The organism is Bradyrhizobium sp. RDM12, assembly GCF_051917485.1.
Taxonomy (GTDB): domain Bacteria; phylum Pseudomonadota; class Alphaproteobacteria; order Rhizobiales; family Xanthobacteraceae; genus Bradyrhizobium.
Genome location: NZ_CM133064.1, coordinates 6,530,991 through 6,646,333 on the forward strand (window position 1 = coordinate 6,530,991; position 115,343 = coordinate 6,646,333).

Below are 115,343 nucleotides of genomic sequence, written 5' to 3' on the forward strand. Positions count from 1 at the left end.
CGAGCCCGGCCGGCGCCATCACGGTCGCCTTGTTGGCGCAGCCGCTGGCGAGGAAGCGCGTCGGCTGCCAGCCGACCTCGTAGGCTTTGCGGATCGCTTGCGCGCAGGCGCGTGGCGTGACCGAATAGATCATGAAGACGTCGGCCTTGGTGTTGGCCAGCGTCAGTACCTGCGAATCGACGGTGGGGTCGGCGACCTCGAAGCTCGAGGCCATCGCGATCGCCTTGTCGGCGTCGGCGCCAAGCGCTTCCTTGACACCGCGGAAATATTCCTTGCCGGCGTCGTCGTTCTGGTAGAGCACGGCGAAGCGCGCATTCGGGTTTTTGGCGCGGGCATAGGCGACGTCGATCGCGGCTTCGCTGGTGTAGTTCGGCGCCCAGGGCAGCGCCATCGACCACGGCATGTTGGCGGGATCGTTCCACTTCGAGGCCGAGCTGATCAGGAACAGCTGCGGCACCTTGTTGCTGTTGAGATATTTTGCGATCGCCGAGTTCGGCGCCGTGCCCATGGTCGCGAAGATGAAGGCGACGTCGTCGCCCTCGACCAGCCGCCGCGCCGCTTCCATGATCTTGGGCGGCGAGAACGCGTCATCGAGCGAGAGGAGATTGAGCTTGCGGCCGTTGACGCCGCCCTTCTCGTTGATCTCGTCGAAATAGGCGGCGAGCACCCGGCCGGTGAAGCCGAGCGGCGACGCCGGCCCGCTATAGGGCATGGTGTTGCCGACCTTGATCTCGGTGTCGGTGCCCCCCGGACCGTAGGATTTTGCGCAAAGGCAGGCGCGGACAGACAGGCGACAGCCAGCGCTGCAGCCAGGGCCCAAGCGGCTTTCATGGTTTCTCCCCGGTGATCACCGTCCGCGCGATTGAACGCGCAGCGTGCTGCTTTTTGTCAGCGTGTCAGATCAGCGGAGTTCCGCAACATGGTCTTGCGTAGAGTTGCTGGTGAGCTCGAGTTGCTGGTGAGCTAATGGCGCCGCCGCATGCTGAGGCCCAGGCTGATCCAGCCGGCGCCGGCCATGATCAGGTCGATGCCGAGAAACAGGCCGAGGATGTAGACGCTGTTCACTGGCCAGCGTGCGAGGATCAAAAGCCCGAGCAGCAGCGTGATGACGGCCGACAGCGCCACCCAGACCCACGGGCTTTCCCGCTTCATGCTGAAGGCGAGGAACAGCCGCACCGCGCCGGAGGCCAATAGCGAGGCGCCGAGGAACAGCGTCAGCAGCGCTGCTGCAAACAACGGATTCTCGAAGGTCAGGAAGCCCGCGATGATGTAGAGCACGCCGAGCAAGGCCCAGAGCACGAACTTGCCCCAGCTCTTCATCTGGAAGGCGCCGATCACCTCGGTGAATCCTGCGACGATCATCATGGCGCCGACCACGATCACGCTTGCGACCGTCGCCATCACCATGCTGCCGAGCGCGACGAAACCTGTGACGAGATAGACGACGCCGAGGGCGACGATCCAGCCCCATTTGGCGTGCAGTGCCGCAATGCCTGAGCCCAGGCCGAGATTTGGAGACGTATCCGAAGCGCTTGTCATAACGGCTACTCCTGCATGCGAAGCCCCAGAGCACAGCTCAGGATAGCACTATTTGCGCCGGAATGACAGCCGGCAGACCAGCCCCTGCGGAGCCAACATTGAGATAAATCAACGCCAAATGCGGCGCCTCACCCGCGCGCCCGCTCCATCTCGAGCTCGGCCTTGAGGTTGTCGAGATCGCGATAGATTGAGGCGACCGCCAGCACACGGCCATTCCTACGATATTTCAGCAGGCAATCCTTGTCCCCGATGCTGCCGTCGATGGCTATGTCGTCGAAGCTCTCGGCGTGGCCGACATAGTTGATCGGTACGTCAAAATGCTGGCTCCAGAAGAACGGGACGGCGTCGAAGCGCTCGCGCCTGCCCATCATGTTGCGCGCCGCGGTCTGGCCCTGGCGCTCCGCCACCACCCAGTGCTCGACGCGGATGGTTTGCCGCGAATGCGGGTCGGGCCAGCGCGCGATATCGCCGGCGGCGAAGATTCCGGCGACGCTGGTCTCCAGATATTCACTCACGCTGACGCCGCGATCGGCTGCAAGTCCTGCGTGCTCTGCCAGCGCAAGGCGCGGCCTGACGCCGATGCCGACCACGACGAGGTCGGCATCGATCACGGCGCCGCTCTTCAGCGTCGCGCGCTGGCCGTCGAGCTTCTCCACGGTGTCCTTCAAGTGGAAGCTGACGCCGTTCTCCTCGTGAAGCTGGCGGATGAAATCGCCCATCTCGGGACCGAGCACCTTCTGCATCGGCCGCTCCTCCGGCGCCACCACATCGACCTCGAGCTTGCGCGCACGAAGCGACGCCGCGACCTCGAGGCCGATGAAGCTCGCACCGATCACCAGCACCCGCTTGGCGCTGGCGGCGGCCTTGATGATGGCACGGCTGTCGGCCACCGAGCGCAAGGTGTGGACATGCGGCTGGTCGGCACCGGGGATCTGGAGCTTGACCGGCTCCGCGCCGGTCGCGAGCAGCAGCCGGTCGAACGGCAGCTTGTCGCCATTGCCGAGCGTCACGCTGCGCGTCTTCGGATCGATCGCCGAGACGCTGGTGTTGAGCCGAAGATCGATGCCGGCATCGGGATAGTAATCCTCGGGGCGCAACGGCAGATATTCCTCCGGCGCATTGCCCGCGAGATAGTCCTTGGACAGGTTCGGCCGGTCGACCGGCATCGCGCCGTCGTTGCTGAGCATCGTGATGCCGCCGGCAAAGCCCTCGCGCCGGAGCATCTCGGCTGCGGCAAAACCGGCGGCGCCGCCGCCGACGATGACGAACTTTTCCGGAGTTGGCGCGGTACGGTGCGACGCCGGAGGCTTCGGCAGTTCGCGCCTGCGCCGGACCATGATCCTGTCCTGGTCCCGCGTCACCTCCCACACTGCCAGCGCAGTGAGTGCCGGCGCACGCGTCGCCTCGCCGGTGCGAAGTGAGAAGCAGGCGTGATGCCAGGGACAGCGGATGGTGTCGTCGACCACCAGCCCTTCGGCCAGCGGACCGTGCCAATGGCTGCACGCGGGCTCGATTGCAAACACATCGCCGCCTGCGTGCACCAGCAGGACGTCTTCCTCGCCGACATGTCCGAGCAGCTTGCCGTCCTTGAACTCGCTCAGCGACACGCCCCTGGTGAGGTCGGGTCCGCTTGGCGTCTTGTCCTCGGTCATGGTCATCTCCCTGACAGCTCAACGCGCAGCACAGGACTGGACGACGGCGACAGCGAAAAGTTCCCGCGATCGTGAAAATCAGGCTTTTGCAGCCTCCCTGTGCACGTCAATCACGGCCTGCGCCCATTCCCCGGGACGCTCCTGCGGCAGATTATGTCCGGCGCCGGCGAACACGCGCCGCTCGAAAAAGCCTTCGAACTTGCGCGCGTGATGCGCGGTGCCGGAATTGACGCCATCGCTATCGCCGTCGATCGCAATCGTGGGAACGCGGACCGGCGGCTGGGCCGCAAGCTTCGCCTCGATCGCGGCGTAGGCGGGATCGCCTTCGACCAGCGCGTAGCGATGCCGATAGGAATGGATCACGACATCGACGAAATCAGGATTGTCGAACGACACAGCGCTCTTCTCGAAGGTCGCATCGTCGAATTGCCATGTCGGCGACCACATCGCCCAGAGCTGACGGGCGAAGCCGCGGCGATTGCCCTCCAGCGCGCGGCGGCCGCGCTCGTTGTGGAAAAGATATTGATACCACAGGGCCGCTTCATGCGCCGGCGAGGCCGGCTCCATGGCGCGAGCGATGTTCTGGATGTTGTAGGAATTGCCGGAGATCAGCCCGACCACGCGTTCGGGATGCAGCACCGAGACGACGCAGGCCGCGCGGCCGCCCCAGTCATAGCCGCCGAGGACGGCGCGCTGTATCTCGAGCGCATCCATGAAAGCGAGCAGATCGGCGCCGAGCGCCGCCTGCTCGCCCGAGCGCAATGTCGAAGCCGACCGGAACCGCGTCGGCCCGTAGCCGCGCAGCCACGGCACCAGCACCCGCGCGCCCGCTTGCGCGATCAGCGGCGCGGCCGCGGCATAGGCGTTCACGTCATAGGGAAAGCCGTGGCCCATGATGCAGGGCCAGCCATCCGGCGCGCCGTAGTCGAGATAGGCGATGTCGAGGACGTCGGTCGTGACGGATTTGTGCTGCATGGCTTGCTCAGGGAGCTGCGCGAGGTAGCCCTATCTCTGCGGCCCGGATAGCGAGATCTCGCGTTCGGCGCGGAACACGTTGCTGTAGAGATTGGCGATCCACTGCCGGCCGATCTCGGTCTTGTTCAGATAGCCGATCTCGGTCTGGATATGCGGGGCGACGCTGTTCCAATAGAATTGCGGATAGCGGTTCACGATGTCGGCGGGCGAGTCGTAGCCGAGTTGGCGGTTCATGCCGACCTCCTCGAACTCGTAATAGAGTGCATTGGCCTTGCGCAGATAGTTGGGATCGCCGAGCTGCCCGATGAAGTCGGCGGCGCGCAGGATCGACGCCTCGTCGTCGTATTCCTGGCCCTCGCGCGCCGGAAAGCGCGTTCCCTCGATGGCGCGGGCGATGCGTTCAGGATCGAGCCCCGGAATGTGCCGCAACCGCCGCGTCACATAGAGCTTCGAGCGGTCGACGTGATACGTCATCAAGCTGGCGTCCGACGCACCGCGTTGCAACGAGATCTTGGTGTCGGCGGCGTCGATCACGAAACCGTCGATGTCATCCTCCTCGAACAGGCCGCGCACATAGCCCATATCGTGGGCGAGGCAGGCGATCAGGACGTGGACGTAGTCCTCGGCTTTCAGGTGGGTGTGAAGACTTCGGCCACTGAGGATGGAATGACCGGCCAGCGTCACCAGCATCGTGTGCTCGATGTTGTGATAAAGTGCATCGCTGTTGCCGATGCATTCCATCGCAGTGCGGGTCGCGCTCTCGACGATGCTTGCAGACGTCTCGTCATACCGGCGACGCATGAACGTGCCCAGGAGCTTCTCCAGGGATTCAGCCGCCAGTCGCGGTAACGTCATCATGGATGCAGCCCCGTCTGTCGGTGATGTCCCACGCCAACTCCCGACGTCTCATTGTTGTCCTCGACACAGGCTCAGCATAGCCCAATCCGGTGCAACTGGCCAAATCCGGCAACAAAAATACGTAAATATGATATTGTGCCGCCGCGCAGCATCACGGTTGCGGTCACAGTTCGGTGCACTCGGGGCGGGCGATACGGGCGCTCGCCAGCCCGGCCAGTGGCCGACCGTCGCTTTGCGGACGGTGGCGTCAATTCCCTCGCGCGAAGCGCGCGAGCATCCGGTCGAACGCGACCTTGATCCTTCGGACGTACAGGTCCTTGTAAGGAAATTCCGGATTCTGGTCGTGCACCAGCATGGAGGCGTTGACCTCGAACACGACGAGATCGCCGTTCCGGTCGAGACCGCAATCGATGCCGAAAAAGTCGAGGCCGATGCGATCGCGAATGACTCGCAACGCCTGATAATGGGCCGCGCCGAATACCTGCTCGGGCGCGTGCAGGAAGCGCTCCTCCTCGTCCTGCATCCAGGTGTGGCTCGCCATTTCCGTGGCATCGCGATGGAGCTTCCAGTCGTCTCCGATCGCCAGATGATAAGGGAGGATCTCCTCGCCGATGAACAGGAACCGGTATTTGCGAAAGAAGCCGTCGGCGGAGCGATAGTCGATATAATCAATCAAATAGCAGTCGTGGTCCGCATGCGCCGCAAGGAACGCGGTCAGCGCCGCGGCGTCCTCGAGCTTCTCGAAGACGTCGCCACCATGCATCCCGGCCTGGCGCGCGAGCAGCGGAAAAGCGAGGTTGAGACCGTCCGGAAGTCCTCGCCGGTCGCGATGCGGATCGTGCGCGGCACGCGGCAGCCCTCGACGTCGGCGAGTTCCAAAGCCGTGGCGTCGCGCGTGGTGTTCTCGATCTTTGCGGGATCGTTGACGATCGGCTTGCCAAGGCTGCGTGCGATCGCGGTGGCGAGCGGAAGCACGGCCGCGCCCTGATCTGCGTCGGAGACGAGATTGACGACGACATCCGCTTCTCGCGCGAGCAGCCGGACATCCGGCTGGTTGCCGGGCAGCAGCGACAAGATGCTGGTCTGGTAGGCGCAATCCCTAAAGAGGAACTCGACCGGGGTGTTGCCGACGAAGGGTGCAAACAGCGCCAGCGCCCGAAACGCCGGCGGCGATTTTGCGGCGGGCCTGCGCAGGATCGGATGTGCTTGCGCGGCACGGGCATAGGCGGCCTGCGCCGCTTCCTGCTCGCCGCGCGCCTGACGGATCGCCCCGACCCAGTAGAAATTCTCGGCCTGTCCGGGCGCGAGCACCACGGCTCGCTCGAACTGCGCCACGGCCTCCTCCGTCTCGCCAAGCTCGAAACAGACCTTGCCGAGCTGGCTCCGGAGTTCGGCATCATCCGGCGTCTCCTCGAGCAATTCGAGCAGCAGCGTCCTCGCGATCGCGAACTGCCGGGTTGCGACCAGCGCCTGAACCAGATTCGTGCGCGACGGCCGGTGGCCCGGATTGCGCCGCAGCGCCTCGAGGTATAGCGAAATCGCATCCTGCGTCTGGCCGCTGCGCTGATGAACGATGCCGAGATTGCACCAGCAGGCGACGAGATGCGGCGCGATACGCAAGGCCGCCTTGTAGTTCTCGGCTGCGGAGCCGAAGTCGTCGCAAAGCATGAAGGCGTTGGCCAGCGCTGCATGCAGATCGGCGACACAATCGACCGCCACGCCGATCGACGCCGTGGCCGCGCGCGCGAGCCCGGCCTGAAACACCGCAATCGCGGACCTGATCTCGCCACACCGGTAGTGTTCGCGACCCGCGCGCAGCATGTCGGATATATCAGGCGTCCGGGAGGCAGGCAGCGCGAGGGCCATCGAGGGTGACGTCATATGTTCTCTGCACGCGTGCGCGGCTCGGCTTCAGTAGCGTTGAAAGTGGGCCAATATGTCGCGGGGTAGCGTTAACAGCGCATTAATGCACCGCCCTTCGCCACATCAAGGAAACACAGCGAAACAAATTTCCCGCACATGGACGCATTGGTTCACATTGGCGGAAACGGTGAAACTACGGTCACTCCACCAGCTGCACGTCCACGGCGACGCCGAGCTTCTGCTTCGGCGAGCCGACGATGATGCCGTCCACGGGGGACACATCGGAGAAGTCGCGGCCGACCGCCAGCACGATGTGGTCATCGGCGACCAGGAGATCGTTGGTCGGATCGAAATCGACCCAGCCGAGCTCCGCGCCGCACCAGAGCGACACCCAGGCGTGCGTGGCATCCGCGCCCTGCAAGCGCGGCTGTCCGGCCGGCGGAATGGTGCGCAGGTAGCCGCTGACATAGGCTGCAGGCAGGCCGAGCCCGCGCAACCCTGCGATCATCACATGGGCAAAATCCTGGCAGACGCCGTGGCGCTTGTCGAAGACCTCGTCGAGCGGCGTCGAGATCGCCGTCGCCTTCGGGTCGTAGCGAAACTCGGTGCGGATGCGATGCATGAGATCGACCGCCCCTGCGAGGATGCCTTTTTCAGGCGCGAAGCTCCCGGCAGCATAGGCACTGACCGGACGCAGCACCGGCACCAGCGGGCTCGCAAAGACATAGCCGATCGGCGAGGACGGCCCGAGGCTGGTCGCTTCAAACGCGAGATCGCGGATGCTCTCCCAGGACGGGCTCGCGGCATCGCGCGCCGGCGGCTTCCGCTCGACGGAGACGCGCGAGCGCGAGTCGATACGTAAATTGCGATGCGCGGCCTCGATCACAATGCTCTCGGTCAGCGTGCCGAAGAAATCGCGGCGGACGTTGCGCTCGGACGGACGCGGGCGGATCTCGATCTTGTGCGAGATCAGCTCCTGGCCGTTGCCGTCCCTCGGCTCGAGCCGCAGCGTGCAGCGGGCGAAGCTGACCGGGGTCTGGTACTCGTAGGTGGTGACGTGCCGGATGTCGTAGATCACGCCAGCCCCGTCAGCTTTTCCGGCCGGCTCGCGTTGCTGCCGTGCGGGAAATAATGCAGGCCGATCGCTTCGGCGAGGCTGAGCAGATCCTGCTCCAGCGCGAACAGGGTCTTGACCTCGAGCTTCTCGGCTTCGGCGGTCGCCAGCATGGACTGCACCGCCACCGCAAGCCGCTGCGGCTGCTCGATGAGGCCGTGCTCCTTCAGGGTCGGCAGGGCCGCGATGTGCTCGTTCAGCGTCGTCAACTGGAACGCCACCGAACGCGGATTGTAGGGATCGAGCACGGCGAGGTCGCGCACCGGCGCCAGGATCGGCGCCAGCAGATAGCGTGAGCGGTAGGTGATCTGGGAATCCACCAGCGTCAGCAGGAGGTCGAGGTCCTCGTCGCCGGCCTCGTCGTAGGCAAACTGTCGGGCAAAACGCGCGGTGTTGATGGCGCGCTCGGTGCGGCGGCCTATATCGAGGAAGCGCCAGCCGGCGGCGCGGTTCATGTTCTCTTGTGCAAGGCCTGCAAAGCTCGCAAGCTCCTGCAAGGTCAGCTCAGCCGCGCTCAGCACGCTGTCCTCGTCTTCGACCTCGTAGGAGAGCCGATCGGCCATCTCGGTGATGACCTGCCAGGCATCGGGCGACAGCCGCTCGCGCAAGGAGGTCGCGGTGCGCTGCGCCGAGCGCACCAGCGATAGCGCCGAGCCGAAACGCTCCGGGCTTTGCAGGGCTTCGGCGACGATGCGTCCCGGTGCCGTGCGCGAGGTCTGCGAGATCGCACCCCAGGTCACCAGCAGGCGCTGGATCCGTTCGGCCGATTGCAACGAGGCCGCGGTGCCCTTGTTGGGCCCGCTCGGCGAGCCCAGCGCGCGCACCAGTCGCAGCGTCGCTTCGGCGCGTTCGAGGTAGCGGTCGAGCCAGAACAGATTATCGGCGGCGCGGCTCGGCAGCACGCCCGCGATGCGACGAATGCGGACCTTGTCGGTTGCCGGCAGCAGCGATGCGGTCGAGACCTTCTTGTCCGAGACCACCCAGACGTCGGCGGCACGCGCACCGTCGCCCATTGATACCGCGCGCGCATCGGCCTGCTCGGCGATCCGGCAGAAGCCGCCGGGCATGATAGCCCAGCCATCCGGCGTTGCGGCAGCAAACACGCGCAGCACGAAGGGACGCGGCATGATCTGCCCCTGCTCCCACACCGGCATGGTGGAGAGACGCACCACCTCCTGGCCGACATAGTCCATGCCGCGCGCGCCGATAGCATCCGTCAGGCGCTGGCGTCCGGCAGCGTCGAGCTCGCTTGCGAGCACCGGACCGTTGCTGTCGAAGCCGGGCACGCCGCGCCGGTAGGCGCCTTCGATCGCGACCTCATCGAGCCGCGACAGCACCTCGTCGCGCGCCGAGCGCTGGCCGCACCACCAGGTCGCGATATGCGGAATCTTCAGCTCTTCGCCGAGCAGACGGCGGCTGAGCGCCGGCAGGAAGCCGAGCAGCGCCCGCGCTTCCAGCACGCCCGACCCCGGCATGTTGGCGACGACGACGCCGTCCTTGCGCAGCACGTCGATCAGGCCGGGTACGCCGAGATGCGAGGAGGCGTCGAGCTCGAGCGGATCGAGCGAGTTGGAATCGACACGGCGCAGCAGCACGTCGAGCCGCTTCAGCCCTGCGACCGTGCGGATGTGGATGCGATTGTCGCTGACGGCGAGATCGTCGCCCTCGACCAAGAGGAACCCGAGATAGCGCGCCAGCGTCGCGTGCTCGAAATAAGTCTCGCTGAAACTGCCGGGCGTGAGCACGCCAATCCGCGGCTCGTCGCGATCGGCGCGGGCACGAAGCGAGTCGCGGAATGCCTCGAAGAACGGCGCGACGCGCGGCACGTTCATCGACTTGTAGAGATCGGAGAAGGCGCGCGACAGCACCAGGCGGTTCTCCAGCGCATAGCCCGCGCCTGACGGCGCCTGCGTGCGGTCGCCGAGCACCCACCAGCGGCCGTCGGGCCCGCGGCCGACATCGGTGGCATAAAGCGAGAGGTAGCGCCCGCCCGGCGGCGGCACGCCGCAGACGGGGCGGAGATATTCGGGACTGCCGGCAATCGCGCCAGCCGGCAGCGCGCCTTCCGCGACCAGCCGGCCTTCGCCATAGATGTCGCGCAGCACGAGTTCGAGCAGCTCAGCGCGCTGGGTGATGCCGGCCGAGAGCTGCTTCCAGTCGGCCTCGTCGATCAGCAGCGGCAGATGGCTGAGCGACCACGGCCGGTCGGCGCTGTCGCCGGGCGCCCGGTAGGTGACGCCGGCCTCGCGGAGATGGCGGTCGGCCATGCCAAAGCGCCGCTCGACCTCGTCGGGCGCGAGCGCGCCGAAGGCATCGAAGAAGCGGCTCCAGACCGCGCGCGGGGCGCCGTCGGATCCCAGGAACTCGTCGGGAATGCCGGGCAGGCGGCGATAGTCGCGGACCCATTGCGCGAGGCGGCGCTGGCCTTCGCGCTGACCTTGCGCCTTACCCGCCTTGTCCTGCTCGGCTGCGCCCTCGCCCATGCGCCTCTCCCTGCCCCACCATCATACTCATTGCAGGAGCGGTGTCCGCAAGTCGAGGGTCAGCGGGAATTCATTTGTGCGTTCCTCGGGCGGCGGCTGCATGGGGCCTGGCGTATGCCCGTGGTCCTGGAAGCGCGCCAGCCGCCGCGCCTCAGCCTCATAGGTGTTGACCGGCTTGGTGTCGTAGCTGCGGCCGCCGGGATGGGCGACGTGATAGACGCAGCCGCCGAGCGAGCGGCCGTTCCAGCTATCGATCAGGTCAAACGTCAGCGGCGCGTGGACCGGAATGGTCGGGTGCAGGCCGGAGGCCGGCCGCCAGGCCTTGAAGCGGACGCCGGCCACGGCTTCTCCCGAGCGGCCGGTCGAGGTCATCGGCAGGCGCCGGCTGTTGCAGGTCACGACGTGGCGGCCCTCGATGAAGCCCTCGGCCTTGACCTGGAGCCGTTCGACGGACGAATCGACATAGCGCACCGTGCCGCCGGCAGATCCCTCCTCGCCCAGCACGTGCCAGGGCTCCAATGCCTGGCGCAGCTCCAGCGTCACGCCGCCATGATGGATGCGGCCGAAGGCGGGGAAGCGGAATTCGAGCTGGGCCAGATACCATTCCGGCTCGAACGGATAACCGGAGCCCTTGAGCTCGGAGAGCACGTCCTGAAAATCTTCCCAGATGAAATGCGGCAGCATGAAGCGGTCATGCAGCGCGGTGCCCCAGCGCACGAACTTGCCCTGTTGCGGCTCGCGCCAGAATTTCGCGATCAGCGCGCGTATCAGGAGCTGCTGTGCCAGCGACATGCGCGGATCCGGCGGCATTTCGAGCGCGCGGAATTCGACGAGCCCGAGGCGGCCGGTGGGGCCATCCGGCGAATAGAGCTTGTCGATACAGATTTCGGCGCGGTGGGTGTTGCCGGTGATGTCGACGAGCAGATGCCGGAACAGCCGGTCGACCAGCCACAGCGGCGTCTGATAGCCCGGCGGCGGCACGTGCGAGAGCGCGATCTCGAGCTCGTAGATGCTGTCATGACGGGCTTCGTCGATGCGCGGCGCCTGGCTGGTCGGGCCGATGAAGAGGCCCGAGAAGAAATAGGACAGCGACGGATGCCGCTGCCAGTACAGCACCAGGCTCTTCAACAGATCGGGCCTACGCAGGAACGGCGAATCCTGCGGGCTGGAACCGCCGACCACGACGTGATTGCCCCCGCCGGTGCCGGTGTGGCGGCCGTCGACCAGGAACCGATTGGCGCCGAGGCGTATCTTGCCGGCATCCTCATAGAGCCCGACGGTGATGTCGACTGCCTCGCGCCAGTTCTTGGCCGGCTGAACGTTGACCTCGATGACGCCGGGGTCGGGCGTCACCTTGATGACCTCGATGCGCGGATCGAACGGCGGCGCATAGCCCTCGACATGGACCTGGAGCTGCATCTCCTCGGCGGTGGCCTCGACCGCCGCGATCATCTCGAGATAATCCTCGATACGCTCCACCGGCGGCATGAAGGCGCAGATCACGCCGTCGCGGACTTCGATCGACAGTGCCGTTCGGACGGGCACGGACGTATTGAGCTTCTCGGGCGCGACCCGCGGCGGCGATTTCGGACGCTCAGGGAGCGTGAACACCGGCAGCTTGCCGCGCGCCTCGATCGGATCCTGCTCGACGATGTAGGGATATTCACTGGGCGGGACGTAGCCGAGCGAACCAATCGGCAAGCGCAGTCCGAGGGGTGAATCGCCGGGCATCAGGAACAAATGATTGCGCCGGAGTTGCCAGCGTTCGCTGCGCCAGCGCGGCGGCGCGTTCCAGCGCTGCACCGGCAGCACGAAACCGCGTGGCTTGCGGAGGCCCTCATCGAACACCCGCGCCATGCGCGCGCGCTCCTCCGGATTGGACAATTTGGAATCGGAGGGATCGACGTTGACCGGAAGCTCGGCCTCCTTCTGAAGCCAGTAGACGGTGTCCTCATAGGCCGGAATGACGTAGCCGGGATCGAGCCCGAGCCGCGCCGCCGTGCCTTCCATGAAGTCCTCGGCGTCCTCGGTCACCGCGCGCCTGGGATTCTCGATCTTGGCGACGAGGTCGCCATTCTTCCAGATCGGCACGCCGTCCTTGCGCCAGTACAGGCCAAAGGCCCAGCGCGGCAGGCTCTCGCCCGGATACCATTTGCCCTGGCCGTAATGCAGCAGGCCGCCCGGCGCGAAGCGATTGCGCAGCCGGCGGATCAGATCGTCGCCAAGCGCACGCTTGGTCGGGCCCACCGCTTCCGTGTTCCACTCCGCGGCTTCGAGATCGTCGACCGACACGAAGGTCGGCTCGCCGCCCATGGTGAGCCGCACGTCCTGGGCTGCGAGATCGCGGTCGACCTGCTCGCCGAGATCGTTGAGCCGCGTCCAGGAGTCGTCGGAGAACGGCTTCGTGATGCGCGGCGCCTCGCGGATGCGGCGGACGCTCATGTCGAAGGCGAATTCGACCTCGGCAAAACCCGCGCCGCCGGAGATCGGCGCTGCCGAGCGATAATGCGGCGTGGCGGCAACGGGGATGTGCCCCTCGCCCGCGAGCATGCCCGAGGTCGCATCAAAACCGATCCAGCCCGCGCCCGGCAGATAGACCTCGGCCCAGGCGTGCAGATCGGTGAAGTCGTTCTCCACCTCCGGCGGGCCCTCGATCGGATCGATGTCGGGGCGGATCTGGATCAGGTAGCCGGAGACGAAGCGCGCGGCGAGGCCGAGATGGCGGAAGGTCTGGATCAACAGCCAGGCGGAATCACGGCATGAGCCGGCGCAGGAGGTGAGCGTCTCCTCCGGCGTCTGCACGCCGGGCTCCATGCGGATCACGTAGCTGATCTTCTGCTGCAGGTCCCTGTTTAGGTCGACCAGGAAGTTGACCGTGTTCGGCGCCTCGCGCGGGACCGAGGCGAGATATTTTGCGAACGCGGGATCGGGCTTGATGGTCTCGAGATACGGCGCCAGCTCGGCCTTGAGGTCTTTCGGGTATTCGAACGGAAAGCTGTCGGCATAGGGCTCGACGAAGAAGTCGAACGGATTGACCGTCGTCATCTGTGCCGTGAAATCGACTTCGATCTTCAGCTCGGTCGTTTTCTCCGGGAAGACGTAGCGCGCGATCCAGTTGCCTAACGGGTCCTGCTGCCAGTTCACGAAGTGATTGGCCGGGGTGACCCTGAGCGAATAGCTCAGGATCGGCGTGCGCGTGTGCGGCGCCGGCCGCAGCCGGATGGTCTGCGGTCCGAGATCGATCGGGCGGTCGTATTTGTAGTGCGTGACGTGGTGTAATGCGACGTAGATCGACACGGGGTGCGGTGCTCCAGCAGCTTTTTTGAGCAGAACACCGCTGGTGACCTCGATCAAGCATTAACAACGGGCAGACCGTGCCTAGCAAATATCCGCCGTGGCCCTCCCGTAGCCCGGATGGAGTGGAGCGCAATCCGGGGTTCTTCGCCCGCGGATTGAGTTGTCCCGGATTGCGCTGCGATCCATCCGGGCTACTTGCTCACGTCACATCGTCGCGCCGAGCACCCAGGGCGCGAACTCGGCGCCGCCGAAATCGAAGCTTTCGCTCTTGGTCGGCTGGCCGGACGCGGTCTTGAGGATGAGATCGAAAATGCGCTGACCGCACTCCTGCACGCTCTCCTCGCCTTCGAGGATGGTGCCGCAATTGACGTCCATGTCCTCTTCCATGCGCTTGTACATGGGCGTGTTGGTGGCGAGCTTGATCGAGGGCGCGGGCTTGCAGCCGAACACGCTGCCGCGGCCGGTGGTGAAGCAGACGAGATTGGCGCCGCCGGCGACCTGGCCGGTGGCGGCGACCGGATCGTAGCCGGGCGTGTCCATGAACACGAAGCCGCGCTTGGTCACCGGCTCGGCGTAGCGCAGCACGTCGACCAGGTTGGTGGTGCCGGCCTTGGCCATCGCGCCGAGCGACTTTTCCAAAATGGTGGTGAGGCCGCCGGCCTTGTTGCCGGGGCTCGGATTGGCGTTCATCTCGGCGCCCTCGCGCTCGGTGTACTCGTCCCACCAGCGCATCAGATCGACCAGCTTCTCGCCGACCTCGCGGCTGACCGCGCGGCGCGTCAGCAGATGCTCGGCGCCGTAGGTCTCGGGCGTCTCCGACAGGATCACGGTGCCGCCGTGGCGGACGATGAGGTCGCTCGCAGCACCGAGCGCCGGATTGGCCGACACGCCGGAATAGCCGTCCGATCCGCCGCATTGCAGCGCCACGGTCAATTCACTCACCGGCACGGACTCGCGCTTGACCTTGTTCGAGTCAGCGAGCGCCTCGCGCACAAACGCAATGCCGGCCTCCACCGTCTTGCGGGTGCCTCCGACGTCCTGGATGTCCATCGCGCGGAGACGGCCGGCGAGCTTCTGCTCTTCCATCAGCCCGCCGATCTGGTTCACCTCGCAACCCAGCCCAAGCACGATGACGTGGGAGAAATTGACGTGCCGCGCATAACCGCCGAGGGTGCGGCGAAGCAGCGCCAGCGGCTCGTTCTGCGTCATGCCGCAGCCGGTCTTGTGGGTCAGCGCGACGACGCCGTCGACATTGGGGAAATCGGCCAGCGGATTATCGCCGGTGAAGGGATTCTTCTTGAAGACGTCGGCGACGAGGCCCGCGACATGCGCGCTGCAATTCACCGAGGTGAGGATGCCGATATAGTTGCGCGTGGCGACGCGGCCGTCGGGGCGGCGGATGCCTTCGAAGGTCGCCGGCAGGTCGAAATTCGGCGTCGGCTTGACGTCGGCGCAATAGGCATAATCCTTGGCGAAATCGCCCATGCCGATGTTCTGCACGTGCACGTGCTGTCCCGGCGCGATCGGTGCGGTCGCAAAGCCGATGATCTGGCCATAGCGGATCACAGGCTCGCCCACCGCGATCGGCTTGATCGCGACCTTGTGGCCGGAGGGAATGCGCTCGACCGTGGTCACGCCGTCAGCCACCAGTGTCCCCGGCGGCAGGCTCGCGCGCGCGATCAGCACGCCATCATCGGGATGCAGTCGGATGACGGGGCTGATGGTCATAGGAGTCTCCTGTATCGAAACTATCGTGCCCCGGATGCTGCGCAGCGCGAAAGCGGTGCGCTGCTAAGCCGGGGCCCATGCGTGAGGTTGGCTTCTGGGTCCCGGCTCTACGGAGCGGCACTGCGTGCCGCACCGCGTCCGGGACACAGAGAGAGCTCAGGCCTTGCCGGCGGAATCCTTGCGGGTCGCGTTGACCTGCATCTTGGCGTAGGTCGTCATCATGCCGACCTCGTTCGAGAGCGTCACCAGCTTGAAGCCCATGTTGATGGCGCGCGCGGCACCTTCGGCGCCGCTGCAATGGATGCCGGGGTTGAGGCCGCGCTTGGCGCACTCCTTGATGATCTTGTCGTAGATCGCGAGGATCTCGGGCTCGGTGCGGTCGAGCTTCGGCTCGAGGCCGTAGGAGAAGCCGAGATCGGACGGGCCGATATAGACGCCGTCGATGCCCTCGACGTCGAAGATCGCCTCCATGTTCTCGACCGCGGTCTTGGTTTCCATCATCGGCAGCAGCACGATGTCGTCGTTGGCCGTCTTCTGGTAGGAGCCCGCGGTGCCGTACATGCCGGCGCGGATCGGGCCGTTGGAGCGCACGCCCTTGGGCGGATACTTCGCATACGAGACCAGGTTCCTGGCCTCCTGCGCCGTGTTGACCATCGGGCAGATCACGCCATAGGCGCCGCCGTCGAGCACCTTGCCGATGATGCCGGGCTCGTTCCAGGGCACGCGGACCATCGGAGTGACCGGATGCTTGTCCATGGCCTGGAAGCACTGCACCATCGACAGATAATCCTGCACGCCATGCTGCATGTCGACGGTAACGCTGTCGAAGCCGCATTGCGCGATCATCTCGGCCGAGAAGCCGGAGGGAATAGCGAGCCACGCGTTGACCACGGCCTTGCCCGACTTCCAGATTTCCTTGACCTTGTTCGCCACGTTGCCTTCCTTCTCAGTTGTATGGACGCGTGTTTTATGGACCGCGTTGTTTGGGCCGTCGTCACCGGCCGAGCGCCGCGACAGCACACCCTCGCTGTTACCGCGAACCGGGTCGCCGCGCCACGCTCGCAATGACGCAAGACCTATGCGCTCGGCCATGGGATGCCGGCCCCGGGGGCGGCCTTCACTATCGCCGTCCGGATGCCGTCCGGCAAGGGGATGCCCTTCAAGGCGTTCGGCTTTCCGCCCGAATTCCGCATCCCCTCTGACGGAACCCTGCCCGCTACGCACTCACCTTGGCATGGCCGCCGAGATACGCGGCGCGGATCGCTTCGTTGCCCCAGAGCTCGTCGGGCTTGCCGCCGAGCACGATACGGCCAGTCTCCAGCACATATCCGTAATCGGCGACCGACAGGCCCATGCGCGCATTCTGCTCGACCAGCAGCACGGTGGTGTTGCGCCGGATCTCGGAGATGATCTTGAACACGGCCTGCACGATGACGGGTGCAAGGCCGAGCGACGGCTCGTCCAGCAGCAGCAGGCGTGGTTTTGCCATCAGCCCGCGGGCGACCGCCACCATCTGGAGCTGGCCGCCGGACAGCGTCCAGCCGAGCGCGTTGCTGAACTTGCGGATATCAGGGAACAGGTCGAACATCGCATCCGCCTCGCGCGAGATCTCCGAGGTCGAGGCCCGGCGGTTGGACGCGCCGAGCATGATGTTCTCTTTCACCGTGAGACCCGGGAAAACGCGGCGGCCTTCCGGCACGTGGCTGATGCCCATGCGGACGATCGCCTCGGGGCCAAGGCCTGCGATCGACTTGCCGTCGAACAGGATGTCGCCGGAGGTCGGCTTGGCGAGCCCGGAGATGGCGCGCAGGGTCGTCGACTTGCCGGCGCCGTTGGCGCCGAGCAACGTTACGACCTGTCCCTCTTCGACGGCGCAGGTGACGCCGCGCAGCGCTTCGATCTCGCCGTAGCGCACCACGAGATTGCGGATTTCGAGCAACGGCATCATTCGCTCCCGAGATAGGCGGAGACGACGTCGGGATGACGCAGCACGGCCATGGATTCGCCGTCGGCGATGCGGCGTCCGAAGTTGAGCACGGTGATGTGCTGGGCCGCTTCCGAGACCAGCGTCATGTCATGATCGATGATCAGGATGGTCAGCCCCTGTGCGGCGATGCGCTTGAGCAGCTCATGCAGCTCGAGTTTCTCGGTCGAGTTCAGGCCGGCCGCGGGCTCGTCGAGCAGCAGCAGCGTCGGGTTCGAGGCCAGCGCACGCGCGATCTCGATCAGGCGCTGATGGCCGTAGGAGAAGCTCGAGATCAGCTCGTTGGCGCGGCTGCCAAGGCCGACGAAGGTCAGCGCCTCCATCGCACGCTCGGTGAGCGCGTCGTCGCCCTTCCCGACCATGGTGTTGCCGGGCCGCTCCGCGCCGATCTCGACATTCTCCAGCGCCGTCATCGAACGGAACAGGCGGATGTTCTGGAAGGTGCGTCCTAGACCCGACGCAGTGCGCTGATGCGGCGGCATGTGGGTGATGTCGGTGCCGTCGAGCACGATCTTGCCCGCGGTGGCCACATAGAGGCCGGAGAGCACGTTGAGCGTCGTGGTCTTGCCGGAGCCGTTCGGCCCGATCAGCGCATGCACGCCGCCGCGCTTCACCGCGATGTCGACGCCATCGACGGCCTTGAGGCCTCCGAAGTGCTTCGACAGGCCCGTGACTTCGAGCACGGTGCCGCCGCCGACCGTCGCCGGTTTCAATTGCAGCGCGGCAGCCGCCGGCGGTGCCTTGATCTTGGCGCGCCAGCGCGTGAAGGCATCCGCGACAAAGCCCCAGATGCCGTCGGGCATGAAGCGGATGATCAGGATCACGAACAGGCCGTAGATGGCGAGGTAAAGGCCGGGCACGCTCTTGAGGAAGCGCAGCCATTCCGGGATCAGGATCAGCAACCCCGTGCCGATCGCCGAGCCGATCGGCGAGGCCACGCCGCCGAGCAGCGACATGGTCAGGAACACGATCGATTCGGCGAAGGAGAACTGATCGGGGCTGACATAAGCGAAGCCGCCCGCGAACAATCCGCCCGCGAGCCCGCCGAGCAGCGCACAGAGCGCGAAGGCGTAGATCTTGGTGCGGAAGACGTCGATGCCGTTGACGCCGGCTGCGAGCTCATTGTCCCGCACCGCACGCATGGCGCGGCCGAGCTTGGTGTCGGAGAGATGCCAGACCAGGTAGCCGACGATTGCCAGCATCGCAACGCAGAAGGCGAGATAGCTCTGCGAGGTCTGGAAAAGATCCGGACGCTTGATGTTGGGAACGCCGTCGGGGCCGCGCGTCAGCCAGATCGCGTTGATCATGACCAGCGTGACGATCTGCTGGAACGAGATCGTCACCATCGCGAGGTAATGACCGCCGAGCCGCAGGGTCGACATACCGAGGAAGGCGCCCGCGAGCAGCGAGATTACGCAGCCGCCGACGAGGCACAGCCAGAAGCTGACATGCAGGTCCGTCGTGCCGATGCCGACCGCATAGGCGCCGAGCCCGAAGAACGCGGCCTGCGCCAGGTTGATCTGGCCGCACAGGCCGAGCACGACCGAGAGGCCGAACACCGCGATCGCGAATGTCGTCGCCTGCAGCAGGATGTTATGAACATATCCGTCGAAGCGCAGGGTCGCGGCGAGCACGACCAGGATCGCCGCGCCGATGAAGTACGGCAGATGCCGGATCAGCAGCGGCTTCGAGTGGATGGCGGGCGCCGGAATCGGCATGTTGTCGCTGGGGCGCTCATGCCTTCTCCGCCACGCGTTCGCCGAAGATACCCTGCGGCCGGAAGATCAGGAAGGCGATCAGCACCAGGAAGGCAAAACCGTCCTTGTAGGGCACCGAGATGTAGGCGGCGCCAAGGTTTCGATCACGCCGAGCGCGAGACCGCCGATGATGGCGCCGGCGACGTCGCCAAAGCCGCCGATGATGGTCGCCGCGAACGCCTTCAGCGCGATCGTCGAGCCCATCTGGATCGAGACGAACAGCACGGGGGCGACGAGAATGCCGGCAAGGCCGCCGAGCACCGCCGAATAGATGAAGGTGATCATGATCATGGTCGAAACGGAAATGCCGAGCAGCGAGGCCATTTCCTTGTCCTGCGAGGTCGCCTGCAGCTTCTTGCCGAGCAGCGTCTTCTCGAAGAACCAGAAATTGAAGATCACGAGACAGATGGTGACGCCGATGATCAGGAGATACTGGCTGTCGAGATAGACCGGTCCGAGCTGGATGCCGGGCGTGTCAAACCAGCCCGGCAGCACCTGCGGCTGCGGGCCGTAAATCGCGAGCACCGAGTTCGCCAGCAGGATCGAGGCGCCGATGGTGGCGATGATCACGGGCAGATAGGTGCGGTGGCGCAACGGATAGTAAACACCCAGATTGAAGACGACGCCGAGCAGCGCCATGCCGAGCAGCGCCACGATGAAGGCCGCCCAATAGGGCAGACCGGCTTCGACCGCGACGACCATCAGATAGGCCGCGACCATGGAGAATTCGCCCTGGGCAAAGTTCACCACATTGGTGGCACGGAAAATCAGCACGAAGCCGAGCGCGACCAGCGCGTAGACGGCGCCGATACCGATGCCGGTAAACAGGAGTTGGAGGGCGAGATCCATGACAAGCATTCTGTTGGAGGTCAGAGTAGTCCGCTGAACGGCGTTCGACCTCCTCGATCGGAATCGAGGAGGTCGATTCAACCTCAGTCGTTGGACTCGATATGCTTGTCGAAGACGATATTTCCCTTGTCGTTCTTCACGATGTTGTAGCCGTGGAGACCGTCGCCGTTCTGGTCGAAATTGTATTCGCCCTCGGCGCCGGCGAACTTCTTGGTCGCCAGGATGGCTTCGCGGATCTTGCCGGGATCGGTCGAGCCCGCCTTGTTGATCGCCGCCGACAGGACGTTGACCGCATCGAAGGTCCAGGAGCTCTGGTTGTCAGGCGCGACCTTGACCACCTCGCGATACATCTTGCCGAACGCCTTCGAGCCCTCGCTGGAATCCTCGGCATAGTCGGCGACGCCATAGGTGTTGTAGAGCGCGGGACCGGCGAGCTTCAACGCGGTGATGTTGACGATCGAGGGCGAGCCGACCCAGGGGATGTTGACGCCGAGCTGGCGCAGCTGGCGGGCGAAGATGCCGAGATCGTTCTCGAAGGTGAAGTAGGACCCGAGAATGTCGGCGCCCGACTGCTTGATCGCGAGCACGACGGGGGTGAAGTCCTGGCTCTGGTTGGCGTAGCCCTGATCCAGCACCGGCGGCGCGCCGGCCTTGGTCAGCGCTTCCGTCAGCGCCTTGCCGCCGGCGGTGCCGAAGGCGTCGGTCGAGTGCAGCACGGCCCACTTTTTCTTGCCGAGCGTGTTGACGCCGTATTCGGCGATGACGCGCCCGGAATAGCTGTCATTGGGTCGGCAGCGGAACAGCCACTGATTGCCCATATGGGTGAGGTTCGGATCGGTGCCGCCGATCATCACGGGTTTGCCGAGCTTGATGACGTCGGGCGCCATCGCATGCACCTGGGTCGAACGGATCGAGCCGAGGAAGCCGACGATGTCGGACTGCGCGGCGAGTTTCGAGAACGCAAGCACGATCCCGGGATTGGTGGTCTGGTCGTCCTCGACGATCAGCTCGCCCTGCTTTCCCAGGATACCGCCGGCCTTATTGACGGCGTCGAGCGCGAGCTTGGCGCCCTTGATGGCGTAGCCGCCGGATTCAGCGGCGGGACCGGTGACGGGCGCGCACATGCCGATCTTGATGGTGGCGCCCTGCGCATTTGCGCTCTTGATGAGGTATGGCGCGGCAATACCGGCAGCAATTCCGGCAGCGAAGTCGCGTCTCGTCAGTCTCATACATTTCTCCCTGAGGCCGGGCGTCCTTGTCGGCCCTTCTCGTTTGGCTGTGTTACTGAATACAGAGCCGGATGCTACTTACGGATTCTCACGCCGTGAGTAAATTGATATTGAGATATCATCGACTATGTGCGGAGAGCTTGCGCCCGGAGATGATGAACACCTGCGGCGTCAATCTATTCTCGGCTGCTTTTCTAGGGGATTTCGCGCATTTCGCGTCGCGCGCGCTACCCACGCGCGATGCAACGACGACAGTCATGCGTGACGGGAACGTCATCATGCAAATTTGCCGCTACGCATCGTCCGTGATCTCATCTCGCGCGTCCGCGGAAGCGAGGCACACCTCCAACTCTCCGAGCATCTCCTGCAACTCGGCGAGCTTGCCCGCGCCGAAGCGCTGCGTGATCTCGGCATAGATCGCTTCCGAGGACGGCGCGACGGACGCCATCAGCTTCACGCCCTCCCTGGAGATCGAGACCATGCTGCGGCGCTGGTCGGCTTTCGCGGTCTTGCGTTCGATCAGGTTGCGCGCCTCGAGGTCGCGCAGGATGCGCGACAGGCTCGGCCCCAGCAGAAACGCGGTGCGAGCGAGTTCCGTGACCTCGGCGGCCTCGATGGACGCCAGCGCGCGCAGGATGCGCCATTGCTGCTCGGTCAGGCCGTGCTCGCGCAGCGATGGGCGAAATTGCCGCATCACCGCCTCGCGCGCCCGCAGCAGCGACATCGGCAGCGAACGCGAGAAGTCGCGCATCGGCACCTGCCGCGCGGCAGGCGGGCTCGCGTTCGCGGGATCAGCCGGTCTCTTCGTCATAACGCCCTTTCAGACTGCAATGTTTGCAGTGCAGCAAGCCCGAATTATGATTGACGCATTCACTTAACATGTTAAGTATTTTCGGGCACCACGATTTTGGTCGTTCACCGATGGCGCTTTCCAAAGACGATATCCAGGCTTGCGCGAACCGTCTGCACCAGGCGGAGAAGACCCGCGTACAGATCCGGCAGCTCTCGCAGGATTTTCCCGACATCACCATCGCCCATGCCTACGCGATTCAGAAGGCCTGGGTCGACATCAAGATCGCCGAGGGGCGCCGCGTCAAAGGCCACAAGATCGGCCTGACCTCGAAGGCGATGCAGAGCGCGCTTGATATCGACGAGCCGGATTCCGGCGTGCTGCTCGACGACATGTTCTTCGCCGATGGCGGCATGGTACCGACCGAGCGCTTCATCGCGACCCGCGTCGAGGCCGAACTCGCCTTCGTCATGAGCAAGCGGCTCGAGGGCCCCGACTGCACGATGTTCGACGTGCTCAATGCCACCGACTTCGTGGTTCCGGCCCTGGAGATTCTGGACACGCGCATCGAGCGCGTCGATCCCAACACGAAAGCCACGCGCAAGATCTACGACACCGTCGCCGATAACGCGGCGAATGCCGGCATCGTGCTCGGCGGCCGGCCGATCCGCCCGCTCGATGCGGATCTGCGCTGGATCGGCGCGCTTTGCTTCAAGAACGGCCAGCTCGAAGAGACCGGCCTCGCCGCCGGTGTGCTCAATCATCCCGCGACGGCGGTTGCGTGGCTCGCCAACAAGATCGCGCCGCTTGGTCTTGCGCTCGAGCCCGGCCAAATCGTGCTCGCCGGCTCCTTCATCCGTCCGATCGAGACCCGCAAGGGCGACACAATTCAAGCCGATTATGGCGCCTACGGCTCGGTCAGCTGCTACTTCGCTTGACGAACAAAATACAGGAGTGAAACCGCCATGCCGCACTTCACGATCGAATATTCGGCCAATCTCGATAGCCGTCTCGACATCGGCGCCGTCTGCGAGATCGTGCGCAAGGCGGCCGTCGAGACCGGCATCTTCCCGCTCGGCGGCATCCGGGTCCGTGCTGTCAGGTGCGAGCACTATGCGATCGCCGATAACAGGCACGATTACGGCTTCCTCGACATGGTGCTGCGCATCGGCGAGGGCCGCGACCTCGCCACGCGGCAGAAGGCCGGCGAGCATGTCTTCCAGGCGCTCTCAAAGCATCTCGATCCGGTCTTCGCCGCCAGCAAGTTCGCCTTGTCGTTCGACATGCAGATCAACGACAAGGACACCAGCTGGAAGCGCAACAACATCCACGATGCATTGAAATTGGTGGCCGCCCATGGATAAGCCCGTACCCAAAGCCGATGTATTCCAGGCCAACCGCGACCGCGCAGCGCCGCTGCTGAAGAAGCTGCAGGCGGACGGCATCGGCCATATGATCGACGGCAAGATCGTGCCGTCGATCTCGGGCGAGAGGTTTGAGACGAAGTCGCCGGTCGATGGCGCAACGCTCGCAAGCGTTGCCCGCGGCAATGCCGAGGACATCGACGCCGCGGCCACTGCTGCCGCGCTGGCTTTCAAGTCATGGCGCGACATGGGCCCCGCAATGCGGAAGAAGCTGCTGCATCGCGTCGCCGACGCCATCGAAGATAATGCCGAAGACATCGCCGTGCTCGAATGCATCGACACCGGCCAGGCATATCGCTTCATGGCCAAGGCCGCGATCCGCGCCGCGGAAAACTTCCGGTTCTTCGCCGACAAATGCGGAGAGGCGCGCGATGGCCTCAACACGCCCAGCGACGAGCACTGGAATATCTCCACCCGCGTGCCAATTGGCCCGGTCGGCGTGATTACGCCCTGGAACACGCCGTTCATGCTGTCGACCTGGAAGATCGCCCCTGCCCTCGCTGCGGGCTGCACCGTCGTGCACAAGCCGGCTGAGTGGTCGCCGGTGACGGCATCGATTCTGGCCAAGCTCGTCAAGGAAGCCGGCGTGCCCGATGGCGTGCTCAACACGGTGCACGGTTTTGGCGAAGAGGCCGGCAAGGCGCTGACCGAACATCCCGCCATCAAGGCGATCGGCTTCGTCGGCGAGAGCGCGACGGGATCGGCGATCATGGTGCAGGGCGCGCCGACCCTGAAGCGCGTGCATTTCGAGCTCGGTGGCAAGAACCCGGTGATCGTGTTCGAAGATGCCGATCTCGACCGCGCGCTCGATGCGGTCGTGTTCATGATCTACTCGCTCAATGGCGAGCGCTGCACGTCGTCGAGCCGCCTGCTGATCCAGCAGAGCATCGCGGACACGTTCGTCGAAAAGCTGACCGCGCGCGTGAAGGCGCTGAAAGTCGGCCATCCCCTCGATCCCTCAACCGAGATCGGGCCCCTGATCCATGAGCGGCACCTCGCAAAAGTCTGCTCCTATTTCGACGTGGCGCGCCAGGACGGCGCCACGATCGCCGTCGGCGGCAAGGCCTATGACGGCCCGGGCGGCGGACATTATGTCGAGCCGACGCTGGTCACCGGGGCGAGCCGAAAGATGCGGGTGGCGCAGGAAGAGGTGTTCGGCCCCTTCCTGACCGTGCTGCCCTTCGAGGACGAAGCGGAGGCAATCGAGATCGCCAACGACATCCGCTATGGCCTCACCGGCTATGTCTGGACCAACGATGTCGGCCGGAGCTTGCGCGTCGCCGACGCGCTAGAGGCCGGTATGATCTGGCTGAACTCGGAGAACGTCCGCCATCTGCCGACCCCGTTCGGCGGCATGAAGGCCTCGGGCATCGGCCGCGACGGCGGCGACTACTCGTTCGACTTCTACATGGAAACCAAGCACGTCTCGCTGGCACGAGGCACGCACAAGATTCAGAAGCTGGGAATTTGATTGTCATTCCGGGGCGGCTCGAAGAGCCGAACCGGAATCCATCGCGCAGCAGAGATAGTGGAAGAATGGATTCCGGGCTCGCGCTCCGCGCGCCCCGGAATGACAAATCCGAGGGGAAACGCAATGCCCGTACCGCAACACATCTTCGACCCGCCGTTCAACATCATCCGCTCCAGCCATGTCGTGCTCGACGTGACCGATCTGAAGCTGAGTCGCGCGTTCTACGAGACCACTATCGGCCTGCATGTCGAGGAGGCCGACGACAAATTCGTTTACCTGCGGGCCGCCGAGGAGCATCAGCATCACTCGCTGGTGCTGCGCAAGGCGGCAGCGCCCGCCTGTAACAGGCTCGGCTTCAAGGTCGGCAATGACGGCGATCTCGACAAGGCCGCAAGGTTTCTTTCCGAGAACGGTCTTGGCTACGCTTTCGCCGACCAGCCGTTCCAGGGCCGCACGCTGCAGTTCACCGATCCCTTCGGTTTCCAGATCGAGCTCTATGCGTCGATGGACCGCAGGCCGCATCTGCTCCGCCGCTACGACCTCTACAGGGGATGCCATCCGCAGCGGCTCGATCATTTCAACGTCTTCGCCGCCGAGGTGCAGGACACGGTCGAGTTCTATGCGCGGCTGGGCTTTCGCCTCACCGAATATGCCGAAGAGGACGGGCCGAACGGGCGCATCGCGGCTGCCTGGATGCACCGCAAGGGCAATGTCCACGATTTCGCCATCACCAACGGCAAGGGCCCCCGCCTGCACCACTTTGCCTATTGGACGCCGACGGCGATGAACATCATCCATCTCTGCGACGTCATGGCCTCCCAGGGTTTTGTGAAGAATATCGAGCGCGGACCGGGACGCCATGGCATCTCGAACGCGTTCTTCCTCTATGTCAGGGATCCCGACGGCCATCGTCTCGAGCTCTACACCAGCGACTACTTTACGGGCGATCACGACCACGAGCCGCTGCGCTGGTCGTTGCGCGATCCGCGCCGCCAGACCCTGTGGGGCGCGCCGGCACCGCGCTCATGGTTCGAGCAAGGCTCGCTGTTCTCAGGCCAAGCCGTGCGCGAGCCGAAGTTCGTGGCCGACGTGCTGGTGGCGGATTAAGTGATGAAGCTCCCTCGCCTCGCCACCTACTCCGTCAAGGGTGCAACCCGCTATGGCGCCGTCCTGGAGGGCGGCATCGTCGATCTTTCCCCGCGCCACGCCAAGGATTATCCGACGCTGCGCGAGGCGATCGCGGCAGGAAAGCTCGCGAGTCTCGCCGAAGCGGCCGCCAGCCTTACGCCGGATCATACGCCTGGTGACGTCACCTGGTTGCCGCCGGTGCCTGCGCCGGAGAAGATCATCTGCATCGGCGTCAACTATCCCGACCGCAATGCCGAGTACAAGGACGGCCAGGACGCGCCGAAATATCCGAGCATGTTCATGCGCTCGCCCCGTTCCTTCGTCGGCCATGACACGCCGCTGGTGCGCCCGCGCGCATCCGCGCAGCTCGATTACGAGGGCGAGATCGTTCTGGTGATCGGCAAGCCCGGGCGGCACATCAAGGAGAGCGCCGCGCTCGATCACATCGCCGCGCTCACGCTCTGCAACGAAGGCTCGGTGCGCGACTGGCTGCGCCACGCCAAATTCAACGTCACGCAAGGCAAGAATTTTGACTCCAGCGGCAGCCTCGGCCCGTGGCTCGTGCCCTACACGCGGGAATCCCAGATCGCCGACATCAGGCTCACCACGCATGTCAATGGCGAGTTGCGGCAGGACGACCGTACCAGCCGGCTGATGTTTCCGTTCCGCTATCTGATCAGCTATATCTCGACTTTCGCGACTCTGGTCCCCGGCGACATCATCGTCACGGGCACGCCGACCGGCGCCGGTGCGCGGTTCGATCCGCCGCGCTATTTGAAGCCTGGTGATGTCATTGAGGTCGCAGCCGAGGGCATCGGATCTTTACGCAACGGCGTCGTCGACGAAGCCTGAACAACACCACGAATGGAATGATGCAATGACCACCCTCACCGGCGGCGAAGCGATCGTAAGCGGGCTCGTCGCCCATGGCGTCGACACCGTGTTCGGCCTGCCCGGCGCGCAGGTCTATGGCTTGTTCGACGCCTTCCACCAGGCTCAGCTCAAGGTGATCGGCGCGCGGCACGAGCAGGCCTGCGGCTACATGGCATTCGGCTATGCCCGGTGCAGCGGCAGGCCTGGCGTGTTCAGCGTGGTGCCCGGCCCCGGCGTGCTCAATGCCAGCGCGGCGCTGCTCACCGCTTACGGCTGCAACGAGCCGGTGCTGTGCGTGACGGGCCAGGTGCCGACGCAGTTTCTCGGCAAGGGCCGCGGCCATCTGCACGAGATGCCGGACCAGCTCGCGACCTTGCGCACTTATGTGAAATGGGCCGACCGCATTGAACATCCCGGCAACGCACCGACCACCGTGGCGCGTGCATTCCAGGAGATGACGTCCGGCCGGCGCGGCCCCGCGTCGGTCGAGATGCCCTGGGACGTCTTTACCCAGCGCGCCGACACCGCTGCCGCACAGGTGCTGGAACCCTGCCCGCGCCGCGGCCCGATCCTGTTCTGATCAAGCAAGCGGCTGCGCTGATCAGGAGCAGCAAGGCGCCGATGATCTTCGTCGGCAGCGGCGCGATCGAGGCGCGCGAGGAAATCCTCGAGCTTGCGGAGATGATCGATGCGCCCGTCGTCGCCTTCCGCAGCGGCCGTGGCATCGTCTCCAATGCGCACGAGCTCGGCCTCACCATGGCCGCTGCCTACAAGCTGTGGCCGAAGACGGATCTGATGATCGGCATCGGCACGCGGCTGGAGCTGCCGACCATGTCACGCTGGCCGTATCGGCCGGACGGGTTGAAGAGCATCCGCATCGACATCGATCCCGTCGAGATGCGGCGCTTCATCTCCGACACGGCGATCGTCGCCGACGCCAGGACCGCGACCGCCGATCTCACTGCTGCCGTCAGCAAGGCGGGCTACAGCAAGACCGCCGGCCGCCGCGCCGCGATCCGCGAGGCGAGTGCGACCGCGCTGGCAGAGATCCAGCGCATCCAGCCGCAGATGGCCTACCTGAACATTTTGCGCGAGGTGCTGCCGGCGAACGCGATCGTGACTGATGAATTGTCGCAGTTCGGTTTCGCTTCCTGGTACGGCTTCCCGATCTACCAGCCGCGCACCTTCATCACGTCGGGCTATCAGGGAACGCTGGGCTCGGGTTTCCCGACCGCGCTCGGCGCCAAGGTGGCGAACCCGGACAAGCCGGTGGTCGCGATCACCGGCGATGGCGGCTTCATGTTCGGCGTGCAGGAGCTTGCCACGGCCGTGCAGTTCAACATTGGCGTGGTGACGCTGGTGTTCAACAACAACGCCTACGGCAATGTCCGCCGCGACCAGCGCGAACGTTTCGACGGCCGCGTGGTGGCATCCGATCTCGTCAATCCGGACTTCGTCAAGCTAGCGGAGTCCTTTGGCGTCGCGTCTGCACGCGTCACCGCACCGGATCAGTTCAAGGCGGCGATGGAGAAGGCTCTGGCTCATGGCGGGCCGTATCTGATCTCGATCGAGGTAACGCGCGACTCCGAAACAAGTCCGTGGGCGTTCATTCACCCGCCGAAGCCTTGACGACCCTCATGGTGAGGAGGCGCGAAGCGCCGTCTCGAACCATGAAAGGCCCGGCTGCTACAGCTCGGCCTCTATCCTTCGAGACGCGCGCGAAGAGCGCGCTCCTCAGGATGAGGGGATAAGGTCAGCGCGTCCTGCGGAAGGTCAGATTGATCCGCTTTCGGCCGAGCAGCGCGTGCTCGCCGTCGGCGAGCGGCGCGACGCCGTGATAGGCGAGCCTGGACGGGCCGCCCCAGACCACGACATCGCCATGGACGAGCCGGAAACGGCGCGGCTTGTCGGCGCGCGCCATGCCGCCGAACAGAAAGGTCGCGGGCAGGCCGAGCGAGACCGAGACGATCGGCGCCGAATAATCCAGCTCGTCCTTGTCCTGATGCAGCGACAGCCGCGTACCGGGCTCGTAGCGGTTGACGAGGCAGGCATCTGGCGCAAAGTTTTGGAAGCCGCCCTGCGCCGCCGCGCGGCGGGCGAGATCGCGAAGCACCGGCGGCATCGCCGGCCATGGCGCGCCGGTTCGCGGATCGACGGGATCATAGCGATAGCCGGTGTGATCGGTGATCCAGCCGCGTTCGCCGCAATTGGTCATGGCGACCGACATCAGATGACCGCCAGGTGTAGTCATGCGGCGGAACGGCGACTGCGCCACAATGGCGCGCACCGCGTCAATCAGCTCGCTTTCGATCGCCTTGACGAAGCCGCGCAACAGCACGGCACCGTCCGCGATCTCCTCGCGTGACGGTTGGGCTTCTGCGACGTCGTCGAACAAATCAGCCGTCAATCATCCCACTCATTTGGCATCATGAAAGATCACACCCAGGGTGTGGCGCTGGCCGGACCTGACACGGCTGACGCCGTGGCGCAGATTAACGCGGTACGTGCCGCGTGTCCCCTGCACCGGGCGATGATGCACAGCGAAGGCGACCGCATCGCCCTGCGCCAGCGGCACGACCTCGGCGCGCGACTGCATGCGCGGGCGCTGCTCGGTCAGCACGAACTCGCCGCCGCTGAAGTCGCGTCCCGGCTCGGACAGCAGGATCGCGACCTGCAGCGGGAACACGTGCTCGCCATAGAGATCCTGATGCAGGCAATTGTAGTCGCCGGCCTCATATTGCAGCAGCAATGGCGTCGGCCGGCTCTGGCCAGCCTCATGGCAGCGCTTGAGGAAGGCCGCATGCGCTGTGGGATAGCGGATGTCGATTCCCATCGCCTCGTTCCAGCGATTGGCGACGCCCTGGAGATGCGCATAAAGCAACGGCCGCAGCTGCGTGATGAGATCGGGCAGCGGATAGGAGAAATATTTGTACTCGCCGCGGCCAAAGCCGTGGCGACCCATGACGATGCGGCTGCGGAAGTTTGAGTCGTCGGGATAGAGAGCGGCGATGGTGCCACACTGGTCGGGCGTAAGCAGGCCCTTCAGAACGGCACAGCCGTGGGTGTCGAGTTCGGCGGTGATCTGGGGCCAGTCGAGGGCGTCGATGTGGGCAGTTAGGTCGGCGGGTGGCCGATGGGGTGGTTTGCGTGCTGTTGCCGTCATGCCGCCACCTTCGCAACACGGCGTCCACGCCGCCACCCGATTTCCGACTATCTCCCCGTCATTGCGAGCGTAGCGAAGCAATCCAGGGTCGTTCCGCGGAACCAGTCTGGATTGCTTCGTCGCAAGAGCTCCTCGCAATGACGGCGGAAAGAGATTCGCTCGCACCGACGGCGAGGATGGACCTCAGCCCCGCACCGGCAGCGTCAGCACGTCGTAGCCGTGCTTGATCGTGCGCTTCAGCACGGGATCTTCCAGCTCGAAATCGAAGCGATCCGCGGGGCGGATGCCGCCCTTGGCGGCAAAGGTGCCGCCGAACATGGCGCAGCCGTCAGGGAACTTGCCGCCTTCAAAACCGCGCGCGATCAGGTCGGCGACCGGCAGCATCGCGTCCAGCGTGCCCTCCTGGTAGAGCACGCGCTCGCCCTCGATCGTGGCGTAGGAGCGCAAAATCATCCTGTCCCAATGGCCGATGACGTCCTCGAGCTCCCACAGCGTCGAGGCGATCGGCTTGTCGCACATCTGCTTGGAGACCGTGACATTGTAGGCCTCGACCTTGCGGTCGGTATGATCGGAGCCGCAGCCGACGAAGATGCGGCCCTGCCAGCCGATCAGCACGAACTCGACCTCGCCTGAGGAATCGCCACCGCAGCATTCGATGCTCTCTTCCTGGGTCAGCCGCCGCGCCGAGGCGCGGTAGTAGATCGGCGTCGAGGCCGGCCGGGCAATGCCCATAGCCTCCAGCTCGGCGATGTGCTTGTCGCGCGCGATCGCGTCGCGGCCGGTCCAGCCGGCGATGACCATTTGGTCGATCGCCAGCGTCAGCGGCGTGGTGGTGTCCTGGGCGTCGACGGTGAAAGTCAGGTCAAACACGAATGACGGCCTCCATGCCGGCAGCAAGCTCAAAGATACGACGGTCCGACCCACCCGCGCCTGCAAGCATCAGGCCGACGGGGACCTCGCCCGCGCGATGTGCCGGCAGCGAGATGGCGCAGCCGTCGATCATGTTGATCAGGCTGCAATTGCGCAGCGCGCGCAGGTTCTGGATGGTGAATACCTTGTCATCGGCGAGATCCGAAATCTTCGGCGGCGTGTTGGCGGTGGTCGGGAGCACCAGCGCGTCATAGGGCGCAATGCGCGCGTTGACGCGGGCGATCAGCGAGCGGCGCTCGTTGAGGAGATCGATGTAGTCGGCCGCGCTCTGCGCCTCACCGCGCAGGATGCGGACGGAGACACGGGGGTCGTAGACGTCGCCCTTGGACGTGATGAGATAGCGATGCCAGGCATAGCTTTCGGCCGCGGCAAAGCCGCCCTTGGCGTTCATCGGGCCGATGTCGTGGAATTCGGCCGTCTCGATACGCTCGATGATGGCGCCATGATCGGCAAGGCTCTTGAGCACACGCTCGAACGTCTCGGCCACCGCTGGGTCAAGGTCGTCGAGCGCGATCGTGGTCGGCACCGCGAGCCGCATGCCCTTCACCGGGCGCGGCTTCAGCGGAACGATCGGCTCGTTCGCGAGCACGGCGTCGAGAATGGCACAGCAGCTGACCGATCGCGCCAAAGGCCCGATGCTGTCGAGCGAGAACGACAGCGGCACGGAGCCGTCGAGCGGCACGCGGCGCTGCGTCGGCTTGTAGCCGACGATGCCGTTATAGGCCGCCGGAATCCGGCAGGAGCCGCCGGTATCGGTGCCGAGCGCGCCGTGCGCCATGCCGTCGAGCACGGACACCGCCGCGCCAGAGGACGAGCCGCCGGGCACATGGCCCTCGGCCCGGTTCCAGGCGCCCTTCGGCGTCCCATAATGCGGATTGATGCCGATGCCGGAATAGGCGAACTCGGTCATGTTGGTGCGGCCGATCACGACAAAGCCGGCCTTGCGCAGCCGCGCCACGGTGGCGGCATCCTGCTCGGCCGGCGGGGAATCGTCGAGCGCGCGGGAGCCGGCACGCGTCACCTGGCCCTTGATGTCGAAGAGATCCTTGATCGAGACCGGGATACCGGCATAGCGCGACGGCGCAGCCTTGGCCTTGCGCAAGCCGTCCATCGCATCCGCCGTCGCAAGCGCGGCGTCCTTGTCGACATGGACGAAGGTGCGCTGCCCCTCGCCGGCGGGATCGGCAATCTTGGCGATGCACGCCTCGACCAGTTTTCGGGAGGTGGTGCGGCCGCTCTCGAGGTCGTCGGCGAGCTTCGCCAGTGTCGGAAAATCGGGCATGTCTGTCTCACGGAATATTGTGCGCGCAATCTATAGCGCCGGCTCAGTTCGACACAAGCATTGTGCGCATGATGGCATGCATGCTGCCTGCTGGACCGTTGACGCACTATAGCCGATTGTCGCATCAAGATTGAAACAGGCGGGCGTGAAGCCTGTCCCTGAGGAGGGCGTTCCGAGATGGCCGAACCGCAGCGCGCGCGACCGAAACCGACGCCGGAAACCCAGCATTTCTGGGACGGCGCCAAAGCAGGGGAGCTGCGCCTGCAGCGTTGCGACGCCTGCGCGCATGTCTACTTCCCGCCGCGCCCGTTCTGCCCATCCTGCGCCTCGCGCAAGGTTTCGGTGTTCAAGGCGAGCGGCAAGGGTTTTCTCTACAGCTACGTGATCAACCACCGCCCCGCCGCGCCCGGCTTCACGCCACCTTATGCGATCGCGGTGGTCGAGTTGGCCGAGGGACCGCGAATGATGAGCAACATCATCTATTGCCCGCAGACACCGGAGGCGCTCGAACTCGACATGAAGCTCGAGGTCGCCTTCGAGGCACTCGACGACAAGATCACCCTCCCCGTGTTTCGTCCGGCGAAGGGATAGACCATGCGCAGCAACCAGGTTGCCGTCGTCGGCGCGGCCGAGACCACCGAGCTCGGCGTCATCCCCAACATGTCGCAGCTCCAGCTTCACGCGGATGCGGCGCTCAACGCCATCGCCGATGCCGGGCTCAAGCTCTCCGACATCGACGGCTTTGCCACCGCGGTCGAGACGCCGCAGCAGGTCTGCCATTATCTCGGCATCAAGCCCAGCTGGGTGGACGGCACCTCTGTCGGCGGCTGCTCGTTCATGCTGCACGTTCGCCACGCCGCCGCGGCGATCGAGGCCGGTCTCTGCAAGACCGTGCTGATCACGCATGCCGAGAGCGGCAAGTCGATGATCGGCAAGGCGCCGCGCTCGACGCCGGCGGACAGCCTCAACGGCCAGTTCGAGGCGCCCTATGGCGTCTACGGCCCGCCCAGCATGTTCCCGATCCCCGTGCTGCGCTTCATGAAGACCTACGGCATCACCCACGAGCAGCTCGCTTCGGTCGCGGTGGTGCAGCGGGAATGGGCGGCGAAGAATCCGCGGGCGATGATGAAGGACCCGATCACGGTTGCCGATGTCCTCAACTCGCGCATGATCGCCTATCCGTTCCGCCTCCTGCAGTGCTGCCTCGTCACCGACGGCGGCGGCGCGCTGATCCTGACCTCGGCCGACCGCGCCAGGGATTTTCCGCGCAAGCCCGTCTACATCATGGGCACCGGCGAGAGCGTCGAGACGCCGATGGTGAGCCAGATGGAGACGTTCAACTCCTCGCGCGCATTCAAGACCGCGGGACCGCTGGCGTTCAAGGAGGCCGGCATCGCCCACAAGGACGTCGATCATCTCATGATCTATGATGCCTTCGCGCATCTGCCGCTGTTCGGCCTCGGTGATCTCGGCTTCATGCCGCACGAGGAGACCGGCCAATTCATCGCGGACGGCAACACGCGGCCCGGGGCCAAGCTGCCGCTCAACACCAATGGCGGCGGCCTGAGCTACATGCATTCGGGCATGTACGGCATGTACGCGCTCCAGGAGAGCGTGCGCCAGATGCGCGGCATCGCGCCGGCACAGGTGCCGAACGCGAAGATTTCAGTGTGCCACGGCGTCGGCGGCATGTTCGCCGCCAGTGGCACGATCGTGTTTACGAACGAGAGATGAGGCCTGTCGTTCCGGGGCGGCGCACAAGCGACGAGCCCGGAATCCATCGTGCAGCAGGCAAGGCGGAGAAATGGATTTCCGGCTGGCGCCAAGAGGCGCGCCGCGGAATGACGGCTGAATTTGGAACACATAGCGGAGAACCCACATGAGCAAATCACTGCAGGACAAGGTCGTCATCGTCACCGGCGCAGGCCGCGGCATCGGGCGCGAGATCGCGCTGCTTTGCGCGGCGGAAGGCGCCAAGGTCGTCGTCAACGATCCCGGCGTTGCCGCCGACGGTGCCGGCTCGAGCGCATCCCCGCCGAAGAAGTGGTGGACGAGATCAAGAAGCGCGGCGGCATCGCCGTCCCCAACTTCGAGTCGGTGGCGGAAGCCGTTCCCGCCAGCAAGATCGTGAAGACCGCGACCGATCATTTCGGCCGGCTCGACGGCGTCGTCAACAATGCCGGCATCTTGCGCGACATGATCTTCCACAAGATGAGCGTGGAGGCGTTCGAGGCCGTCATCAAGGTCCATCTGATGGGCTCGTTCTACGTAAGCCACGCCGCCGCGCGCATCTTCCGCGAGCAGGAGTCGGGCTCCTTCGTGCACTTCACCTCGACCTCTGGCCTGATCGGAAACTTTGGCCAAGCCAACTATGCCGCCGCCAAGCTCGGCATCATCGGACTCTCCAAGTCCATTGCGCTCGACATGGGCCGCTTCAACGTTCGCTCGAACTGCGTCTCGCCGTTTGCATGGACCCGCATGATCGGCACCATCCCGACCGAGACCGAGGCCGAAAAGGCGCGCGTCGAGAAGATCAAGCAGATGGGCCCCGAGAAGATCGCGCCGATCTGCGCCTATCTGCTCTCCGATGCCGCCAAGGACGTCTCCGGCCAGATCTTCGGCGCGCGCATGAACGAGCTGTTCCTGTTCAGCCAGAACCGCCCGCTGCGCTCGGTACATCGCAGCGAAGGCTGGACCCCGCAGACGATCGCGGAGCACGGCATGCCGGCGCTGAAGGGCTCGTTCTACAAGCTCGACCGCTCCGCCGACATCTTCCCGTGGGATCCTGTGTGACTCCAGGCGAATAGTGAGTGGCGAATAGAGTTCCATCCGCCATTCGCAACGCGCCGATTACCCCGTATTCCTCAACCCCGCCGAGATGCCATTGATCGTCAGCTGGATTCCGCGCAGCACCTGCTCATCCGGGTTCTGCGCGCGGTGCTCCCTCAAGAGCTCGACCTGGACGTGGTTGAGCGGATCGAGATAGGGGAAGCGGTGACGCACGGAGCGCTCCAGCAGCGGGTTGCTCTGCAGCAGCCGGTCCTGATCCATGATATCGAGCAACGTCTCGATGCAGGAATGCCATTCGCGGCGGATGCGGCCGAAGATTTTTTCGCGCAACGCCTCGTCTGGTACGAGTTCGGCGTAGCGCGAGGCGATCGCAATCGAGCTTTTCGCCAGCACCATGTCCATGTTCGACAACAGCATGCGGAAGAACGGCCATTCCCTGTAGAGCTCTTTCAGGAACGGCATGCCCTTGTCCGGATGTTCCGAGATCCATTGCTCCACTGCGCTGCCAAAGCCGTACCAGCCCGGCAGCATCAGGCGGCATTGTGCCCAGGAGAATACCCAGGGGATGGCACGCAAATCCTCGATTGCGCGGGTTTTCTTGCGCGAGGCCGGACGGCTGCCGATGTTGAGCGTCGCGATCTCGTTGATCACGGTCGAAGCCCAGAAATAATCGACGAAGCCGTCGGTCTCGTAGACGAGGCCGCGATAGGCCTTGAAGGCCAGGTTTGAGAGCTCGTCCATCGCAATGAGATATTCGCGGCGCGGCGCGCTCTGGCTTGGCTGCAACAGGCTCGCATCCAGCGTCGCCGCCGCCAGGATTTCGAGATTGTTGCGGCCGACTTCCGCGTTGGAATATTTCGACGAGATGATCTCGCCCTGCTCGGTGATGCGGATCTGGCCGTTCACCGCCCCGCCTGGCTGCGCAACGATGGCGTCATAGCTCGGCCCGCCACCGCGACCGACCGAGCCGCCGCGGCCGTGGAACAGGCGCAGGCGCACGTGGTGACGCTCGAACACGTCGACGAGGCCGATCTCGGCCTTGTAGAGCTCCCAGCCCGAGGTGACGAAGCCGCCATCCTTGTTCGAGTCGGAATAGCCGAGCATGACCTCCTGCACGCTGCCGCGGCTGTCGACGAGGCGGCGGTAATCGTGCAGCGACAGCATGCGATCCATGATGCCGCTTGAGGCCTGCAGATCCTCGATGGTCTCGAACAGCGGCACGATGTTGATGGCGCTGCGGCCGGAGGGATGGACCAGGCCCACCTCCTTCAACAGCACCGCGACCTCGAGCATATCGGACATGCCCTTGCACATCGAGATGATGCATTGGGGAATCGCGTCCGAGCCGAACTTCGCATGCGCCTCCGCAGCCGCATGGAAGACGTTGAGCTCGCCCATGGTCTCGTCGCTGTACTTGACGAACGGCGACACCAGCGCGCGCGTGCTGCGCAATTCGTTGGTGAGCAGCGAGATGCGTGCGTCCTCGCCGAGCGCGAGATAGGACATGCCGGGGTTTGCCGCGTCCATCAGCTCGGCGATGGTGCGTTCGTGCACCGCCGAGTTCTGGCGAATGTCGAGCCGCGCCAGATGGAAGCCGAAGCAATCCACCGCACGACGCAACAGCCGCAGCCGGCCGCGGGCGATAACGCGGGCGTTGTTGAAGATCAGCGAGCGGTGCAGCACGTCGAGATCGGCTTGTAATTCCTTGACGCTCTCATAGGGCGCGCCCTTGCCGACGGGACGGCGGGTAATCTCGACCTCGAGCTTTTCGGCCGTCGCCGTCAGGCGCGCATAGATGCCGGAAACCGCGAGCCGATAAGGCTCGCCGCTTCGGTGCGGCGAGGTATCGGGCGAACGCTCCGCCAGCGTGCGCAGCTCTTCCGAGACGTCGGCGAGATGGGCTGCGATCGACAGCTCCGAGCCGAGCACGTGCAGCTCATTCAGATAGAATTGCATGACCCGGCTCGATTGCAGCCGCAGCGTGCCGCGCATGACGTCGGCGGTGACGAAGGGATTGCCGTCGCGGTCGCCGCCGATCCAGCTGCCCATGCGCAGGAACGAGGCGAGCTCGCTGGCGGCCTGCTCGCCGCCCTCCTCCAGCCGGTCTTCCAGCGCGTTGACCAGCCGCGGCACCTCGCGCAGGAAAGTGTAATCGTAGAACGACAGGCCGTTGGCGACCTCGTCGAGCACGGTGAGCTTGGTCCGGCGCAACAGATTGGTCTGCCACAGCGTCAGCACCTCGCGGCGCAGCTGCTCGTCGCTGGCGGCGGTTTCGTCCTCGGTCAGCGCGACCCGCTCGCGGCGGTCGAGCAGGCTGGCGACCTCCATCTCGCGGTCCATGGTGCTCTTGCGGCGGACTTCTGTGGGGTGCGCGGTCAGCACCGGGCTGACGAGCGCGCTCTTGAAGAAATTGCGCAGCGTATCCGCGCCAATGCCCGCGGCCTTGGCTTTGGCGAGCGTCTCCGCCAGCACGCCGGAGCCGCTGGCCCTGCGGGCGCGCATCTGGCGGATGTTGTTCTGGTCTTCGGCGATGTTGGCGAGGTGGGAGAAATAGCTGAAGGCGCGGACGATCCGCACCGTCTCCGAGGTCGACATGCCGTCCAGGATCTGCTCGAGCTCGCGGCGGGCAGGCCGGTCCTCGTCGCGGTGGAATCGAATTGAGGTCTGCCGGATGCGCTCGACCAGGTCGAACACGTCTGCGCCCTCCTGATCGCGCACCGTGTCGCCCAGGATGCGCCCGAGCAGGCGGATATCGTCGCGCAGCCGCGCATCGGCTTCCAGCGCCTGGGCGTCCTCGGGCCTGTTCGGGCGAAGATCGGCGGCGTCTGACGGTATGGTCTGGAGGGACATGGCGGCTAGCTCCCAGGTTCGAGCTCGCTTGGATGCCCGGCCTGCCAAGTGTGCAAGTTTTTTGCCGCAGCGCAAGGTGAAGTTGGGGGCGGCGCACACAGGCCGTGCGCCGGGGCTCGAAACCTGCCGGCAACGCTAGGCCGGCACGATCACCTTGCCGATCGGCCAGAGCGCGATGCCCGCGAGCTTCAGGTGAGCCCAGGCGAAGGGGATGCCGATGATGGTGACGGCAAGCACGAAGGCCGTCACCAGGTGGCCGAGCGCCAGCCACCAGCCCGCCAGCACGAACCAGATGATGTTGCCGATCCTCCGAGCGGGCCGGTGCCGATATCGCTCATGCCGGTGACTTCATAGCGGCTGACCGCCTTCGAGCCGAATGGCAGCAGCGTGTAGATCGCAATGTTGAACGCCGCCCGCGCCCAGGGCAGGCCGATGATGGTGACGGCCATGATGACCGCGGCGACCAGCCAGCCGAGCGCCATCCAGGCACCGCCGATGAGAATCCAGAGCAGGTTGAGCAGGATGGAGACGGGAGCCATGGGATGATCCGGAGGTCAATGATGGCGCTTGTATAGCACGATCTTCGAGGCCGGACTTCCCCGGATTAAGGCTGCGAACCATCCGGGCCAGAAATCCGGGCTAGATCTTCCGTCCCGCCTGCTCCCAATAGGGATCGCGCAGGCGGCGCTTGAAGATTTTCCCGGAGTCTTCGCGCGGCAGTCCCGTGCGGATCTCGATATGCTTCGGCACCTTGTAGTCGGCGAGTGAGCTCTTCAGCCGCGCGCGGATATCGGCTGCACCGAGCGTGATGCCCGGCTGCGGCTCGACCACGGCCATCAGCGCCTCGCCGAACTCGGCGTCCGGAATGCCGAACACCGCGCAATCATGCACGCCCGGTAGGGCGTGCAGCACGGATTCGATCTCGGCCGGATAGATATTGACGCCACCCGAGATCACCATGTCGCGCTTGCGGTCGCAGATGAAGACATAGCCGTCCTCGTCGATATAGCCGACGTCGCCCGAGGTGATGAAACCGTCGCGGTCGATCTCGCCGCGCTTCTCCGGCTTGTTGTGGTAGGTGAAATCGGCCATCGCGGCCATGCGCGAATAGATCTCGCCGATCTCGCCGACGCCCAGCACGCGACCGTCATCGCCGATGAACCGCAACTCGGCGCCGGGCGAGATCTTCCCGACCGTGCCGGGCTTCTTCAACGCGTCCTCGGAGGTCGCGAAGGTGACGGCGCTGGATTCGGTGGAGCCGTAGAATTCATAGATCACCGGACCCCACCATTCGATCATGGCACGTTTGACGTCGGCCGGACATGGCGCGGCGGCGTGGATGATGTGGCGGAGCGAGGAGACGTCGTATTTCCTGCGGACCGCCTCCGGCAGCTTCATCAGACGGATGAACATGGTCGGCACCATGAAGATGGTGTCGATTTCGTACCGCTCGATCAGCTCCAGAAACTCTTCCGGCTCGAAGCGGGGCATCAGCACCAGCACGCCGCCGAGCTTGCCGGCACGAATGCCGAACGAGTTCGGCGCTGAATGATAGAGCGGGCCCGGCAGAATCGCGCGGGCGCCGGCCTTCAGCCCGTAGATCATCGCGCGCATGCGCTCGCCAGCGGCCTGCTGTTCGGGCGTCGGCGCGTTGCGACGCACGCCCTTGGGGTGGCCGGTTGTGCCTGATGTGTAGATCATGTTCATCGGCTGCGGCACGACCGGGCCGTCATAGGGCTCAAATTGCGCGAGCCAGGACTCGAAATCGATCGCGAAGTCAGGCGCCGCCAGGTGATCGGGGTCCATCTTGTAGTTCTTCAGGATCTCCGGCGGTGTCGGCACGCTGAGCACCGTGACGCCTTTCGGGATCGCATCGCGCAAGGCGTGCAGCATGTCCGCATGCCCGATCAGCACGGACGTGCCGGTATCATCAAGGATGTAGTTGATCTCCTCCGGCTTGAAATGCCAATTGATCGGCACGCCGTAGGCGCCGAGCCGCATCGCGGCGTAAGCGGCCTCCAGAAAGGCGATGTCGTTGCGCATCAGGATGCAGACGCAATCGCCCTGCTTGACGCCGATCCTGGCGAGGCCGGACGCGATGCGGTCGGCACGATTGGCAACCTCGGCATGGCCGCGACGGCGCTCGCCGGAGACGATGCCGAGGAATTGGGACGCTTCGCTCATTTTTGTTTTCCGATCTTTCGTCGGGTTAAGAGACGTGGATAACCACTCAGGCCGTCATTCCAGGGCGATGCGCAGCATCGAGCCCGGAATCCATTTCACCGCAGGCAATGCGGCTCGATGAATTCCGGGCCTGCGCCTACGGCGCATCCCGGAATGACGGCGCCACTAGTCTGCAAACCTCGCCGCGCGCTTCTCCAGATTCGACCGCACCGCTTCGGTCTGGTTCGCGCTGCCGATCAGCTTTTGCTGCTCGACGGACTCCGCGAGCAGCGCGGGGCCGGGATCGACCGAGAGGTTGTTGAGCAGGCGCTTGGCGGCGCGGATCGCATCGGGGCTCTTGCCCGCGATCTCGCGCGCGACTTCGAGCGCCGCAGCGCGTGGATCATCGCAGATGCGGGTGGCGAGGCCATACGTCATCGCCTCCTGGGCGGAGAAAATGCGGCCGGTGTAAGTAAGATCGCGCAAGATGTCGTCACGCACGAGTGAAGCGAGGATCGGCGTGCCCGCCATGTCAGGCACGAGACCCCACTTGATCTCCATCACCGACATCCGCGCATCGGGCGAGAGGAAACGCATGTCGGCGCCGAGCGAGAGCTGGAAGCCACCGCCGAAGGCAACGCCATGCACGGCCGCGATCACGGGAACCGGCAGCTGGCGCCATCCCCATACCGCCTGTTGCGGAAAGTTCGCCTGGCCGTGCGTCCGCTTGTTGAGGTCGCGATTTTCGCCACCCGGAATTCCGTTGCCGCCCTTCTCCTTCATGGCGGCAAAACGCCCCATATCGAGACCGGCGCAGAAGGCGCGGCCTTCACCGGAGAGCACGACGACACGCACGCCTTTTTCCTTCGAAAGCCGCTCGGTTGCCGCAACAAGGGCCTCGAACATGGCCTGATCGAGCGCATTCATCTTGTCCGCGCGCACCAGGCGCACGTCGGCGACGCCTTCCGAGATCGAGATCGAGACGCGCTCTTCCATGGATGAATTCTCCCCTGTTCTTGTTCGGTGCCGCTTTACAGAAAGCCGGCGGCCGGATTTAGTCAATCGACCAATTAACTGACAATCCGTACGGGAGAAACAGCCATGTTCAAGGAAAATCTTCTGGCCGGACGGCGCATTCTCGTGACCGGCGGCGGCACGGGCCTCGGCAAATCGATGGCGGCGCGCTTTCTTCAGCTCGGCGCCGAGGTGCACATCTGCGGCCGGCGCAAGATCGTCTGCGACGAGACCGCGACCGAGCTGATGGCTGAGTATGGCGGCCGCGTCACCAGCCACGGCGTCGACATCCGCAATGCGCTCGCGGTCGAGGAGATGATCGATTCCATCTTTCGCGACGGCCCCCTCACGGATCTCATCAACAATGCCGCCGGCAACTTCATCTCGCGCACCGAGGAGCTGTCGCCGCGCGGCTTCGATGCGGTCGCCAATATCGTCATGCACGGCACGTTCTATGTGACCCATGCGGTCGGCAAGCGCTGGATCGCCCTGAAGCAGCCCGGCAACGTCGTATCGATCACCACGACCTGGGTGCGGAACGGCTCGCCTACGTGGTGCCGTCGGCGATGAGCAAATCGGCGATCCATGCGATGACCATGTCGCTCGCCGCCGAGTGGGGCCGCTACGGCATCCGCCTCAACACCATCGCGCCCGGCGAGATCCCGACCGAGGGCATGAGCAAGCGCATCAAACCGGGCGACGAAGCCGGCGCGCGCACCAAGGCGGTGAACCCGATGGGCCGCGTCGGCACCATGGAGGAATTGCAGAACGTCGCAGTGTTCCTGATCTCCGGCGGCTGCGACTGGATTACCGGCGAGACCATCGCCATGGACGGCGCGCAGGCGCTCGCCATGGGCGGCAATTTCTATCAGCTCCGCGACTGGAGCGACGACGACTGGAAGACCGCGCGCGAAAGCATCATGGCGCAGAACGAGAAGGACCGGGCGAAGCGGGGATAGCTCGCCCCCTCCCGTATTGTCTTTGCTCGCGGATGACGCCACACTCCGCACCATAAAAACAGACACTACGGGAGAAACATGTCCACACAGCCATTGGCGAATCTCGCCGACATGGTGCGTGAGCGCGCCAAGAGCCGCGGCGACGCCATCGCCTATGAGTTCGAGGGCCGCGTCACCAGCTTTGCCGAGTTCAACGTGAAGACCAACAAGGTCGCCAACGCGTTGATCGCGATGGGCGTGAAGAAGGGCGACCGTATCGCCTATCTCGGCAAGAACAGCGACCTCTATTTCGAGCTGCTGATGGGCGCGATGAAGGCCGGCGTCGTGATGGCGCCGGTGAACTGGCGGCTCGCCGGGCCCGAGGTTGCCTTCATCGTCAGCGATTGCAAAGCGCCGGTGCTATTCGTGGGGCCGGAGTTCATCACGCAGGTTCGCCAGATCAGGGATCAGATCCCGGGCGTGCGTACCATCACCACCACCGAAGGCGGCGCGCCGGAATGGCAGGATTTTACCGCGTGGCGTGATGCGCAGAGCGGCGATGATCCCAGAGTGCCGATCGACACCAGAGACATCGCGATCCAGCTCTACACCTCAGGCACCACGGGAAAGCCGAAGGGCGCGATGCTGTCGCATGCGAACTTCCTCAATCTCGTGCAGACCGGCAATGCCGAGGACAAGCCCGAGTGGAACCGGTGGTCGACAAATGACGTGTCGCTGGTCGCGATGCCGATCTTCCATATCGGCGGCTCCGGCTGGGGCGTGATGGGGCTTTATCACGGCGCCCGCGGCGTGATCGCGCGGGAGTTCGATCCGACCAAAGTCTTGGATTTCTTCGAGCAGTCGGGCATCACGAAGCTCTTCATGGTGCCGGCGGCGATGCAGTTCGTGGTGCGGCAGCCGCGCGCGAAGACGGTCGATTTCTCGCGGCTGAAATACATGCTGTACGGCGCCTCGCCGATCCCTGCGGCACTGCTGAAGGAATGCATCGAAATCTTCAAATGCGGCTTCGTGCAGATGTACGGCATGACGGAGACGACGGGCACCATCGTCGCACTGCCGCCGGAGGACCACGTCGAGGGCCTGGAGCGGATGCGCTCCGCCGGCAAGGCGCTACCAGGCGTTGAGATCGCGATCCTGGACGCCGACGGCAAGCCGCTGCCGCCGCGCGAGGTCGGCGAAATCGCGACGCGCTCGGGTTCCAACATGGCCGGCTACTGGAATCTGCCGGAAGCGACCGCGTCGACGTTGCGCGGCGACGGGTGGCTGCGCACTGGTGATGCCGGCTACATGGACGAGGGCGGCTACCTCTACATCCACGACCGCATCAAGGACATGATCATCTCCGGCGGCGAGAACATCTACCCGGCCGAAGTGGAGAGCGCGCTGTGCGATCATCCTGACGTGGCGGAGGCCGCCGTGATCGGCGTGCCCGACGACAAATGGGGCGAGGCCGTGAAGGCCGTCGTGGTGATGAAGCCGGGCAAGCAGGCAACCGCCACCGACATCATCAACTTCACCCGCGCGCGCATCGCAGGATTCAAGACGCCGAAGAGCGTGGAGTTCCTGCCGGCGCTGCCGAGGAATCCGTCAGGCAAGATTCTGCGGCGGCAATTGCGCGAGCCGCATTGGGCGGGGAAGGATCGACGGGTGAATTGATCGCGAAGACACAATGTAATCCAGACCATCTCAGTGGAACGACTCTGGATTGCTTCGCTGCGCTCGCAATGACGGTGTAGAGGCAGATGCGCGCCTCTCTCCTCCGTCATTGCGCGGAGCCCTTGCGACGAAGCAATCCAGACTTTCTTTCCGAAACAAGACCGACTTTCTAAAACAAGACCGACTGCTTCGCAGCGCCGCAATGACGCTCAATGCTTCCCCGGCCCCATGTACCCGAACAGGAATCCTGCCACCTTGCGCATCTGAATCTCCTCGCTCCCCTCGGTGATGCGGTAGCGGCGATGGTGCCGATAAATGTGCTCGAACGGCTTGTGGCGTGAGTAGCCCATGCCGCCATGGACCTGCATGGCGCGGTCGGCGGATTCGCAGCAGAGGCGGTTTGCCCAGTAGTTGCACATGGAGACACGATCGGAGAGCGTGCGCTCGATCTGCTCCTCATCGAGCTGGTCCATCTCCCAGGCAGTCTTGCGGATCAACAGGCGCAGCATCTCGGCCTGGGTCGCAAGCTCGACCAGCGGGAATTGGATCGCCTGGTTCTCGGCCAGCGCCTTGCCGAACGGCTTTCGCTCGCGTGCATATTTCACGCTTTCGTTGATGCAATAGACGGCGGCGCCGAGCGAGCTCGCGGCCTGGCGGATTCGGTTCTGGTGCACGAAACATTGCGCCAGCGACAGGCCGCGGCCGACCTCGCCGAACTGCGCATCCTCAGGCACGAACACATCGGTAAAACTGACGCGGGGATGGTCGGTTGGCATGTTGAAGGTCCACATGTACTCCTCGATCTTCACGCCGTGGCTCTTGGCGGGCACCAGGAAGCAGGTGATGCCGCGGGCATCGCCGTCATTGCCCGAGGTGCGCGCGAACAGCGCGCAATGCGTGGCGACGTGCATGCCGGTGGTCCACATCTTCTCGCCGTTGATGATCCAGCCCTTGACGTTGTAGCGGGTCGCCGGCACCGCGCGCGTTTCCATGTGGGTGGCGTCCGAGCCGTGATTGGGTTCGGTCAGGCCGAAGGTGATGCGGTATTTGCCCTTGATCGAGCCGTCGATCATCGCCTTCTGGTCGTCACGGCCGTAGCGGTCGAGCATGGTGACGACGGGAAAGTTGCCGACGATGGAGTGCTCGTTCTGGAGGTCATTGTGCAGGCCGAGACCCTTCGCCGCAAAATGCTCGCGGATCACCGCCATCCAGAGATTGGACCCATCCTTGCCGCCATACTGCTTCGGCACCGCAAAGCGCAGATGGCCGGCGGCGTCAGCGATATCCTTCGCCTTGCGCAGCAGCGCTTCCCATTCATGACGCGGCAAGCCGCCATTCTCGAAATCGGTGCGCGCCCATTCGCGGCGATGATCGAAGAAGCGGATGTTGTCGTCGGCCTGTTCCAGCGGCTTGATCTCGCGTTCGATGAAGCGATCGAGCTCTCCGAGATAGGCGACGAGATCGGCAGGCAATGAGAAATCCACGGTTCTCTCCCGGATTGATTTTATCGGTTTGCGTTAAGGCGCTAGGCGCGTTTTGCTTCGCACGATTAAGGTGAGAAGAGCGCGCTCAAGTCAAGCAAAGCGAGGCGTGCCGGATGCGCAAGGCGCATTGCGCAATTCGATGGTGTTGAACCACGCCTCCGCGGTAGTATGACGCAAATATTCCTTCACGAGAAACTGCGGGAGCGCGCGATGGAGCTGAAATTCTCAAAGGTCGAACGCAAGGGGCCGATCACGGTCGTCACGTTGTCGCGGCCAGAGGTCTACAACGCGCTGCACACGGATGCGCATTTCGAACTGCAAAAAGTCTTTGACGATTTCTCCACCGATCCCGAACAGTGGGTCGCGATCGTCACCGGCGCCGGCGACAAGGCGTTCTGCGCCGGCAACGACCTGAAGTGGCAGGCGGCGGGCGGCAAGCGCGGCTGGGACAAGGGCGGCTTCGCCGGCCTCACTGCGCGATTCGACTGCGACAAGCCGATCATCGCCGCGGTCAACGGCGTCGCCATGGGCGGCGGCTTCGAGATCGCGCTCGCCTGCGACCTCATCATCGCGGCGGAGAACGCGACCTTCGCGCTGCCCGAGCCGCGCGTCGGCCTCGCTGCACTCGCCGGCGGCCTGCACCGCCTGCCGCGGCAGATCGGATTGAAGCGCGCCATGGGCATGATCCTCACCGCGCGTCATGTCAGCGCCAAGGAAGGCCACGAGCTCGGCTTCGTCAACGAAGTCGTGCCGCAGGGCGAGGCGCTTGCGGGTGCACTGCGCTGGGCCGACATGATCACCAAGAACTCGCCGATGTCGATCCGGGCCTCCAAGCAGACCATCCGGAAGGGCCTTGCCGTGTCGCTGGAGCAGGCGATCGAGGAGCAGCGCGAGTATCCGGCGGTGAAGGCGATGGTGGCCTCGCAGGATTACATCGAGGGCCCGAAAGCGTTCTCGGAGAAGCGGCCGCCGAAATGGACGGGGAAGTAGAAGTCTTTCCGTCGTCATTGCGAGCGCAGCGAAGCAATCCAGAATCTTTCCGCGGAGGCAGTCTGGATTGCTTCGTCGCAAGGGCTCCTCGCAATGACGAGGAGAGAGCTACCCGCCTCGCCCCAGCTCGCGCCTGTACGATGCGTAGTTCGGCTGATCCACGGCGAGCTTGTCCATCGTCGTCGCCCACAGATGCTCGGCAAGACCCGGCGTTGCGAGATCCATATCGCCCCTGGCGATGCGTTCCGCGAGCGCGCGGTTGAGGTCCGTCACCGAGCCGTCCATGCCCAGCAGCGCGCGCAGGCGCTCCACCTCCGCAGCATCGCTCTCCTCCTCCTGCGTCAGCTGCCGCGTGACGAGGTCGAGGATGTTGACGGCCACGCGCAGCTTGAAGGCCTGATGGCCCGAGACCAGCGGCGTGATGTCGTTGCGGAGGAAATCGGCGACCGCCCTGGTCAGCTCGATCGGTGTCGGTTCGTCCTGCATGCCTAACCTCCCCGCGGCGCGAGCAGCCGCAGCAGATCGATCTCGGTCTCCGAGGCGCGGCGGCCGATCATGGCGCGCTCCATCGAATGATCCGGCCCCTCGCGGAACCGCTGCATCATGCCGCCGCACATGATGCCCCAGCGCAGCGTGCCCATGACTTCCCAGAATTTGACGCGCGACGGGTCAACCTTTCGTCCCGCAGACTCATAGCCGGCGAACAATTCCTCGCGCGAACCAAAACCGCCGACGGGCTTATCGATCTCGCCAAAGCGCCAGGAGTTGACGCAGACCCAGCCGAGATCCTCCATGGGATCGCCGAGATGGGCGAGCTCCCAGTCCAGCACCGCGCGGACGCCATCAGAGCCGATGATGAGATTGCCGTTGCGGAAGTCGCCGTGCACCAGCGTGGTCTCGGCCGGCGGACCGGGATCGTGGTCGCGCAGCCAGCGCAGCGCCAGCTCGAACACCGGCTTTGGCCAGTTCAGGCTGCGATAGTCCCGTTCGAACTCGGAGATCTCCTGGATCGCGGAGCGGCTGCGCAACTCCGGCAGCTTGTCCTGCGGCAGCCTGTGCAGGCCCGCCAGCACGCCGCCGATCTGCCGCGCGAGCTGCGGCCGCGCCGCCGCGAACTCGTCGTCGCGCAGGATCTTGCGCGCGATCGTCTCGCCCTCGACCCGCTGCATGATGAAGCCGGTGCCGAGATCCTCGTCCGGCGTCAACACATGCATCACACACGGCGACGGCACGCCCGCCTCATAGGCGAGCTGCATCAGCTGCGCTTCCGCCGCGAGACCCGCCGCGCGCGTTGGCGCCGCGCCATAGCCTTTCGGCGAGCGGCGCAGGATCGCACCGATCGGCCCATCGGGATGGGTAATGTCGAACCGCCAGGTCTCCTGACTGGCGCCGCCGGACAGCTTTGCAGCGCCGGCAACGCCGGTCGCGCCCTTGCACCAGCGCGCGACGCTGCGGAAAGCTCCGCCTCGATCATTTGCCTTTGAACTGCGCCGGACGCTTCTCCAGGAAAGCGCCGACACCCTCGCGAAAATCCTGCGTATCGCCGGCGCGGAGCTGGCACTGGAATTCGAGATTGAGCTGGTCCTCGAAGGAGTTTTCCGGGCTATCCCAATACAGCTTGCGGATCAGCGACAACGCGATCGTCGGGCCGCTGGCGAGGTCGCGAGCAAGCTTCATCGCCTCTTCCATCAGCACGCCGTCGTCATACACGCGATTGACGAGCCCCCATTCGAGCGCCTTCTCGGCCGGCAGCCGCTCGCCCATCAGCGACAATTCGACCGAACGCGCCTTGCCGATCAGGCGCGGCAGCAGCCAGGTCGAGCCGCAATCCGGCACGAGGCCGATGCGCCGGAAAGCTTGCAGGAAATAGGACGAGCGTGCGCATAAAATCATGTCGCCGAGCAGCGCGAAGCTCATGCCGGCGCCGGCCGCCGGGCCGTTGACCGCCGTGACGATCGGACAATGCAGATTGCGGATGCGGCGCAGGAACGGATGAAAGCCGGTCTCTAGCGTCAGGCCAGCCTTGGTCTTCTTCGACTGGTTGTTGCGGCCCTGGAGATTCGCACCGGTGCAGAACGCCCGCCCGGCACCGGTCAGGACGACGCAGCGCACCTCATCCTTCTTCTCCTCGATGGCGTCGAGCGCGTCGGAGAGCCCGCCCAGCATGTCGACGGAGACTGCGTTCATCACCTCCTGATGGTCGAGCTTGAGGATCGCCACCGAGCCATCGAGATCGAGCGTGACGTGTTTGAACTGCATGGTTTCCTCGTCGTTGCGGCTCGCGATGTTTCGCAGACCGGAATTTGTTTGCCGGGGAGCATATTTGATTTTTGGCGCGGTCTTGTCCATGGTGATCAGAGCATAGCAAGCAATCTTGCGCGCAGCGGCTGATGCGCCTTAAGCAAAAAACAGGAAACGCGCCCATGAACCTCTTCGACCTCACCGGCCGCGTCGCAGTGATCACCGGCGGCAATGGCGGTATCGGGCTCGGCATCGCGCAGGCGCTCGCCGGCCAGGGCTGCAACGTCTCGATCTGGGGCCGCAATGCTGACAAGAACAAGGCTGCTGCCGCGAGCATGGCGGGCCTGTCCGGCAAGGTCGATGCCCGCATTTGCGACGTCACCGATCCGGCTTCGGTCAATGCCGCAATGAAGGCGACGCTCGACAGCTTCGGCCGGGTCGACGGTTGCTTCGCCAATGCCGGCATCGGCGGCGGCGGCCGCAGGTCCTTCATCGAACGCACCGAGGAGGAATGGCGCACGATGTTTGCGACCAACCTCGACGGCGTGTTCCACGCCTTCCAGGCCGCCGCAAAGCACATGACCGACCGCGCCAATGCCGGCGATCCCTTCGGCCGCCTGGTTGCGACCTCGAGCCTCGCCTCGATCTTCGGCACTGCGCGCAACGAACATTATGCGGCGACCAAGGCCGCCATCAACGCGCTGGTGCGCGCGCTCGGCGTCGAGCTGGCGCGCCACGGCGTCACCGCGAACGCGATCCTGCCCGGCTGGATCAAGAGCGACATGACGTCAGGCATCATGGCCAACGAAAAGTTCGTCGCCAATGTGATGCCGCGCATTCCGGTGCGGCGCTTCGGCGAGGCATCCGATTTCGGCGGCATCGCCGTGTATCTGATGAGCAAGGCGTCGTCCTACCACACGGCTGACACGTTCGTGATCGACGGCGGCTATACGGCGTTTTGATTTTTTTGATTTCGTAGCCCGGATGGAGCGCAGCGCAATCCGGGACCGCCAAAAGTAAGCAAGACCCGGATTTCGCTGCGAGACTGGGCAAGAATCTAGCCGTTTGTGCAGAGGAGTGTACGATTCGGTATGACGAATCGTATGTTCAAGACCGGGGTAAGCCGGGATCAGGCGAGCTTTCTTCCGCCGAGAGTGGAAGATTACGTGGCTGGCGACAACCCTGTTCGCGCCATCGATGCTTTTGTCGCAGCGCTGGACCTTAAACGGCTTGGCTTCGGCCATGCTGGGTCAGGCGGCGGGGCAGGACAACCTGCTTACGATCCCGCCGACCTGCTGAAGCTCTATCTTTATGGCTACATCAACAGAATCCGCTCCTCGCGCGCTCTTGAACGCGAGGCCGGGCGCAACCTCGAACTGATCTGGCTGATGAAGCACCTGGCGCCCGGCTATCGTACCATTGCCAATTTCCGCCGGGACAACTGGAAGGCGCTCAAGGCGGCGAACCGGGAGTTCGTGCTGCTGATGCGTGAACTCGACCTTCTGGGTGGTGAGGTGGTGGCGATCGACGGGGCGTTTTTTGATGGCAACGCCAGCAAGGCGAGCATCAAGACGCAACGCCGACTTGCCAAGCGGCTGGCGGAGATCGAACAGGAGATTGAAGCCTATGGTGCCGCGCTGGAGGCCAACGACAGCGTGGAGGCGGAACGTCCGCCGGCGGGGCCAGATGGTGGCGGGGGCGAAGGCGGCGGGGACGTCGCGCAGAAGGTGGCGACCTTGATGGCCAAGCGCACAGCCCTGAAGGCGGATTTGGCGCGGCTGGAAGAGAGTGGTCAGACGCAGTTGTCGCGAACCGATGCGGATGCCCGCTTGCTGGCAAAGAACGGCCAGGTGGTGGCGGGCTACAACGTTCAGATCGCCGTCGACGACAAGCACAAGCTGATCGTGGCGAGCGAGGTCGTCAACGACGGCAACGACACCGGCCAGCTTTACGATATAGCCAAAGCCGCGAAGGAGGAGCTTGGCGTCGAGACGCTCACGGCGCTGGCCGATACCGGTTATTACAACGGCCACACGCTGAAGGACTGCGAGGAGAACGGGATCGTGGCCTACGTTCCGCAAGCCAGGCGGACCGCGCGGCTCGAAGCGCAAGATCGCATCAGCCATGAAGAGTTCGCCTATGACACCGAAGCCAATGTCTATCGCTGTCCCGCCGGCAGGCTCCTGAGCCCGACGGACGGCCGCAAGACCAACGGCAAACGGATCGAGATCCGGTATGTCAGCCGCAAATCCGACTGCGACGCCTGCGCGCTACGCTCACGCTGCCTCTCTGCCAAGACGCCGACGCGCACCGTTTACCGCTGGGAGCATGAGGCGGTGCTCGAGCGGCATCGTGCGCGGATGCAGGACGCCGACGCCCAGATGCGACGCCGGGCAGAACTCGCCGAACATCCCTTCGGTACCCTGAAATGCCGGGCGGGCTATCGCCACTTCCTCGTTCGCGGCTTCGACAAGGTGCGCGGCGAATGGAGCCTGATGGCACTCTGCTACAACTTCTCCCGCGTGCTGAACATCCTCGGCAGCGACAGTTTCATGGCTTATCTGGCCAACCGCCATCCATATTGGGCGTTCTTGCTGCTCAAAGCCGTCTCGGCCATCGTCAACCGCCTACAAGCCAGCATGCCGCTCTCCCAAGGCAAAGTGCGCCTGACCTTCGCCATAGCCACATAATCAGCGCGCAATACAATTCTTGCCCAGTCTCTGCGCTCTGACCGGCGCATCCAGTATGCCGCGGCTCCTCCTGAATCACCGACGTCACGGATCGCCCGATTGAATTGGGCGATGACAGCGGAGCTCCATTCAAACAACATTTCAAACGCGCTTGCGAAATTCCATCGCATGGCATGGCTTGCGTGAGAAAATACGTGCTCGCCCTTTGGCCGTGCTGCGACTATTCTCCGGCCGAACGCGATCTCAGTGACCCCGGGAGGAACAATGACAAAGCACGCCTACATACCCCGCACCACCAACTACACGCTCAATCCCGGCGACGAGCTCAACGACCTCCGGATGTCGGACCAGGTCCGGCCGCTCTACGATCACGTCAGGAAATTCATTCGCGAGACCGTCGAGCCGATGTCGATCGAATTCGCCAAGGCTGGCGAAGGCAAACAGGATCGCTGGAGTTTTACACCGAAGCAGCTCGAGGTGCTCGAGGTCGCCAAGAACAAGGCCAAGAAAGAAGGCCTCTGGAACTTCTTCCTGCCCGATGACGAGACCGGCCAGGGCCTCAAGAATCTCGACTACGCCTATATCGCGTCCGAGCTCGGCAAGAGCCCGCTCGCGTCGGAGACCATGAACTGCTCGGCGCCCGATACCGGCAATATGGAGGTGCTGGAGCGCGTCGGCACCAAGGAGCAGAAGGAGAAGTGGCTGAAGCCGCTGATGAACGGCGAGATCCGTTCGGCCTATGTCATGACCGAGCCGAACGTCGCTTCCTCCGACGCCAAGAACATCTCCACCACCGCAAAGCTCGTCGGCGACGAATGGGTCATCAACGGCGAGAAGTATTACATCTCCGGCGTCGGCGATCCCCGCTGCAAGATCCTCATCGTGATGGTGAAGACCAATCCGGACGCGGCGCCGAGCAAGCAACAGTCGCAGATCCTGGTGCCGCGCGACACGCCCGGCGTCGAGGTGCTCGGGCCCATGTATGTGTTCGGGCAGGACCACGCGCCGCGCGGCCACATGCATATGCGCTTCAACAATGTGCGCGTGCCCAAGGAGAACATGCTGCTCGGCGAAGGCCGCGGCTTCGAGATCTCGCAGCTCCGGCTCGGGCCGGGCCGCATCCATCACTGCATGCGCACCATCGGCAAGGCCGAGAAGGCGCTCGACCTGATGGTGCAGCGTGGCCTCACCCGCGAAGCCTTCGGCAAGAAGATCGCACATCTCGGCGGCAACATGCAGATCATCGCACAGGCGCGCTGCGAGATCGAAGCGATGCGGCTGATGGTGCTGAAGGCAGCGAAGGCCATGGACGTGCTCGGCAACAAGGAGGCCCGCGTCTGGGTCTCCATGGTCAAGGCCATGGTGCCGGAGCGCGCCTGCAAGATCATCGACCAGTCGATCCAGATGCACGGCGCCACCGGCATCTCGCACTGGACGCCGCTGGCCGAGATGTACCAAGACGTGCGCCACCTGCGCTTCGCGGATGGTCCGGACGAGGTGCACTGGATGGTGGTGGGTCGCCACGAACTGAGCATGGCATGAGCCTTCGCCTGGCGCTGCAATCGTAGGGTGGGCAAAGGCGCGCTCTTCGCGCGCCGTGCCCATCATCGCGGCTTCGCAAGAAGATGGTGGGCACGCTTCGCTTGCCACCCTACGAGATCACAGATGCGGCTACGACGCAGCAGCCACTTCGCCGATCTTGTCCTGGGTCTTGGTCTCGAAATCAGACGCGTCGTGGCGTTCGTGCAGCTGGCTGGCGGGATCGCCGGAGACGCGGTTGACCATGCGGCCGCGCTTCACGGCCGGGCGCTTTGCGATCTGGTCGGTCCAGCGCTGCACGTTCTTGTAGTCCTGCACCGACAGGAACTCGCCGGCGCCGTAGACCAGCCCCTTGGCCAGCGCGCCGTACCAGGGCCACACCGCCATATCGGCGATGGTGTAGTCCTTGCCCGCGAGATATTCGTTATCGGCAAGGCGCCGGTCGAGCACGTCGAGCTGCCGCTTGACCTCCATCGCGAAACGATCAATCGCGTATTCGATCTTGAACGGTGCGTAGGCGTAGAAGTGGCCGAAGCCGCCGCCAAGATAGGGCGCGCTGCCCATCTGCCAGAACAGCCAGGACATGGCTTCGGTGCGGGCCTTGATGTCCTTCGGCAGGAAGGCGCCGAACTTCTCGGCGAGATAGAACAGGATCGAGCCGGATTCGAATATCCTGATCGGCTCAGGGCCGGAGCGGTCCATCAGCGCCGGGATCTTCGAGTTCGGATTGATATCGACGAAGCCGCTGCCGAACTGGTCGCCACTGCCTATTTTGATCAGCCATGCATCGTATTCGGCACCCTTGTGGCCGAGCGCCAGAAGCTCCTCCAGCATCACCGTCACCTTGACCCCGTTCGGCGTCGCCAGCGAATAGAGCTGGAAGGGATGCTTGCCGACCGGCAGCTCCTTGTCGTGGGTGGGCCCGGCAATCGGCCGATTGATGCTGGCGAACTGACCGCCGTTCTCCTTGTTCCAGGTCCAGACTTTTGGCGGCACGTAGGCGATATCGGTCATGCGGGGGCTCCGGCGAAAAGATGCGCCTGCATTAATTAGCCCGCTGACGGCCAATGGCAAGGCCTGCCCGGTCTGCACGAGACGCGGAGCTCACGTCCGGGTCATGCAGCATGACCTTGCCGAAGTAGGCCTGGAATAGAAGCCGCCCCGCCGAGCTGAGCCCCCGCGTGCGGCCTGGCACGCAACACGGCGTGTGCACGCAAGATGCGTTGCCAAATCCGGATTGGCATTGCGCAACACGATGGACTAGCAACGTGAACGCCGCCGGGAGAGGACCATGAAATCACCGATTTGCGACATGCTGGGCATCGAGTTTCCGCTGCTCGCCTTCAGCCATTGCCGCGATGTCGTTGCTGCCGTCAGCCGCGCCGGCGGCTTTGGCGTATTAGGTGCCACCGTGCACACGCCGGATACGCTCGAACGCGAGCTGAAATGGATCGACGACCACGTCGACGGCAAGCCCTACGGCATCGACGTGCTGATCCCCGAAAACATCTCGACCGCGGGCGAGAAGGACGTCACCTGGAAGAGCCTGGAAGCGCGCGTGCCGCGGGAGCACCGCAAATACACGCGCGATCTCCTGAAGAAACACGACATCGAGCTGACGACGACTGATGTGGCCGACGACCAGCCGCAGCCGTTCGATGCCGAGACCGCGCTGGAGCTGCTGAAAGTCTCCTTCAATCATCCGATCCGGCTGATCGCGAACGCGCTGGGCGTGCCGCCGAAAGCGATGATGGAGATGGGCAAGAAGCACAACGTGCCGGTTGCGGCCCTCGTCGGCGCCAAGGAGCACGCGTTGCGCCAGGTCGCGGCCGGCGTCGACATCCTCGTGGTGCAGGGTACCGAAGCCGGCGGCCATTGCGGTGAGGTTTCCACCATGGTGCTGGTGCCGGAGGTGATCAAGGCGATCAAGCCGATCCGCGACGTGCCGGTGCTGGCAGCCGGCGGCATCATGACGGGCGGGCAGATGGCGGCCTGCATGGCGATGGGCGCCGCCGGCGCATGGACTGGTTCGGTGTGGCTTGCCACCGTCGAATCCGAGACCTCCGAGATCTTTCGCGAGAAAATGATCGCGGCATCGTCCCGTGATGCAATCCGCTCGAAGGGCCGCACCGGAAAACCGGCGCGACAGCTCCGTTCGGTGTGGACCGATGCCTGGGACCGCGCGCCCGAAAGTCCCGGCGCGCTGCCGATGCCGCTGCAAAGCATCATCAGCCGTGACGCCTTCGACTCCATTGATCGCGCCGCGGCCGCCGGCAACGCCAGGGCGCGCGATTTGGTCAGCTATTTTGTCGGCCAGGGCGTCGGCCTGATCGATAGCGTGAAATCGGCCGGCGCCGTGGTGCAGGAGTTCAAGGAAGATTTTGCCGAAGCCGTCGAGCACATGAATGCGCTGGTGGCGGAGTGATGGTGTGCCGACCCTCATGGTGAGGAGGCGCGCAAGCGCCGTCTCGAACCATGAGAGCCGCGGCCCATCCTTCGAGACGCCTGCTTCGCAGGCTCCTCAGGATGAGGTCGGAGATATCTGAGAGAGTGAAGAAGCAAGAACAATGACGAGTTTTTCCCCTGACCGCATCCCCGTCATCGTCGGCATCGGCGAGATCGTCGACCGCCCCAAGGAGATCGCCGAGGGCCTCGAGCCGCTCGATCTGCTCGAACAGGCGCTCCGACGCGCGGAAGCTGACGCCGGCGCGAAGCTGCTCGGTGAGATGCAATCGCTCGACGTCGTCAACTTCCTGAGCTGGCGCTATCGCGATCCGGAGAAGCTGCTTGCGCAACGGCTCGGCGTCTCCCCGGCGCATTGCTATTACGGGCCGGTCGGCGGCGAGAGCCCGATCCGCTTCATTCATGAGACAGCCAAACGCATCGCGCGCGGCGAATGTACCGTCGCCGCGGTCTGCGGCGCGGAAGCGCAATCGACGGCAACCAAGGCAGAGCGCGCGGACGTCAAGCTGCCATGGACGCCGTTCGCGCACGATGTCGCAGAGCCGAAGCGCGGCGCTGCGTTCCAGAAGCCGCTGGCCGTCAAGCTCGGCGTGTTCCGCCCCGTCACTGTCTATCCGTTCTATGAAGCGGCATCGTCCGCGCATTGGGGCCAGACACCGCGCGAGGCGATGGCGGAATCGGGCACGCTGTGGTCGCGCTACTCGGCGGTCGCCGCGCAAAATCCCAACTCCTGGCTGAAGCGGCGCTATGCGCCGGAGGAGATCACGACGCCGGCCACGGACAACCGGCTCATCGCATGGCCCTACAACAAGCTCATGGTCGCCAACCCAAGCGTCAACATGGGCGCCGCACTCCTGCTCACCAACCTTGCCAAGGCGCGCGCGGCTGGCATTGCTGAGGATAAGCTGGTCTACCCGCTCGGCGGCGCCTCGGCAGAGGAGCCGCGCGACTATCTCGTGCGCGACCAGTTTTACGAGAGCCATCCGCAGAACGCGGTGCTGAAGGCCGTGATGGACATCGCCGGCGGCGACGCCAAAAAGTTCGATGCGATCGAGCTCTACAGCTGCTTCCCTTGTGTGCCGAAAATGGCGCGGCGGACGTTGGGCCTGGGCGCGGACGTGCAGCCCACGGTGAACGGCGGGCTCACCTTCTTCGGCGCGCCGCTCAACACCTACATGACGCATGCAGCGTGCGCGATGGTGCGGCGCCTGCGCGGCGGCCACAAGCTCGGCCTGCTCTATGGCCAGGGCGGCTTCGTTACCAAGCATCACGCTCTGGTGGTGTCGAAGACGCCGCCACACGAAGCGCTGGCGCAGGAAACCAGCGTGCAAAGCGAGGCCGACCGCAACAAGCGCGCGGTGCCGGAGTTCGTCACGGAGGCTTCAGGCAAGGGGAAGGTCGAGAGCTTTACGGTGCTCTACGGCCGTGGCGGCGATGCCGAGCACGGCGTGGTGATGCTGCGCACGGCGGATGATCGGCGCACTCTGGCGCGAGTTACAGCGAGCGATAGTGCGACGCTGGGGCATCTGTTGAACGTGGACAAGACGCCCGTCGGCTCAATTGGCGAGATCACCATGGCTGCCGATGACGTGCCGGAGTGGTGCGTGGCGTAGCTAGCCCGCATTTCTCACAGTGTTGAGGCGCATCGGGGCGCGAATCAGCGAAAGTTCTTTTGCGAGAAGGACTTCGCGGTGATTCAAGGAATGCCCCGATGCCGGCACAGTGTAGCGCAGAACGGTTTGATTTTGAGAGGTGGAAGGCCGCATCGTGGAAGCGGCTTTTGATGGTGGCCTGGTGACGTCGGATGCGGGCGCGCTGCTGCTGGGCGCGTCTGATCGGGCGATTGATCTGGTGGGGCGCTTTGCCGATTGCTTTCGCGATCATCGCCGGGTGGACTTGATCGAGCACGCAGTCGGAACGTTGGTCGGACAGCGGGTCTTTGGCATCGCACTTGGCTACGAAGACATCAACGATCACGACGAGTTGCGGCACGACCCGCTGATGGCGGTGCTGGCGGGCAAGCTTGTTGCCAGGCGCGAGGACTGCGCACCGGTGGCCGGCAAGTCGACGCTGAACCGGCTGGAACTGGGCCGGGAGGAACCTTCGCGCTATCACAAGATCGCCTACGACGCGGCGGCGATCGAGGCGTTGCCGGTGACGCTGTTCCTGGAGGCGCACAAGCGACCGCCGCCGCAGATCATCCTCGATCTCGACGCCACCGACGATCCTCTGCACGGGCATCAGGAGGGGCGCTTCTTCCACGGCTATTACGACTGCTACTGCTATCTGCCGCTGTACGTGTTCTGCGGCCGGCATCTGCTGGCGGCCAAGCTGCGGCGCGCCGACATCGATGCCAGCGCAGGCAGTGTCGCGGAGATCGCGCGGATTGTCCGGCAAATCCGCGCCCGCTGGCCGTTCGTGCGCATCGTGCTGCGCGCCGACAGTGGCTTTGCGCGCGAGGCGCTGATGGCGTGGTGTGAGCAAAACCGCGTGGATTATCTGTTCGGGCTCGCCCGCAACACGCGCCTGGTCGCCATGATCGAGGAGGAGCTCGCCGCGGCGAGAGCCACAGCCGAGACGACCGGCCAACCGGCACGCCGCTTCAAGGACTTCCAATGGCGTACGCGCGACACCTGGAGCCAGGAGCGCCGCGTCGTCGCCAAGGCGGAGTGGACGCAAGGCGAGGCCAATCCGCGCTTCGTCGTCACCTCGCTCAAGCGCAGCGCGGCGGGCGTGCGGCAGCTCTATGAGGACATCTACTGCGCCCGCGGCGACATGGAGAACCGCATCAAGGAGTGCCAGCTCGATCTCTACGCCGACCGCACCTCGGCCGCCACCATGCGCGCCAACCAGCTGCGGCTGTGGTTCGCCTCGATGGCCTATGTGCTGATCTGTGCCCTGCGGCGCATCGGCCTTGCCGAAACCACCTTTGCGGACGCCACCTGCGGCACCATCCGCCTCAAGCTCCTCAAGATCGGCGCACTGGTGCGCATCAGCGTCCGCCGCATCAGGATCGCCATGGCCTCGGCCTGCCCAGCCGCTCAGCCGTGGGGACACGCGGCTCGTCGCCTGGCCGAAGCCGCCAAGGCTCGCGCCTCGCCGGCCTGACACGCGACGCTGCGACGCGCTCAATCGGCGGCATCACCAACAGGCCCAACGGAGACATTCAAAACCAAATCGCCGGCTGCGCCTTCAGCGCCACGGCTCCCCGTTGCCTTGCCAAATCCTCCTATCCTCCGTCGCTGAGCAATCGGTCGTGTGAGAAATGCGGGCTAGCTCTCGTGTCCCGGACGCGGTGCGGCATGCAATGCCGCTCCGCTGCGCCGGGACCCAGCAAGCAACACGGTACTTTGAGGAGAGATGGGCCCCGGCTCAGCAGCGCACCACTTCGTGCTGCGCTGCGTCCGGGGCACGAGACCGCCTTAGCTAGCCCTTCGGCGCCTGCTTCTCCGAGGCAGTTGCCGGCTTGCCACCGGCGCCGACGACACGCACCTGGTCGCCGTCGGAAAGTCCGTCCGGCGGGGCAGTAATGACGCGGTCGTCCGGCGCGATGCCTGAGGCGAGTTCGATTTCCTTGCCGAGGTCGCGGGCGATGGTCACCGTCTTGAACTGCACCTTCTCGTCCGCACCGACGGTCGCAACACGCAGTCCACTGCCGTTGAAGATCAGAGCGCTGGCGGGAATGCTGAGCGGTGCGGTGTCGCGCTGCAGATTGAGCTTCACGCTGGCGTAGCCGCCGGGCATCAGCTCGCCGTTGGAATTGTCGAGCCCAAGCTGCATCCGGGTGGTGCCCGAGGCAACGTCGACGGCCTGGGAAGAGGCTTCCACGGTCGCCTGGAAGGTCCGGTTCGGATATTCCGGCATCACGATGGAGGCCTTGGCGCCGATCTTGATCGCCGGCACGTAGTTCTGGGGAACGTTGACATAGACGCGCAGCTTGGTGATATCGGAGACCACGAACATCGCCGGGCCCGAGCCGCCGCCGGCATTGATCAGCGCGCCGACGTCGGTGTCGCGCGCCGTGACCACGCCGTCGAACGGCACGGTGATCTTCTTGTAGCCGGCGAGCGCCTCGAGCCGCTCGACATTGGCCTGGGCGGAATGGACCGCGGCGTTCTTGTTGGAGAGATCGGCGGTGCGCTCGTCGATCTCCTGCGCCGAGACGAAGTTGGAGGCGACCAGCGTCTTGCGCCGGTTCAGGGTTGCTTCCGAGAGCTTGGCGCTGGCCTGCTGGCTGGCGAGGTCGGCGCGGGCCTGCAGGAGCTGCTGGTCGAGGTCGGGCGCCTCGATCTCGGCGATCACCTGGCCGGCCTTGACGCGGGCGCCGATGTCAGCGCTCCAGCTTTTGAGATAGCCGGAGACGCGCGCGAAAATCGGAGCGCGATAATAGGCCTCGAGGCGGCCCGGCAGGTCGATGGTGGAAGTGAGCGATTTGGCGTTGGGCAGGGTCACCGCAACGCTGGGAACGGCCTGGTCGTCGGTCCATTCCTTCAGCTTGGAGCCCTGCTCCTCGCGGGCGCGGATGCCGGTGCCGACCACGAGGCCAGCCGCAATCAGCGCCACCACGCTGAAAATGCCCAGTTTCCGGCGCGACACCGGCGAGCGGGGTTCAGTGGGCGACATGCGGAGTCTCCAATGGGGCGGCGGCCTTGGCGCCTTGTTTCTTGTGTACCATACTGAACACCACGGGAACAAATATCAGCGTGGCGAAAGTTGCAAAGATCAGGCCGCCGATCACGGCGCGGCCGAGCGGCGCGTTCTGCTCGCCGCCCTCGCCCAGCCCCAGCGCCATCGGCGCCATGCCGATGATCATGGCGAGCGCGGTCATCAGCACCGGCCGGAATCGGACGAAGCCGGCTTCCAGCGCGGCCGCGATTGGGTCGCCGAGTTCCTCATAGCGCTCGCGGGCAAAGGAGATCACGAGCACGCTGTTGGCGGTGGCCACGCCCATGCACATGATCGCGCCTGTCAGCGCCGGCACTGACAGCGTGGTCTGGGTCGTGAACAGCATCCAGACGATGCCGGCAAGGGCTGCCGGCAACGCCGTGATGATCACGAACGGATCGGACCAGGACTGGAAGTTCACGACGATCAGGAAGTAGATCAGCACGATGGCACCGAGCAGGCCGAACAGAAGGCCGGTGAACGCGCTGTTCATGGTCTGCACCTGGCCAAGCAACGCCACGGACGAGCCCTTCGGCACGTCCTTGGCTGTATCGGCGACGGCCTGGCGGATGTCGGTTGCGACCGCGCCGAGATCTCGGCCCGAGGTCGTGGCGAAGATCTGCACGAGGTTTTGAATGTCGTACTGCGACACCACCGCGCTCGAGGTTGCACGCTTGATGTCGGCGATGCCGCCGAGGATCGGCGACTGCGAGGCGCCGGCCGCGGTGATCGGGAGCGTCTGCAACGCACTGAGCGAATCGATCTGATATTGCGGCGTCTGCGTCACGATCGAATAGGATACGCCGTTGTCCGGGTTGAGATAGTAGGTCGGCGCGACCTGTGAGGAGCCTGCGAGATTGACCACGAGACTGTTGGTGACGTCGCGCTCGGTCAGGCCGACATATTGCGCGCGGGTACGATCGACATCGATGTTGAAGGTCGGCAGGTTCGGCGACTGCTGGATGCGTGCATCAGCAATGCCTGGAATCCGGCGGACCCTGGCGAGCAACTTGTTGGCATAGGCGAAGTTGCCGTCGAGATTGGCGCCGCGGATCTGCAGGTCGATCGGCGCCGGCGCGCCGAAATTCAGGATCTGACTGACGATGTCGGCCGGCAGGAAGGCGAAGCTGACGCCCGGGAACAGCCGTGGCAGCTGCTCGCGCAGCACCTTCACATGCTCTTCGGTCGGCTTGTGACCTTCCTTCAGCTTGATCTGGATGTCGCCGTCCTGCGGACCGATCACGCCGGTGTTGTTGTAGGTCATGTTGATACCGGAGATCGGCATGCCGATGTTGTCGGTCATGGTCTCGATCTCGCCGGGAATCAGCTTGCGCACCGCCTTCTGCACATCCGCGAGCTGGTTGGCGGCCTCCTCGACGCGGGTGCCGACCTGGGTGCGCACATGCATCAGGATGTTGCCGGCATCGACGGCGGGGAAGAAATTGCGCCCCAGGAACGGCACCAGCGCGAAGGACGCACCGACCACGCAAAGGAATCCGATCACAAACACTGCGCGATGCGCCAGCGCCATGCCGAGCAGGCCGCGATAGCCGCCGCGAATACGCTCGAACCGCGCCTCGAATCCGCGCTGGACCCAGACCAAGGGATTGCGCGACTTCGGTGGCTCGCCCTCATGATGGACGTGCGCATGCAGCAGATAGTTCGCCATGGTCGGCACCAGGGTGCGCGACAGGATGAACGACCAGATCATCGCGAACATCACCGCTTCGGCCATCGGCACGAACAGGAACCGCGCGACACCGGTGAGGAAGAACATCGGCACGAACACGATGCAGATGCAGAGCAGCGAGACGAAGGCTGGCGTCACGATCTGGTTGGCGCCGTCGAGGATCGACTGCTCGACCGGCTTGCCCTGCTCGAGATGGTAGTTGATGTTTTCGATGGTCACCGTGGCGTCGTCGACGAGGATGCCGACTGCCAGCGCAAGGCCGCCGAGCGTCATGATGTTGAGCGTCTCGCCGATCGCCGAGAGCATGACGATCGCGCCGAGCACGGACAGCGGGATCGAGACCGCGATGATGACCGTCGAGCGCCAGCTGCCGAGGAACAGCAGGATCATCACGCTGGTGAGCAGCGCCGCAATCACGCCTTCGAAGGCGACGCCCTGAATCGCGCCGCGAACGAACACCGACTGGTCGCCGATGAAGCCGATCTTCAGCGCATCCGGCAACTGATCCTTGACGTCGATGACCTTCTGCTTGATGCCGGCGATGATATCGAGCGTCGAGGTCGCGCCCGCCTTGAGCACCATCATCAGCACCGAACGGTTGCCGTCGACGTGGACGATATTGGTCTGCGGCGGATTGCCGTCGCGCACGGTAGCGACGTCGCGCACATAGACCATCGCGCCGTTGACGGTCTTGATCGGCAGATTGCCGAGCTCGTCGATCTTGAGCGGCGAATTGTTGAGCTGGATGCTGTACTCGAAGGTGCCGATCTTCTGGGTGCCCACCGGCGTGATCAGGTTTTGGGCCGCGAGCGCATTGGCGACGTCCTGGCCGGACAGACCACGGGCCTGCAGCGCGGTCGGATCGAGGTCGATCTGGACCTGGCGCTGCTTGCCGCCGAACGGATACGGGATTGCCGCACCGGGCACGGTGACAAGCGGCGTGCGGAGCTGGTTGATGCCGATGTCGGCGAGGTTCTGCTCGGTCAGGCCATCGCCCGACAGCGCGACCTGGATGATCGGCACGGTCGAGGCGGAGTAGTTCAGGATCAAGGGTGGCGTCGCGCCCGGCGGCATCTGCTTCAGCAGCGTCTGCGAGATCGCCGTGACCTGCGCATTGGCGGTGCGGATGTCGACATTCGGCTGGAAGAAGATCTTGATGATGCCAAAGCCGTTATAGGAATTGGCGGTGATGTGCTCGATGTCGTTGACGGTCGTCGTCAGCGCCCGCTGGAACGGCGTGGTGATGCGGCCGGACATCTGGTCGGGCGGCAGGCCGGTGTACTGCCAGACCACGCCGATCACGGGGATGCGGATGTCCGGGAAGATGTCGGTCGGCGTCCGCAGCGCCGCCAGCGGCCCGATGATCAGGAGCAGAAGGGCCAGCACGACAAACGTGTAGGGCCGGCTCAGGGCAATACGGACCAGAGCAATCATTCGTCAGGCAATTCCAAATCGGGGGACAAGGAACACGCCCCCGCGGGTTCCTCGGCTGATTTACCCGAACATCACCGAAATGGCCAATGGCAGCGCCTCACGCGCGGTCAATTCCTTGCTAGTGCACCGCGAAATCGCATTTCAGATATGCAGCCTCTGTCCGCAAGACGGGAGGAGCCTTCAATACCGCAGAAAGCGGCGCCCGAGGCGCCGCTTTCAGAGCTGGTATCGTTTTCAGGTTTACGCCGCGCGGACGTTGGTCAGGAATTTGCTGACCTCGGTTTTTAGTCGAGTGCTATCGTTGGACAGCATCTGCGCGGCCGATAGCACCTGCGAGGAGGCGGTGCCGGTCTCGGTGGCGCCGCGCTGCACGTCGGTGATGTTGGACGAGACCTGCTGGGTGCCTTGGGCCGCCTGCTGGACGTTGCGGGCGATTTCCTGGGTCGCAGCACCCTGCTCTTCCACAGCGGCCGCAATCGCCGAGGAGATTTCCGCGAGGCGCTCGATGGTCGAGGAGATCTCCTTGATCGCACCGACCGAGTCGTTGGTCGCCGCCTGGATGCCGGAAATCTGCTGGCCGATTTCACCGGTCGCCTTGGCGGTCTGCTCGGCAAGCGCCTTCACCTCGGAGGCGACCACCGCGAAGCCGCGGCCGGCCTCACCGGCGCGTGCCGCCTCGATGGTCGCGTTCAGTGCCAGCAGGTTGGTCTGGCCGGCGATGGTATTGATCAGTTCGACGACGTCGCCGATGCGCGAAGCGGCTTTCGACAGCTCGCTGACGCGCTCGGTGGTGGCACGGGCCTGGCCGACGGCGTCGCCCGCCATCCGCGCCGATTCCTGCACCTGGCGGCTGATCTCGCCGACCGAGGAGGCCATCTCTTCCGTCGCCGAAGCCACCGACTGGACGTTGGTGGAAGCCTCTTCCGAAGCAGCGGCGACAGTGGTCGCCAGCCGCTGCGAGCGATCGGCGGTTGAAGTCAGGGTCGAGGCCGAGGATTCGAGCTGGGTCGAGGCCGACGACACGGTCTGGACGATCTCGCCGATCAGGCTTTCGAAGTCGCGGGTAATGCCGTCGACGCGGCGGCCGCGCTCGATCTTGGCTTCGGCATCGGCCGCGGCGGCCTGGTCCGCTGCCTTTTTTGCGATCAGCGCTTCCTTGAATACCTGGAGCACGTCAGCCATGGCGCCGATCTCGGTCTTCTCGCCGCGATGCGGGACTTCCGCGCTCAGATCGCCGCGGCCCAGCGCCTGCATCGGCTGGATGATCGAGTTGATGCCGCTGGAGACGTCCTGGACGAGATAGAAGCTCACGCCAATACCGATGATGACGGCAGCGCCGAGGATGATCGCGACGAGCACGAAGGCGTAGTAATAGGTGTCGGAGGCGTCGACGGACGCCTGATCGCCACCCTTGGTGTTCAACTCGATGTCCTTGGCCAGAATGGCGTCGGCCTCAAGCCCGATCTTGTTGACCGTCTTGGTGTTCAACTCGTGCGCCTCGTGCGGAACCTTGCCTGCCTCCTTGCGCGACAACGCCATGACTTCCTGGGTGCCCTTCCTGTAGTCATCCCAGGTCTTGGACCACTGGCTGTAAAGCGCGCGCTCCTCGGGCGAGGTGATCATCGTCTCGTAGCTTTTGCGGAATCCCGTGTTGGCCTCGACCACGGTCGCGAGCGTCTTCTCCGCCGCGAGCTTCTCCTCCAGCGTTTCCGCCAGCATGTGCTCACGGATGACGTTGCGGTAGGTGATGACGCCGGCGCGCAGATCGCCGATCACACGCACGCTGGGCATCCAGTTCGTGGTGATATCGACCGTGTTGGCGTTGATCGTCCGCATCTTCATGACGGCGAGCAGGCCCATGCCGGTCATCGCGACCAGCAGGAACGCCACGACACTGATGATCTTGGCGCGGATGGAGAGAGAGGCGAACATAATGGGTCTCTTTAGCTGGGCGCGATCTCGCGTCCGGGAATTTACGAATCAACCAAAGGGAGCAGTGCCGACATCACCCAACAAAGCATCTGAGCAGATGTGAACGCTGACTCCTCACGGGGTAAGGAACCCGAAAGAGATGAACAGGGGGATAAGAATGCCCCGCGCTCAGCGCATGAGCCCAATCGCGTCCGAAAAAAACTGCGCTCCACCGAAATTTCCGGATTTCAGAGCAAGCAACATGCCGCCTTTTTCAGCACCGACGGCGTGCAGCACCGGGACCCCGCAGCGATCTCCACTCCGACGAGAAATCCGGGAATCCTCAACCGGTCGACCACAGCACCCGACGTCTCGCCGCCGGCGACGATCAACCGCCGAACGCCTGATTTCACTAGGCTTTCGGCGATGTCGGCCATCGTCTGCTCGATGGCGTGTCCTGCGGCGTCGCGGCCGTGACGCGCCTGGAGCGCAGCAACCTCAGCCGGCGTCGCGCTCGATGCAATCAGCACTGGCCCCTGGGCCAATCGCTCTTTCGCCCAGTCCAGCGCACGCTGCGTTTCGTTCGCGCCCGTAAGAATACGGTCAGGGTCGAGACGGAGCACCGGCATGACCCGTTCGGCACTGGCAATCTGCTGCAAGGTGGCTTGCGAGCAGCTTCCGACCAGGCACGCCACGTGTCCGCCGACGGCGGCGCCTTGGTCGCTGCCTGTGGTGGCCGACTTGACCTTGCCGGTCGACACCAGCGCGCGCGCGAGCCCAAGGCCGATACCGGAGGCGCCGACCGACAGCCGGTGCTCTGCGGCGACAAGGCCGATGGTTTCGAGATCGCGGTCGAACACGGCGTCGATGATGGCGGCGCCGATAGCCTTGCCTGATAGTTCGGCAAGCCGGGCGTGCACGGCCTCCGCCCCGCACGAGAGGGTCGCGAGATCGACGAGACCGATCTGCGTCTTGCTCTGGCGCGCCAGCACGCGCACCAGATTGGAATCATGCATCGGGTTGAGCGGATGATCCTTCAAGGGGCTCTCGTTCAGCGGCACGGCGCCGACGAACAGATTGCCCTGATAGACGGTGCGGCCGGTCTCGGGGAAAGCCGGCGTCACCAGCACGACCGGCTCGCCGCAATCGGCGCGCAGCGCGTCCATCACAGGGCCGATGTTGCCGGCGTCGGTGGAATCGAAGGTCGAGCAAATCTTGAACAGCACGTGGCTCGCGCCGCGACCACGCAGCCATTTCTCGGCCGCGCGCGAGCGCGAGACCGCAAGCCCCGCCTCGATCGAGCGGCTCTTCAGCGACACCACGATGGCGTTGACTTCCGGCAGCTTCAAATCGTCAGCGGGGACGCCGATGGTCTGCACCGTGCGCAGGCCCGCGCGCGTGAGCGTGTTGGCGAGATCCGAGGCGCCGGTATAGTCGTCGGCGATGCAACCTAACGCAAGTGTCACGGTTTCACTCCCGCATAGGGCTTGAACCAGGCGAGCCCATCGATGGTCTTGCCGCGCGGATTGTATTCGCAGCCGACGAATCCGGCATAGCCGAGCCGGTCGAGCTCATCGAGCAGGAACGGATAATTGAGCTCCTCGCCGTCGGGCTCGTTGCGCGAGGGAATGCTGGCGATCTGGATGTGCCCGATGATCGGCATCATCTCGCGCAGTCGCATGGTGACGTCGCCATGGATGATCCCGCAATGATAGATGTCGAACTGAAGTTTCAAATTGGGAAGCCTCAGCTCCTGGATCAAATCGCGTGCGAAGCCGAAATCGTTGAGGAAATAACCTGGGACGTTGCGAGCGTTGATCGGCTCGAGCACGATGTCGATGCCATGCGGCGCGAAGAATTCCGCGGCCCACGTCACCGACTTGTAGAAAGCCTCGATTGCGACCCGTTCGCCTCGGTTGGCGATGCCCGCCATCAAATGCAGTCGCTTGACGCCGGTCGCCTTGGCGTAAGGCAGCGCCGTCTCCAGGCTCGCCTTGAGGTCGGCAAAGCGCGCCGGCAGTGCGGCAAAACCTTTCTCGCCGGCATTCCAGTCGCCCGGCGGCAGGTTGAACAGCGCCTGTGTCAGGCCGCTGCGCTTGAGCCGCTCGCCGATCGCTTCGACCGGATGCTCATAGGGAAAGAGAAACTCGACGGCGGTAAAGCCGGCTTGCGCGGCGGCGTCGAACCGGTCGAGGAACGGCACCTCGGTGAACATCATCGAGAGGTTGGCGGCGAAACGGGGCATTGGAATCCTCTTCTACTTGTCGCCGGGAAGTTTTACGCCGGTGACCTGCGCATACATTCGCGCCACCGACGCATCGTCGTCACGTCCCATGCCGGCGGCTGAGGTCATCAGGAACATCTGGAGGGCTGCGGCGGAAACCGGCACCGGGAATCTGGCGGTGCGCGCCATGTCCTGGATGATGCCGAGATCCTTGACGAAGATCTCCACCGCGCTACGCGGCGTGTAATCGCCGTCGAGCACGTGCGGCATGCGGTTCTCGAACATCCACGAATTGCCGGCAGACGCCGTGATCACCTCGTAGACCTTTCGGATGTCGAGGCCCTGTTTGGCGGCGAACGCGATCGCTTCGCTTGCGGCAGCGATATGCACGCCGGCCAGCAGCTGGTTGATCATCTTGAAGGCCGCGCCCTGGCCAGCGGCATCGCCAAGCTCGTAGAGCTTTGCGGCCATGGCATCGAGCGCCGGACGCGCTCTTGCGAACGCGGCGGCGCTGCCGGAGGCGAGGATCGTCAATTCGCCTTGCGCGGCACGCTGCGCGCCGCCGGAGATCGGCGCATCCAGGTAATTTCGGCCGGTCGCTTCCAGCTGTTTTGCCAGGCGCCGCGCCACGTCGGGATCCATCGTCGCAGAGGAGATGAAAACACTGTTGTTCGGCAGGGTCTCGGCGACGCCGTCGTTGCCGAACAGAATCGCTTCGGTCTGCGCGGCGTTGACGACGACGCTGACGACGATGTCCGCGCCCTTGGCCGCCTCGGCCGGCGTTGTGGCGCCGGCACCACCCCTCTTCACAAAACGCGCCACCGCGTCAGCCGAAACGTCGCAGCCCGTGACCGTATGGCCGGCGCGCTTCAGTGATGTCGCCATGCCGTACCCCATCGAGCCGAGCCCGATGACGGCGATGCGCTGATTTTGTGATGTGGAGGCTGCCATGCAACTCACCCTTGCGAACGTTTCCCGGACGGCCGCCTTTGCGGCGGCTCGTGATCTCGAATAACACGGCTTGGCCGCGCTGCCAAAGCGTGAGACAAGCGAGCATGACGGCCATGAGCAACGAGACAAGGCTGCGCGAGGATATCTGCCGCTTCGGACGGTCCCTGTTCGAGCGCGGGCTGACGCCGGGCTCCTCCGGCAATATCAGTGTCAGGCTGGATGGCGGCGGCTGGCTGGTGACGCCGACCAACGCCTCGCTCGGCTTCCTCGATCCCGCAAAACTGTCGCGGCTGGACGATCACGGCCGGCTCACGTCCGGCGATGCGCCGACCAAGGAAGTTCCGCTGCACACCGCGCTCTACGATACGCGCGGAAGCGCGCGGGCGATCGTGCATCTGCACTCCACCCATTCGGTCGCGCTCTCGATGCTGCCCGAGGTCGACCCGCGCGCCGCGCTGCCGCCGATGACGGCCTATTATCTGATGAAATGCGGCGCCACCGCGCTCGTGCCCTATTACCGCCCCGGCGATCCCGCGGTTGCGGATGCGATCAAGGGACTGGCCGGAAAATATTCATCCGTGCTGCTCGCCAATCACGGTCCGGTGGTCGCCGGCGACACGCTGGAAGCGGCGGTGTTCGCGACCGAGGAGCTGGAGGAAACGGCGAAACTCTACCTGCTGCTGCGCGGAATGAACCCGCGGTATCTGTCGCCGGAGCAGGTGGCGGATCTGGTGAAGGTGTTCGGGGTGACGCTGCCGGAGCATCGGCACGAGCATTAGAACTCGCCCACCGCTGTCATTCCCCGCGAAGGCGGGGAATCCAGTACGCCGTGGCTTCTCCGGATATCATTGACGTCTCGGAGTACTGGATCGCCCGATCAAGTCGGACGATGACACCGAATGTGTTGCGCGAACACGGCCAACACTCTGCGCCTAAAGCCCCAGATACGCCTTGCGCACGTCGGGATTGCCCTGATCTCCGCCGCCGGGCCTTGCATCAGCACGCGGCCGGTTTGCAGGATGTAGGCGCGGTCGGCGATCTCCAGGCACTCGGCCATGCGCTGCTCGACGATCAGCACGGTCATGCCGGCCTCACGGATGGTTTTCACCGCCTGGAAGATTTCATCGACCAGCTTTGGCATGATTCCTTGCGAGGGTTCGTCGAGCATCAGAAGCCGCGGACGCGTCATCAGGGCGCGGCCGATCGCGAGCATCTGCTGCTCGCCGCCGGAGAGCGTTTCGGCGCGCTGCTCGAGGCGCTCGGACAGGCGCGGAAACAGCTTGAAGACGAGATCGAGCGGCTCCTCGCGATCCGCCTCGCCGCGATAGAGATAGCTGCCGAGGCGGAGATTGTCGCGCACCGACAAGCGCGGGAACAGGCGGCGGTTCTCCGGCACATAGGCGATGCCGGTGGCGGTGATATGATGCTGCGCCATGCCGTCGAGGCGTTTGCCGTCGAACGTCACCGTGCCCGAGCGCGGACGCTCGGCACCGGCGATGGACTTGAGCAGCGTCGACTTGCCCGCACCGTTGGCGCCGGCAACGCAGACGATCTCACCCTTGGTGACTTCGATACTGACCGCGGAGATCGCGACCAGGCCCTGATAGGCGGTCGTGACTTCATGCACCGACAGCATGACGATCTCCCAGATATGCGCTGATCACCTTGGGATCGCGGACGACGTCGTTGGGCTTGCCCTCGACCAGAACCTTGCCGAGATCGAGCACGATGGCGCGGTCGACCAGGGGCATCACGATCTCCATGACGTGCTCGACCATCAGCACCGTGATGCCGGTATCACGTACTTTTCGCACCAGCGCCACGCCGGTCTGTGCCTCGGTCGGCGTAAGGCCGGTGAGGACTTCGTCGAGCAGCAGCAGTTTCGGTTCGGTTGCGAGCGCACGCGCGACTTCGAGGCGGCGCTTCTCCGCCGGCACGAGGTCGCTCGCGAGCACGTCGGCACGTGGCGCAAGGCCAGTGAACTCCAGCACCTCGTGCGCTTTGCGGCGCGCCTCGCGCATCACGGTGTTGCGCACCAGGGCGCCGACGATGACATTGTCGATGACCGTCATAGTCTCAAAGCTTTTGACCACCTGGAAGGTGCGACCGACGCCGCGCTGGCACCGCTCGGCCGCCGGCAGCTTTGTCACGTCCTCGCCATCGAACCAGATCGAGCCTTGCGTCGGCGGCAGAACGCCGGCGATGAGATTGAACAGCGTCGACTTGCCGGCGCCGTTGGGACCGATCAGACCGACGATCTCGCCGCGGCCGACCGAAATCGAGACATCGCTGTTGGCGACGAGGCCGCCAAACCGCTGCCAGACGCCGCGGGTTTCAAGGAGCGCGGTCATCGCGTGGCTCCTTTTGCCTTGGAACGGGAGAACAGGCTCACCAGGCCTTGCGGCAAAGCCAGCGAGATCGCCACGATCAACGCGCCATAGACGATCAGGTCGACGCCGCGACCGGAGCCGCCGATATAGGAGCGCGTCAGCTCCGTCATCGGGATCAGGATGGCCGCTCTAGCACGGGCCCCCAGAGGGTGCCGATGCCACCGAGCACGGCCGGGAGTGCCATCAGAAGCGAGAACTGGAAGCCCATGACGCTTTCAGGGTCGATGTAAGCAAGGAACTGCGCATAGAACGCACCGCCGACCGCGACGAGGAAAGCGGACACGGCAGCCGCGCCCATCTTGGAGTTGAACACGACGACGCCGAGGCTTTCAGCGGCTTCCGGATTGTCCTTCACCGCACGCCACCAAAAACCCCATTTGGAATCTTCAAGCCACCAGGTGACGAACCAGGCGACGCAGCAAAGCGCCAACGCGAAATAGAAGTACGGCAGCTTGCTGCGCATGAACTGGAATTTCAGCCAGCTGTCGCCGCGCACGGGAATCGTGATTCCCATCGCAGCCCCCGCCCAATCCCAATTCTGGAACAGCAGCAGGCCGATCTCGGCGATGACGATGGTCGCGATCACGAAGTAATGGCCGCGCAGTCGGAAGAAAGGATAGCCGAGCCCCATCGCAATGATGGCGGCGACAAATCCGCCGGCCAGCATGCCGAACCAGGGCAGCACACCGAATTTGGTGAACAGCAGTTCGGTGGTGTAGGCACCGATGCCGAAATAAAGCGCGTGTCCGAGCGAGATCTGTCCGCAATAGCCGGAGAGGATGTTCCAGCTTTGCGACAGCGCCGCGTACAACAGGGTCAGAATCAGGATGTTTTGGACGTAGACATCCTTCACGACCAGAGGCGCGAGTGCGGCGAGCGCCGCGAGCGCCGCGGCGATGATGAGGTCGCGGCGACGCCGCGCGGCAAAATGCTGGTCCATCACATCTGCCCGAACAGGCCGCGCGGCCGAATGAAGACGACGAGGAGATAAACGGCGTAGATGCCGACTGATTTGAGCGAGGGCGGCAGCACCAGCGCGGTGCCGGCTTCGACCAGGCCGACGATGATGCCGCCGGCGAACGCGCCGAACACGCTGCCGAAACCGCCGAGCGCCACCGTCACATAGGCGATCAGCGCGAACGACGCGCCGACGTCGGGATAGATGTAGAAGAAGCTCGCCATGATCGCGCCGGCAAGGCCGACCAGCGCGGCGCCGAGGCCCCAGCCGAGCGCGAACACCCGGTTTTTGTCGATGCCGACCAGCGCCACCGCACCGGGGTCTTCACGGGTGGCCTCCAGCGCGCGACCGAAATCGGTGCGGTGGATGAACAAATAGAGCCCCGCGAAGGCCAGGATCGAGACCAGCGCGCCGACAAGCTGCGGCTCCGGCAGGAAGATCCCTGCCACCGACACTGTCTTGCCGCCGAGCCAGGAATGCGGAACGCTGCGGTAGTCCGGCGTGAAGAAGAACTGCGCGAGACCACGCATCACGATGGCGAGGCCGAAGGTCGAGAAGATCTGCACCATGCCGGCATTGGCCTTGGCGCGCATCGCGAAGCGCACGATCAATAGATAGACCACCGCTCCGAAGACGAAGAGTGCCGCGGCAACCAACGGCGCCGACAGCAAGGGGTCGATCGCGAAAAACGTGAACAGGAAGAAGGACACGTACATCGCGATCATCAGGAACTCGCCGTGGGCGAAGTTCACGACGTCCATCAGGCCGAAGATCAGTGCGAGGCCGACGGCGATCAGTCCGTAGAGCAGACCCATCAGGAGGCCGCTCGCGAGACTTTGGATAATGGCTTGGGCTGTCAACTCTAGTCCCCCGTTCGAAACGTCACGACAGGCTTCGTCATTGCGAGCGAAGCGAAGCAATCCAGAAATATCGCCAAGCAAGCGGTCTGGATTGCTTCGTCGCTGCGCTCCTCGCAATGACGGTGTGGGAGCAGCTCAATGGTCCTGCTTCCACGGCGCCCGGTTCCCAAGCCGAAACACTTACTTCATCGGCCAGATCGCTTCGGCGATCGCGGCCTGCGGCGGGAAGATGGTGACGAACTTGCCGCCGACATATTGCAGCAACACCGGGTCGGCGTCGTTGTTCTGACCCATCTCGTCGAACTTGACGCGCTTCCAGGGCATGATGGTCTGCTCGCCCGGGATGTCGGTCGCGGCCAACGCATCGCGGATCTTCTCGCCATCGGCCGACTTGGCGCGGCTGATCGCGTCGGCGAGGATGATCAGGCCCATGAACTGGCGCGAGGTGAGGTCGTTGAAGTCCTTGCCCGACCGCGCCTTGAACATCTCGTTGATCTTGCCGACCATCGGGCGCTTCTGCGCGAGGTCGAGCGAGAAGGTGCCGCGCGAAATCACGCCTTCGAGCTTGTCGCCGACGGCGTCATAGAGCGCCTTCTCGGAGAAGCCGGCGTCCTGCGCCACGATCGCGCTCGGCTTGTAGCCGAGCTCGCCCATGGTCTTGACCAGCAAAATGCCGTCGGTGGTGTAGCTCGAGGGCATCAGCACGTCGGCGTTCGCGGTCTTGAGCTGCTGCACTTCGGCGGAGAGTGAGGGCGAATTGGCGCGGTACTTGATGTCGGAGACGATCTTGTAGCCGCGCTCGCCTGCGATCTTGGCCTGGGCATTGCCCGAATCGGTGCCGAAGATGGTGTCCTCGTGGAACAGCGACAGCGTCTCGATCTTGGTGCCCTTCTTCTTCAAGGCATCGAAGAAGTCGAACATCGCGGCCGAATACATCTCGTCATGCGGCGCGGCGCGGAAGTAATATTTCAGGCCGCGGCGATGCAGGCTCGGCGAGGAGTTGTCGGCGGAGACGAACGGGATCTGATAACGCTCGCAGATCTGGCTGACGGTGACGGCCACAGCGCTCTGGTAGGTGCCGATGATGGCGGAGACCTTCTCCTGCGTGATCAGGCGCTCGGCCTCGGCGCGGCCCTTCTGCGGATCGGCCTGATGATCGGCGAACACGAGGCGCACCTTTGCGCCGCCGAGGCCCGGGAGGCCCTCACCCTTTGCCAGCGGCAGGTCGAAATCGGTGTCCTTGTTGATGACTTCGAGCGCGGTCTCATAGGCCTTCTGCGCGTCGACGCCCTGCTGGGCGCTGCCGCCGGAGAACGGATAGATAACACCGATCACGACTTCCGAGGTCTGCGCGCGCGCCGCTAGCGGCATCAGCGCAGCAGTGGCGGTGGCACCGAGCAACACGTCGCGGCGAGAGATCGTCATGGCAAAGTCCTCTGTTACTGAATTTCGGCTGATCGAATGAAGCGATTGATGGATGCGGTAAAGCCCGAAGAAGCAGCAAACGCTGCCTACTAAATCACGGCCATGTTCCTGTTCTTCAGATCCGTCACCAGCATCAGGCCGGGCGAATGCGTGATCGCGAACGGGACCCTGGCTGCATTGATGACTGATTGCGGCGTCACGCCGCAGGCCCAGAACACCGGGATCTCGTCATCTGCCATAGGTACGGGATCACCATAGTCGGGCTTGGCGATGTCCTTGATGCCGATCAGATGCGGATGGCCGAGATGCACGGGCGCGCCGTGCACGGCGGATAGCGCGAGGTGATCTGGACCGCGCGGATCGCATCGGCCGGCTTGAACGGGCGCATCGACACCACCATCGGACCCGCGAACGGGCCGGCCTCGCCGCAGGCGATGTTGGTACGGTACATCGGCACCCGCACGTTCTGCTCGATGTGGCGGATCGGCATGCCCTCGTCGAGCAGCGCCTCCTCGAACGAGAACGAGCAGCCCAGCACGAAGGTGACGAGATCGTCACGCCAGTGCTTCGTGATGTCGGTCGGCTCGTCCACGACCTCGCCGTCGCGCCAAACGCGGTAGCGCGGCACATCGGTCCGTATGTCGAGATCGGCGCCAAGCGCAGGGATGTGCGGGCTGCCGATGTCGGACATGCCGATGATCGGGCACGGCTTGGGATTGAGCTGGCAGAAGCGGTGGAAAGCGCCGGCATATTCCGCCGGCAGGATTGCCAGATTGCCCTGGACGAAGCCGGGCGCGACTCCCGCAGTGGAACCGACCTCGCCGCCACGATAGGCGAGCCGCGCCCGACGGCTCGGGAGGGTGTCGGATGTTTCAGTTTGCTGCGCTGCCACCAAAACAGTCATGCGATTGACCTGCCTATAAACTCGACAAAGAGAGCCAACACCACGCGTGCTATAAAGTCTAATCTTCCTTTCTAATCGATATCGATAAATCAATTTTATCGGTCGGGAAAATCCTTCCATGCTGGACTTCAGGTCGATCGAAACCTTCCTCTGGGTTGTGAAGCTCGGCAGCTTCCGCGGCGCCGCAGCACGGCTCAATACGACCCAGCCGGCGATCTCCCAGCGCATCGCCCAGCTCGAGCGCGAGATGGGCGTAAAACTCCTGAACCGCGACCATCGCGTGGCGTCGCCCACTCCGAGCGGCCGGCAGATGATGGTCTACGCGGAAAAGCTGATTGGCCTGCGCGCCCAGATGATGGCCGAGATCGGCGACCGCTCGGCGATGCGCGGCGTAATGCGGCTCGGTGTTGCCGAGACCATCGTACACACCTGGCTGCCGCGGCTGGTGAAGAGCATGAGCGAGATCTATCCGAACCTGTCGCTAGAGATCGAGGTCGACATTACGCCGAACCTCACCGCGCGCCTGCTCGCGCAGGAGATCGAGCTTGCCTTCGTGGTCGGGCCGCTGTCGGCCTCAGGCGTGCACAATCGCGTGCTCGCCGACTATCCGATCGGGTTTCTCGCAAGCCCGTCGCTCGGGCTCGGCCATGGTCCGGTGACGCGGGCGGAGCTGGCGCGGTTTCCGATCATCACCTTCCCGCGCAAGACCAGGCCCTACGAGGTCGTGCGCGAGGTGTTCGACCAGCCGGAGCTGCCGCCGATCCGTCTGCACGCCTCTGCTTCGCTCGCCACCGTCATCCACATGGCGGTCGAAGGCCTCGGCATCGCCGTCATTCCCGATGCCATCGTCGAGAACGAGCTCGCCGACGGGCGACTGCAACTGCTCGATACAGATCTCGAAATCGCGCCGCTCACATTCACCGCGAGCTGGCTCGCCTCGCCCGACGTCGTGGCAGTGCAGCGCGTCGCCGAGCTTGCATATCAGATTGCGCAGGGCAGCCTCGCGGTTGACGCGCCCGCGCTGGCGCGTCATTGAAAAAGGCGCCGGACAAATGAGAGACTGACGCATGAGCCGAGCCGCCACCAATTTGCAAATCGATTCCGCCCGCCTCTGGGGCTCCATCCGCGAGACCGCGCAATTCGGCGCGACGGCCAAGGGCGGCGTGCGGCGGCTGACGCTGAGCGCGGAAGACAAGCGGGTGCGCGACTGGTTCCGAAAGGCCTGTGAGGAAGCTGGCCTCGAAGTGCACACCGACGCGCTCGGATCTCAATTCGGCCTGCGCAAGGGCCGCGACATGTCGAAGCTGCCCGTCGGCATCGGCTCGCATCTCGACACCCAGCCGACCGGCGGCAAGTATGACGGCATTCTCGGCACGCTCGGCGCGCTCGAAGTGATCCGTACGCTGAACGACGCCGGCATCGAGACCGAGGCGCCGATCTGCATTGTCAACTGGACCAACGAGGAAGGCTCGCGCTTTGCGCCGGCGATGATGGCGTCCGCGGCGTACGTCGGCGATTTCACGACCGACGACATCCTGTCACGCAAGGATATCGAGGGCACGACTGTCGGCCAGGCGCTCGACAGCATCGGCTATCGCGGCGACAAGCCGGTCGGTTTCCAGAAGCTCGGCTGCTTTGTCGAGCTGCACATCGAGCAAGGCCCGATCCTGGAGGCCGAGGGCAAGACCATTGGCGTGGTCGATTCCGGCCAGGGCGTGCTGTGGTATGACGGCAAGATCTCCGGCTTCGAAAGCCATGCGGGATCGACGCCGATGCCGTTGCGGCGCGATGCGCTGGCGACACTGTCCGAGATCGTGCTGGCGATGGAGACCATTGCCAGGAAGCACGGACCGAATGCGGTCGGCACCATCGGCGAGGCCGTGATCGCAAATCCGTCGCGCAACGTCATTCCCGGCGAGATCGCCTTTACGATGGATTGCCGCAGCGCAGATCGCGCGATCATGGATGCCCTCGATCGTGACCTGCGCTCCGCCATCGCGGAGATTGCCACGCGCCGCAAGGTCGAGGTCAAGATCGATCTCGTCTGGCGCAAGCCGCCAACGCATTTCGATCCCAAGCTGATCGCCGCAGTCGAGAATGCAGCCAAGACGCTCGGCTATTCCTCCCGCCGCATCACCTCCGGCGCCGGCCACGATGCCTGCAACCTCAATACGGTCATGCCGGCGGCGATGGTGTTCGTGCCGTGCAAGGACGGCGTCAGCCACAACGAGCTGGAGGATGCCACTCAGCCCAATTGCGCCGCGGGCACCAACGTGCTGATGCACACCGTGCTGGCGATCGCCGGCGTCGCATCCTGATCGGAGACAGACATGCGCGGAGTTTTCGTCGACGCCAATGAAGCGCTCGCCGTGATCATGGAGCGGCTTGAGAAGCCTGGCGATCCCGAGGTGCGGATCCACAGGGACCCTGACATCAAGCCCGAGCAATATCCTGAAATCCTCGACGGCGCCGAGATCGCCATCGTCGACCACACCGCGTTGCCGACCGAGGTCGCGAAGAAGTGCGTGGGCCTCAGGCACGTCGTGTTCCTCGGCACCGGCGCGCGCAGCTACATGAATCCGGAGGAGCTCGCCGAGCTCGGCATCTCCGTGCATCTGATCAAGGGCTATGGCGACACGGCGGTAGCGGAGTCCGCGATCGCGCTGATGTGGTCCTCCGCCCGCGTCATCGCGATGATGGACCGCGAGATGCGCGCCGGCAACTGGCTGCGCGAGGACGGCATGCAGCTCACCGGCAAGACGCTCGGCCTGATCGGCTTCGGAGGTATCGCCGCCGAAGTCGCCCGCATTGCGTCGGGCGGCGGCATGAAGGTGGTTGCCTGGAACCGCTCGCCAAAGACCCATCCCGGCGTCGAGTTTACCGACCTCGACACGCTGCTGGCGAGAAGCGACGTGGTGTCGCTGCATTTGCTGCTGAACGACGAGACGCGCGGCATGATCACGCGCGAGACAATCGCGAAGATGAAGCCAGGGGTCGTCTTCATCAACACCGCGCGCGGCGCGATCGTCGACGAGCAGGCAATGATCGACGCGTTGAAGTCGGGCCACATCCGCCACGCCGGCCTCGACGTCTTCAGTATCGAGCCGCTGCCCGCGGATCATCCGCTGACCAAGATTCCGAACGTGACGCTGTCGGCGCATTCGGCGTTCCGAACGCCGGAAGCGAGTGAGAACCTGATTGAAGCGGCATGGATCCATTGCCGCCGGATCGTGAAATCGTAAGGTGGGTTAGCGAAGCGTAACCCACCTCTTCTTGTGACCGACAACGGGCGGGTTACGCCTTCGGCTAATCCACCCTACGCAATCGCCCCGGATCGTGAAAGGACAAGAGCAACAACAATGGCCGACACTCGCACCATCAAGGCAGAGCCCCTCACCAATGTCGTCCGCGCCATCGTCAAGGCCGGTGGCTCCACGGACCGCGAGGCCGAGCTCGTATCCACCAACCTCGTCGAGGCAAATCTCAAAGGACACGACTCGCACGGCGTCGGCATGATCCCGCGCTATGTCCAGAGCGTCACCACGGGCGGCCTCGCCGTGAACCAGCACGTCAAGATCGTGCTCGACACCGGTCCACTTCTCACCCTCGACGGCCTTACCGGCTACGGCCAGGTGATCGGCCATGAAGCGATGGAGCTGGCCGCCGAGCGCGCCAAGCGCAACGGCGTCTGCCTCGTCGGCCTTTCCAACGCGCATCACATCGGCCGCATCGGCCACTGGGCCGAGCAGTGCATTGACCACGGGCTGGTCTCGATCCACTTCGTCAACGTGATTTCGCGCCCGATCGTGGCGCCTTGGGGCGGCAGCGATGCGCGCCACGGCACCAACCCGTTCTGCGTCGGCGTCCCGCGCAGGGGCAAAGCGCCGATCGTGCTCGACTTCGCCACCAGCAGGATTGCGCAGGGCAAGACCCGCGTCGCCCACAACAAGGGCGTCGAACTCGAGCCCGGCACCATCATCGACAATGAAGGCAAGCCCACCGTCAACCCGCGCTACACCGTGATCCCGCCGCACGGCGCCATTCTGCCGTTCGGCGAGCACAAGGGTTCGGGACTCGCGCTTGTGTGCGAAATCCTCGGTGGCGCGCTCTCCGGCGGGCAGGTGGTCAAGGGCCCGTCCGACGGCAAGCACAACGTCCTCAACGGCATGCTCTCGATCATCATCGATCCGGGCAAGCTCGGCACCGGCGAAAACCTCGCACGCGAAGTCGAAAGCTTCGTCGCCTGGCACACCGGCTCGCCGCCCGCCCCCGGCGTCGACAAGGTCAAGATCGCCGGCGAGCCCGAGCGTGAGATCAAGACGAAGCGGCTCGCGGAAGGCATCCCGGTCGATCCGACCACCTGGCGAGATATTTTGCTGGCTGGGAAAACGTTCGGGCTGGATGAGGCGGCGATCGAGAAGATCGCGGGCTGATCGAAGCGAGGCACATTCGCTTTCCTTCTCCCCTTGTGGGCCCACAAGGGGAGAGGGTCAAGCAGCGAATTAGTCCACCATATCCGCGACCGCCTTGCCGCAGGCTGTGGTGTCGGCATTGCCGCCGAGATCGTTGGTGCGGAGGGTGCGCTCGGCCAACGTGCGCTCGATCGCATCGACGATCGACTTGCCGGCAACCTTCTCGCCGAGATGCTCGAGCATCATCGCGCCCGACCAGATCGCGCCGATCGGGTTCGCAATCCCCTGCCCTGCGATATCAGGTGCCGAGCCGTGCACCGGCTCGAAGACCGAGGGGAAATCACCCTCGGGATTGATGTTGCCCGACGGTGCGATGCCGATGGTGCCGGTGCAGGCCGGACCGAGATCGGACAGGATGTCGCCGAACAGGTTGGAGCCGACGACAACGTCGAACCAGTCCGGGTGCAGCACGAAGTTCGCAGTGAGAATGTCGATGTGGTACTTGTCCCACTTCACGCCAGGAAACTTCTTGGCCATCGCCTCCACGCGCTCGTCCCAATAGGGCATGGTGATGGAGATGCCGTTCGACTTGGTCGCCGATGTCAGGTGCTTCTTCGGCCGCGACTGCGCGAGCTCGAAGGCGAACTTCAGGATACGGTCGACGCCGGTGCGGGTCATCACCGTCTGCTGCGTCACGAACTCGCGGTCGGTGTCGGGGAACATGCGGCCGCCGACGGAGGAATATTCGCCTTCCGTATTCTCGCGCACCACCCAGAAATCAATGTCACCGGGCTTGCGGCCCGCCAGCGGCGACGGCACGCCGGGCATCAGCCGCACCGGGCGCAGATTGACATACTGGTCGAACTCGCGGCGGAATTTAATCAGCGAGCCCCACAGCGAAACGTGATCCGGAATCTTGGCGGGCCAACCGACTGCGCCGAAATAGATCGCATCGTGCTTGCCGATCCTCTCTTTCCAGTCATCCGGCATCATCTGCCCGTGCTTCTCGTAATAGTCCCAGGACGAGAAGTCGAAATGATCAAAATGCAGGGAGACCCCGTGCTTTTTCGCGGCCGCCTCCAAAACGCGCAGGCCCTCGGGCATCACTTCCTTGCCGATGCCGTCACCGGGAATGACTGCGATCCGGTATTGTTTCTTGCTCATCGAGAACGTCCTTTTTTGGTCCGGCAGTCGCCGCTTTTTTGACCGCAATGCAATGGACCAAAGTCGGCGGCAGTGCAACGCTGCACTGCAATGTTGACCATGGCGCAGCCGTGCGCCTACTGATTTCAGCCTTGTTCCCATCTTGCGAGTAACTCCCATGGATCTGCATCTGCGTGGCAAGCGCGTCCTGATTACGGGCGCGTCCAAGGGCATCGGCGCAGCCGCTGCCGAGGCGTTTGCCGAGGAAGGCGCGCATCTCCTGCTCGCCGCCCGCAACGGCGAGCAACTCAAGGCGCTGGCCGGCCGCTTGCGCTCGGCGCATCAGATCGATGCCGCGACCAGTATCGTCGATCTGCGCAGCGCCGCGGATTTGGCGCGGCTCGCCAAGGAGGCCGCCGACATCGACGTGCTCGTCAACAATGCCGGCGACATCCCCGGCGGCTCCATCGACAAGATCGACGAAGCCACGTGGCGCCACGCCTGGGAATTGAAAGTGTTCGGTTATATCAACCTGACGCGGCAGATTTACGCGCAGATGAAGGCCCGGGGCGGCGGCGTCATCGTCAACGACATTGGCGCTGCCGGCGAAAAATTCGACGCCAATTACATCTGCGGCAGCGCCGGCAATGCGGCGCTGATGGCCTTCACCCGCGCGCTCGGGGGAAAAGCCTCGCCGACAACATTCGCGTGGTCGGCATCAATCCCGGCCCTGTCGGCACCGACCGGCACGTCACGCTGCTGAAGACGCGCGCAAAGCACCAGTTCGGCGACGAGAACCGCTATAAGGAATTCCAGAAAGGCCTGCCACTCGGCCGCCCCGCGCATCCGCGCGAGATCGGCGACCTCATGGCGTTCCTCGCTTCGGATCGCGCCGGCTATACGTCCGGCGTGATCTACACGGTGGATGGCGGCATCAGCGCGGGATGGGGTTAGACTTTTTCCGTTATTGCCTCGCTGCGCTCGCAATGACGACACAACAAGCTCAGGAGTAAAATAGTTGTCTGAAGACCTGATCCGCGAAACCGCCTGCACCATCGTCGACAAGCTACGCTCCGGCGATGTCTCTCCACTCGAATTGCTGGATGTCTTGGAGAAGCGCATCAGGGAGGTCGACGGCACGGTCAACGCCTTGCCGACGCTGTGCTTCGATCGTGCGCGGACCAATGCGAAGGCGTTGATGCAGAAGCCCGCCGGAGCACGCGGGCTCCTGGCAGGCCTGCCGCTGCCGATCAAGGACCTGACCGATGTCGCGGGCGTCCTGAATACCCAGGGCTCGCCGATCTACAAGGACAACATTCCCGCGACGTCCGACCTCATGGTCGAGAACCTCGAAGCCAATGGCGCGGTCGTCTACGCAAAATCCAACACGCCGGAATTCGGCGCCGGCGCCAACACTTTCAACGAAGTGTTCGGCCCGACGCTCAATCCCTGGGATACGTCGAAGTCGGCGGCAGGCTCCTCCGGCGGCGCTGCGGTGGCGCTTGCCACCGGCATGGCCTGGCTGGCGCAGGGCTCGGACATGGGCGGCTCCTTGCGCAGCCCTGCGGCGTTCTGCGGCGTGGTCGGCATGCGGCCGAGCATCGGCCGCGTCGCCCATACTCCCAAATCGAGCATCGATCGCAATCTCGGCGTCGTCGGGCCAATGGCGCGCAACGTCGAGGACCTCGCATTGCTGCTCGACGCCATGAGCGGCGACTATGCGGACGATCCGCTGTCGCTGCCGGCGCCTGCAACCTCTTTCCTGTCGGCGGCACAATCGGGCAGGAAGCCGAAGCGCATCGCCTATTCGCCCAATCTCGGCATCACACCTGTCGATCCCGAGGTGAAGGCGATCACGCGCAAGGCGGCGGAGCGCTTCGCGGAAGCCGGCGCCATCGTCGAGGAGGCGCATCCCGACTGGCGCGAGGCGCACGAATGCTTCCACGTGCTGCGCGCCTTCGACTTCGCGATCACCAAGGCCAATCTGCTTCGGACCAAGCGCGATCTGCTCAAGCCCGAGGTGATCTGGAACATCGAGGAGGGCCTCAAGCTCACCGTCGAACAGCTCGCGCGCGCCGAAGCACAGCGCGTCGGCATGACCGCGCGCGCGATCGAGTTCTTCAAGTCGTATGACCTCCTGCTGACGCCGACAACGATCGTGCCGCCCTTCCCGATCGAGAACCGCTATGTCGCGGAATGCGCCGGCAAGACCTTCGAGAATTATGTCGAATGGCTCGGCATCGTCTACGCGATCACGCTGGCCTGCTGCCCGTCGCTGTCGCTGCCCTGCGGCTTCACCGCCTCCGGCTTGCCGGTCGGCGTGCAGGTCGTCGGCGCACCGCGCGCGGATGCGCAGGTGATCGCGGGCGCGAAGGTGCTGGAGGACATTTTGGGCCTGCGCGGGCAGACGCCGATTGATCCGCGGGTGAGGAAGTAGAACCCTCACCTCGGGCTCCTCGCCTCCAGGCTGCGGCTGTAGCGCGACATCGCGAAGCAGAAGACGAAATAGATTGCGGCAACGAAGATATAGACCTCCACCGAGAACTGCTGCCAGGCCGGATCGATGATTGCGGTCTTCGCCGTCGTCAGCAGGTCGAAGATGCCGATGATCAGGACCAGGCTGGTATCCTTGAAGAAGGCGATGAAGGTGTTGACCAGCGGCGGGATGACGTGGCGGATGGCCTGCGGCAGAACGATCAGCCGGTGCTTGCGCCAATAGGACAGCCCGAGCGCGTCGGCCGCCTCATATTGCCCGCGCGGCACGGCCTGCAGGCCACCGCGGATCACTTCGGCAAGATAGGCGCCCGCGAACAGAATGATCGCAATCTGCGCACGCAACAGCTTGTCGATATTGAATCCGCTCGGCATGAACAGGGGAAACATCACGCTCGCCATGAACAACAAGCTGACCAGCGGCACGCCGCGGATGAGTTCGACATAAAGGACGCTCAGTGAGCGGATCGCCGGCAATTTTGAGCGTCGACCGAGCGCGACCAAAATGCCGAGCGGGAAACCGAACGCCAATCCGAACGTCGCCAGGATCAATGTCACTGGCAGCCCGCCCCACCGATCCTGCGAGACGAAGGACAGCCCGAACACGCCGCCCCACATCAGCACGCTGATCAGCGCGAGCGCGCCGATCCAGATGTAGGCCAATTCGCGCCGCCACAGCGAGCGGCGCGTGGAGAGAAAGAACAGCGCGATGAACAGCACGACCGACAACGCAGGCCGCCATTGCTGGTCGAACGGATAGGTGCCGAACAGGATGAAGCGGTACTTTTCGGGGATGATGGCCCAACAGGCGCCGAGGCCGCGCACGGCCTTGCAGGCGCTGGAATCGTTGGGTGGTGCGAACCAGACCGCGTTCGCAATGCCCCACTGCACAAAACTGAACACGCCTTTCGCCAGCACCGCCAACAGGACGACCGTCAGAACGCCATTGGGAATCGACGAGAACAGATTGGTGCGCAACCAGCGCAGCACCGGGTTGCCGATTTGGGGACGGCGGGCGGCACGCGGCACGTCCGGCATGTCAGTGATTGCGGTCATGCTCAGCGCTCCGCCAGCGCGATGCGCGCATTGTACCAGTTCATGAGAAAGCTGATGCCGAGGCTAATGGTCAAGAACACCGCCATGATCAGCGCGATCGCCTCAATTGCTTGCCCCGTCTGGTTCAGCGTGGTGTTGGCGATAGAGACCACGTCCTGATAGCCGATCGCGACCGCGAGCGAAGAATTCTTTGTCAAGTTGAGATACTGGCTCGTCATCGGCGGAACGATCACGCGCAGCGCCTGCGGCAGGATGATCTGCCGCAGCATGAAGCTGCGGCGCAGGCCGAGCGCGCTCGCGGCATCCCACTGTCCGCGCGGCACCGACTGGATGCCGCTGCGCACGATTTCGGCGATGAAGGCGGAGGTGTAGGTCACGAGCGCGATCAGCAGCGCGAAATATTCAGGCGCGAGCGTCAGCCCGCCGACGAAGTTGAAGCCGCGCAGCTCCGGCCATTCGATGGTCCAGGACACGCCGAGCGACAACGACACCGTCAGCGGCAGCACGACAATGAGACCAAGCGCAAAGGGCCACGCCGGCCGCGGCTTGCCGTCGCGCATCTGCTGCGCGACCAGCCAACGTTGAATGACAAGGAATGCGGCGCAGCCCAGCACGGCCGCGCCGAGCACCCAGAGCTGTGGTGAGCCCACCGGGATCGCCGGCAGGATCAGGCCGCGGTTGGAGAGGAACACGCCCTCGACCGGCCGCCACGCCGCACGCGCAGCCGGCAACGCCTGCATTAGCACGTACCAGAACAACAGCTGAAGCAGCAGCGGGATATCGCGCAGGACCTCGACATAGACGGCCGCAAACCGGGATAACAGCCAGTTCGAAGACAGCCGCGAGATGCCGATCAGTGTGCCGAGGACCGTCGCGAGCACGATACCGATCACTGCAACGCGCAGCGTGTTGGCGACGCCGACAACGAAGGCCCAGAGGTAGCTGTCTCTCGGATTGTAGGCGAGCAGGCTGTCGGCGATCGGCATCCCGGCTTCGCGGCCGAGAAAGGCAAAGCCGGTGGTGATGCGGCGCGCCGAGAGGTTGGTGACGGTGTTGGACCAGAGGAAGACGACGACGGCGACCGCGATGCCGACCACCAGAACCTGCCAGAACAGGCCCTTCAATTCGTTCGGTCCGAGCGCGCCGAAAAAGCTGCGACGCGGCGGCGGCCTGGGGTTATCTGAGGTCACGGGCACAAAAATCCTTCTCAAAAGCAGCGATTTCCGGCGGCGCACGTCAACTGTTGCACCAATCCAAGAACCGTGCAACAAATGTTTCATGGCCGAGCCCGCCAAATCCTCGCCCCTGAGCGAACTCCGCATTGCATTGCCATCGCTCCCCTTGCGCTTGCAGGAGGTCGGGCGTTTTGTCGCGGCCAATGATTACGACGCCACCACCCGTTCGATGCGCGACCTCGCGGCCGAAGCCGGTGCCGATCCCGCTGCATTCACGCGGCTTGCGAAGGCGATCGGCTATTCCGGCTGGGACGAATTGCGCGCCGCGCTGACCGAGGCACGACGACCATCACCGACCTCGCCCTTTTCGGCTCGCGCCAAGAGCCGCCGCCACGGCCCGAACGCCGACGTCGCGCTTGTCTTCGACAAGCTCGAGGCCGAAGCCGCGGGCCTGCCGCGCATCCCCGCCCACGCGATCGCGGACGCGGCCCGCACGCTGCACGACGCGAAACGGATCTGGATCACCGGCTATCGCAGCTGCCGCAGCGTCGCGGAATTGCTCAACTACGAGCTAAGGCTGTTCCGCCCCGAACAGGTGCAGATCGTCGGCGTGTCCGGACCCGACGATCTCGACCTTGGCGCCTTCCGCTCCGGCGAGGCGGTGATCGTCATCGGCTTCATGCCCTACACCAATGCCAGCGTCCGGGTCGCGCAGGCTGCCTACCGCGCCGGCGCGACGCTGATCGCGATCGCCGACAGCGTGGCCGCGCCGATGGCCGAGGGCGCCGACCATGTCCTGCTGTTCGAAGCCGCCTCCTCGCCCGGCTTCTTCCCGAGCCTCACCGGTGCGATCGCGATCGCGCAGTCACTGGCAGCGGTGACGTTCTCGCTCGGCGGCACGGCTGCGAAGAAGCGCCTCCAGGATACCGAGGCGCGGCTTGCCGCGGCCTCCACCTACGTCTCAGAGAAAGGTTGACCATGAGCACTCGCGCCAGCCGCGTGCTGCACCGTTCGCTCCGCGAAACGCCGCCCAAGGCGATCGGCGGCGAAGGCGTCTACCTCTTCGCCGAAGACGGCCGCCGCGTGATCGACGCCTCCGGCGGCGCGGCGGTGTCCTGCCTCGGGCATCAGCATCCGCGCGTGATCGCAGCGATGGCGAAACAGGCCTCGACACTGGCCTATGCGCATACCGCCTTCTTTTCCTCCGAGCCGGCCGAGGCGCTCGCCGAAACGCTGGTGGGGCATGAGCCCGGCGGCCTCGCTTACGCCTATTTCGTCAGCGGCGGATCGGAGGCGATCGAAGCCAGCATCAAGCTCGCGCGACAATATTTCATCGAGCGCGGCGAGCCGCAGCGGCAGCATTTCATTGCGCGGCGGCAGAGCTATCACGGCAACACGCTCGGCGCGCTCGCAGCCGGTGGCAATGCCTGGCGCCGCGCGCCCTATGCGCCACTGCTCTCGGCGGCGTTCAGCCACGTGACGCCGGCGTTTGCGTATCACGAGAAGCATGACAGCGAATCCGACGCGCAGTTCGTGGCGCGGCTCGCCGCAGAACTCGAGGCCGAGTTCCAGCGCCTTGGCCCCAACACCGTTGCGGCATTCCTCGCCGAGCCCGTCGTCGGCGCCACCGCCGGCGCGGTGACAGCGCCGGACGGCTACTTCAAGGCCGTGCGCGAGATCTGCAACCGGCACGGCGCCCTTCTCATTCTCGATGAGGTCATGTGCGGCATGGGCCGCACCGGCACCACGCATGCATGGCAGCAGGAAGGCGTCGCCCCTGATATCCAGGCGATCGCAAAGGGGCTTGGCGGCGGCTACCAGCCGATCGGCGCAATGCTTGCGAGCGGCAAGATCATCGACGCAATCCGTGCGGGCTCAGGCGCGTTCCAGCACGGCCACACTTATCTCGCGCACCCCCTCGCCTGCGCGGCGGCGCTTGCGGTGCAATACGTGATCCATCAAGACAATCTGCTCGACCGGGTCAAGGAGCGCGGCAAGCAGCTCGAGCAGCGGCTGACCGAACGATTCGGCAATCACCGCCATGTCGGAGATATCAGGGGCCGCGGGCTGTTCTGGGCGATCGAGCTCGTCTCTGACCGTGCCAGCCGCACCTCGTTCGATCCAGCACTCAAGCTGAACCAGAAGATCAAGGCGGAAGCCTTCGCCAACGGGCTCGGCTGCTATCCCGGCGGCGGCACGGTGGATGGCATCCGAGGCGACCATGTGCTGCTGGCGCCGCCCTATATCGCTTCGGCTGACGAGATCGATCAGATCGTCGACAAGCTCGGCACGGCCGTGGACAACGTACTGCGTAGCGTCAATCACTGAGGGGAGAGTAGCATGATGAGGACAATGGTTATCGCGGCGAGCGTACTCACCGCATCGACGGTCATTGCGTCGGCGGCGACGCTCGACACGGTCAAGAGCCGCGGCACGCTGGTGTGCGGCGTCAGTGCGGGGTTTGCCGGTTTCTCGGCACCGGACTCGCAAGGCAATTACAAGGGCCTCGACGTCGACTATTGCCGCGCGCTCGCGGCCGGCGTGCTCGGTGATGCCAACAAGGTGCGTTACGTTGCGCTGACCGCGCAGAACCGCTTCACTGCGCTGCAATCGGGTGAGATTGACGTGCTCTACCGCAACTCCACGCAGACTTATCTGCGCGGCGTCACGCTGGGCCTGCGGCAGGGACCGATCAACTTCTACGACGGCCAGGGTTTCGTCGTGAAGAAGGACCTCGGCGTGAAGGAGCTGAAGGACCTCAAGGGCGCCACCGTTTGCGTCGCGCAGGGCACGACCCATGAGGTTACGCTTGGCGATTATGGCCGCGCCAATGGCATCGACTGGAAGCCGCTGGTGTTCGACCGCGTCGACACCATGTACCAGACCTTCTTCGGCGGCCGCTGCGATGCCATGACCCAGGACGCCTCCGCGCTCGCCGGCGCCGTAACGACCGCGGCGCCGAACCCGGCCGACTACGTTGTGCTGCCGCAGACCATCAGCAAGGAGCCGCTCGGGCCCTTTACCCGCAATGGCGACGAAGTGTGGAGCGACATCATCACCTGGCTGCATTACGGCCTGATCGAGGCCGAGGAGCTCGGGGTGACCCAGGCCAACGTCGACGACATGACGAAGTCGCAGACCCCCGCGATCCAGCGGCTGCTCGGCTCCTCGGGCGATCTAGGCTCGCGGCTCGGGCTCGACAACAAGTGGCTGGCGACCGCGATCAAGGCCACCGGCAATTACGGCGAGATCTACGAGCGCAATGTCGGCAAGGCGAGCCCGCTCAAGCTCGAGCGCGGCCTCAACGGCCTCTGGAGCAAGGGCGGCTTGATGTACGCGCTGCCGTTCAAGTAAATGTCTTCCGTGTCCCGGACGCGCTGCAGCGTGCAACGCTGCTGCGCTGAGCCGGGACCCAGCGGTCACAATGGGCCCCGGCTCAGCAGCGCAATACTGCGCATTGCGCTGCGTCCGGGGCAGGAGACCTACCAGGTAGTCACGTTCAATGACGACGCCCCCTCGCATCGCCCTGATCCATGCCCTCAAGCACTCCATCGCCCCGATCGAGGTGGCGTTCGCGCAGGTGTGGCCGGAGGCGCGGCTGATGAACCTGCTCGACGACAGCCTCTCGGCGGATCTGGCGCGCGAGGGCAAGCTCAACGATGCCATGACCGAGCGTTTTCTCGCGCTCGGCGATTATGCGGCCGCGACCGGAGCGAATGCGATCCTGTTCACCTGCTCGGCCTTCGGGCCCTGCATCGAGTCGGTGGCAGCGGCGCAGGCGCCGATGCCGGTGCTCAAACCGAATGAGGCCATGATCGAACGGGCGGTGACGATGGGCAAGCGCATCGGCTTGCTCTCGAGCTTCCCGCCGACGCTGGTTTCGATGCCGCCGGAGTTCCCGGGCTCCGTCCAGATCGTGCCGAAACTCGCCGAGGGCGCGCTGGCGGCGCTCGACCGCGGCGACCGCGCGATGCACGACCGGCTGATCGTCGAGGCGTCAAAGGATCTGCGCGATTGCGATGTCATCGCGCTGGCGCAGTTCAGCATCGCGGCGACAGCCCCGCTGGTCGCGGAGGCCACCGGCCGCCCGGTCGTGACCACGCCGGACAGCGCAGTCGATAAGCTCAGGAGGCTGCTGAAAGCGAATATCTAGGCGCCGGCGTTTTTCCGACGTCGCGCGTCCTTGATTGCAGCAGCGAGCGCAGCCTTCGTCTCGTTCACAAAATCCTCGACCAGTTCCTCGCGCGTGGCATGCGCGGCCTCGCCTGTGAACAGGCCCTGCTCGGCCAGCATCACCACGCCGTGCAGCGCCGCCCAGATCTTGAGCGCCTGCCGCTCGCGCAGATAGCCAATCGCGGGCGCTTCCAGCGCCTCGATGACGAGCGCAAATGTTTCGCGCGTGGCATCATGCAGCTCGCTGCCCGTGGCTGCGCAAGACACGGTGCGCGAGGCAAACATCAGCCGATAGATGCCGTTGCGGCGCAGACCGAAATCGAGCGTCGCCTGCGCCAAGCGCGACAGTTTCGATTGCTTCGACGGTTTTGCCATTGCCGCGCGCAGAATCGCGCTGAGCTGCCGGAACGCCTCCGCGGTCACCGCGGCAAGCAATGCCTCGCGGTCGGCAAAATGACGGTACGGCGCCGGTTGCGAAACACCGAGCTGTTTTGCCAGCGCCTTGATGCTGATCGCTTCCGCCCCACCCTGCTCCGCCTCGCGTAACGCGGCCTTGATCAAGGCGTCGCGGAGATCGCCATGGTGGTAGGTATTCTCGGGCTTGCGAGCGAGTTGTGAACGCATGTTGCGACAAAGCCTATAAGTTTGCGCTTGACAGGGGAAGCCTGCCGCGAATGTAATAGCATATAACTTAGAACAAGCGGCAAATGCCGCAGACAACATCGACAAGAGGAACGCGCCGCCCTTCGGGCCACGCGCACACCGAGGGAGCCGCAATGGCAGAACGACTGAAAGTTCACGTCGATCCCGACAAATGCCAGGGCCACGCGCGCTGCAAGGCGCTGGCGCCGGAGCTGTTCGAGCTCGATGAATACGGGAACGCCCACGAGGCCGGGGACGGCACGGTTCCACCGGGCCTCGAAGACAAGGCATGGCTTGCCAAATCCAACTGCCCGGAAATCGCAATCGATGTGATCGAGGAGTAACGCGGCGCCTGCCCGCGCGCGCCTTGCGTGCCTTCAGCGAACACGAGCCCCAAGGGATTTTCTGTCATGTCCGACGTGAGCCAGCCCGCCGCCCATCCGCCCGTGACCGACTGGGTCAACGACTTCGACCATACCGATCCGCAATGGACCGACGATCCCTTCCCGATCTGGGAAGAGCTGCGCGCCGCGAGCCCCGTCGTGCATACCGAGCGCTTCCTCGGCTGCTACATGCCGACGACCTACGAGGCGGTGCGCGAAATCGCCAACGACACCGAACATTTCTCGTCGCGACGCATCATCGTCCGCGACGTGCGGCCCGAGGTCGCCAGGAACGCGGCCCCGCCGATCACTTCGGATCCGCCCGTGCACAAGCCGGCCAAGCAATTGCTGCTGCCGCCGTTCACGCCGGACGCGATGAAGAAGCTCGAGCCGCGGATGCGCGCAATCTGCAACGAGCTGATCGACGGGTTCATCGCCGACGGCAAGGTCGATGCCGCAGCGCAGTACAGCAAATACATTCCGGTTCGGGCCATCGCGCACATGCTCGGCATTCCCGAGAGCGACAGCGATCTCTTCATCAACTGGATCCACATGATCCTGGAGCTCGGCATCAAGGACGAGAACAAGTTGCTCCAGGCGGTGCAGGAGATGAGCGCCTATTTCAGGGCGCATATCGAGGAGCGGAGGTCGAAGCCGACCAACGATCTGATCTCCTATTTGATGAATGCCAAGGACAAGGAAGGCCAGCCGCTGGAAGAGTCGCACGCGCTGGGCTCGTTGCGCCTGCTCCTGATCGCCGGCATCGACACCACCTGGAGCGCGATCGGCTCCTCGCTCTGGCATCTCGCCCGGATGCCGGCCGATCGCGAGCGGCTGATCGCCGAGCCCGGGTTGATCCCGATCGCCGTAGAGGAGCTGCTGCGGGCCTATTCGCCGGTGACCATGGCCCGCGAGGTCGTCAAGGAGACCACGGTCGCGGGCTGTCCGGTCAAGGCGGGCAACATGGTGCTGCTGTCCTTCCCGGCCGCCAACCGGGACCCGAAAATGTTTCCGGACGCCGACAAGGTCGTGATCGACCGGCGGGAAAACCGCCACGCCGCCTTCGGTCTCGGCATCCACCGCTGCGTCGGTTCCAATTTGGCGCGGTTGGAGATGCAGGTCGCGCTGCAGGAATGGCTGAAGCGGATTCCGGACTTCCGGCTCGACCCAACCGGCACCGTGACCTGGTCGCAGGGCACGGTTCGAGGCCCCCGCCAGTTGCCATTTCTGCTCGGAAAGGCGATGTAAGCTCCCAACACAGGATTTCTGGGAGGCCGGACGTGACAGAGCAAGCCATCAAACCGGCCTCCGATCACATCGACCTCGCCGACGCCGAGCGCCGGATCAAGGCGATCTTGATCGGCTCGATCGGCAATCTCGTCGAATGGTACGACTTCTACGCCTATACGGCGTTTGCGCTCTATTTCGCTCCGGCCTTCTTCCCGGGCAGCGATCCCGTCGTCCAGCAATTGAACGTCGCCGTGGTGTTCGCGGCGACCTTCCTGATGCGGCCCTTGGGCGGCTGGCTGTTCGGCTATATCGCCGACCATTTTGGACGGCGAATCTCACTGACGCTGTCGGTGGTCTTCATGTGCTTCGGCTCGCTGATCATCGCGCTGACGCCGACCTATGCCACGATCGGCTTTGCCGCCCCGGTGATCCTGGCGCTGGCCCGCGTGATCGAGGGTCTGAGCCTCGGCGGCGAATATGGCGCCAGCGCCACCTACCTCAGCGAAGTCGCCGATCCCAAGCATCGCGGCTTCTATTCGAGCTTTCAATACGTCACGCTGATCGGCGGTCAGCTCACCGCGATCATCGTGCTATTGCTCCTGCAAAAGGTCTTCCTGACGCCCGACGAGCTGAAGGCCTGGGGCTGGCGGATTCCGTTCGCAATCGGCGCGGCGCTCGCGATCTTTGCCGCAGTGATGCGGCGCAATCTGCAGGAGACCGAGGCGTTCGAGGAAGCCAAGAAGGTGGTGAAGCCGACCGGCTCAATCACCAATTTGCTGCGGTATCCGCGCGAGCTGCTACTCGTGGTCGGCCTCACTGCCGGCGGCACCGCGGCGTTCTACACTTTCACCACCTACATGCAGACTTTCGTGAAGCTCTCGGTCGGCCTGACCGAGGACCAGACCACCTTCGTGATCTTCGGCACGCTGATCTTCGCGACCATCCTGCAACCGATCTATGGCGCGATCTCCGACAAGATCGGCCGCAAGCCGCTGTTGATCTTTTTCGGCGTCGCCGGCACGCTCGCGACGGTGCCGCTACTGATGACGCTGAAAGAGACCAAGTCGCCGTTCACGGCATTCATCCTGATCTGCTGCGCCTGGCTGTTCGTCGCCGGCTATACCTCGATCAACGCGGTGGTGAAGGCCGAGCTATTCCCGACCAATGTCCGAGCGCTCGGCGTCGGGCTGCCCTATGCGATCACAGTCTCCATCTTCGGCGGCACGGCGCCTGCGATCGCGCTCTATTTCAAGAGCATCGGGCACGAGGAATGGTTCTACTATTATCTCGCCAGCGTCATCTTCCTGTCGCTGATCATCTATTCCACCATGCGCGATACCAAGCACGCCTCCGCGATGCACCGCCACGAGTAGCCCATGGCCGACCAGACGCCATCCGACAGCAAGCTGACGCGCACCAAGGAAAAATGGGCGCGCGAGGGCCGCTTTCTCACAGGGAAGGTTATGCGCTCGGAGGATCAACGCCTGCCGCCCGGCCAGCATCTGACGAAAGACTGGCCGGTGCTCGACCTTGGCGTCGTGCCGCCGGTCTCGCGCGATCGCTGGCGGCTCGACGTCTACGGCGCAATCGAGACTCCGGTGTTCTGGACCTTTGCGGAGTTCGCCGCGCAGAAGCAGGACCAGTTCACATCCGACATTCATTGCGTGACGACCTGGTCGCGCTACGACAATGAGTGGGAGGGGCTCGCAACACGCGAGCTGCTGGCAGCCTGCCAGCCGCGCGACGATGCACGCTTCGTGGTGCTGCATTCCTATGACGGGTACACCACCAACCTCGCCCTCGATGACTTTGCCGCCGAGGACGCGCTGCTCGCCCATAGCTGGTCGGGGCAGCCGCTGTCTGACGAGCATGGCGGCCCGGTGCGGCTGGTCGTGCCGCATCTCTATTTCTGGAAGAGCGCAAAGTGGGTCCAGGCCATCGAATTCCTGACCGACGACGCGCCGGGCTTTTGGGAGGTCCGCGGTTATCATAATCGCGGCGATCCCTGGGCCGAGCAGCGCTATTCGGCCGACTAGGCTCAAGCAAGAACGGGGGAAGCCCATGCCGACGGAACGCTTTCAATTCACCGGCGAAGGCGGCCATCAACTCGCGGCTGCGCTGGAGCTTCCTGACGGCGAGCCAGTGGCCTACGCACTGTTCGCGCATTGCTTCACCTGCGGCAAGGACACGCTGGCCGCCGAGCGCATCTCCGTTGCGCTTGCCGCCAAGGGCATCGCGGTGCTGCGCTTCGACTTCACCGGGCTTGGTTCCAGCGAAGGCGATTTCGCCAATTCGACGTTCTCCTCCAATGTCGCCGATCTCGTGCATGCCGCCGATCATCTGCGTGCGACCCGCAAGGCGCCGTCGATCCTGATCGGGCACAGTCTCGGCGGCGCGGCGATTCTGGCGGCCGCCGGAAAGATTCCGGAGGCCAAGGCGGTCGCGACCGTCGCGGCGCCGTCCGATCCTGCTCACGTCACCGGTCTCTTTAGAGAGCATCTCGACAATATCCGCGCGCAGGGTGAGATCGAGGTTTCGCTTGCGGGCCGCCCATTCCGGATCAAGCGCGAATTTCTCGACGACATCGTCGAATACGAGCTGATGAAGGACGTCACCGGCTTGCACAAGGCGTTGCTGGTGATGCATTCGCCGGTCGACCATACCGTGGGGATCGACAATGCGACGAAGATTTTCGTCTCGGCAAAACATCCCAAGAGCTTCGTCTCGCTCGACCATGCCGACCATCTGCTGACCAAACCGGCCGACGCGCTCTATGCGGCCGATGTGATCGCTGCCTGGGCGAGCCGATATGTCGACACGGCAAAGCCGGCGAAAGCGATGGATCTCCCCGAGGAACCGCGGAAGGTCGTGGTCCAGGAGACCCGCAAGAGCAAGTTCAACCAGGCCATCACCGTCGGGCCGCATCGTCTCGTTGCGGACGAGCCGGTGGCGGCCGGCGGCGAGGATGCAGGTCCCGGGCCCTATGATTTCCTTCTTGCCGGTCTCGGTGCCTGCACCTCCATGACCATGCGCCTCTATGCTGACCGCAAGTCGCTGCCGCTCGACCGCGTCACCGTCACGCTGAAGCATTCAAAAATCTACGCCAAGGACTGCGCGGAGTGCGAGACGCGCGACGGCATGCTCGACCAGATCGAGCGCGATATCGCAATCGACGGCGCGCTCGACGCCGAGCAGCGCAAGAGGCTCATGGAGATCGCCGACAAGTGCCCGGTGCACCGGACCTTGACCTCGGAGATTCGCATCGTGACGAAGGCGGTTGACTAGCGCGACTGCCTAGAAGCATGACGCCATCATTCGCACCGCCGCACTGATCTCGCTCTCGCGCCAGGCCGCAAAGCCGAGCAACAGACCATGATCGCGCGGCTTGCCCAACGCCAGGCTGGATAGAGCGCGCGTTTCGACGCCTGCGTTGACCAGCCGCTTCACCGCGGCCTGATCGGCACGACCGCGCTTGAGGCGGGCGACGAGCTGGATGCCCCCGATGGTACCTCAACCGAGAGCACCTCACCGAGATGACGCTCCAGTCCCTCGACGAGATGATCGCGACGCGCGTGATAGAGCCGGCGCATCCGACGCAGATGCGCCAGAAAATGCCCGTCGGCGATGAACTCGACGAGCGCTTCCTGGATGTGGCTGGAAGCGATCAAGCCGATATGCCGCTGCGCGATCTCGAATGTGCTGACCAGCGGCGGTGGCACCACGAGATAGCCGAGCCGGATATCCGACGTCATCGCCTTCGAGAACGTGCCGACATAAAATACACGGTCATGGCCGTCGAGCCCCTGCAGGGAAGGTACCGGCCGGCTGTCATAGTGGAACTCGCCGTCGTAATCGTCCTCGACAATCCAGGTCTTGCCGGGCCGGCTTAATCGAAGCAATTCGGTACGGCGCGCGAGAGACATCAGCCGTCCGGTTGGATGCTGATGCGATGGCGTCATGAAGATGAGCTTTGGTGCAGCCATTCCTGGCATCCGCTGCATGCCCTGTCCATCCAGCCTGATACCGGTCACACGCGCACCAGACGCACGGAAGGCGGCCGCGGCGCCGGGATAGCCGAGATCCTCGACCCAGACGTCGTCGCCCGGCCTAACGAGCGTGGCCGCTATCAAGCTCAGTGCAGCCTGTGCGCTTGGCAGGATCATGATCTGGTCGGCCGTGGCGCGAACGCCTCTGCTGGTCGCGAGATAATGCGCCAGCGCCTCACGCAGACGCGTCCGGTTGACGGGGCCAAGCTCGCGCCTGGCGGCACGCACGGCGCTGCGGCGCAGGCAGCGCGCCCACACCTCGTTCGGAAACTCCCTGAAATCACCATGCCCCGGCCGCAACGGTCTGAGAGGGGCCTGATAGGACATCGGCCAGTCCGTCTGCTTGAGCTGCGAAGCCCAAGGCGAGAGCTGCGGCCCGGCGGAGCGAACGCGCGAAGCGGCGGCGCCCGCCCCTTCCGTGCGCCCGCCGCCGTCGACTGTCACCACGGGACGACGTCCGTGTGAAGCCTCGAGATAACCTTCAGCAGCGAGCTGCTCGAAAGCGTAAGTCACCGTGTTGCGTGAGACGCCGAGATCGCTCGCAAGCCGGCGGCTTGACGGCAGCGCGCGGCCTTTGGCGAGGTGGCCGGTCGAGATCAGGCTTCGGAGCTGGCTGGTCAACCGGGCCACCAGCCCCTCTTCGTCGGTCCGGTTCAGGTCGATCAGACCGGAGATCATGCTTTCTGAAACTGGCACTTTATTTCTCTCAAATCTGGCGCTTTTTCAAGCGCCAGAGCGGATGTTATCCCGCAGACCACACTGCTTCAAGGATTCTGCGATGAACTCTTCCCTCTCTGCCCGCACAGCAATCGGGCTGTTCCTCATCGTCGTGCTGGCCTGGGGCGTGAACTGGTCGATCACGAAGCAGCTCGTGCAATTCCTTCCGCCCCTCTGGACGTCGGCGATCCGGAGCTGGATCGCGCTGGCGGGTTTGTTCGTGATCCTCGGACTGAGCAACAATCTGGTGATCCCGGAGCGGCGCGACATTCCTGTGGTCTTGAGTGTGGCGCTGCTGCACATGACGATATTCTCGGTCCTGGTTGCGGCCGGCGTGCGCTTCCTGCCCGCGAGCAAGGCCATCGTGCTCGGCTACACCACGCCGCTCTAGGTTGCGATCGCCGCGCCTTTGCTCGGGAAGGATACGCTGACGGCGCCAAAGCTCGCCGGTGCCCTGCTGGGGCTGATCGGGCTAGCCGTCATCCTGAATCCGACGTCGATCGATTGCACCGACACTAACGTCGTGCTCGGCGCCGGCATGGTCATCATGGCCGCAATCTCCTGGGCCGCGAACATCATCTATATCCGCGCGCATCGCTGGATCGCGTCCCCGCTCCAGCTCTTGATCTGGCAGGTGCTCGTGGCAACCATCGTGCTCACAGGCTCGGCGCTGGTCGCGGATGGCCTGCCGCATGCGGAATGGTCGTTGAGGCTCGTGCTGCTGTTCCTGTACTCCGGCCTGATCGGGACAGCGCTGGCCTATTGGGCGATGTCGATGGTCAACAAGAGCATCTCCGCCCTGACGACGTCGCTCGGCACCACCGGAACGCCGCTCGTTGGTATCGCCAGTGCAGCCATCCTGCTGGGTGAGCCCATCGACATCAGCCTGGCCGTGGCGGCCGCACTGATCGTGGCCGGCATTGGCCTTGCGACGCTGGGCGACCGGCTGCTGCGCCGTCAGGCTACCGCGAGCGGCTGAACGCGCAGTGCACCGCGCAGCCCTGCCGTCGTCCCGAGCAGGATGCCGGCGACCGCAATGAACGAGCCCAGTGCGAGCGTCGATATACCCGTGAGCCCCTGCCCGATCGAGCAGCCAAACGCCATCACGCCGCCGATCCCCATCATCGCGGCGCCGCCGGCCGATTGCAGCATGTGGCGTGGCGATGAATAGCCTTCGAGATGGAAGCGGCCCGTGGCAAGCGCAGTGACCAGACTGCCGGTAAAGACGCCCGCAACGGTCGCGATGCCGAAGTTGAGCGTCAGGCCCGTCGAGAGCATCGCGTATTGCAGGCTATCGGCGATCGGCGCGATGAAGGTAAGCGAGGTCACCGGGACGGGATTGAAATCGTCAGCGCCAAGATAGCCCGTGACGTACCAGCCACAGGCGACAAGCAGACCGACGCTGACGCCCGCCGCGATCTGGCCCGGCGAGCGGCGAAACGCCGGATGCGCGAAAGCAAACAGGATCAGCGCGATGACGATCGCGGCTGCGGAGAGCGTGCGAGAATGAGCTTCACCGAGACCAAGCGTCGCCAACAGAGTGGGCAGCGAATTGGCGCTGACGGTGGTTTGAGAAGCCTGAACCAGCGCAATGCGCGCCGGCGCGATCAGGCCTTTGAGCGTCATCTGCGCAGCGATGGCGAGCACGATCACGACAAGGAAGGAGCGGAGATTGCCGCGCCCGAGCAGCACCAGCGCGCGCGAGCCGCAGCCGTTCGACAGCACCATGCCGTAGCCAAACAGCAGGCCGCCGAGGAACAGCACCGGTGCCGAAAACGTCTGCTGCAGATAGATCGACTTGCCGAGATCGACCACTCCACTGCTGGCAAGCATCTGGCTGGCGACAATCGCGACGGCGATCGCGAGCGCGTAAGTCCGCAGCAGCCGTTCGTCGCCCTTCGCCAGCCAGCCGCGCATGCTGCTCATCAGGCAGAAGCCGCTGAGCAGGCCGACGGCGCCATAGGTGAGGCCGATGACGAGACCGGCGAGGATGACGAGTTGGGCGGACGACTCCATGATCACGGCTTCAGGATGACGCGATCGCGCGAGGAGCCGGCGACGGCGACATAGGCCTCCCTGGCGCGCTCCAGCGAATAGATCGCATTGGCCTTGATCGGGAATGGCTGCAGATGAGCGCTCGCAAAGCCGGGCCCGAGATCACGCAACACCGCGCCGGTTGCGGCCGACGACAGGCCGAGCGTGTCGATGCCGACATAAGTGTGCTGCCCCCGGTAAAATTCGAGGATGTTGAACTGCACGATCCGGTCGATCGCTGCGATCAGGATCTGGCGACCGCGCAGCGCGAGCGACTTGTGCGCGGCCTGGAAATAGGGATCGCCGACCGTGTTGAAAACGATGTCAGCGCCCTTGCCACCGGTCAATTCGCGCACGCGTGTGGCGACATCGACGACGGAAGCGTCGATGACCTCGATCGGCGCATTGCTATGGCCTTCATAGGCTTCCGCCTTGCGCACCACGCCGACGACGCGCGCGCCCTGCCATGTCGCGATCTGCACCGCGGCCTGACCGACCTTGCCATTGACGCCAAACACCAGAACCATCTCGCCATTCTTCGGCACGCCCGCGCGGCGAAAGCCTTCCATCGCGGTCACGAAGGGCACGCCGATGCCGGCGGCCTCCTCCCAGGATACGCTCTTCGGCTTCTCGACGACCGCCTCAGCTTCGACCACGAGATGGCTGGCGTGCGTGCCGTCGCGGCGGATGCCGAGATCACCGGAGGAGCCGAACACTTGGCGGCCGATCGTGCCTGCCGGCCCGTCGATCACCACGCCGGCGTAGTCACGGCCGGGCGTGCGCGGGAACACGGCATAAGGCATCAGCCCGGTGGCGGCCTTGACGTCGGACGGGTTGACCGCCGCGGCCTTCACCTCGATCAGGAGATCGTTCGGGCCGCGCGTCAGTTTATGATGCTCGACCACGGGTGCAACCGCAGCGGCGTTTTCCGCCTTGGCATTGAGGCGGACGCAATGCGCCTCGACGGTTTTGGTATCGGCTGGCGACATAAGAAAGATCCGCGATGTCTCGCGGGCCTTGTCGCCTTTGGGGGCGGTCAAGTCAATCCTTCGGCCGCTTGTCGTAGAGCCGCTTGGCCTTGCCGAGCGAGCGTTCCAGCGTGGCCGGCGCCACCACCTGCACCCTCGAGCTGATGCCGATCGTGTTCTTGATCTGAGTCGATATCTGGTCGGCATGGCCGACGAGGCCTCTTCCATCCCAGCTTTCGGGGCGCGCCTCGGCGATGATGGTCAGTTCATCCATCCGGCCTTCGCGGGTCAATTCGAGGATGAAATGACCGCCGCACCAATCGGTGGCGAGCAGCAGCTCCTCAATCTGGGTCGGGAACAGGTTGACGCCGCGCAGGATGATCATGTCGTCGGAGCGGCCCGTCACTTTTTCCATACGCCGCATGCCCGGCCGTGCCGTTCCCGGCAGCAGCCGCGTCAGGTCGCGGGTACGATAGCGGATCACCGGGAAGGCTTCCTTGGTCAGCGAGGTGAAGACCAGCTCACCCTTCTCGCCGTCCGGCAGCACCGCGCCGGTCTCGGGGTCAATCACCTCGGGATAGAAATGATCCTCCCAGACGTGAAGGCCGTCCTTGGTCTCGATGCATTCCTGCGCGACGCCGGGGCCAATCACCTCGGACAGGCCATAGATGTCGGTCGCGTCCATGTCGAAGGCATCCTCGATCTCGCCGCGCATGGCGTTGGTCCAGGGCTCGGCGCCGAAGATGCCGACCTTGAGCGAGCATTGGCGCGGATCGAGCTTCTGGCGCTTGAACTCGTCCAGGATCGCCAGCATGTAGCTCGGCGTTACCGTGATGATGTCGGGTCGGAAGTCGTTGATCAGTTGGACCTGACGCTCGGTCATGCCGCCGGAAATCGGCACAACCGTGCAGCCGAGCTTTTCGGCGCCGTAATGCACGCCAAGACCGCCGGTGAAAAGACCATAGCCATAGGCGTTGTGGATGATCATGCCGGTGCGGCCGCCCGCCGCGCGGATCGAGCGTGCCATCACCTCCGACCAGGTCTCGATATCGCGCTGGGTATAGCCGACGACAATCGGCTTGCCTGTCGTGCCGGAGGACGCATGCACGCGCACCAGCTTTTCACGCGGCACGGCGAACATGTTGAAAGGATAGTTGTCGCGCAGATCCGTCTTCACCGTGAACGGAAACTTTGCGAGATCAGAAAGCTCGCGAAAGTCGGACGGATGCACGCCAGCCTTGTCAAATGCCTTGCGATAATGCGCGACGTTGTCATAGGCGTGCTTCAGCGACCAGGCCAGCCGCTGCTTCTGCAAGGTCATGATCTCGTCGCGTGACGCGCGCTCCTGCGCATCCAGCTCGGCCTTATAAACGTGGCCGCCTTCCTTCAGCTTCGTCGAAGCCATTCTCGTTTCCCCACATTGATTTGTTCTTCTTCTCTTTTTTGATCTCTTACTATTCTTGCGCCGGCAGCCACGTGCCGGGAATGACACGCGAATGCCCGCGGAATTCGGCGATGACGGTATCGCCGGCGGTGACGCGCACGTCATAGATACCGGAGCGGCCGACGCGGGTGACTTCTCGCGCTTTTGCAACGAGCCGATCGCCGAGCTTGCCCGGCTTGATGAAGGTGATCTGGCCTTGTGCAGCAACCACACGGTCATTGTGCGAATTGCAGGCGAAGGCGAAGGCAGAATCGGCGAGCGTGAAGATGAAGCCGCCATGGGCAATGCGCTGACCGTTGACCATGTCCGGCCGCACCGTCATCGCCAGCGTCGCAAAGCCAGGGCCAACTTCGACGATCTCCATGCCAAGGCCCTTTGAGGCGTCGTCCTCCGCCCACATCGCATCGGCGCAGGCCTGGGCAACATTCTCAGGCGACAAGGCGGCTTTGACGTTCACGCGCTTCTCCCCGTGAAATGCTTGCTCTTGATGTTCTGCTGGTTGGCCAACACTGTCAAACATGGTCGTAGTCGACCACGACCCGCTCGGAGGACGGCTTGGCCTGGCAGGTCAGCACGAAGCCTGCCTTCAGCTCCCAAGGCTCTAGTGAATAATTGAGGTCCATCGGCGCCTCGCCCTCCACCAGCTTGGCCCGGCAGGTCGAGCACATACCGCCCTTGCAGGCGAAGGGAAGATCGACGCCGGCGCGCAGCGCGGCGTCGAGAATCGCCTCGTCCTCGGCGACGGGAACGTCGCGGCGTTTGCCGTCGATGATCAGGGAGGCGATCGCCCTCGGCGGCGCGTCGGGAGCAACGATCTTCTTCGGTCGCGGCTTGCCGCCGAATTCGGAGACAAAGCGCTCGACATGGATGCGCTCGCTAGCGATGCCGAGATCACGGCAGGTCGCCTCGATCCCCTCGCTCATGCCGAGAGGGCCACAGATGAAGACGTGGTCGACGCTTTCGGCCGGCACCAGCGAGCGCAGCAACACCCTCACCTTGTCGCCATCGAGCCGGCCATGCAGGATCGGGATATCCTGCTCCTCGCCCGAGATGACGTGAAAGATAGAGAAGCGGTCGATGAAACGATCCTTCAGCTCCTCCAGCGCTTCGAGAAACATGATGTTGTCGGTTGCGCGGTTGCCATAGAACAGAAAGAAGCGGCTGTTGGGCTCGCGCGCCAGCACGCCCTTCACGATCGACAGGATCGGCGTGATGCCGGAGCCGGCTGCGAAGCCGACATGGATGCGGCCGGTCTCGGCCGGCGGGACCACGCCGAAGCGGCCGGTCGGGGTCATCACGTCGAGCTCGTCGCCACTCTTCAGCTCATCTGCCGCCCAACTCGAGAACGCGCCGCCATCGACCTTCTTCACGGCGATGCGGATCTCGCCGTCGTCGGGGCCCGAGCAGATGGAGTAGGAGCGCCGCACCTCCTCGCCGTCAAGTGTGGTGCGGAGCGTGAGATATTGGCCCGGGGTAAAGGCATAGTCACTGGCGAGTTCACCCGGGATCGCGAAGGTCAGCGATACGGCGTCGGAAGCCTCGCGGCGGAGATCGTTGACGGCCAGGCGATGGAAGCGCGGTGCGGCTGCAGACATGGTCAATGACACTTGAAATAATCAAAGGGTTCGCGGCAGGACTTGCACCGCCAAAGCGCTTTGCAGGAGGTCGATCCGAATTCCGACAGCAGCTCCGTCTCGTTCGAGCCGCATTGCGGGCACGTGACGGCCTGCTCGCCGAACAGCGCGCGGCGCGAGTGTGAGGATTGCGGCGGCGCGATACCGTAGGCGTGCAGCTTCCGGCGTCCCTCTTCGCTCAACCAGTCCGTGGTCCAGGCCGGCGACAGCACGGTGCGCACCTTCGGATGATGGAAGCCGGCGCGCTCCAGCGCGATCCCGATTTCGACCGCGATCATGTTCATCGCCGGGCAGCCGGAATAGGTCGGCGTGATCGCAACCTCGACATGGTCACCGTCGAGAACGACATCGCGGAGCACGCCGAGATCGGCGATGGTCAGCACCGGGATTTCCGGGTCGACGACGCTTGCAGCAGCGTCCCAGGCGCGCTGGCGCAACTCGCTATCGTGCTCCAGCACCGTCACCATGTCTGCCCCGGAAAAGTGCGCTGCATCGATTGCAGCTCGGACAGGAGATGACCGAGATGCTCGCTGTGCCGACCCGAACGGCCGCCCTGCTGCATCCAATCGTTCTGCGGCAGCGTGAGCGTTGCCTCACCAACGACATCAGACAGCGTTGCCATCCAGCGGCCGCGCAACGTGCCGGGATCGACCGCGATACCGGCATGGATCAGCGCGCGCTCGCCGTCGTCGACGGCAAACATCTCTCCCGTGAAGGCCCAGAGGTGATCGATCGCCGACTGCGCCCGTTGATGGCTCTCGTCGGTGCCGTCGCCGAGCCGGATGATCCATTCCGAGGCGTGACGCAGATGATAGGCGCTCTCCTTCTCCGACTTGGCGGCGATCGCCGCGAGCGTCGCGTCGCGCGAGGTCATCATGGCGCGCCAGTAGAGATCGGCGAAGGCGGAATAGAAGAACTGCCGCATCAGGGTCTGGGCGAAGTCACCATTGGGTTGTTCGACCAGCAGCAGATTGCGGTACTGCCTGACATCGCGCAGGTAAGCGAGCTTGTCCTCGTCGTTGTCCTTGCCTTCGGAGTTGGCGGCGTAGGTGTAGAGCTCGCGCGCCTGACCGATGAGGTCGAGCCCGATGTTGGAGAGCGCCATGTCCTCTTCCATCATCGGCGCGTGCCCGCACCATTCCGACAGCCGGTGCCCGAGGATCAGCGCATCGTCGGCGCGACGCAGCGCATAGAGCACGAGCGGCGTTTCGGAGATTTGGATGTTGGCGGCAGGCATCACATGTGCCCTACTTCTTCCGGCACCTCATAAAACGTCGGGTGCCGGTAGATCTTGGATTCCGCCGGCTCGAACATCATGCCCTTCTCGGCGGGATCGCTTGCGGTGATCGCGGTCGATGGCACCACCCAGATCGACAGGCCCTCGCCGCGGCGGGTGTAGATATCGCGCGCCGCCTGCAGCGCCATGGTGGCATCGCTCGCATGCAGCGAGCCGACATGCTTGTGCGCGAGCCCGTTGCGGCTGCGAATGAAGACTTCCCACAGCGGCGTATTCGGCGTGGCCATCTTTGATCTCCCTATTCCGCAGCCTGGGCGGTCTGGCGCTGCGCTCGCTTCGCCGCATAGGCGGCAGCCGCCTCGCGCACCCAGGCGCCCTCGTCGTGCGACTTGCGGCGCGCGGCCATGCGGTCACGGTTGCAGGGGCCGTTGCCGGCGAGCACCTGCTTGAATTCGGTCCAATCGATCTCGCTGTAGCGCCAGTGACCTTCCGCATCCCTAGTCATGCCGGGATCGGGGATGGTGAGACCGAGATATTGCGCCTGCGGTACGGTGGCATCGACAAATTTCTGGCGCAGCTCGTCGTTGGAGAAGCGCTTGATCTTCCACTTGGTCGAGGTGTCGCTGTGCTGGCTGCTGGAATCGGGCGGGCCGAACATCATCAGCACCGGCCACCACCAGCGGTTCAGCGCGTCCTGCGCCATCGCCTTCTGCTCGTCCGAGCCGCGGCACAGCGTCAGCATGATCTCGTAGCCCTGGCGCTGATGAAAGGACTCTTCCTTGCAGACGCGGATCATCGCGCGCGCATAAGGGCCATAGGAGCAGCGGCACAGCGGGATCTGGTTCATGATCGCGGCGCCATCGACCAGCCAGCCGATGGTGCCGATGTCGGCCCAGGTCAGCGTCGGATAGTTGAAGATCGAGGAATATTTGGCCTTGCCTGAGAGCATCGCGTCGACCAGCTCTTCGCGCGAGGTGCCGAGCGTCTCGGCGGCGGCATAGAGATAGAGCCCGTGGCCGCATTCGTCCTGCACCTTCGCAAGCAACGCCGCCTTGCGCCGCAAGGTCGGCGCGCGCGCGATCCAGTTGCCTTCAGGCAGCATGCCGATGATTTCGGAATGGGCGTGCTGGGAGATTTGGCGGGTGAGCGTCTTGCGATAGGCCGCCGGCATCCAGTCGTTCGGCTCGATGCGCTCTTCGGCATCGATACGGGCCTGAAACTGCGCGGCCTTGGCCGCGTCCTCAAGACCGCGATCATCGGTCTCGGCTGCGTTGAGCGCCTGGGTATACATGCGCATCCTCCCGTTCGATTGGGAGGAAATATATAACAAAAATCACTTCATGCAAGATATTTTTGTAACATGTAAGTCAAGCCTCGAACCGCCGTTCCAGCAGCTTTCTCGCCGGCGGGAGCGCCCCTTCTCGTTGGTTCCATGGCTGTCAAGCCATTGTTCGGACGGCGCAAGCAGCGCGCGATAGATCTCACCGCAGAGTTTGCGGGCAGCCCTGCCCGGCCAATCCGCCGGCAGCAGACTCTCGGGCAGCAGCGGATCGCGCAGCACGACGCGGCGGTAGTGGTGGATCAGCAGGATGCGTGCGGTGAAGGCGTCGGCCTCGGACAGATACGTGCCACGTGCGAGCGCGCCGCGAAGCGGCTCGAACGTCTTCATGAACTTCAGATAGGCGTCCGCGGTGCGCCCCAGCGGCCAGCTCGCGCTGAGCAGGCGACGCCCGCTGTCATCCTCGGACGAAACCTCGAGTCGGATGGCACCTGCAGCTTCCTCCGGCACCGGAACACCTGACGGAGCGACCCAGACGCCCGGCAGCGGGCTGCCGAAGCCGGCATTGCGCAGGGCTTCGCGCGAGGCGTCGCGGTCCTCGCCATTGCCGATCAGCAGCAGTTCGAAGCGGCCGGTCCAGTCCGGCGGCGGCGGGTCGTAGATGTGGCGCGTCGCGGCCTCGAACGTTTCCCGCCCCTTGTCGGCAAGGCGATAAAAGCTGTTGCGGCCGACCTTTTCGCGCGTCAGCCAGTCATCGGCGGCGAGCCGTGACATCGCAGTACGAACGACACCGCTGTCGATATCAAGGCTGTGGAAGAATTTCAGCAGCGTGCCGAGCCAGACCGAGCCGCCGCGCGGCACGATGGCGTCGCCGAACATGGTGATGACGATGGAGCCGGTGCGCGACGGCTCGCGCTTGAGCTGGTCGATGATGCGGGAGAGCGGATGCGCCATGCGCGAGGCATAGCGCGAATGAAGCGAATAGGGCAATCGCTACGCGCTCCGCTGCCTCGTCTCCTTCTCCGCGCTTGCGGGGAAGGTCGGGATGAGGGGAGTTTCCGCGGGGCCGGTAGAGTTGGACTCGCTGAGACTCCCCCCGGATTGCATCTCCGATGCAATCCGGCATCTCCCCGCACGCGGGGAGAGGCGAAAGATCACCGATGCGGGTCGGGATACACCAGGCTGCGCCAGCCGCTGCGATCAAAAGGCCGCCACTGGGCTTCTTTCTGCGCGAGGCGGTCGGCCACCGCGTAGACGACGGCCGGATGATGGCCCATGCCGCAATGGCTGCTCTCGACCTCGATGCTCTCGGTCTGCGCGCCCGCCTTTTCCATGCAGCCCTGCCAGGCGCAGACGCCGTCGGTACGGCTGAAGATCGCGGTGGTCGGCACCGGCGGCGGGACGGCGAGTTCGCCACCGAACTCGGGATCGACCTCGTCGGACTTCCGGCCGCTCGCCCATTCATAGACGCGCCAGGCATTGGTCGAGCGGGGATCGCCGGCAAAGGGGCTGCCGAGCGTGATGACCTGGCGCACGCGCTCGGGCATCATCTTGGCAAGCTGGCGCGCATAGAGGCCGCCAAGGCTCCAGCCGACCAGGCTGATCTTGCGGCCATGGGTGTCGCTGAGCTCATGGACCAGATCGACCATCGCATGCTGTACGCCCTCGCGCAGGCCGTAGTTGCGACCCTGGCGCCAGCCGCTCACGGCGTAGCCCTTGCTGATCAGAAACGTGCGCAGCGCCCGCGTCGACGCGTCGGAGGCCACGAGGCCCGGGAACACCAGCACCGGATGCCCATCACCGCGCGGCGCGAGGCTCAGCAGCGGCAGCGCGCCAAGGAATGCGCCGAACTCGTGGATCGCGCGCCCTTCCAGAAACATCAGGGTACGGGACGGCGGACGCAGCGTCTGGGCAGTAGCGGACATCAATGTTTCCCCGGGAGGCGCCGGCTGCGAGACCGGCAATGGGCATGAATTCCAATACGCCGGCTTCTCAAATGTTCCGCAGCGCAACATGAATCAGCTAGGCGGCCGTTCCCGACATTCAAGCCGGTGCAGCACTGCGCCACAATAGGCTTGTACGTTAATGCTAATCGGCGTGACGCAAAAGTCACAACAATCGGAGCAGGAATTCTACGGAGAAGAGCGCGAGACCGGCGAGTCCGCCGATCAGCGAGCCGTTGAAGCGAATGTATTGCAGGTCGCGCCCGATATTGATTTCGATCAGCGAAATCAGCTGCGCCATGTCCCACGCCTTGACCTGGTCGGAGATGAAGGTCGAGACGCCGCTCTTCTGATCGGCGACGAAGCTGCGAAGCACCGTCACCAGACCTTTGTTGATCTCGCCTCGCAACTCGGCATCGCCGGCGAGCGCATCGCCCGCCGAAACGAACATTCCGGCGAGATGATGCTGAAGCACCTGCGTTTCGCCGGACGCACTGCGCTCGATGAAGGAGCGCGTGTTGGCCCAGACGGTGCGGGCGAGATCGGCAAGCTCGGGCCGCGCCAACAGATCGCGCTTCAACCCGTCGATACGGTCGATATAGGCCGGATCGGTGCCGAGCCGGTCGACGAAGCTCAGCACCATGCGGTCGAACTCGCCTCGGAACGGATGCTTGGGATCGCTGCGCACCTCGTTGAAGAAGGCGGTCGCCGACGACACGATCTTGTTCACCAGAAACTTGTCGGCGCGATAGAGCCTGAGCAGGGTCGGCAACTCCGCGCGCACCTTCTCGCGGATCATCGCCATCGTCTCTTTCTGGTTCAACGTCTCGTGCATCACACGCAGGAGATCGTCGAACAGGATCTGGTGCCGTCCCTCCGCCACGAAGCCGCGCAGCGTGCCGGCGGCGAGCGGTGCAAGATCAATCGCCTGGAGCTGCGAGGACATGCGGCGCATGACGAAGGTCATCAGGCCCGAGCTTTCCGTGGCCGAAACCGCCTCCGGCAGCAAACGCAGCGCGAAGCGCGCAAGGTCATCGCTGCGCTTGCGGTCGCGCAGCCAGTCGGCGACGAAGGAGCCGAAATCGATTTCATTCAGCTTGGCCTCGACGGGACCTGCCGAGAGGAAGTGCACCTGGATGAATTCGCCGAGCTTGTCGGCGATGCGGGCCTGGTTGCTCTGGATGATCGCAGTGTGGGGAATCGGCAGTCCGAGCGGCCGCTTGAACAGCGCGACCACGGCATACCAATCGGCGAGCCCGCCGATAGTGGCGGCCTCTGCAAAGGCGGCGATGAAGCCGAACACGGGGTGCACGGGCAACAGCCACTTCGCGATGACAAAGAGCGCGAGCGTCGCCGCCAGCACCAGCGTCGCCAGCGCCTTGACGCGGCGCAGTTCGGACGCGCGTTCGGCGTCGCCGGGAGTGTCGAAGGAAAAGGTGGCGGGTGGAGTCATCACTGCATCACCCTACCCGTGATCGCGAGCGAAGCGAAGCAATGACGGCAGCGCAAAAAACAAAGGCCCGCCGAAGCGGGCCTCAAATTCAGTTTCTCGTCTCAGGCGCGTATCAGGCGGTCTTGGTGTAGACCTTGGCAAAGTTGTCCTGAGCGGACTTCGCACCGTTGGCGGCGAGCTTGCCGAGATAGTCGGTGGTCGCCTTGGCGCGCGAGACGAAGGCTTCGCCGCGAGCGCGGAGCAGGCTCGACTGGATCTCGACGGCTTCGCTGAACGATTTGGCGGACGCGAGCTTGTCGATCCCCGAGAAGAACGCCTCGGCGTCCTCGTAGATCGCCTGCTGGATGTTGCGGCTGATCTTGCCGGCCTCGGCAACGGACTCGGTCACCGCGTTCTCGACGGCGGCGGTCACGCGCTCGGAGCCAGCGAAGGCCTCGGCAGCACGGTCCTTGGCGGTGTTGGCGGTCTTCTTGACGAACTCGCGGGCGGCCTCGGGAACTTCCAGGTTCTGGATGTTCTTGAACGCGTCCTTGAAGCCTTCGAAAGCGGTGTTGGTTTCCATGGTCATTGGGGTCTCTCCATCCTCATTGCTTGAGCTATGGGCTCACCCCGTCCGGTTGGGGCCCGGGGCACGGCTTATATGGCACAGTTGATTGTGCGATGCAACATCATATTGCATTGCAGTATCACGAACCCGTGAATAGCCTAATGGGAGGCGATTTGGTGCCTCTCTAGCCAGATGGGTTCCCGGAGGGCTGCTGGGGCTGCTCGTGGCGCCTAGTGCTGGACAGCACCTGGCACGCCGTAGGCCTCCATCTGGGCTTGGACCTGCGCGATGTTGTGCCCGAGCACCACAATGTCGTGGGTCCTGCCGGCGACGTCCCGGACATGGTCCCGCAGCAGAGCCTCGGCCTTGAAGCCCAGGCTCTCGAACAGCGCGATCGCCGCCTGCTGGTCGACCGTCATCTGGACCGAGAGCTTTTCCAGCCCCGCCCCTAGCGCGAGCGTAAAGGTCTCCTGCGACAGGGCCTTTCCCACCCCTTCCCGCGCACATCGGGCGAAACCACCATGCGGATCTCGCCGACATGGGGCGACCAGGAATGCGGATCGCGCACCAGCGTGCCGCAACCCACGACCTTGCCGTCCCTCACCGCGAGAAGGCTCTGAATCGCACCACGCTCGATCTCCTTGACCCAGGCGGACAGCACCTTCGGTTCGCTGATGTTGCGCGGCAGAAACAGCAAGTCATGCGTCGGCAAGTCCTTGCCGAAAGCGAGCACAGCGGCTTCGTCCGCAGGCGACATCAGGCGGATCTCGATATCGCCCGCGTCCGTCTTGACGTGACGCGGATAGGCACGCTGCTCACTCATGTCGATCTCTTTCCCAGCCAGGAATCCAGCTTCGGCCAAAGCCGCTTCACCGCATTGGCACCGGCGACGAGAGAGACGTGACCACCCTTCAGCATCACCTCTTCCTTGTCGTCAGATCCGATCTTGGCGATCAGATGTTTTGCGGCCTCATACGGCACGATGTGATCGTGCTCGGCAACCGCGTGCAGGATCGGCACCTTGATGTTCTCGAGCTTCGCTGTGCGGCCGCCGACCGACATCGTGTCGTTGAACAGCTTGTTGTCCCACATCAGGTCCTTGGTGATGGTGCGGAAATATTCGCCCGCCAGCGGCAGCGTGTCCGTCGCCCAGCGGTCGAACATCCGGTACGACTTCACGAACTCGTCGTTCCAGATGTTTTCCCAGAGCTGGATCTGGCTCACAGTCCGCGAGGCCGGCCGCAGCATCTCGAACGACGAAAGGATCATCTCAGGCGGCACGTTGCCGACACTGTCGACGAGACGGTCGACGTCAAAATAGCGGCGATCGGAGAAATTCGAGAACAGCTTCATCTCGCGGAAATCGATCGGCGTGGTGAAGCAGATCAAATTTTTCATCGGCCCGTCCGGAAAGATCGCGCCGTACAGCAGCGACAGCACGCCGCCGAAGCAATAGCCAATGACGGAGACCTCCTGCTCGCCGGAATCCGCCTGCACCCGACGCACGCAATCGGGGATGAAATCGAGGACATAGTCCTCCATTCTCAGGCGCTTCTCCTCCGGCCGCGGCGCGCTCCAGTCGAGCATGTAGACATCGTAGCCGCGCCTGAGCAGGAACTCGATAAAGCTCTGGCCCGGCACGAGATCGAGGATGTAGCCGCGATTGGTCGTCGCCATGACGACAAGCACCGGCACGCGGTAGATCTCGTCCGACATCGGCCGGTAGTGATAGAGGCTCATCGTACCGCGCGAATGCAGCACGTCCTTCGGCGTCGATCCGAGCGTGGGGCCGGAGGTCGAGAAATATTCGACGCCCTTGATGCTGCGCTGGATCGCGCGCTGCACTTCGGACTGGATGCGCTCCGGGATTGCTGCGAAATCAAGTCCCGTCGGCGCGTTCATTTTTGCTCTCCGCCTTCAGAGGGCGGACGTTTGGTGCGTGGCGGCCGCGGCGCGACGCCGATCTGCGCATCGCCCGAATTGGCCGACATCTGGCTCAGCATCGACCTGATCTCGCCAAGCTGGCCTTCGATCGCTTGCAGCCGTTCGGCGATGCCGGTCATCTGCTCACGGCTCGGCAGATTCATTGAGAGCAGGTACTTCTCCATGAGATCACCGAACTGCTTCTGAGCACCCGCAGCAGCGCCGCCCGCGCGATTCATGGCTTGCGAGAATTCAGGCGTCTCCATTGCCTTGGTGGCGAATGAATTGAACCCCTTCTCCATGTCCCCGACCATCTTCTGCCACAAGGCGACTGGATCGGTGATCTTGTCGGTCATCAGCGTCCTCCCAATGTGGAGGGCTTGTGCCCTTCTTTTCCCGCCATACCACACCGTTGCGGCGGGCCGGTCAACCGGCAAGCGGCGGGTGCCGCGCACACGGCTTCTTTGCCGCGGCAAACCGTGCGATACAGCATCGATCAAACGCCAAGGGAAAACGCCTGTGAACGCCCATGAGCCGCCCCAGACCCTCCACGCCAACGGCATCGACATCTGCTACGAGATTTTCGGCAACGAGACTGCCGAGCCGCTGCTGCTGATCATGGGGCTCGGGGCGCAGATGATCCATTGGGATGATGCATTCTGCGAGCAGCTCGCCGCGCGCGGCTTTCGCGTGATCCGGTTCGACAACCGCGACATCGGCAAGTCGAGCCATCTCGCCGGCGGCAAGCGGCTGACGCCGCTCGAACTGCTCAAGCTTCGCTTCCTCCGGATTCCCGTGGCCGCAACCTACAAGCTGATCGACATGGCCAAAGACACGGTCGGCCTGATGGACGCGCTCGGCATCAAGTCGGCGCATCTGGTCGGGGCGTCCATGGGCGGCATGATCGCGCAGGAGGTGACGCTGTCGTTTCCGCAACGCGTGCGCTCACTGACCTCCATCATGTCGACGACAGGCAATCCGCGCGTGCCGCCGCCGACGCGGGAGGCCGCTGCCATGCTGATGGCGCCGCCGCCGCGCAGCAAGGAAGAGTTCATCACCCGCTTCGGCCAGACCTGGAAGGTGTTGCGCGCCGGTTCCTTTCCGGAGGACGAAGCGCTCGACCCTGGCCGCGCCGAACGCGTCTTCGCCCGCGGGCTCAATCCGGCCGGCGTCGGCCGGCAGCTCCGCGCCGTGCTTGCCTCCGGCAGCCGCAAGGAGCGGCTGCATGGCGTCAAGACGCCGACGCTCGTAATTCACGGCACGATCGATCCGCTGGTCCGTCCCGAGGGCGGCAAGGACACGGCAGCGTCAATTCCGGGTGCAAAGCTGCTGATGATCGAGGGCATGGGACACGCGCTTCCGATGAAGTTCTGGCCGGAGATCATCGACGCCATCGACAAGCACGCCCATGGCGCAGCAGCGCAGGCGGCGTAGACCGACGCCCTCGGTCCACAGCGAGACCGAGCGCTTGTTCGTGCGCGGCGACACGTCATTCTCCACGTTCACGCGGTTTCGCGAACCCGGTACCAAAGGCAACGCGATCGTGGACATCTTCAAGCTGGAGGACGGCAAGATCGTCGAGCATTGGGACGTGGTGCAGCCGATCCCGGACAATCCGGCTAACAACAACATGATATTCTAGCTCTTCTTCGCGATCCAGATCACGTGGCGCGCGCCGCCGCCCCGGCCGGTGGCGCGCACATTCACCTCATTGACGTCGAAACCGGCGCTGCCGAGACGCTTGGTGAATGCGGCATTGGGTCCCGACGACCAGACAGCGAGCACGCCGCCCGGCCGCAACGCCGTCTTCGCCGCCTTCAGCCCGCTTGCGCCGTAGAGCGCGTCGTTGCCCTTTCTTGTCAGCCCCTCCGGCCCGTTGTCGACATCAAGAAGAATGGCGTCGAAAGCCGAGCTCTTCGCCCGGATGATCTCGCCGACGTCAGTCTCGCGTATGCTCACCCTGGCATCATCGAGACTGTCGCCGAAGACTTCTGACATCGGGCCTCGCGCCCAGGCGACGACCGCAGGCACCAGTTCGGAGACCACGATCTTCGCCTTAGCTCCGAGCACGGCGAGCGCCGCGCGCAGCGTAAACCCCATGCCGAGGCCACCGATGAGGACGACGGGCTTTGCGACCATCTCGATTCGCTTCGCTGCGAGCGTCGCGAGTGCGGCTTCGAGCCCGACAGGCGGTTGTTCATCAGCTCGTTGGTGCCGAGCTTGATCGAAAACTCCTTGCCGCGCCGCATTAGGCGGAGTTCCTCGTCGGAGCCGGGGATTTTGGCGGTGTCGATTTTTTCCCAGGGAATCATGCGAGAGCTTTAGCACGATCGGACGGACAATCACCCTCGCGCCCAGACGTCCAGCACATAGCGGTTCTTCGCGCCCATTTCCTCGATCCAGCGCGCGCCCATGGCCGCATCGCTGCCGCTCTTCTCGCGATGGATCGCGACCAGCGCCGCCTTCACGTCGGGCTCCATCTTGCTGCCATCGCCGCAGACATAGATGATCGCGCCCTGCTCGATCAGGGGCCAGACCCTGCCCTTCTGCGCGGCAAGCATGTGCTGGACATATGTCTTCGGTCCGTCCGCGCGCGAGAACGCGGTGAACAATTCGGCGATGCCGTTGGCCGCCAGCATCTTCAGTTCATCCGCATAGAGAAAATCCTGGTCGGGATGGCGGCAGCCGAAGAACAGCATCGCCGGCCCAAGCGTGGCACCTTTCGCCTTGCGCGCGGCGCGCTCCTGGAGGAAGCCGCGGAACGGAGCCAATCCCGTACCCGGACCGATCATGATGATCGGCACGGATGGATCATCCGGGAGCCGGAAGCCGGCCTTGGTTTCGCGCACCGTGGCGTAGACCGTATCGCCTGGACGCCGGTTGGCGAGATAGTTCGAGCATATGCCTTTGTAGGTGCCGCGGCCGGAGGCGGCCGGCCCTTCGACCACTCCGGCCGTGACGCTACAGCGCGTTGGATCGACCGACGGCGAGGACGAGATCGAGTAATAGCGCGGCGCCAGCAGCGAGAGCATTTCCAGGTAGACGTGGAACGGCAGTTCGCAGGCGGGATGTTCGAGCAACAGGTCGAACACGGATTTGCGCCTGGACAAAATGTCGGTGCCGTAACGTTCGAGCGGCTCGGCCTCCTCGCCGACCAGGGCCAGCAATTTCGGCCTGGTGACGGGGCAACGGGTGTGCTCAGCCATGACCTGGATCTGCTTCCGCGTCGCCACCTGCTGCAACTCGACGAACTCGCTGAGCAGGCGGCCGACCGACACGGCATCGCCGACCGGCAACTGCGCGCGACGACCCTCGGCGACCTGAAGCCTGATCTGGTCAGCCGGCAGGAAACCGAACCGGCGGGCCACCGAATCCACCAGCGTTGGATCGTTGCGTGGAAGCACGCTCAGATGGTCGCCGACCCGGTAGATGACATTGGACGGAAGCTGCACCTCGATGTGACGTGTCGAGCGCTCCGACGGATTGGCACCGGAGTTGTTCTGCAATTCGTCATTAACCAGCACCTTCATCGCCACCGCGCCGCCCTGGGCCACGATGGTGTTGACGGCGGTCACTGCCACCGGCTCGATCGCGTAGAGCGGATCGTCCTCCGCGGTGCGGGTGAAATTCCAGTCGATGCCGAATTCCCTGGTTGCAACCTGGGCAGCGGCCGGGAACCACTTCTGGAACTGGCCGTCGAGATCGCTGCGCGCATCGCCCTCGCCGCGCGGATAGATTGCGCGTGCGCCATGCTTCGACAATTGTTCGTCGATGAAGCGCGGCACCGATTGATAGGTCGCCGCCCAGTCGCTGTTGCCGCAACCGAACACGGCGTAGCGCACATTGGCGAAGGCGTCTTTTCGCAGGTCGTCGCCGAGCCATTTGACGAACTGTGTCGCATTGTCAGGCGGCGCGCCATTGTAGGAGGCGCAGATAATCAGCACGCCGCCCTCCTGCGGCAGCCTGCCGACGTGGTCATCGAGCGGCCCGAGCTTCACCGCAAAGCCGTTGATCTCGGCGAGATCGGCCATGCGCGTCGCGAGCTCCTCGGCCGTGCCGAGGTTGGAGCCGTAGAGCACCAGCATCGGCGTGTTGTGGCCGGGACGCGTGGCCGGCTGACGCGGCGCCCTCGGCGCCGACACCGCCGCCGCGGCAGGCCCGCCATAAGCACCGCGCTCACGATCGGCGCGTGGGTGCACCATGATCTTGAAGCCTTCCGGCTTCATCGTCAGCGTTTCCTTCAGGTGCATCTGATAACGCTGATGGTCGATCAGCCTGAAGCGCTGGAGGATCATGCCGAGCGCGAGCGCGGCCTCGTGCATGGCGAAGCCGCGGCCGATGCAGGCGCGCTGGCCGTTGCCGAACGGCTTCCAGGCATTGACCGGCCGCTTGGCCTCCGCCTCGCGGCTGAAATTCTCGGGGTCGAAGGCATCCGGGGTGGGCCCCCAGACGCTGGGGTCGCGATGCAGCGCCGTCACCAGGATCGTGGTGAATGTACCCTTCCTGAGCTTGTATTTGCCGCCGCCGATGGTCTCGTCGTTCAGAGGCGAGATGCCGTAGGCCGGCGCCGGCGGCCACAGCCGCAACGCCTCTTTCAGGATCTGCGTGATGTAGGTGAGCTGCGTGACCTGTTGATAGGTCGGTTTGGCATCGACGTCGGAGCCGAAGACGCGGTCGACCTCGTCATAGGCCCTCTTGAGAATGTCCGGATGCTTCAGCAGCGCATAAAGCGTGCAGGACAGCAGGCCACTGGTGGTCTCGTGCCCCGCGA

85 protein-coding genes and 17 pseudogenes (2 of these 102 cut by a window edge) are annotated in these 115,343 nt (G+C 64.4%); 37 read left to right on the plus strand and 65 right to left on the minus strand.

The genetic code is table 11. The features are described from left to right. From ACTGJ9_RS31985 to hpaR, 17 genes and pseudogenes are all read right to left on the minus strand, one after another. Nucleotides 1-831, minus strand: a pseudogene (locus ACTGJ9_RS31985) (ABC transporter substrate-binding protein); it reaches 380 nt to the left of the window's first position. A gap of 132 nt (nt 832-963) precedes the next feature. Next, entirely contained in the window at nt 964-1,539 is a 576-nt protein-coding gene (locus tag ACTGJ9_RS31990; protein WP_456674297.1) for an HdeD family acid-resistance protein, read from the minus strand. Between the two features lie 128 nt (nt 1,540-1,667). Then, entirely contained in the window at nt 1,668-3,191 is a 1,524-nt protein-coding gene (locus ACTGJ9_RS31995) for an FAD-dependent oxidoreductase (RefSeq protein WP_456674298.1), read from the minus strand. 78 nt (nt 3,192-3,269) lie between these two features. After that, nucleotides 3,270-4,166, minus strand: a complete 897-nt coding sequence (locus ACTGJ9_RS32000; RefSeq protein WP_456674299.1) for an alpha/beta fold hydrolase — start codon at nt 4,164-4,166, stop codon at nt 3,270-3,272. A gap of 30 nt (nt 4,167-4,196) precedes the next feature. Continuing rightward, nucleotides 4,197-5,024: a metal-dependent phosphohydrolase gene (locus tag ACTGJ9_RS32005; protein WP_456674300.1), complete on the minus strand. Its 828-nt coding sequence runs from the start codon at nt 5,022-5,024 to the stop codon at nt 4,197-4,199. Nucleotides 5,025-5,271: 247 nt separating this feature from the next. Then, a complete protein-coding gene (locus tag ACTGJ9_RS32010; protein ID WP_456674301.1) occupies nt 5,272-5,787 on the minus strand; it encodes a hypothetical protein in 516 nt (171 codons plus the stop codon). After that, a complete protein-coding gene (locus ACTGJ9_RS32015; protein WP_456674302.1) occupies nt 5,739-6,905 on the minus strand; it encodes a tetratricopeptide repeat protein in 1,167 nt (388 codons plus the stop codon). Before ACTGJ9_RS32015 ends, ACTGJ9_RS32010 begins: the two co-directional genes overlap by 49 nt. Nucleotides 6,906-7,086: 181 nt before the next feature. Further along, on the minus strand, nt 7,087-7,965 hold the full coding sequence (locus tag ACTGJ9_RS32020; protein WP_456674303.1) for a transglutaminase family protein: 879 nt from the start codon (nt 7,963-7,965) through the stop codon (nt 7,087-7,089). After that, nucleotides 7,962-10,484, minus strand: coding sequence for a circularly permuted type 2 ATP-grasp protein (locus tag ACTGJ9_RS32025; protein ID WP_456674304.1), 2,523 nt, complete (start codon nt 10,482-10,484; stop codon nt 7,962-7,964). Before ACTGJ9_RS32025 ends, ACTGJ9_RS32020 begins: the two co-directional genes overlap by 4 nt. 27 nt (nt 10,485-10,511) lie before the next feature. Further along, a complete protein-coding gene (locus ACTGJ9_RS32030; RefSeq protein ID WP_456674305.1) occupies nt 10,512-13,781 on the minus strand; it encodes a transglutaminase family protein in 3,270 nt (1,089 codons plus the stop codon). A gap of 204 nt (nt 13,782-13,985) precedes the next feature. Continuing rightward, nucleotides 13,986-15,509 carry a UxaA family hydrolase gene (locus tag ACTGJ9_RS32035; protein ID WP_456674306.1) on the minus strand — a complete coding sequence of 508 codons (1,524 nt, stop codon included), beginning with the start codon at nt 15,507-15,509 and terminating at the stop codon, nt 13,986-13,988. Nucleotides 15,510-15,665: 156 nt separating this feature from the next. Continuing rightward, nucleotides 15,666-16,442: an HpcH/HpaI aldolase family protein gene (locus ACTGJ9_RS32040; protein ID WP_456674307.1), complete on the minus strand. Its 777-nt coding sequence runs from the start codon at nt 16,440-16,442 to the stop codon at nt 15,666-15,668. Between the two features lie 283 nt (nt 16,443-16,725). After that, nucleotides 16,726-17,454: an ABC transporter ATP-binding protein gene (locus tag ACTGJ9_RS32045; protein ID WP_456678694.1), complete on the minus strand. Its 729-nt coding sequence runs from the start codon at nt 17,452-17,454 to the stop codon at nt 16,726-16,728. Further along, on the minus strand, nt 17,454-19,211 hold the full coding sequence (locus ACTGJ9_RS32050; RefSeq protein WP_456674308.1) for a branched-chain amino acid ABC transporter ATP-binding protein/permease: 1,758 nt from the start codon (nt 19,209-19,211) through the stop codon (nt 17,454-17,456). Before ACTGJ9_RS32050 ends, ACTGJ9_RS32045 begins: the two co-directional genes overlap by 1 nt. 16 nt (nt 19,212-19,227) lie before the next feature. Further along, nucleotides 19,228-20,099: pseudogene (locus ACTGJ9_RS32055) on the minus strand (branched-chain amino acid ABC transporter permease). A gap of 83 nt (nt 20,100-20,182) precedes the next feature. Continuing rightward, entirely contained in the window at nt 20,183-21,328 is a 1,146-nt protein-coding gene (locus ACTGJ9_RS32060) for an ABC transporter substrate-binding protein (RefSeq protein ID WP_456674309.1), read from the minus strand. Between the two features lie 292 nt (nt 21,329-21,620). After that, nucleotides 21,621-22,139: a homoprotocatechuate degradation operon regulator HpaR gene (hpaR, locus tag ACTGJ9_RS32065; protein ID WP_456674310.1), complete on the minus strand. Its 519-nt coding sequence runs from the start codon at nt 22,137-22,139 to the stop codon at nt 21,621-21,623. Between the two features lie 110 nt (nt 22,140-22,249). On the opposite strand from hpaR, the gene hpaH reads away from it, so the two are divergent. The 6 genes and pseudogenes from hpaH to ACTGJ9_RS32095 all read left to right on the plus strand — a co-directional run bounded on the left by hpaH (nt 22,250) and on the right by ACTGJ9_RS32095 (nt 28,643). Beyond that, nucleotides 22,250-23,056, plus strand: a complete 807-nt coding sequence (hpaH, locus tag ACTGJ9_RS32070) for a 2-oxo-hept-4-ene-1,7-dioate hydratase (RefSeq protein ID WP_456674311.1) — start codon at nt 22,250-22,252, stop codon at nt 23,054-23,056. A 27-nt stretch (nt 23,057-23,083) separates the two neighbouring features. Beyond that, the gene (locus ACTGJ9_RS32075; protein WP_456674312.1) at nt 23,084-23,482 is read left to right on the plus strand and encodes a 5-carboxymethyl-2-hydroxymuconate isomerase; all 399 of its coding nucleotides are present in this window, start codon (nt 23,084-23,086) and stop codon (nt 23,480-23,482) included. Next, a complete protein-coding gene (hpaE, locus tag ACTGJ9_RS32080; RefSeq protein ID WP_456674313.1) occupies nt 23,475-25,013 on the plus strand; it encodes a 5-carboxymethyl-2-hydroxymuconate semialdehyde dehydrogenase in 1,539 nt (512 codons plus the stop codon). The genes ACTGJ9_RS32075 and hpaE overlap by 8 nt, the downstream gene beginning before the upstream one ends. A 123-nt stretch (nt 25,014-25,136) precedes the next feature. Then, complete coding sequence (hpaD, locus tag ACTGJ9_RS32085; RefSeq protein WP_456674314.1) at nt 25,137-26,120, plus strand: 3,4-dihydroxyphenylacetate 2,3-dioxygenase; 984 nt, start codon at nt 25,137-25,139, stop codon at nt 26,118-26,120. Nucleotides 26,121-26,123: 3 nt separating this feature from the next. Further along, the gene (locus tag ACTGJ9_RS32090) at nt 26,124-26,993 is read left to right on the plus strand and encodes a fumarylacetoacetate hydrolase family protein (protein ID WP_456674315.1); all 870 of its coding nucleotides are present in this window, start codon (nt 26,124-26,126) and stop codon (nt 26,991-26,993) included. 25 nt (nt 26,994-27,018) lie between these two features. Continuing rightward, nucleotides 27,019-28,643: pseudogene (locus ACTGJ9_RS32095) on the plus strand (thiamine pyrophosphate-dependent enzyme). Between the two features lie 124 nt (nt 28,644-28,767). Here ACTGJ9_RS32095 and alkB read toward each other — a convergent pair. From alkB to ACTGJ9_RS32115, 4 genes are all read right to left on the minus strand, one after another. Next, nucleotides 28,768-29,421: a DNA oxidative demethylase AlkB gene (alkB, locus tag ACTGJ9_RS32100; RefSeq protein WP_456674316.1), complete on the minus strand. Its 654-nt coding sequence runs from the start codon at nt 29,419-29,421 to the stop codon at nt 28,768-28,770. A gap of 9 nt (nt 29,422-29,430) precedes the next feature. Then, nucleotides 29,431-30,177 carry a 2OG-Fe(II) oxygenase gene (locus ACTGJ9_RS32105; protein ID WP_456674317.1) on the minus strand — a complete coding sequence of 249 codons (747 nt, stop codon included), beginning with the start codon at nt 30,175-30,177 and terminating at the stop codon, nt 29,431-29,433. Between the two features lie 183 nt (nt 30,178-30,360). Beyond that, on the minus strand, nt 30,361-31,047 hold the full coding sequence (locus ACTGJ9_RS32110) for a DUF2848 domain-containing protein (RefSeq protein ID WP_456674318.1): 687 nt from the start codon (nt 31,045-31,047) through the stop codon (nt 30,361-30,363). Then, nucleotides 31,040-32,389, minus strand: coding sequence for an amidase (locus ACTGJ9_RS32115; RefSeq protein ID WP_456674319.1), 1,350 nt, complete (start codon nt 32,387-32,389; stop codon nt 31,040-31,042). The genes ACTGJ9_RS32110 and ACTGJ9_RS32115 overlap by 8 nt, the downstream gene beginning before the upstream one ends. 177 nt (nt 32,390-32,566) lie before the next feature. Here ACTGJ9_RS32115 and ACTGJ9_RS32120 point away from each other — a divergent pair, with 177 nt between their 5' ends. The 3 genes and pseudogenes from ACTGJ9_RS32120 (at nt 32,567) to ACTGJ9_RS32130 (ending at nt 35,182) form a co-directional block, all read left to right on the plus strand. After that, a complete protein-coding gene (locus tag ACTGJ9_RS32120) occupies nt 32,567-32,980 on the plus strand; it encodes a Zn-ribbon domain-containing OB-fold protein (RefSeq protein ID WP_456674320.1) in 414 nt (137 codons plus the stop codon). Between the two features lie 3 nt (nt 32,981-32,983). Continuing rightward, complete coding sequence (locus ACTGJ9_RS32125; RefSeq protein ID WP_456674321.1) at nt 32,984-34,123, plus strand: thiolase C-terminal domain-containing protein; 1,140 nt, start codon at nt 32,984-32,986, stop codon at nt 34,121-34,123. Nucleotides 34,124-34,268: 145 nt separating this feature from the next. Beyond that, nucleotides 34,269-35,182: pseudogene (locus tag ACTGJ9_RS32130) on the plus strand (SDR family oxidoreductase). A 57-nt stretch (nt 35,183-35,239) separates the two neighbouring features. On the opposite strand, the gene ppc reads toward ACTGJ9_RS32130, so the two are convergent. From ppc to ACTGJ9_RS32150, 4 genes and pseudogenes are all read right to left on the minus strand, one after another. Then, complete coding sequence (gene ppc / locus ACTGJ9_RS32135; protein ID WP_456674322.1) at nt 35,240-38,029, minus strand: phosphoenolpyruvate carboxylase; 2,790 nt, start codon at nt 38,027-38,029, stop codon at nt 35,240-35,242. Between the two features lie 135 nt (nt 38,030-38,164). After that, nucleotides 38,165-38,568 (minus strand): annotated as a pseudogene (locus ACTGJ9_RS32140) (YccF domain-containing protein). A 100-nt stretch (nt 38,569-38,668) separates the two neighbouring features. Beyond that, nucleotides 38,669-40,213 (minus strand): acyl-CoA synthetase, encoded by a 1,545-nt coding sequence (locus ACTGJ9_RS32145; RefSeq protein WP_456674323.1) that lies wholly within the window; start codon nt 40,211-40,213, stop codon nt 38,669-38,671. Between the two features lie 165 nt (nt 40,214-40,378). Next, the gene (locus tag ACTGJ9_RS32150) at nt 40,379-41,188 is read right to left on the minus strand and encodes a crotonase/enoyl-CoA hydratase family protein (RefSeq protein ID WP_456674324.1); all 810 of its coding nucleotides are present in this window, start codon (nt 41,186-41,188) and stop codon (nt 40,379-40,381) included. 105 nt (nt 41,189-41,293) lie between these two features. On the opposite strand from ACTGJ9_RS32150, the pseudogene ACTGJ9_RS32155 reads away from it, so the two are divergent. Together ACTGJ9_RS32155 and ACTGJ9_RS32160 are read left to right on the plus strand one after the other, a co-directional pair. Beyond that, nucleotides 41,294-42,165 (plus strand): annotated as a pseudogene (locus tag ACTGJ9_RS32155) (SDR family oxidoreductase). A gap of 78 nt (nt 42,166-42,243) precedes the next feature. Then, nucleotides 42,244-43,821, plus strand: a complete 1,578-nt coding sequence (locus tag ACTGJ9_RS32160) for a fatty acid--CoA ligase (RefSeq protein WP_456674325.1) — start codon at nt 42,244-42,246, stop codon at nt 43,819-43,821. A gap of 209 nt (nt 43,822-44,030) precedes the next feature. On the opposite strand, the gene ACTGJ9_RS32165 is transcribed toward ACTGJ9_RS32160, so the two are convergent. After that, nucleotides 44,031-45,305 (minus strand): acyl-CoA dehydrogenase family protein, encoded by a 1,275-nt coding sequence (locus ACTGJ9_RS32165; protein ID WP_456674326.1) that lies wholly within the window; start codon nt 45,303-45,305, stop codon nt 44,031-44,033. Nucleotides 45,306-45,515: 210 nt separating this feature from the next. Here ACTGJ9_RS32165 and ACTGJ9_RS32170 point away from each other — a divergent pair, with 210 nt between their 5' ends. After that, nucleotides 45,516-46,295 carry an enoyl-CoA hydratase-related protein gene (locus ACTGJ9_RS32170; RefSeq protein WP_456674327.1) on the plus strand — a complete coding sequence of 260 codons (780 nt, stop codon included), beginning with the start codon at nt 45,516-45,518 and terminating at the stop codon, nt 46,293-46,295. A gap of 108 nt (nt 46,296-46,403) precedes the next feature. Here the strand turns inward: ACTGJ9_RS32170 and ACTGJ9_RS32175 are convergent, their stop codons facing one another. The 3 genes from ACTGJ9_RS32175 to ACTGJ9_RS32185 form a co-directional block, all read right to left on the minus strand. After that, complete coding sequence (locus tag ACTGJ9_RS32175; protein WP_456674328.1) at nt 46,404-46,781, minus strand: DUF6285 domain-containing protein; 378 nt, start codon at nt 46,779-46,781, stop codon at nt 46,404-46,406. A 2-nt stretch (nt 46,782-46,783) separates the two neighbouring features. Then, on the minus strand, nt 46,784-47,695 hold the full coding sequence (locus tag ACTGJ9_RS32180) for a phosphotransferase family protein (protein WP_456678695.1): 912 nt from the start codon (nt 47,693-47,695) through the stop codon (nt 46,784-46,786). Nucleotides 47,696-47,765: 70 nt separating this feature from the next. Continuing rightward, nucleotides 47,766-48,554, minus strand: coding sequence for an enoyl-CoA hydratase/isomerase (locus tag ACTGJ9_RS32185; RefSeq protein WP_456674329.1), 789 nt, complete (start codon nt 48,552-48,554; stop codon nt 47,766-47,768). A 164-nt stretch (nt 48,555-48,718) separates the two neighbouring features. Between ACTGJ9_RS32185 and ACTGJ9_RS32190 the strand changes: the two genes are divergently transcribed. From ACTGJ9_RS32190 to ACTGJ9_RS32200, 3 genes are all read left to right on the plus strand, one after another. Continuing rightward, nucleotides 48,719-49,498, plus strand: a complete 780-nt coding sequence (locus ACTGJ9_RS32190) for an SDR family NAD(P)-dependent oxidoreductase (RefSeq protein ID WP_456674330.1) — start codon at nt 48,719-48,721, stop codon at nt 49,496-49,498. A gap of 129 nt (nt 49,499-49,627) precedes the next feature. Continuing rightward, on the plus strand, nt 49,628-51,226 hold the full coding sequence (locus tag ACTGJ9_RS32195) for an IS1182 family transposase (RefSeq protein WP_456673270.1): 1,599 nt from the start codon (nt 49,628-49,630) through the stop codon (nt 51,224-51,226). A gap of 264 nt (nt 51,227-51,490) precedes the next feature. After that, on the plus strand, nt 51,491-52,768 hold the full coding sequence (locus ACTGJ9_RS32200; protein WP_008138641.1) for an acyl-CoA dehydrogenase family protein: 1,278 nt from the start codon (nt 51,491-51,493) through the stop codon (nt 52,766-52,768). Nucleotides 52,769-52,897: 129 nt separating this feature from the next. Here the strand turns inward: ACTGJ9_RS32200 and yghU are convergent, their stop codons facing one another. After that, entirely contained in the window at nt 52,898-53,779 is an 882-nt protein-coding gene (gene yghU, locus ACTGJ9_RS32205; RefSeq protein ID WP_456674331.1) for a glutathione-dependent disulfide-bond oxidoreductase, read from the minus strand. Nucleotides 53,780-54,056: 277 nt separating this feature from the next. Here yghU and ACTGJ9_RS32210 point away from each other — a divergent pair, with 277 nt between their 5' ends. The 3 genes and pseudogenes from ACTGJ9_RS32210 (at nt 54,057) to ACTGJ9_RS32220 (ending at nt 58,336) form a co-directional block, all read left to right on the plus strand. Next, nucleotides 54,057-55,190, plus strand: coding sequence for a nitronate monooxygenase (locus ACTGJ9_RS32210; protein WP_456674332.1), 1,134 nt, complete (start codon nt 54,057-54,059; stop codon nt 55,188-55,190). A 142-nt stretch (nt 55,191-55,332) separates the two neighbouring features. After that, the gene (locus ACTGJ9_RS32215) at nt 55,333-56,841 is read left to right on the plus strand and encodes an acetyl-CoA acetyltransferase (RefSeq protein ID WP_456674333.1); all 1,509 of its coding nucleotides are present in this window, start codon (nt 55,333-55,335) and stop codon (nt 56,839-56,841) included. A gap of 98 nt (nt 56,842-56,939) precedes the next feature. After that, nucleotides 56,940-58,336: pseudogene (locus tag ACTGJ9_RS32220) on the plus strand (IS1380 family transposase). Between the two features lie 318 nt (nt 58,337-58,654). On the opposite strand, the gene ACTGJ9_RS32225 reads toward ACTGJ9_RS32220, so the two are convergent. The 6 genes and pseudogenes from ACTGJ9_RS32225 to ltnD form a co-directional block, all read right to left on the minus strand. Next, entirely contained in the window at nt 58,655-59,851 is a 1,197-nt protein-coding gene (locus ACTGJ9_RS32225; protein ID WP_456674334.1) for an efflux RND transporter periplasmic adaptor subunit, read from the minus strand. After that, nucleotides 59,838-63,017 (minus strand): efflux RND transporter permease subunit, encoded by a 3,180-nt coding sequence (locus tag ACTGJ9_RS32230; RefSeq protein ID WP_456674335.1) that lies wholly within the window; start codon nt 63,015-63,017, stop codon nt 59,838-59,840. The genes ACTGJ9_RS32225 and ACTGJ9_RS32230 overlap by 14 nt, the downstream gene beginning before the upstream one ends. Before the next feature lie 240 nt (nt 63,018-63,257). Then, nucleotides 63,258-64,949, minus strand: coding sequence for a methyl-accepting chemotaxis protein (locus tag ACTGJ9_RS32235; RefSeq protein WP_456674336.1), 1,692 nt, complete (start codon nt 64,947-64,949; stop codon nt 63,258-63,260). A gap of 168 nt (nt 64,950-65,117) precedes the next feature. After that, nucleotides 65,118-66,394: pseudogene (gene otnK / locus ACTGJ9_RS32240) on the minus strand (3-oxo-tetronate kinase). Next, on the minus strand, nt 66,391-67,173 hold the full coding sequence (gene otnI, locus ACTGJ9_RS32245; RefSeq protein ID WP_456674337.1) for a 2-oxo-tetronate isomerase: 783 nt from the start codon (nt 67,171-67,173) through the stop codon (nt 66,391-66,393). The pseudogene otnK and the gene otnI overlap by 4 nt, the downstream one beginning before the upstream one ends. 12 nt (nt 67,174-67,185) lie before the next feature. Then, nucleotides 67,186-68,103, minus strand: a complete 918-nt coding sequence (gene ltnD / locus ACTGJ9_RS32250) for an L-threonate dehydrogenase (protein ID WP_456674338.1) — start codon at nt 68,101-68,103, stop codon at nt 67,186-67,188. Nucleotides 68,104-68,207: 104 nt separating this feature from the next. On the opposite strand from ltnD, the gene otnC reads away from it, so the two are divergent. Continuing rightward, entirely contained in the window at nt 68,208-68,882 is a 675-nt protein-coding gene (gene otnC / locus ACTGJ9_RS32255) for a 3-oxo-tetronate 4-phosphate decarboxylase (protein ID WP_456674339.1), read from the plus strand. A gap of 153 nt (nt 68,883-69,035) precedes the next feature. Here the strand turns inward: otnC and ACTGJ9_RS32260 are convergent. From ACTGJ9_RS32260 to ACTGJ9_RS32285, 6 genes and pseudogenes are all read right to left on the minus strand, one after another. Then, nucleotides 69,036-69,739: pseudogene (locus ACTGJ9_RS32260) on the minus strand (ABC transporter ATP-binding protein). Next, nucleotides 69,723-70,454, minus strand: coding sequence for an ABC transporter ATP-binding protein (locus ACTGJ9_RS32265; RefSeq protein WP_456674340.1), 732 nt, complete (start codon nt 70,452-70,454; stop codon nt 69,723-69,725). Before ACTGJ9_RS32265 ends, ACTGJ9_RS32260 begins: the two are co-directional and overlap by 17 nt. Beyond that, nucleotides 70,451-71,433: pseudogene (locus ACTGJ9_RS32270) on the minus strand (branched-chain amino acid ABC transporter permease). Before ACTGJ9_RS32270 ends, ACTGJ9_RS32265 begins: the two are co-directional and overlap by 4 nt. Beyond that, on the minus strand, nt 71,433-72,266 hold the full coding sequence (locus ACTGJ9_RS32275; protein ID WP_456678696.1) for a branched-chain amino acid ABC transporter permease: 834 nt from the start codon (nt 72,264-72,266) through the stop codon (nt 71,433-71,435). Before ACTGJ9_RS32275 ends, ACTGJ9_RS32270 begins: the two are co-directional and overlap by 1 nt. 225 nt (nt 72,267-72,491) lie before the next feature. Then, the gene (locus ACTGJ9_RS32280; RefSeq protein WP_456674341.1) at nt 72,492-73,736 is read right to left on the minus strand and encodes an ABC transporter substrate-binding protein; all 1,245 of its coding nucleotides are present in this window, start codon (nt 73,734-73,736) and stop codon (nt 72,492-72,494) included. Between the two features lie 89 nt (nt 73,737-73,825). Continuing rightward, nucleotides 73,826-74,868 (minus strand): annotated as a pseudogene (locus tag ACTGJ9_RS32285) (putative hydro-lyase). On the opposite strand from ACTGJ9_RS32285, the gene ACTGJ9_RS32290 reads away from it, so the two are divergent. The 4 genes from ACTGJ9_RS32290 to ACTGJ9_RS32305 all read left to right on the plus strand — a co-directional run bounded on the left by ACTGJ9_RS32290 (nt 74,759) and on the right by ACTGJ9_RS32305 (nt 79,073). Then, complete coding sequence (locus tag ACTGJ9_RS32290) at nt 74,759-75,676, plus strand: LysR family transcriptional regulator (RefSeq protein WP_456674342.1); 918 nt, start codon at nt 74,759-74,761, stop codon at nt 75,674-75,676. The pseudogene ACTGJ9_RS32285 and the gene ACTGJ9_RS32290 sit on opposite strands and share 110 nt — an antisense overlap. A gap of 31 nt (nt 75,677-75,707) precedes the next feature. After that, nucleotides 75,708-76,958 (plus strand): allantoate amidohydrolase, encoded by a 1,251-nt coding sequence (locus tag ACTGJ9_RS32295; RefSeq protein ID WP_456674343.1) that lies wholly within the window; start codon nt 75,708-75,710, stop codon nt 76,956-76,958. Nucleotides 76,959-76,970: 12 nt separating this feature from the next. After that, nucleotides 76,971-77,882 carry an NAD(P)-dependent oxidoreductase gene (locus ACTGJ9_RS32300; protein ID WP_456674344.1) on the plus strand — a complete coding sequence of 304 codons (912 nt, stop codon included), beginning with the start codon at nt 76,971-76,973 and terminating at the stop codon, nt 77,880-77,882. Nucleotides 77,883-77,999: 117 nt separating this feature from the next. Beyond that, nucleotides 78,000-79,073, plus strand: coding sequence for a malate/lactate/ureidoglycolate dehydrogenase (locus ACTGJ9_RS32305; RefSeq protein ID WP_456674345.1), 1,074 nt, complete (start codon nt 78,000-78,002; stop codon nt 79,071-79,073). Between the two features lie 69 nt (nt 79,074-79,142). Here the strand turns inward: ACTGJ9_RS32305 and ACTGJ9_RS32310 are convergent, their stop codons facing one another. Then, nucleotides 79,143-80,216 (minus strand): tartrate dehydrogenase, encoded by a 1,074-nt coding sequence (locus tag ACTGJ9_RS32310; RefSeq protein WP_456674346.1) that lies wholly within the window; start codon nt 80,214-80,216, stop codon nt 79,143-79,145. A gap of 157 nt (nt 80,217-80,373) precedes the next feature. Here ACTGJ9_RS32310 and ACTGJ9_RS32315 point away from each other — a divergent pair. Continuing rightward, nucleotides 80,374-81,149, plus strand: a pseudogene (locus ACTGJ9_RS32315) (SDR family oxidoreductase). 64 nt (nt 81,150-81,213) lie between these two features. Further along, nucleotides 81,214-82,632, plus strand: coding sequence for an amidase (locus tag ACTGJ9_RS32320; RefSeq protein ID WP_456674347.1), 1,419 nt, complete (start codon nt 81,214-81,216; stop codon nt 82,630-82,632). A 5-nt stretch (nt 82,633-82,637) separates the two neighbouring features. Here ACTGJ9_RS32320 and ACTGJ9_RS32325 read toward each other — a convergent pair whose 3' ends face one another. After that, nucleotides 82,638-83,744: an amino acid ABC transporter permease gene (locus tag ACTGJ9_RS32325; RefSeq protein ID WP_456674348.1), complete on the minus strand. Its 1,107-nt coding sequence runs from the start codon at nt 83,742-83,744 to the stop codon at nt 82,638-82,640. A gap of 2 nt (nt 83,745-83,746) precedes the next feature. Beyond that, nucleotides 83,747-84,934, minus strand: coding sequence for an amino acid ABC transporter permease (locus ACTGJ9_RS32330; protein ID WP_456674349.1), 1,188 nt, complete (start codon nt 84,932-84,934; stop codon nt 83,747-83,749). An 88-nt stretch (nt 84,935-85,022) separates the two neighbouring features. Here ACTGJ9_RS32330 and ACTGJ9_RS32335 point away from each other — a divergent pair, with 88 nt between their 5' ends. The 4 genes from ACTGJ9_RS32335 to ACTGJ9_RS32350 all read left to right on the plus strand — a co-directional run bounded on the left by ACTGJ9_RS32335 (nt 85,023) and on the right by ACTGJ9_RS32350 (nt 89,072). Continuing rightward, nucleotides 85,023-85,895, plus strand: coding sequence for a MurR/RpiR family transcriptional regulator (locus ACTGJ9_RS32335; protein WP_456674350.1), 873 nt, complete (start codon nt 85,023-85,025; stop codon nt 85,893-85,895). A gap of 2 nt (nt 85,896-85,897) precedes the next feature. Next, nucleotides 85,898-87,247, plus strand: coding sequence for an aspartate aminotransferase family protein (locus ACTGJ9_RS32340; protein WP_456674351.1), 1,350 nt, complete (start codon nt 85,898-85,900; stop codon nt 87,245-87,247). 12 nt (nt 87,248-87,259) lie between these two features. Next, entirely contained in the window at nt 87,260-88,273 is a 1,014-nt protein-coding gene (locus tag ACTGJ9_RS32345; RefSeq protein WP_456674352.1) for an amino acid ABC transporter substrate-binding protein, read from the plus strand. 148 nt (nt 88,274-88,421) lie between these two features. Beyond that, the gene (locus ACTGJ9_RS32350) at nt 88,422-89,072 is read left to right on the plus strand and encodes an arylsulfatase (RefSeq protein ID WP_456674353.1); all 651 of its coding nucleotides are present in this window, start codon (nt 88,422-88,424) and stop codon (nt 89,070-89,072) included. Here the strand turns inward: ACTGJ9_RS32350 and ACTGJ9_RS32355 are convergent. Beyond that, on the minus strand, nt 89,069-89,716 hold the full coding sequence (locus tag ACTGJ9_RS32355; protein ID WP_456674354.1) for a TetR/AcrR family transcriptional regulator: 648 nt from the start codon (nt 89,714-89,716) through the stop codon (nt 89,069-89,071). The two genes, ACTGJ9_RS32350 and ACTGJ9_RS32355, sit on opposite strands and share 4 nt — an antisense overlap. A 152-nt stretch (nt 89,717-89,868) precedes the next feature. On the opposite strand from ACTGJ9_RS32355, the gene ACTGJ9_RS32360 reads away from it, so the two are divergent. The 5 genes from ACTGJ9_RS32360 (at nt 89,869) to ACTGJ9_RS32380 (ending at nt 94,632) form a co-directional block, all read left to right on the plus strand. Further along, a complete protein-coding gene (locus ACTGJ9_RS32360; RefSeq protein ID WP_018648108.1) occupies nt 89,869-90,078 on the plus strand; it encodes a ferredoxin in 210 nt (69 codons plus the stop codon). Nucleotides 90,079-90,144: 66 nt separating this feature from the next. Continuing rightward, on the plus strand, nt 90,145-91,365 hold the full coding sequence (locus ACTGJ9_RS32365; RefSeq protein WP_456674355.1) for a cytochrome P450: 1,221 nt from the start codon (nt 90,145-90,147) through the stop codon (nt 91,363-91,365). 32 nt (nt 91,366-91,397) lie between these two features. Beyond that, nucleotides 91,398-92,720, plus strand: a complete 1,323-nt coding sequence (locus tag ACTGJ9_RS32370; protein WP_456674356.1) for an MFS transporter — start codon at nt 91,398-91,400, stop codon at nt 92,718-92,720. Nucleotides 92,721-92,723: 3 nt separating this feature from the next. Continuing rightward, on the plus strand, nt 92,724-93,383 hold the full coding sequence (locus ACTGJ9_RS32375; RefSeq protein WP_456674357.1) for a sulfite oxidase-like oxidoreductase: 660 nt from the start codon (nt 92,724-92,726) through the stop codon (nt 93,381-93,383). Nucleotides 93,384-93,408: 25 nt separating this feature from the next. Then, nucleotides 93,409-94,632, plus strand: a complete 1,224-nt coding sequence (locus ACTGJ9_RS32380) for a bifunctional alpha/beta hydrolase/OsmC family protein (RefSeq protein WP_456674358.1) — start codon at nt 93,409-93,411, stop codon at nt 94,630-94,632. Nucleotides 94,633-94,641: 9 nt separating this feature from the next. Here ACTGJ9_RS32380 and pdxR read toward each other — a convergent pair. Further along, a pseudogene (gene pdxR, locus ACTGJ9_RS32385) lies at nt 94,642-96,071 on the minus strand (MocR-like pyridoxine biosynthesis transcription factor PdxR). Between the two features lie 61 nt (nt 96,072-96,132). Between pdxR and ACTGJ9_RS32390 the strand changes: the two are divergent. Further along, a pseudogene (locus ACTGJ9_RS32390) lies at nt 96,133-97,089 on the plus strand (DMT family transporter). Here ACTGJ9_RS32390 and ACTGJ9_RS32395 read toward each other — a convergent pair. From ACTGJ9_RS32395 to ACTGJ9_RS32470, 16 genes and pseudogenes are all read right to left on the minus strand, one after another. Next, nucleotides 97,068-98,126 (minus strand): YeeE/YedE family protein, encoded by a 1,059-nt coding sequence (locus ACTGJ9_RS32395; protein ID WP_456674359.1) that lies wholly within the window; start codon nt 98,124-98,126, stop codon nt 97,068-97,070. The pseudogene ACTGJ9_RS32390 and the gene ACTGJ9_RS32395 sit on opposite strands and share 22 nt — an antisense overlap. A gap of 2 nt (nt 98,127-98,128) precedes the next feature. Next, nucleotides 98,129-99,133 carry a quinone oxidoreductase family protein gene (locus tag ACTGJ9_RS32400; RefSeq protein WP_456678697.1) on the minus strand — a complete coding sequence of 335 codons (1,005 nt, stop codon included), beginning with the start codon at nt 99,131-99,133 and terminating at the stop codon, nt 98,129-98,131. A 52-nt stretch (nt 99,134-99,185) separates the two neighbouring features. Then, a complete protein-coding gene (paaK, locus tag ACTGJ9_RS32405; protein ID WP_456674360.1) occupies nt 99,186-100,517 on the minus strand; it encodes a phenylacetate--CoA ligase PaaK in 1,332 nt (443 codons plus the stop codon). A gap of 49 nt (nt 100,518-100,566) precedes the next feature. Continuing rightward, nucleotides 100,567-101,013: a hydroxyphenylacetyl-CoA thioesterase PaaI gene (paaI, locus tag ACTGJ9_RS32410; RefSeq protein WP_456674361.1), complete on the minus strand. Its 447-nt coding sequence runs from the start codon at nt 101,011-101,013 to the stop codon at nt 100,567-100,569. Nucleotides 101,014-101,068: 55 nt separating this feature from the next. Continuing rightward, a complete protein-coding gene (gene paaE, locus ACTGJ9_RS32415; protein WP_456674362.1) occupies nt 101,069-102,151 on the minus strand; it encodes a 1,2-phenylacetyl-CoA epoxidase subunit PaaE in 1,083 nt (360 codons plus the stop codon). 2 nt (nt 102,152-102,153) lie between these two features. Then, nucleotides 102,154-102,657 (minus strand): 1,2-phenylacetyl-CoA epoxidase subunit PaaD, encoded by a 504-nt coding sequence (gene paaD, locus ACTGJ9_RS32420; RefSeq protein WP_456674363.1) that lies wholly within the window; start codon nt 102,655-102,657, stop codon nt 102,154-102,156. After that, nucleotides 102,651-103,427, minus strand: a complete 777-nt coding sequence (gene paaC, locus ACTGJ9_RS32425; protein ID WP_456674364.1) for a 1,2-phenylacetyl-CoA epoxidase subunit PaaC — start codon at nt 103,425-103,427, stop codon at nt 102,651-102,653. Before paaC ends, paaD begins: the two co-directional genes overlap by 7 nt. Then, complete coding sequence (gene paaB / locus ACTGJ9_RS32430) at nt 103,427-103,714, minus strand: 1,2-phenylacetyl-CoA epoxidase subunit PaaB (protein WP_008136594.1); 288 nt, start codon at nt 103,712-103,714, stop codon at nt 103,427-103,429. Before paaB ends, paaC begins: the two co-directional genes overlap by 1 nt. Before the next feature lie 11 nt (nt 103,715-103,725). After that, nucleotides 103,726-104,718 carry a 1,2-phenylacetyl-CoA epoxidase subunit PaaA gene (gene paaA / locus ACTGJ9_RS32435; RefSeq protein ID WP_456674365.1) on the minus strand — a complete coding sequence of 331 codons (993 nt, stop codon included), beginning with the start codon at nt 104,716-104,718 and terminating at the stop codon, nt 103,726-103,728. A gap of 76 nt (nt 104,719-104,794) precedes the next feature. Next, nucleotides 104,795-105,660 (minus strand): annotated as a pseudogene (gene paaX / locus ACTGJ9_RS32440) (phenylacetic acid degradation operon negative regulatory protein PaaX). Nucleotides 105,661-105,860: 200 nt separating this feature from the next. Further along, complete coding sequence (locus ACTGJ9_RS32445) at nt 105,861-106,631, minus strand: esterase/lipase family protein (RefSeq protein ID WP_456674366.1); 771 nt, start codon at nt 106,629-106,631, stop codon at nt 105,861-105,863. A gap of 184 nt (nt 106,632-106,815) precedes the next feature. Continuing rightward, nucleotides 106,816-108,102, minus strand: a complete 1,287-nt coding sequence (locus ACTGJ9_RS32450) for a DUF445 domain-containing protein (RefSeq protein WP_456674367.1) — start codon at nt 108,100-108,102, stop codon at nt 106,816-106,818. Nucleotides 108,103-108,214: 112 nt separating this feature from the next. Then, nucleotides 108,215-108,670, minus strand: coding sequence for a phasin (locus tag ACTGJ9_RS32455; RefSeq protein ID WP_456674368.1), 456 nt, complete (start codon nt 108,668-108,670; stop codon nt 108,215-108,217). Nucleotides 108,671-108,879: 209 nt separating this feature from the next. Next, nucleotides 108,880-109,472 (minus strand): annotated as a pseudogene (locus tag ACTGJ9_RS32460) (GNAT family N-acetyltransferase). Beyond that, entirely contained in the window at nt 109,469-110,551 is a 1,083-nt protein-coding gene (locus ACTGJ9_RS32465) for a PHA/PHB synthase family protein (protein WP_456674369.1), read from the minus strand. The pseudogene ACTGJ9_RS32460 and the gene ACTGJ9_RS32465 overlap by 4 nt, the downstream one beginning before the upstream one ends. After that, the gene (locus tag ACTGJ9_RS32470; RefSeq protein ID WP_456678698.1) at nt 110,548-110,928 is read right to left on the minus strand and encodes a hypothetical protein; all 381 of its coding nucleotides are present in this window, start codon (nt 110,926-110,928) and stop codon (nt 110,548-110,550) included. The genes ACTGJ9_RS32465 and ACTGJ9_RS32470 overlap by 4 nt, the downstream gene beginning before the upstream one ends. A 163-nt stretch (nt 110,929-111,091) precedes the next feature. Here ACTGJ9_RS32470 and ACTGJ9_RS32475 point away from each other — a divergent pair, with 163 nt between their 5' ends. Together ACTGJ9_RS32475 and ACTGJ9_RS32480 are read left to right on the plus strand one after the other, a co-directional pair. Beyond that, nucleotides 111,092-112,006: an alpha/beta fold hydrolase gene (locus ACTGJ9_RS32475; protein WP_456674370.1), complete on the plus strand. Its 915-nt coding sequence runs from the start codon at nt 111,092-111,094 to the stop codon at nt 112,004-112,006. Next, entirely contained in the window at nt 111,981-112,214 is a 234-nt protein-coding gene (locus ACTGJ9_RS32480; protein ID WP_456674371.1) for a nuclear transport factor 2 family protein, read from the plus strand. The genes ACTGJ9_RS32475 and ACTGJ9_RS32480 overlap by 26 nt, the downstream gene beginning before the upstream one ends. Here ACTGJ9_RS32480 and ACTGJ9_RS32485 read toward each other — a convergent pair. Together ACTGJ9_RS32485 and ACTGJ9_RS32490 are read right to left on the minus strand one after the other, a co-directional pair. Beyond that, a pseudogene (locus tag ACTGJ9_RS32485) lies at nt 112,211-112,884 on the minus strand (spermidine synthase). The gene ACTGJ9_RS32480 and the pseudogene ACTGJ9_RS32485 overlap by 4 nt on opposite strands. 30 nt (nt 112,885-112,914) lie before the next feature. Beyond that, nucleotides 112,915-115,343, minus strand: the 3' portion of a protein-coding gene (locus ACTGJ9_RS32490) for a bifunctional cytochrome P450/NADPH--P450 reductase (protein WP_456674372.1). 808 nt of this gene lie beyond the right edge of the window; 2,429 of the gene's 3,237 nt are visible here — the last part of the coding sequence; the start codon falls outside the window, past its right edge; it ends in the stop codon at nt 112,915-112,917.

Excerpts from the sequence above, each read along its gene's own strand:
- ACTGJ9_RS31990 (WP_456674297.1), bottom strand. The coding sequence starts at position 1,539 with ATGACAAGCGCTTCGGATACGTCTCCAAATCTCGGCCTGGGCTCAGGC.
- ACTGJ9_RS31995 (WP_456674298.1), bottom strand. The coding sequence starts at position 3,191 with ATGACCGAGGACAAGACGCCAAGCGGACCCGACCTCACCAGGGGCGTG.
- ACTGJ9_RS32000 (WP_456674299.1), bottom strand. The coding sequence starts at position 4,166 with ATGCAGCACAAATCCGTCACGACCGACGTCCTCGACATCGCCTATCTC.
- ACTGJ9_RS32005 (WP_456674300.1), bottom strand. The coding sequence starts at position 5,024 with ATGATGACGTTACCGCGACTGGCGGCTGAATCCCTGGAGAAGCTCCTG.
- ACTGJ9_RS32010 (WP_456674301.1), bottom strand. The coding sequence starts at position 5,787 with ATGCATGGTGGCGACGTCTTCGAGAAGCTCGAGGACGCCGCGGCGCTG.
- ACTGJ9_RS32015 (WP_456674302.1), bottom strand. The coding sequence starts at position 6,905 with ATGACGTCACCCTCGATGGCCCTCGCGCTGCCTGCCTCCCGGACGCCT.
- ACTGJ9_RS32025 (WP_456674304.1), bottom strand. The coding sequence starts at position 10,484 with ATGGGCGAGGGCGCAGCCGAGCAGGACAAGGCGGGTAAGGCGCAAGGT.
- ACTGJ9_RS32035 (WP_456674306.1), bottom strand. The coding sequence starts at position 15,509 with ATGACCATCAGCCCCGTCATCCGACTGCATCCCGATGATGGCGTGCTG.
- ACTGJ9_RS32045 (WP_456678694.1), bottom strand. The coding sequence starts at position 17,454 with ATGCCGTTGCTCGAAATCCGCAATCTCGTGGTGCGCTACGGCGAGATC.
- ACTGJ9_RS32050 (WP_456674308.1), bottom strand. The coding sequence starts at position 19,211 with ATGCCGATTCCGGCGCCCGCCATCCACTCGAAGCCGCTGCTGATCCGG.
- ACTGJ9_RS32060 (WP_456674309.1), bottom strand. The coding sequence starts at position 21,328 with ATGAGACTGACGAGACGCGACTTCGCTGCCGGAATTGCTGCCGGTATT.
- hpaR (WP_456674310.1), bottom strand. The coding sequence starts at position 22,139 with ATGACGAAGAGACCGGCTGATCCCGCGAACGCGAGCCCGCCTGCCGCG.
- hpaH (WP_456674311.1), top strand. The coding sequence starts at position 22,250 with ATGGCGCTTTCCAAAGACGATATCCAGGCTTGCGCGAACCGTCTGCAC.
- ACTGJ9_RS32075 (WP_456674312.1), top strand. The coding sequence starts at position 23,084 with ATGCCGCACTTCACGATCGAATATTCGGCCAATCTCGATAGCCGTCTC.
- hpaE (WP_456674313.1), top strand. The coding sequence starts at position 23,475 with ATGGATAAGCCCGTACCCAAAGCCGATGTATTCCAGGCCAACCGCGAC.
- hpaD (WP_456674314.1), top strand. The coding sequence starts at position 25,137 with ATGCCCGTACCGCAACACATCTTCGACCCGCCGTTCAACATCATCCGC.
- ACTGJ9_RS32090 (WP_456674315.1), top strand. The coding sequence starts at position 26,124 with ATGAAGCTCCCTCGCCTCGCCACCTACTCCGTCAAGGGTGCAACCCGC.
- ACTGJ9_RS32105 (WP_456674317.1), bottom strand. The coding sequence starts at position 30,177 with ATGACGGCAACAGCACGCAAACCACCCCATCGGCCACCCGCCGACCTA.
- ACTGJ9_RS32115 (WP_456674319.1), bottom strand. The coding sequence starts at position 32,389 with ATGCCCGATTTTCCGACACTGGCGAAGCTCGCCGACGACCTCGAGAGC.
- ACTGJ9_RS32120 (WP_456674320.1), top strand. The coding sequence starts at position 32,567 with ATGGCCGAACCGCAGCGCGCGCGACCGAAACCGACGCCGGAAACCCAG.
- ACTGJ9_RS32125 (WP_456674321.1), top strand. The coding sequence starts at position 32,984 with ATGCGCAGCAACCAGGTTGCCGTCGTCGGCGCGGCCGAGACCACCGAG.
- ppc (WP_456674322.1), bottom strand. The coding sequence starts at position 38,029 with ATGTCCCTCCAGACCATACCGTCAGACGCCGCCGATCTTCGCCCGAAC.
- ACTGJ9_RS32145 (WP_456674323.1), bottom strand. The coding sequence starts at position 40,213 with ATGAGCGAAGCGTCCCAATTCCTCGGCATCGTCTCCGGCGAGCGCCGT.
- ACTGJ9_RS32150 (WP_456674324.1), bottom strand. The coding sequence starts at position 41,188 with ATGGAAGAGCGCGTCTCGATCTCGATCTCGGAAGGCGTCGCCGACGTG.
- ACTGJ9_RS32160 (WP_456674325.1), top strand. The coding sequence starts at position 42,244 with ATGTCCACACAGCCATTGGCGAATCTCGCCGACATGGTGCGTGAGCGC.
- ACTGJ9_RS32170 (WP_456674327.1), top strand. The coding sequence starts at position 45,516 with ATGGAGCTGAAATTCTCAAAGGTCGAACGCAAGGGGCCGATCACGGTC.
- ACTGJ9_RS32175 (WP_456674328.1), bottom strand. The coding sequence starts at position 46,781 with ATGCAGGACGAACCGACACCGATCGAGCTGACCAGGGCGGTCGCCGAT.
- ACTGJ9_RS32185 (WP_456674329.1), bottom strand. The coding sequence starts at position 48,554 with ATGCAGTTCAAACACGTCACGCTCGATCTCGATGGCTCGGTGGCGATC.
- ACTGJ9_RS32190 (WP_456674330.1), top strand. The coding sequence starts at position 48,719 with ATGAACCTCTTCGACCTCACCGGCCGCGTCGCAGTGATCACCGGCGGC.
- ACTGJ9_RS32195 (WP_456673270.1), top strand. The coding sequence starts at position 49,628 with ATGACGAATCGTATGTTCAAGACCGGGGTAAGCCGGGATCAGGCGAGC.
- ACTGJ9_RS32200 (WP_008138641.1), top strand. The coding sequence starts at position 51,491 with ATGACAAAGCACGCCTACATACCCCGCACCACCAACTACACGCTCAAT.
- yghU (WP_456674331.1), bottom strand. The coding sequence starts at position 53,779 with ATGACCGATATCGCCTACGTGCCGCCAAAAGTCTGGACCTGGAACAAG.
- ACTGJ9_RS32210 (WP_456674332.1), top strand. The coding sequence starts at position 54,057 with ATGAAATCACCGATTTGCGACATGCTGGGCATCGAGTTTCCGCTGCTC.
- ACTGJ9_RS32215 (WP_456674333.1), top strand. The coding sequence starts at position 55,333 with ATGACGAGTTTTTCCCCTGACCGCATCCCCGTCATCGTCGGCATCGGC.
- ACTGJ9_RS32225 (WP_456674334.1), bottom strand. The coding sequence starts at position 59,851 with ATGTCGCCCACTGAACCCCGCTCGCCGGTGTCGCGCCGGAAACTGGGC.
- ACTGJ9_RS32230 (WP_456674335.1), bottom strand. The coding sequence starts at position 63,017 with ATGATTGCTCTGGTCCGTATTGCCCTGAGCCGGCCCTACACGTTTGTC.
- ACTGJ9_RS32235 (WP_456674336.1), bottom strand. The coding sequence starts at position 64,949 with ATGTTCGCCTCTCTCTCCATCCGCGCCAAGATCATCAGTGTCGTGGCG.
- otnI (WP_456674337.1), bottom strand. The coding sequence starts at position 67,173 with ATGCCCCGTTTCGCCGCCAACCTCTCGATGATGTTCACCGAGGTGCCG.
- ltnD (WP_456674338.1), bottom strand. The coding sequence starts at position 68,103 with ATGGCAGCCTCCACATCACAAAATCAGCGCATCGCCGTCATCGGGCTC.
- otnC (WP_456674339.1), top strand. The coding sequence starts at position 68,208 with ATGACGGCCATGAGCAACGAGACAAGGCTGCGCGAGGATATCTGCCGC.
- ACTGJ9_RS32265 (WP_456674340.1), bottom strand. The coding sequence starts at position 70,454 with ATGACCGCGCTCCTTGAAACCCGCGGCGTCTGGCAGCGGTTTGGCGGC.
- ACTGJ9_RS32275 (WP_456678696.1), bottom strand. The coding sequence starts at position 72,266 with ATGGGTCTGCTCTACGGACTGATCGCCGTCGGCCTCGCACTGATCTTC.
- ACTGJ9_RS32280 (WP_456674341.1), bottom strand. The coding sequence starts at position 73,736 with ATGACGATCTCTCGCCGCGACGTGTTGCTCGGTGCCACCGCCACTGCT.
- ACTGJ9_RS32290 (WP_456674342.1), top strand. The coding sequence starts at position 74,759 with ATGCTGGACTTCAGGTCGATCGAAACCTTCCTCTGGGTTGTGAAGCTC.
- ACTGJ9_RS32295 (WP_456674343.1), top strand. The coding sequence starts at position 75,708 with ATGAGCCGAGCCGCCACCAATTTGCAAATCGATTCCGCCCGCCTCTGG.
- ACTGJ9_RS32300 (WP_456674344.1), top strand. The coding sequence starts at position 76,971 with ATGCGCGGAGTTTTCGTCGACGCCAATGAAGCGCTCGCCGTGATCATG.
- ACTGJ9_RS32305 (WP_456674345.1), top strand. The coding sequence starts at position 78,000 with ATGGCCGACACTCGCACCATCAAGGCAGAGCCCCTCACCAATGTCGTC.
- ACTGJ9_RS32310 (WP_456674346.1), bottom strand. The coding sequence starts at position 80,216 with ATGAGCAAGAAACAATACCGGATCGCAGTCATTCCCGGTGACGGCATC.
- ACTGJ9_RS32325 (WP_456674348.1), bottom strand. The coding sequence starts at position 83,744 with ATGACCGCAATCACTGACATGCCGGACGTGCCGCGTGCCGCCCGCCGT.
- ACTGJ9_RS32335 (WP_456674350.1), top strand. The coding sequence starts at position 85,023 with ATGGCCGAGCCCGCCAAATCCTCGCCCCTGAGCGAACTCCGCATTGCA.
- ACTGJ9_RS32340 (WP_456674351.1), top strand. The coding sequence starts at position 85,898 with ATGAGCACTCGCGCCAGCCGCGTGCTGCACCGTTCGCTCCGCGAAACG.
- ACTGJ9_RS32345 (WP_456674352.1), top strand. The coding sequence starts at position 87,260 with ATGATGAGGACAATGGTTATCGCGGCGAGCGTACTCACCGCATCGACG.
- ACTGJ9_RS32350 (WP_456674353.1), top strand. The coding sequence starts at position 88,422 with ATGACGACGCCCCCTCGCATCGCCCTGATCCATGCCCTCAAGCACTCC.
- ACTGJ9_RS32355 (WP_456674354.1), bottom strand. The coding sequence starts at position 89,716 with ATGCGTTCACAACTCGCTCGCAAGCCCGAGAATACCTACCACCATGGC.
- ACTGJ9_RS32360 (WP_018648108.1), top strand. The coding sequence starts at position 89,869 with ATGGCAGAACGACTGAAAGTTCACGTCGATCCCGACAAATGCCAGGGC.
- ACTGJ9_RS32365 (WP_456674355.1), top strand. The coding sequence starts at position 90,145 with ATGTCCGACGTGAGCCAGCCCGCCGCCCATCCGCCCGTGACCGACTGG.
- ACTGJ9_RS32375 (WP_456674357.1), top strand. The coding sequence starts at position 92,724 with ATGGCCGACCAGACGCCATCCGACAGCAAGCTGACGCGCACCAAGGAA.
- ACTGJ9_RS32380 (WP_456674358.1), top strand. The coding sequence starts at position 93,409 with ATGCCGACGGAACGCTTTCAATTCACCGGCGAAGGCGGCCATCAACTC.
- ACTGJ9_RS32395 (WP_456674359.1), bottom strand. The coding sequence starts at position 98,126 with ATGGAGTCGTCCGCCCAACTCGTCATCCTCGCCGGTCTCGTCATCGGC.
- ACTGJ9_RS32400 (WP_456678697.1), bottom strand. The coding sequence starts at position 99,133 with ATGTCGCCAGCCGATACCAAAACCGTCGAGGCGCATTGCGTCCGCCTC.
- paaK (WP_456674360.1), bottom strand. The coding sequence starts at position 100,517 with ATGGCTTCGACGAAGCTGAAGGAAGGCGGCCACGTTTATAAGGCCGAG.
- paaE (WP_456674362.1), bottom strand. The coding sequence starts at position 102,151 with ATGTCTGCAGCCGCACCGCGCTTCCATCGCCTGGCCGTCAACGATCTC.
- paaD (WP_456674363.1), bottom strand. The coding sequence starts at position 102,657 with ATGGTGACGGTGCTGGAGCACGATAGCGAGTTGCGCCAGCGCGCCTGG.
- paaC (WP_456674364.1), bottom strand. The coding sequence starts at position 103,427 with ATGCCTGCCGCCAACATCCAAATCTCCGAAACGCCGCTCGTGCTCTAT.
- paaB (WP_008136594.1), bottom strand. The coding sequence starts at position 103,714 with ATGGCCACGCCGAATACGCCGCTGTGGGAAGTCTTCATTCGCAGCCGC.
- paaA (WP_456674365.1), bottom strand. The coding sequence starts at position 104,718 with ATGTATACCCAGGCGCTCAACGCAGCCGAGACCGATGATCGCGGTCTT.
- ACTGJ9_RS32445 (WP_456674366.1), bottom strand. The coding sequence starts at position 106,631 with ATGTCCGCTACTGCCCAGACGCTGCGTCCGCCGTCCCGTACCCTGATG.
- ACTGJ9_RS32450 (WP_456674367.1), bottom strand. The coding sequence starts at position 108,102 with ATGACTCCACCCGCCACCTTTTCCTTCGACACTCCCGGCGACGCCGAA.
- ACTGJ9_RS32455 (WP_456674368.1), bottom strand. The coding sequence starts at position 108,670 with ATGACCATGGAAACCAACACCGCTTTCGAAGGCTTCAAGGACGCGTTC.
- ACTGJ9_RS32465 (WP_456674369.1), bottom strand. The coding sequence starts at position 110,551 with ATGAACGCGCCGACGGGACTTGATTTCGCAGCAATCCCGGAGCGCATC.
- ACTGJ9_RS32470 (WP_456678698.1), bottom strand. The coding sequence starts at position 110,928 with ATGACCGACAAGATCACCGATCCAGTCGCCTTGTGGCAGAAGATGGTC.
- ACTGJ9_RS32480 (WP_456674371.1), top strand. The coding sequence starts at position 111,981 with ATGGCGCAGCAGCGCAGGCGGCGTAGACCGACGCCCTCGGTCCACAGC.